Origin of the sequence: Chitinilyticum piscinae, assembly GCF_015223195.1 — a bacterium.
Taxonomy (GTDB): domain Bacteria; phylum Pseudomonadota; class Gammaproteobacteria; order Burkholderiales; family Chitinibacteraceae; genus Chitinilyticum; species Chitinilyticum piscinae.
In genome coordinates, this window is record NZ_JADFUA010000001.1 from 230,687 (window position 1) to 346,029 (window position 115,343).

Below are 115,343 nucleotides of genomic sequence, written 5' to 3' on the forward strand. Positions count from 1 at the left end.
GGGGTCGTTCACGTCGGGCGAAATCGACGCGGTACGGCTGGTGGGGCCCAGAATGCCGGCACAGAAGCGCGGCTTGGCCGGGTTCTTCGCGGTTTCCGCCACGCACAGGTCTTTTACCAGCTTGGCGGCGGCGTGGTTGAGCTCCCACACCAGCCCTTCCATTTCGTAGTCGGCCATCGCCATTGCGGTGGCGTTGAAGCTGTTGGTCTCGATGATGTCCGCGCCGGCATCCAGATATTGCTGGTGGATTTCCGCGATGATCTGCGGCTGGGTCAGCACCAGCAGATCGTTGTTGCCCTTGAGGTCGACGTGCCAGTCGGCAAAGCGTTCGCCGCGGTACTGCGCTTCGGAAAGCTTGTACTGCTGGATCATGGTGCCCATGCCGCCATCGAGCATCAGGATGCGTTGTTTCAGCAGGCTTTTGAGGTGTTCGGTGCGGGTCATGGGTTTATCCGGATTGGCAGACAGCAAAACCGTGAATTTTACCACGGACCAGCAGCCCCAAGCAGACCGGCCGGCGCCATAGCCACCCGAGCACCCAGCGTGGCACCGGGGCTGGGCGACCTTCCGGCGCAACGGCGGTAAAAATACCTGTAAAATCAAGACCATTACTGGCTATGATTTCGTCATCGGAAGTGCATTCTTGCGAGATCGCCATGAACGTCAATTCACTGAATCCGCTCCAGAGCTACCAGCCCCTGAACCGCAGCCAGGCAGCACCGGAACAGGCGGCGCCCGCTGTGGCAGGCACGTCTCAAAATGCCGCAGGCAGCAGCACGCGCCAGATGGCCGAAACGGTCTACATCTCCAGACAGGCCCAGCAAATGCTGGATACCTACACCCAGACCTACGCTGCGGCGACCGAAAGCAGCACTAGCGAGTCGGCCGAAACCGCGCAGGCACCAAGCAGCGCCGACGTGGTCGACGCCACGCGCAAGGCGCAGAAATACCAGATGATGCAGGCCATGGCCGAAAGCGGCGCGCTGCAGGGCAATGCCGGCAATCAGCCACAGCCGCTGCCGGTTCCCGCCTCCCCCGCCGATACCACGGCACGCCCTGGCATCAGCCTGGCGGTGTGACCCGCCCAGTGGCTGCGGCGGCCGCGTTTGTGGATTTTTACCGCTGGCGGGCTGTACTAGTTCGCAGCCCGGCCACGCCGCCAGCTTTAGCATCAAGGCATTGTCATGCCACGTGCGGAGCAAGCCATCATGAATGCCAGAGCCACCCTGTTTGCCGCCCGGCAGCATCCCGGCATCCGGGCCGTGCTGCCGGTGGCCGTGCGTGCCCCGCAGAACTTCAAGGCACCGCAAAGCCCGCAAGCCGCGCAGGCCCCTGCCGCAGTCCTGCAGCAGCAGACCAAGGAACTTGGTGCGTATACGCGGGAAAGCCTTATTCAGGAAGGCCTACATGGCAATACATGGCGACAGCGCCTGAGCGAGCCGGCGCCGGCGCTGCGGGCAGGCGCACAGCAGCTCAGCTCGCATTACGCGATTGCCGCAGTCAGCGAACGGGGTGACAGTCCCTCGCTGGCAACCACTGCCTGAGCAGCCGCTACGTCTGCCCCTGATTTACTTTCTTCTGCCTTGCAAATCGCCGGCGCATCGGACATCCTTCCTTTATATTGCACTGCAATAATTGCACCGCAACATCAGCGGCGGCGCCGCGATATTCCCTGAAACAATCACTCGCCGTACCGGCAGGAAGGATGGTGTTTTATGTGGACCAACGACAGGCAACTGGAACAGACCGTCCAGCTGCAAGGCAAGGTAACCCGGCGCGTACTCAAGCGCAGCGCAGCCGTCACCGGCAAGGCCATCGAAGAACTCGCTCCGGCCGCTCCCGCTTATCACGACCCGCAGGCGCTGTTCGAAAGCGGACTGGACTATCTGCGCGACACGGCCGAGCGGCAGCTGCTGTTCTGGGATGTGCTGCGCCAGCGTGGTGACCAGTTTCTGGCCCACGAGGCAGCCGGCAAGCCGCCGGTGCTGCATTTCGCATATGAAATCGTGCTCGACGCGCGCAGCTTCGCCCGCCCGGCCAACTATGCGCTGGCCCGCATCATCCCGCCCGCCGGCTCGGCCTCGGTAGATCCGACCCGCCGCCCCTATGTGATCATCGACCCGCGTGCCGGGCATGGCCCGGGCATCGGCGGCTTCAAGCAGGATTCGGAAATCGGCATGGCGCTGAAGGATGCGCATCCGGTATACGCGGTGATCTTTTTCCCGCGCCCGGAGCCGGGCCAGACACTGGCCGATGTGACCGCCGCCGAGGAGGAATTCCTGCGCTGGGTGGGCCGCGAACACCCGGATGCCCCCAAACCGGTGCTGGTCGGCAACTGCCAGGGGGGCTGGGCGGCCATGCTGGTCGCCGCGGCAGCGCCCGAGCTGGTGGGTGCCGTGGTGGTCAACGGGGCGCCGGTCTCCTACTGGGCCGGCAATGACAATAATCCGATGCGCTACGCCGGCGGGATTCTCGGCGGCGCCTGGCCGGCGCTGCTGGCGTCCGATCTGGGCAACGGGCTGTTTGACGGCGCGCATCTGGTCGCCAATTTCGAAAACCTGAATCTGGGCAACACGCTGGTCGACAAGAGCTATCACCTCTACGACCGGGTCGATACCGAGCCGCCCCGTTATCTGGAATTCGAACGCTGGTGGGGCGGCCCCTATCTGATGAACGAGGAGGAGATCCAGTGGATCGTGGAAAACCTGTTCATCGGCAACAATCTGGTCGAAGGCAAGGCCTCCGCCCGCCAGGGACAGTACGACCTGAAAGCGATCCATGCCCCCATCGTGGTGTTTGCCTCGCTGGGTGACAACATCACCCCGCCGCAGCAGGCGTTCAACTGGATTCTGGACCTCTACCCGACCACCGACGCGCTGAAACAGGCCGGGCAGGTCGTGGTCGGGCTGGTGCACGAAAGCGTCGGCCATCTCGGCATTTTTGTCTCCGCCGGCGTGGCCACCAAAGAGCACGCCAAGATCGTCGAGCTGATGCACGTGATCGAAACGCTGGCACCGGGGCTGTACGCCATGAAGATCACTGCCGACCCGCAGGCTCCGGGCGGCTGGCGCGCTGAGCTGACCGAGCGGCGGGTCGAGGAGCTGCAGCACGCCCAGCAGTTCGACCGTCAGGACGAGATCCCCTTCTCCGCAGTCGAGGCAGTTTCCGAGCTCACCACCCGCAGCTACGAAATGTTCCTGCGACCCTGGGTACGCGCATTCACCAATGAAACCACCGCACAGGCCGGCCGCATGCTGCACCCGAACCGGCTGCAGCAGTGGGCGTGGTCGAGCCTGAATCCCGTCGCCAGTGCACTGGGGGCAGTGGCCGGCGAAATCCGCGCCCACCGCCAGCCAGCCGCAGACGATAACCCCTGGCGGCAATGGGAACGCGACCTGGCCGCGCGCCTGTCGGCCAGCCTCAATCTGCTGGGCGATTTGCGTGATGTCGCGACCGAGGCGGCCTTCTTCAGCACCTATGGCTGGCTCGCCATGCAGGGCATTGGCGCGGAAAACCGCCAGGATACGCGCCAACCCGACCAGGCTGGCCAGGTGGACGACGCGGCACTGGCTGCGCAGCTGGATCAGGGGGGCGCGGCAGCCGGGCTGATCCGGCTGGGCCTGCTGCTCACCCGTGACGGCGACCGCATTCCGCTGACCCGCCGCCAGTTCACCGTCAACTGGCTGACCCGCCAGCCGGCGCTGGCCGGACTGGACGACGAGGCCCTGCGCCAGCTGATCCGCGAACAAAGCCTGCTGGTATGGCGCCTGCCGGATGCCGCGCTGGCCAGCCTGCCCCGGCTGTTTGACACGCAGGCCGCGCTGGATGACGCATTCAACACCTATGCGCAACTGGCCGAGCTGGTTCCGGGTGAATTCACCGCACTGGATGAACGGCTGCAGGCCCTGCGCGCAGCGCTGGGACCGGCAACGCCAGCCGCAGCCAGCACACGCAAGGCGGCTGCGCCGCGCCGCGCACCTGCGGCCAAGTCCACCACGGCAGGCAAACCCGCCACTGCCCCGGCGGACAAGCCCGCTCGCAGCAGCAAGCGCAAGCCGGGAACAGACGCCTGAACACGGCGGCGCGCACACTTCAGGACCAGAACGCCGGGATCATCCCGGCACAGGAACGGGGCAGCAATGCGGCTGCCCCAGCAAGGAGCCAGAGCATGGAACAGCCTCTCAAAGGCAAGGTCGCCCTCGTACTGGGCATGGCCAATGAAAACTCGATCGCCTACGGTGTCGCCCGCGCCCTGAAAGCGCAGGGCGCCGAGCTGGCGATCACCTACCAGACCGACCGCACCCGCGACTTCATCGCCCCGCTGATCGACGAACTGCAGCCGGGCGTGCTGGTGAAGTGCAACGTCCAGGGAGCCGGGGAACTGGAAGCCGTCTTTGCCGACATCAATGCCAAGTGGGGCCGGCTGGATATCGGCGTGCACTCGATTGCCTTCGCGCCGAAGGACGATCTGCACGGCCGCGTGGTTGACACCAGTGCCGAAGGCTTCTCGCTGGCCATGGATATTTCCTGCCACTCCTTCATCCGCATGGCCAGGCTTGCCGAGCCGCTGATGACACAGGGCGGCACCCTGCTGACCATGAGCTATTACGGCGCGGAAAAGGTTGTGCCGAACTACGGTGTCATGGGGCCGGTAAAGGCTGCACTGGAAGCCAGCGTGCGCTATCTGGCCAATGAACTGGGTCCGCGCAAGATTCGCGTGCATGCCGTCTCGCCCGGACCGGTCATGACCCGGGCCGCCAGCGGCATCCCGGCCTTTGACGCCTTGCTGGAAGAATCGGCAGCCCAGGCACCGCTGCGCGAGCTGATCGACATCGACGACGTAGGCGCTGCCGCCGCTTTCCTGTGCAGCGATGGCGCCAAGCGCCTGACCGGCACGACCTTCTATGTGGACAGTGGCCTGCATACCCGCGCGTGACCGCGATACCTGCCCGACAGAAAACCCGGCTTGTTCCGGGTTTTTTTGCACCTGCCGTCGGGCAGGCTAGGATGAGAAGTAGCGCGTTCCGTCTTCATCATTTGCGAGAGGCAACACATGAGCTTGACCGTATCCAGACGTCTGCTGCTAGGTTTCGGTGCCATCCTGATCCTGATGGTGGCCGGTGACCTGTTCGGCATGCTGCGCATCAAGTCATTGGGCGACAACGTCCATGAAATTGTCGACGCCAACACGAAACAGCTCGAACAATCCCTGCGACTAATCGACCATGTTCAGGAAATGCGGATCCAGTACCGGCAACTGCTGCTTGACGATTTGCCACAAAAGCAGAAAGCCACCCAGGAAAAATACCTCGCTGCGCGCAAAGCCGTCCTCGACGGCCATGAAAAACTGAAGCAGCTGTTCAACAACCCGCTGTATCCGCCCTTCCCGGAAGAATCGGCCCTACTGGCCAGGCTGCAGGAGGCCATCCCCGCTGCGATGGGGGCCACCGACAAGACCATCGAACTGGCCATGGCCGGCAATTTTGTCGAAGCCAGAAGCGATGTCGATAACCGCGCGGCCAAAATGGCAACCCTGAACAGCATCCTGCGTGATTTCGCTAAGCTGGAAACGGAGCTCAACGCGGCAAAAACCAAAGAAACCAGCCAGCTGATCATTCAATCCGAGTACACCCTGGGCATGCTCTCCCTGGTTGCGGTGATTGCCGGAATCATCATCAGCCAGCTGATCACCCGCAGCATCACGGTACCGCTACGCGAAATGCAATCCTTCATGCAGGATCTCAGCACCCGTTTCGACTTCACCCAGCGCCTGCCGGTCAAGCGCCGCGATGAGATCGGCGATTCGCTGCAGGCCATGAATGTGCTGCTGGATGCACTGCAACCCAGCATCCGGCAGCTGCACCAGATCGGCCAGAATGTCGGGAAGGCGGTCAGCGCACTCTCGTCCAACAGTCGCGAAATGTCGCAGGCCGCCAACAATGTCAGCAGCTCGGCATCCAGCATGGCGGCGGGCATCGAGGAAGTCACCGTTTCGATCAGTCATGTCGCCGATCAGGCCTGCCAGTGTGACCAGACCGCACGTGAAGCCGGCAGGCAGGCCGCCTCGGGCGGGGCAGTCATCGACGGGACGATCACCAGCATCAACCAGATTGCCGATCAGGTACGCCAGTCGGCCGGCCAGATCGAATCGCTGAAGGAACGGACCACCAGCATCAGTGCCGTCGTCAATGTCATCAAGGATATTGCCGACCAGACCAATCTGCTGGCACTGAATGCCGCAATCGAAGCCGCCCGGGCGGGCGAACTGGGACGCGGCTTTGCCGTGGTGGCCGACGAAGTGCGCAAGCTGGCCGAGCGGACTGGCAGCTCGACGCAGGAGATCATCGCCACGGTATCGGCCATCCAGAACGAGGCCAGCAGCACGGTACAAACCATGCAGGCCACCGTCCGGCAAGTCGATGAAGGCGTATCGCGTGCCCAGCAGGCCAGCTCGGCAATCAATGAGATTCGCCAGAGCGCCGATCGCGTGGTTGAACAGGTCAGCGAGATCTCGCAGGCGATGCGGGAACAGAGCGAAGCCAGCTCGGCCATGGCCCAGCAGGTCGAGCGCGTGGCGCAGATGTCCGAAGAAAGCAGCGCGGCAGCAGCCAGCACCGCCGATGAAGGCCGGCGCCTGCAGCAGCTCGGACAGGAACTGGAACAGTCGATTGCACGCTACCGGGTGTAAACACAGCACCATGCACCGCAAGGGTTGCCGGCTGGACAGACCCGGCCGGCTCCCCAACAATATAAGCAGTCGCTTTCTTACACAGACATGATGATCCGGACCACCGGACAGGGGCAATCATGCAAACGCAAGCCATCCGCATCCATCGTCACGGAGACCCCGAGGTCATGCAGCTGGAAACCGTACCACTGGCCGCACCGGCGCCCGGTCAGGTTCTGCTGCGCCAGCTCGCCATCGGCGTCAATTTCATCGACACCTACCACCGCAGCGGCCTGTATCCGCTGCCCCTGCCTGCCGGGCTTGGGCTGGAAGCCTGCGCGGTGGTCGAAGCCATTGGTGCCGGCGTGCGCGAATTCCGCCCCGGCGACCGCGTGGCCTACGCAGGCGGTGCCACCGGCGCCTATGCCCAGCACCGTATCATGCCGGAAGACAGGCTGGTTCATGTCCCCATCGGTATACCCGATGAAATTGCCGCAGGCACCCTGCTGCGTGGCATGACGGCGCAGTATCTGCTGAAACGCACGTTCCCGGTCCAGCGCGGACAGACCATTCTGGTCCATGCCGCAGCGGGTGGTGTCGGCCAGATTCTGTGCCAGTGGGCCCGGGCTCTGGGCGCCACCGTCATCGGCACGGCCGGCAGCGACGCCAAACAGGTACTGGCGGGCACCTGGTGCGATCACGTGCTGGATTACCGTAATACCGACTGGCCCGGCCAGGCGCGTGCCTTGAGCGCCGGCCATGGCGTGGCGGTAGTGTACGATGGCGTGGGCGCGGCAACCTTCCACGGCTCGCTGGACTGCCTGGCTCCGCGTGGCATGCTGGTCAGCTTCGGCAACGCCTCGGGAGCCGTTCCGGCCTTCGATCCCTTGCTGCTGTCACAGAAAGGCTCGCTGTTCTTTACCCGGCCAACGCTCGGGCATTACACCGCCAGCCGCCAGGAGCTGGTCGATACTGCGGGTGACTATTTCCACAGCATCGAGCATGGCTTTGTCCAGCCGGTAGTTCAGCAGCGCTTTGCCCTGCAGGACGTGGCAGCGGCGCACCGGGCACTGGAAAGCCGCCAGACCACCGGGTCAACCATTCTGCTGCCGGCCGCCGCATGACGCATCTGGTCTATCTGCACGGATTGCTGTCCAGCCCGGCTGCCGGCAAGGCACGCGCGACCGCCGACTGGCTGCAGCAGCGCGGGCTGGCCAGCCAGTTTCACGCGCCCGCATTACCCACCGCCCCCCACGCCTGCGCCGCCCTGCTGCGCGATCTGCTCGCGGGCTGCGATGCGCAGGCCACCTGCCTGATCGGCAGCTCGCTCGGCGGCTTCTGGGCGACTTGGGCCGTGGAAACTTTCGGCGTGCGGGCGGTACTCTTGAATCCCGCCGTCCAGCCCTCCCGGCTAGTGGCCGCCTATACCGGCGAGCAGCGCAACCACCATACCGGCGAGTGCGAAATCATCCTGCCCGACTACGCCCAGCAGCTGGTCGATTACGAACGCCGCCCGACCCGGCATGCGCGCTACTGGCTGCTGGTGCAGACCGGTGATGAAACGCTCGATTATCGTCACGCCGTGGCGTGGTATGCCGGCTGCCGGCAAACCGTGCTGGAGGGCGGTGACCATGGCTTTACCGGCTACCGCGACTGGTTGCCGGCCATTCTTGATTTTGCCCACGGAGCTGCTGCATGACCCCGCAAACCGCCATTCTTCCCGCCGCCAGCAGCCATGCACTGTTTCTGCTGCTTCGCCGCCGTCTTGGCCGTCGCATTGACGGACAGCTGGCCAAATACATTGCAGGGTTTCATTCGCAACTCATGGAATTCAATAAATCACAGCCTGATACCCCTGTGCTGGCGGCAATCGGCATCGGTGCAGAATGCTGGGCCGAGTTGTTTGGCCGCGAACGCCCGGCCGAACTGCGTGCCTTCCCGCACATTGCCGGCGCGATTCACCCCGCACCCATCACCAATGCCGACCTGATCGTGCATCTGCGCGGCGAGCAGGCCGATCTGCTGCACGACGTTGCCAGTGATTTCCTTGACGCGGTACGCGACTGGCTCGAACCGGTTGAGGTCACCGCGGCGTTTCGCCGCCGCGAAGGACGCGATCTGACCGGTTTTGTCGACGGCACGGAAAATCCCGAAGACGACGAGCGCGCAACCGTGGCGCTGGTCAGCGAGCAGGATCCGGACTGGGCAGCTGGCAGCTATCTGCACATCCAGCGCTACGTGCACCGCATGGAGAGCTGGAACAAGCTGCCGGTGCTGCAGCAGGAAGCCATCATCGGGCGCACCAAGCACAGCGACGAAGAGCTGCCCGATGATGACCGTCCGCGCACCGCGCACATCAGCCGCGTGGTCATCGAAGATGAAAACGGCGAGGAACTGGCCCTGCTGCGCCAGTCGCTGCCCTACGGTACACCGGGTGGAGACCGCGGGCTGTACTTTGCCTCCTACTGCCACACCCCGCGACATTTCGAGAAAATGCTCACCCGCATGGTCGCTCCGACCGATGATGGCCGCGTCGATCACCTGCTGAATTTCAGTCGGGCAGTCACTGGCGCGGCGTTTTTTGTCCCCAGCATCGAAAAACTGACCAGCCTGGCCAAGACAGATCAGCCGGCATGACGCCGGTCAAAGTAAGCGCTTTCCCTAATGTCACGACCCAAGCGCTACGGCATGATAGGGTGCGGGCCGCGTGCGCCCGGCATGAGAACAATCACGATCACCGAGGAATCTGCATGAAGACATGGCATCTGGGGCTGGCCACCATTGTGGCTGGCGGGCTGGCTCTGACCGGCTGCAACAAGGGTCAGGACGCGGCACAGGCGCAAGCCTCCGGCCCGGCCGAAGTCAAGATCGGCTTTGCCGCACCACTGACCGGCAGCCAGGCGCATTACGGCAAGGGCTACCAGAACGGCGTGCAGATGGCGCTGGATGACGTGAACAGCCAGAATCCGCAGATCGCCGGCAAACCGGTCAAGTTCGTGCTGATCGCCGAAGACGACATGGCCGATCCGAAAACGGCCACCCAGATCGCGCAGAAATTCGCCGACATGAAGCTGGCGGGGCTGATCGGCCACTTCAACTCCGGCACCACCATCCCGGCATCGAAAATCTACGCCGAGGCCAACCTGCCGCACATCGCCATGGCCACCGCTCCGGCGCTGACGCAGCAGGGCTTCAAGACCGCCTTCCGCTCGATGACCTCCGACACCCAGCAGGGCTCGGTGCTGGGCAAATACGTAGTCGAAAAGCTGGGCGCCAAAAAGATTGCCGTGATCGACGACCGCACCGCCTATGGTCAGGGACTGGCCGATGAATTCGAGAAGGCCGCCAAGGCCGCCGGCGCAAGCATCGTCAAGCGCGAATACACCAGCGACAAGGAAACGGACTTTTCGTCGATCCTGACCACCATCAAGAGCGCCGGCCCCGATCTGATTTTCTTCGGCGGCACCGACGTGCAATCCGGCCCGATGGTGAAGCAGAAGCTGCGCCTTGGCCTGCAGGCGCCGTTGGTCTCGGGTGAAATGACCCGCTCGGATACCTTCCTCAAGCTGGCCGGAACCGAGGCCGAAGGCACCATCGCCTCGCTGGCCGGCCTGCCGCTGGACAAGATGCCGGGCGGCCCGGATTTTGCCAAGCGCTACGAAGCCAAATACGGCCCGATGGAAATCTACACCCCCTACGGCTATGACGCGGCCCGCGTACTGCTGGCGGCCATGCAGCAAGCCAATTCGACCGATCCGGCCGTCTATCTGCCGGTGCTGGCCAAGATCGAATACACCGGAGGCGTTACCTCGGCCAAGATTGCCTACGACGACAAGGGCGACCTGAAGGACGGTGCCATTACCGTGTACAAGGTGGTCAGCGGCAAGTGGACCGTACTCGAAACGCTGGGCGACAAATAAGCGGGGTTCATGCATGCAAAAGGCGCCCCTCGGGGCGCCTTTTGTTTCAGCTGTCATCCCCCAGCTCCCCTTCCAGGGCCGCCGCACGATCAGCCGGGGGTGGCACCGGACAGGATGGCGGAACATCGGCAGGCTGATCGGGCGTGCTGGCAGCAGGCAGTGGCATATCCATGGCGGCAAACCTCGGCAAGTGACGGATTCTGAGCATGGCAAAAACCTGTCCAAAATCAGCCCCGTGACGATTAACGGTCACCAGTCTCCGCCAGCCGCCAGCAAAAGCCCGCCGTATCGGCTACGATGGAGCAGTTGCCCAATACCTCTGCGCCGGTATGACCTTCTCCGCAATGCTGCCCCGCCCGGCCCGGGCGGATGATTTCACCACCATCGTCGCCTGGCCGCAGGATGTGATCGAACTGCGCAACCTGTTCCCGCGCGCCCGCTGGCCCGCCGAGCTTGATGCCCTTGCCGCGCACCTCGCCGAACACAGCGATGGGCTAGTGCTGGCCGATCACCGCGACCAGCCGGTGGCCTACGCCTCGTTCTACAATGTGCAGCACAGCGGACGTGTGTGGATCGGCCATCTGATCATCCATCCGGCGTGGCGCCGCCAGGGACTGGGAGCCCGACTGCTGCGCGAAATGGAAGAACTGGCGGCCAGGCAATTTTCCGCCACCGAGATCGCCACCATCTGCTTTGCCGACAATGTCGGCGCACGGGTCTTTTACCAGCGGCAGGGCTTCCGTGCGGAAGGCTGGGAAACCCGGCTCGATCACCGCGAAGAGCCGATCCGCGTGCTGCGACTGGTACGCGGCCTGCCGGTCGGCAAGGCTGCATGCGAAACCGCGGCAAATCAGGCAAAATAGCGCCCTGTTTCCCGCATTTCGCAAAGGATAGCCATGAGCGGCCTGACCTCGACCAATCTGACCAGCCTGAAGAAAATCTACTCCGGCAAGGTTCGTGACCTCTATGAAATCGACGGCCAGCGCATGCTGATGATCGCCACCGACCGCCTCTCGGCCTTCGACGTGATCCTCGCCGAGCCGATTCCGGAAAAGGGCAAGATCCTCACCGCGATTTCCAACTTCTGGTTCGACAAGCTCAAGGATGTCGTTCCCAGCCACTTCACCGGCGAGCAGCCGGAGGACGTGGTCGATGCCTGCGATCGTCCGCAGGTCGCAGGGCGCGCCGTGGTGTGCAAGCGCCTGAAGCCGGTACCGGTCGAAGCCATTGTTCGCGGGTATATCGCTGGAAGCGGCTGGAAAGAATACAAACAACAAGGTACGGTATGCGGTATTCAGCTGCCGGCCGGTCTGCGCGAAGCCGACAAGCTGCCCGAGCCGATCTTCACCCCTTCGACCAAGGCCGCCGTCGGCGACCATGACGAAAACATCAGCTATGCCCGCTGCGAGGAAATCCTCGGCGCGGAACTCGCAGCCAAGGTGCGCGATACCGCCATCAAGCTGTATAAGGCCGCCAGCGAATACGCGGCCACACGCGGCATCATCATCGGCGACACCAAATTCGAATTCGGCCTCGATGCCGATGGCACACTGTGCCTGATGGACGAAGCGCTGACGCCAGACTCCAGCCGTTTCTGGCCGGCCGACCAGTATCAGCCGGGCAGCAACCCGCCCAGCTACGACAAGCAGTTCGTGCGTGACTGGCTGGAAAGCACCGGCTGGGACAAGACCCCGCCGGCACCGGCGCTGCCCGCTGAAGTCGCCGAAAAAACCGCGGCCAAATACCGCGAAGCACTACAAAAGCTGACAGCCTGATCCAGCGCCCCAGCCCGCCTTTCAGGCGGGCTGCTGTTTTTTGTCACCGCGCAGCCCACGTCTGGCCGGACTGTGCCATGCTGATGCCATGGACGTAATGCCTACCCAGCCCCCTTTCGTGATTCCGCCCGAGGCCGCCACCGGCCTCGCGGAAGTGCGTGCGCTGCTGAATAATCAGAAGCAGGATGCGATCCGGCGCTGCGAGGCGCTGATACGGCAGGCCCGGGCAGAGCGGCAGCCGGCGGTGCTGGTTGCGGCTGCCGAGCTCTACGGGCTGGTCGTGCCCGAATATGGCCGCAGCACACTCTATGAAGCCTTGCAGTACTGCCAGGCCTACAACTGGCAGCGCGCCGAAGCACGCCTTTGCGAACAGATCGCCCGCAGCTTCTACACCACCGGCCAGTACCGTCCGGCGCGCCAATACTGGCAACAGGCACTGCATCTGGCCAGCGAAACGGATGGGGAAGTCGAAACCCGGGTCTATGCCGAAGTCGGGCTGGGGCAGGTACATGATGCACTGGGTGATCATGCCGCCGCCGTCAGCAGCCACCAGCTCGCGCTGACGCTGGCACTGGAGGCTGGCCTTGAGGATCCGTATCTGCTGGCCAAGATCCGCATCAATCTGGCGGTCAACCTGCTGGCCTGCGGGCAGGATGACGAGGCACACCGTGCACTGACCGCCGCCCTGGCGGGTTGCCGCGCGGCACAGTTACTCGACTATGCCGCGGAAGCCCTCAGCCGGCTCGGCGAAATCGCCTTGCGCGCCGGGGAGCTGAACACCGCACGGCAACACTTCAGCGAAGCGTTGCAGATTACGCGGCTGATCGATTACTACTGGGCGCAGACCAGCCTGCTGCACCAGCTCAGCCTGCTGGCAGCGGCCAGCGGGGATTTGCTGCAGGCACTGGAACTGAACCGGGAAGGCATGGGCCTGGCCGAGCTGATCGGCTACCAGCACCTGCGCATGCAGATGCTGGAAGAATCCGCCAGCTATGCCGAACAGCGCGGCGATCTGCCCGCAGCCCTGCAGCATCTGCAGCAGTTGCTGCGCCTGCGTTCACAGCAGACCAATACCGCGGCGAGCACCGAGGGCGACACCCTGGCTGACCGGGAGCGCCAGCTGCTTGATCTGGCCAGCCATGAACTCGTCGAGCACGGTGACTGCACGGCAGCATTGCAGTTGCTGCTGGAGCAAGCCTGCCTGTTGTTCGGCTGCAGTGGCGGCAGCCTCTGGCTGATACAGGAACAGGATGCCCTGTTATGCCAGCTGCGCCATGCGTCAACCGCTCCGGCACAGCTGCCATGGCACGAGGGCGCGGCGCTGCTGCACTTCCTGCAACGTCGCACACACCTGAATGCGCCGCTCGCACGCGAACATCCGCTGACCGAGCCACTGCTGGGGCAGTGGCACGGCGCCCCGCCGCAGTCACTACTGATCGCTCCGGTCTCGGACGGCAGTGCCAGCTGGCTGATCTGGCTGGAACGCGGTGAAAATCGCCAGTACTGGCTACCGGATGATGAAACCCTGTTCGCCCGGTTTGGCGAACTGGTGCGCCGGGTACTGCAACGCCGGCGCCAGCAGATACTGGGAGCCGAGCTGGCGGAAATCAATCAGGCTCTGCAGCAGGATAATCAGGCCCTGGCCGTGCATGTCGCACAACGCGGAGCAGCCCTGCAGCAAGCCCTGACCCAGCTTGCCCACAGCGAGCGGCTCGCCACCACCGGACGCCTTATGGCCGGGATGGCACATGAACTCAATACGCCACTAGGCATAGCGGTCACCGCTGCCTCGACGCTGGCCAGCAGTCTGGCGGAGCTCTCCGGGCTGATCCGGCATGGCCGCCCCGGCCGGGAAGACGTCCTGCAGGAGCTCAGCCAGCAGGCTGCGGCGGCAAGCCTGTGTGCCAGCAATGTGCAGCGTGCCGCCGATCTCGTGCAGCGCTACCGGACCTTGAGCGGCTTGCAGGATCAGGAAAGCGCCGTGATCTCCTCGGTGCACGACGTGCTGCAAGGTGTCATCCAGCTCTATCGTGAGCCGCTGGAGCAGCGGGGCCACCAAGTGCAGCTTGTGGCTGACCCGGCACTGCGCTGGTGCCTGAAGCCAGCAGCTCTGCAGCAGGCCCTCGCCCAGCTGCTGGGCAATGTTATCGAACATACATTTCCGGCACCGAGAACGGGTCTGGTCACACTGGCTGCGCATGAGGGCGGTGGCCGGCTGCGGCTGCAGTTACGGGATAATGGTGTCGGCATGCCCGCCGCAGCCGTACGCTATGCCTTTGACCCTTTCTATCTGCGCCAACTGGGCTCGGGTGGCGGACTGGGTCTTTACAGTGCCTACAACCTGATCACTGCCGTAATGGGGGGAGAGATCAGCCTCAGCAGTGAAGCCGGCCAGTTTCTGCAGATCGATATCACCCTGCCGGGTTGATAGGTACGCGCAACCCTATACAAACAAAACCCTTGCTTCAAATACATCGGCACCACATACCCGTCACTCAAAAGAGCCGTTCACCATACAGCCCCAGCGGAAAAGTCTGGCGCCAGCGCACCGGCTCATGTTCGAGCAAGGTATCGACTGGCTGGCGGCAACGCGCCAGTACCGCGCGCCAGAAAGCGTCATCCTGCCCGGGAACCAGCCCGGCCAGCTCGGCCGGCAGGCAGAACATCGGCCGGTCATTCAGGCGCTCAGCCAGCGCCTTCCCGGCTTGCGGATCGCTCAGCCGCACATAGGCACTGCTTTGCGCGCGCGCCTGCCATTGTGCCTTGTTCATGTTCGGAATGAAGCGGTAACTGTCATTGTGCGCCCCCCGCGACAGGAACAAGCTGGCTGGCAGCACGCCGGCTCGCTCGAAGGCACCGGTCAGGGTCGGCTTGTGATCGCCGAACACGACAATTGCTAGCGGCCGCTTGCGCTTGTGCGCTTCTTTCTCCAGCGCGGAGAAGAACGCCGTCATGTCTTTCATGGCCTCACCCAGCCGCAGGTCATAATCCTTCCGGCCAAAATCATCGCCTTCATGGGTAAAGGCGCCATGGGTGCGCACGGTAATCAGAAACATGAAATTCGGTTGCTTGCGCGGGCTTTTCCGGTAAGCCTCCAGCGCCGCGTCATACAGCAGCGCATCCTGCGGCCAGCCGCGGGTTCGCCAGGGCATGTCCTCGACAAAGCGGGTAGCGGTAAATCCGAAGGCTGGGTAGAGCTCCTGCCGGCGCCAGAAATTCGCGTAGAAGTTGTGCAAGCCGCTGGTCTGGTAACCAGCATCGCGGAAACGGCTGACGAGGGTTCGGGCATCGCGGCGGAAATCCTGCGCATAACTCTGGTAATCAATGCCGGGCAATACCGCAGAGGATAGACCGGTCAGCACCTCGAATTCGGCCTCCGCCGTTCCACCGCCATAGACCGGGCTGATCAGGTAGAACGGCGAGAAGCCCCGCTGCCCCAGCTGCTGCATCGCAGTCGGAAAGCGGTCATCAAAGCTGGTAAAGCAGCCTTCGCAGAGAATCATCACCACATCTGGCCGCTCGGCTGGCAGCGCGTATTCGACCTGCCTCTGGTAAAAATCGTGCGGCGCAGCCCGGGGAGGCCGCACCACTTCGGCAGTCTGGAACAGGTGCGCAAGCATGCCGTTAGTGCGGGCATTCACCAGATGGTTGTATTCGTGATACTGCACGCCCAGCAGACGCAGCCCCTGCCGGACATACCAGCTGCCACTGTCATGCAGCGGCAGCTGGAGAACCAGCAGCATCGGCAGCGCACTGGCAGGGACGGATGCCAGCAGCCACCTGCGGCGGCTGCGGGGTGTACGGTAATACCAGCCGACGATGAGCGACAGCAGCAATATCACAAGGGCCACATACATGCCCGGGATAATGTAGCTGCTCAGCGCCACGCCCTGCGCGACCTCAAGCAGATCGCGAGCCAGCAACGGGCTGCCGGTCTGGGCCTCCTTGATCTGGTTGACACTGAGCAGCAGGTATTCAATGGCCAGGCTGGCGGTTACAGCAGCCCAGCGTGCCAGCGGGAAAGCAAGCAACCAGTACAGCAGCAAGACAAACACCAGCCGTGCCGGGGAAATCGCATCGGCTTCCAGCAGGATGCGGCCCAGCAGCAAAGCCAGGACTGGTCCCCACAGCAGCAACAGTCGCCGCCAGCGCAGCGGTACAGTTTGCCAGCGGCAAAGCAGCTGCTGGCGCAATTCGGTCATAAAAGGCATGCGGCACTACAAATGCACGGCGGCCACATCGTGGCCGCCGTGACGTTGCAAAACGAGAGGTCAGTTTAACATCGCCAGCCACCGCGCCAAGCCTCGTGCCCCTCCGCTTATCCGCCGGCAGCGGCAATCCGGCGTGCCAGCTGCTGCCGGTAGCTGTCTTCGAAGCGCCCGCCCATAAAGCGTGCTTCGCGGATGCTGGCAAAAGCCCCCCCGGACATGTAATCGGCATGCAGCTCGTACTCATAGAGCCTGACGAAAAGATCGGGGTCGCGCTCGGCCGGTGACCACTGGGTCAATCCCGCGGCGATAACCAGACTCTTGTCACTCCAGTCCGCCAGTTCGGGATAGGACATGCGCATCTGGTCGGCCAGGGTACGCACCCGGTAGACCGTGCTGTTTTCCGGGCGCTCGGCATCCCAGTCGTAATTGAGGTCGGCATCTTCAAAACGCTGCTGGCAAAGCGGGAAACGCTGTGTGATGCGCCCTTCGCGGATGATCTGGCGATCACGCGCAATCCCGTCGGCTTCCGTGTGCGCATCCCGTGCCGGATAACGCTGGCGCAGCATCCAGTGATCATATTCCAGCTGTACCCAGCCATTTTCGTCCGGTGCATCCGGGAGGATGCGCGGCGAGGGGTGAATATCGTCCCCCCCTTCTTCCACCAGCTGCCGGGCATACTCCGGCGAACAGCGGTTGGCCGTACGCCCGCGAAAGAGCAGGAAATCCGGCCAGCGGCCATAGCACACCACATAACTGCAATCATCGCGGAAAACCGCTGGCGCCCCCTCAATCTCGCGCCCATCCGGCAACAGATGGGCCAGCACCTGCCAGGGGCAGCCGTTCAGTTCGACATGCGGGTATTCACTATGACCCATGGCCTGCGCCGCGTTGATGACGACGGGATAAACCCCGGCGATCTCGACTACGGCATACCAGGGCTGACCACCGCTGGTGGGCGGCGGATAGGGCAAGGGGGCCAGCCCGGAGCGGATGCGCTGGAACAGGGCACTGTGTTCCCAGTCAGGCTCCGCCGGGATGTAGGGGCGCAAACCGCCATGGTCGGTGGCTGGCAGTCCTTCGGGAAGCTGCCAGCTGCTGGCGACTTCGATAAAGCGGCCCGCCGCCTGCAGCAGCAGCAAATCATGGCGGGAATAGCGCCCAAAGCGCCCAGGCAGGTATTCGTCCTGCAGCGCGGCCAGCGTTGCCGCCAGTCGCCGCACCAGTTCGGTCTGCGCCGGATCCAGCGCCATGGCCAGCAGTTGCGGCATGGAAAAATCACTGGCCATCGCCAGCACCTGTGCCAGTCGTCCGTTATCGGATTCCAGCAAGGTCGAGCTATCGCGCATGCTCATGGTACAGCCCCCTGTTCGTGCACAAGTTTGCCTTGTGTCTGCCAGCCTGAAACGGCATCGAACTCCAGCATAGTCTTTTATTTGCTGCGGCGCAGCAATTGAAGACAGCCGGCAGACAGAATCAGCCAGCTGTACAGCTGCGGCTTGCGTCGTCCTGATCCGCCGACTAGCGTGTAAGCATTGCGTTCACTCCACCGGAGCCATGGCACTCATTCATTTACACCCCCTCTGGGATCCTGCAGGGCAGTGGCAGGCTCTGTTCGCGCTGTGCCCGCGGGAGCAACAGCCGTGGCTGGCCGAACAGCTCGCAGACACCCCCGCACTACACGAGTTGCCCTGCTATGTCCCGGGGGCACTCCCCGATCTACCCCAGTTGCAAAACCTGCAGCTACAGGGAAAGCTCTGGCTGGGTGAGGGCGTTCGCATCACTGGCGGTTACAGCACAGCGACTTTTCTGCAGACACTGCCGGCGGGCAGCCTCTGCTATGGCAACGGCTATCTGCATGCCCAGCACACGCTGCAAGGTCATCCAAGCCAGCCGGCATTGATGCACATCCTGTCGCTGGTCGTGGACGATGCGGATACCCGCCAGCTGGAAGAAGCCTTTGCCCATGCGCCGTCGCTGACGGTCAGCCTGCTCAAGCTGGTCAATTCGGTCGGCATCGGCAGCCGTGTCGAAGTCACCAGCATCCGGCATGCGATTACGGTACTCGGGCGCCGCCAGCTGCAGCGCTGGTTGCAGCTGCTGCTGTATGCCGAGCAATTCGCCGACAGCGAGGGCAATCGGGCATTGATGACCGGCGCCGCACTGCGAGCTAAGCGGCTGGAACAATGGGCCGAGCGCAGCTGGCTGAATCACCCCGCGGACAGCGCCTTTCTGATCGGCATGCTCTCACTGCTGGACCGGCTTTTCGGCGTTCCCTTGCAGGAGCTGCTGGCCGGCCTGCCGTTGCCGCCCGCATTGCGTGATGCCTTGCTTGCCCATGAAGGCGAACTGGGCAGGGCGTTGCTCGCTGCCGAAGCACTCGAAACAGCCAGCAGCACTGAATTGCCTGCCTCCAGCATCACCCCAAGAGCCTGGCTGGAAAGCGAAGTCGCGGCGCTGGGCTGGGCACGTCAGCTCCAGACGCAAGGACACACGCAGCGTGCATAACGAACTGGACATCAGTGCCCGCCTGCTGGATCAGCTGGAAGCCTCGCTGATCGTACTGGATCCGCAGGGCTATATCACCGGCTGGAACAGCGGTGCCACACAGCTGTTTGGCTATACGCCGGAGGAAATCCTTGGCCAGCATATCCTGCGACTGTATGCGGATGAAAACGAAGACGACGCAGAACTGTTCAATACCGTTTTTGCCAGTGGCCGCGGCACGGTCGAAGTACGCCGCCGCCGCAAGAACGGCGACATTTTCTGGGCCCGCATCCAGCTGATTCTGGTGCGCAACAGCAGTGGCCAGCCGGAACGCCTGATCGGCTTCGTGCACGACATCAGCGAGCAGATTGCCAGTCGGGAGCACGCTGACCTGCTGTCCCGGGTATTTCTGAGCACGCCGGACGCCATCGTCATCACCAACCCGCAACGGCAAATCATCAACGTCAACCCCGCGTATTGCCGCATCAGCGGGCGCAGTGCGCAACAGGCACAGGGGCAGACCCCCGGCTTCCTGCAGCATCCGGAGCTCGGCCACCAGATCGATGCCGAATTGCAGACGACCGGCCACTGGGAAGGCGAATTGTGGGAGCTGCGCGAAGACGGCACCCGTTATCCGGTCTGGCTGTCGCTGGCCGCCGTCAGCGGCAAGCACGGTGAAGTGCTCAATTATTTTGCCGTTTTTTCCGATCTCACCGAGCGCAAGGCGGCCGAAGAGCAGATCCACCGGCTGGCCTATTATGATTCGCTCACCAGCATGCCCAACCGGGCCCTGCTGTTTACCCTGCTCGAACAGGCGCTTGCCGAAGCCCGCCGCCAGCGCAATACCGGTGCGGTGATGTGCTTCAATCTGGTGGGCTTCAAAGCCATCAATGATTCGTTTGGCCATGGCGGTGGCGACCGCCTCTTGGTTGAGTTATCCCAGCGCATCCGTGCCTGCCTGCGTGAAGAGGACGTGCTGGCCCGCTTCGGCGCCGACGAGTTTTACATCGGCCTGTTCGATATTGCACACCGTGATGATGCGGCACTGGTTGCCCGCCGCATTCTCGAACGCATCAACGAACCGATCGAGCTGGAGCGCGAAGAAGTCATGCTCAAGGCACACATCGGCATGACCGTTTACCCCGACGACGGCCGTGATGCCGATCGGCTGATCAATGACGCAGCCGTCGCAATGAACCGCGCCAAACAGGCCGATCAACCCTATCTGTTCTATTCCGCCGAGATGAACCGGCGCAGTCTCGCCCGCATCAAACTGGCCACCGATCTGCATCACGCCATCGAAAGGAATGAACTGCGGCTGTATTTCCAACCGCAGATCAATCCGGAATCAGGCCTGATCAGCGGCGCCGAAGCACTGATCCGCTGGCAGCATCCGGTTCGCGGGTTGCTGTCGCCCGGTGAATTCATCCCCTTTGCCGAAGAAAATGGCCTGATCGGACTGGTCGGAAACTGGGTAATCGAAGCTGCCTGCCAGCAACTAGCGCAATGGCAGCAGGATGGCCTGCATTTGCCGAGACTGGCGGTCAATCTGTCCGCACGACAATTCCAGCCCGGGCTGGCCGAGCGCTTGCTGCAGGTCCTGCGCCCTTACCACATCCAGCCAGCCCAGCTGGAGCTGGAAATTACCGAAACGCTGCTGATGCAGGTGGACGAGCGCATGACCCAGATGCTGCAGGAGCTGCACGACGCTGGATTTACGCTAGCACTGGACGATTTCGGCACGGGCTATTCCAATCTGGCCTACCTGCTGGCCTTTCCGATCGACTATCTGAAAATTGACCAGCGCTTCGTTCGTGGCCTGCCGTATGACGCCAACAACGTCGCCATCGTTCGCGCCATCATCGGCATTGCGCAGAATCTGGGGCTGGAGCTGATCGCCGAAGGCGTCGAAACCATCGAGGAAGCACGCTTTCTGGCTGGCATGGACTGCGATCTGCTGCAGGGCTTCTATCTGGCACGCCCGCTGCCAGCCGAGGAATTCACCCGCCTGCTACGCGACGGCATTGCCCAACCAGTCAACTAGGTAATACTAGCGATTCTGCCGCACCCAGCTGCGCCACGACTCGTACAGCGCCGGAGTACGCGCAGCGACCGCCGAGCGCTGCCACGGATTTTCCTGCCAGTAATCCGGCTGGTGAATGGCGCCGACAACACCACCTGACTCCAGCAGGATCAGCACACCAGCGGCGTAATCCCACAGTTTCTGGCCGCCGTGCAGCAGCACATCAGTGCGCCCGGCCGCTAGCCAGCACCAATCCACCGTCGACGCACCGAAGTTGCGATGGTTATGAAACGGCCCGACCGTCACCACACGCGCCGCAAGGTGCCCGGACAGCCATTTGGTTTCGATGCTTGCAACCGCATCGGACAGCGTCTTGTCATCACTCACCAGCGGCAGGCGCTGCTGATTCAGCCACGCCCCTGTGCCGGCTGCGGCACTGAAACACTCATCCAGCACCGGCAGATAGACGACCCCCAGTTGCGGACGCCCCTGCCGCATCAGTGCAATCGATACCGCAAAATACGGCAGGCCATGCGCAAAGTTGGTCGTTCCGTCGATGGGGTCGACGACCCACAATCCCTCGGGATGATCTCGCCACAGCGCCTCCTGTTCGGCCTGGCTCATTTCCTCGCCGAGCACCGGACAATCGACAATGGCCGGCAGCAGCCGCTGCAACGCCTGCTGTGCCGCCAGATCCGCCTCGGTAAAGAGACTGCCGTCGTGTTTTTTCTCGGCCACAACTTTCTGGTAGCGGGGCATGATTTCTTCGGCCCCGACCTGGCGGGCAACGGCGCACAAGCGCTGCAGTTGGGTCAGTAAATCCATGGTTTCCAATAGATGCCCGTCTGGCATCCGAGCGATGGCAATACCCTTAATTTACCATCAAGCCGGACTCCCGGTGCTGTGCGGCATCAGCAGCCCTTACCGGGTATTCCACCTAAGCAGAAACCCGCAGCGGCCCGGACAAGAAAAAACAAGGGTATAAGGCCATAACCCTTTATTTGAAAGGATTACAGCCTTATACCCAAACCACCTGCAATCAGTCTGTGATCAGTTTGTTCTGATTCAACAGTTGCTGGATGATGGCCTGATCGCTCGAAGTGCCATTGGCAGTGAGATCCACACCCTGCAACACGATCACCTGATCCTCCTTGCCACCCACATCACTATGAAACGCGTTGGTCGTATCGAACTTGCCACCCGAGCTGATGTGCACAATGGTGTTGTTACCCGATTTTTCAAAGTGCAGATACTGCGCCAGATTCCCAGTGTCATTGGCACCATGCGTTTCGCCCTGCAGCAGATCCTTGATATGCAGCACATCCTTCTCGCCACCCAGTCCAAAATCGGTGATGGTGTCGTTAGCGGGTGCACCGACACCTCCCTTATCTGACAGCCCCCAGTAGAAGGTATCCGCACCGAGACCGCCAGTCAGCGTGTCGTTACCGGTGTCGCCGCGCAGGATGTCGTTGCCAGAGCCACCGTAAAGCGTGTCATTGTCACCCCCCCCACGCAGCACATCCATGTCAACACCACCGTACAGAACATCATTGCCGCTATTGCCATAGAGTGCGTCCACACCGCCTTCACCAAAAATGGTGTCGTTACCAGAACCACCATTACCCAGATCGGAGATCGGCTGCATCTCGGCATTGATGCTGGTCAGCAGCAACTCTTTGCCGGCATCAACCAGACCTGCCTCATCCGCCTTCAGGAAAGTCGATGCCATCAGCTGGTCGAATGTCGGGACTTTTACGGCCTGATCCGGGCTCTGGGTTTCTCCCAGGTAGAGCACATCATTGCCATTGCCACCCTCAATACGATCATTACTGGCGCCTGACGAGAGCACTTGATTAGGGGAGGTAGTATTAACAATTATGGGGCCGACCCCGCCACCACCCGGCGTACCGGGTCCCGGATTGTAGGCTGCGCTGTCCCACGTCACCGTATTCCCTGTCGCAGTCATGGTGGTCACCCCGCCATGCCCGTCCAGCATATTGGGATTGTTGTCGATGGTAATGCCAATCTGGCCCGATACGCTGACCGTGCCATCGGCAACACTGTAAGTGAACGAGCCAACATCGGTCGTGCTGCTGATACCGCCCGGCAGGACATATTGCAGGCCCGTCAGCTGGGCAACCGTCAACGTCATGCCATTGGTGACCGCCGTACCATCGGCCAGCAATACCTGCCCCAGAGTCGGCAGGCCAGTCACGGTAATGGTCATCGCATCACCATCGGCATCGGTCGGAGCAGCAATCCCGAGCGAAATCGGCATGCCCTCGCGGCCCTGGACGGAGTGGCTGTCCACTACCGGCGCATCATTGACCGGAGTGACATTGACCTTGACGACCGAATCCACCTTCCCGCCATGGCCATCACTCACCGTCACCGTAAAGGTGTCGCTACCGCTGTAATCCTTGTTCGGCGTATAGACATACGCCCCGGTCTTCGAGTCGATCGTGACCGTGCCATGTGTCGGTGCAGTACCGGATTTGAGTGTATAGGTCAGGATGTCGGTTGCATCCGCATCGGTCGCGACGATCTTGCCGTTGAGGGCCACGTCTTCCGGGGTACTCACTGTCTGGTTGCTGCTGACCGGTGCATCATTGACGGCAGTAACCTGCACCGTCACCTTCGCCGTATCGGTTCCGCCCTTGCCATCGCTGATGGTGTAGGTAAACGTCGCCGGCCCGTTGTAATTGGCATTCGGTGTAAACACCACATTGCCCCCCACCAGAGCCACGGTGCCGTGCGTCGCATCCTGCACCGAGATGATGTTGAGCGTATCGCCGTCCGCATCGCGGTCATTCGCAAGAAGCGTGGCTTTGCTGATCGTCAGCGCCGTATCTTCGGTTGTGGCAAAGGGCGTCTGGCTGGTCAGCGTATAGCTGGACAGCGGTTTGTATGTGCCCGTTCCAGGGCGCAGCTCGGGCTGGAACACGGCCTGCCCACCTTGATCCCAGTACAGGATTTCGATGGTATGCGCACCACTGGTACCCACAGTGAACGAAGCATGTTCGGTGCCGGTCGGCGACTGATTCTTGTTGACCTCGGCCACTTTCACGCCATCGACATAAATTACATAGCCATCATCCGCAAGCACCTTGAAGTTATAGGTACCGGCATCAAGCGTGATATTGCCGCTCATGCGGATGATTGCGTCAGTACTGTTGGCCGGATCGGTATTCAGCGTAGACGCATCACTCCCCAGGAAAGTCTGCAGATTATTATTGCCGCCCAGATCACCGTCATTCAACGAATAACTGATGTTTTTAGCCGTAAACACGGCAGAGGCATTATGCGTAGCGATGAAATCCTTGATCATCGACAGTGAGGTCAGATTGCCGCCATCTGCCAGCGCGCCTTCCTGATATGCAAAATACTCGGAGCGCAGGCCCGTGGTGGTAGCCGGATCATCCACGGCATCTGGTGCATCGTTGGTGCCGAGGATGTCGATGGTGACCGTCGACTTGGTGCCGTCCTTGGCTGTCACGTCGAAGGTCTGGGTGACCTTCTGCCCTTCGGCCAGCGCCTGCACCGTCGGGCTGCTGTTGTCGATGGTGAAGGGCGAAGGTCTGGGTGACCTTCTGCCCTTCGGCCAGCGCCTGCACCGTCGGGCTGCTGTTGTCGATGGTGAAGGTCCAGTTGCCGTCCTTGTCGATGCTGAACGTGCCGTAGGCGTTGGTCTTGCTCGACGGGGTCATTTCCGACTGGTTGGCGTCCGCATCCACCACGGTCAGCTTGCCGCTGGCGATGGTCTGGGCGGCCGTGTCTTCCTTGACGGTGCCGCTGCCCTTGTCGCCCGTGGCCTGACCGATCTGCGGCACGTCATCCTTGCCGGCAACATTGACGGTAACGGTAGTCTTGCTGCCATCGCTGAGGGTCACCGTGAAGGTTTCCGTCTTGCGATCCGCATCGGTCAAAGCCTGGACTGCCGAATCACCATTCTTGAGGGTATACGTCCACTTGCCATCCGTATCAATGGACAGCGAGCCATACACGCCATTCTGGCTGTCGGCTACGAAGGTCGCGCCACCGGTCGCAGTCAGCTGGCCACTGTCGCTGGTCTTGACGTCTTCCTGTACGCTGCCGGTGCCGGTGGTTGCGGTAACTTTATCTGCCACGGTCTCGGTAGTGGCTGTGCCATCTGTACCGGTCACCTGACGGAATTCACGCTCGGCAGTGCCGCCAGCGCCAAAATTGAACCGGACCGGATCGAGCTCTTCGGCGATCCGCAGCAGTTGCACGAAACCATGACCCTCCTCCTGCCCGCCAGCGGTCAGACCGGCTGCGGTCGCTTCCAGTTCGGTGGAGAGATCCTTGCCCTGATCCAAGGCGGCCAGAATCTGGTCGACGCTTTGGCCTGCATCGGCAATCCTGGCTTCCGTGGCATCAGTCGGATTCAGACCACTGAGGTCCCCGTCGATCAGCACGGAGCGATCCGGCCCCAGCTCGACTAGTTGGCCATTGGGCAGCAGCAGGGTTACCTTGCCATCGGCGCCGGTAACCAGTACCTGACCTTCATGGAGTGCTTCGCCATTGGCTACGGGAAGCAGGCTGCCATCAGGCTGGCGGATGAAGGCGCGGCCTTCGACGACCAGCAGGGTTTTGGCGTTATCTGCGTGCGGGGTGGACTGCTCGGCCATGACGGGAACTCCAGAATTAGCATTATCTGATGTGGAAGATATGCTGTCTGGCTGGCAGAGGCGATTGTACTGAAGTACAAGTCGCGTCGCTTTGTTCGGATTTGATTCAATCCAAGCTCATTCCAGATCGATCTAAGCCTTGGCATGCGACCATGCTAGAGTCTTTCGCATCTCTGACCCTCACCCATCAGGAGTGCTGCATGAAGTTCGATACGCTTGCCATTCACGCCGGCTACGACGTCGATCCGACCACCAAATCGGTGGCCGTGCCGATCTACCAGACGACCAGCTACGCCTTCGACGACACCCAGCACGGTGCCGACCTGTTTGACCTGAAGGTGAAGGGCAATATCTATACCCGCATCATGAATCCGACCACCGATGTGCTCGAACAAAGGGTCGCGGCGCTGGAAGGCGGGATCGGCGCGCTGGCCCTGGCATCGGGTCAGGCGGCAATCACCTATGCCATCCTCACCATCGCCGAGGCGGGCGATAACATCATTGCCACCTCCACGCTGTATGGCGGCACCTATAACCTGTTCGCGCACACGCTGCCGCAATACGGCATCAGCGTGAAATTTGTCGATGCCAGCGATCCGCAAGCGGCCGCCGCACTGATCGACGAACGCACCAAGGCGATCTACTGCGAATCCATCGGCAATCCACTGGGCAATGTGGTCGACTTTGCCGCCTTTGCCAACGTAGCGCATGCCGGTGGCGTGCCGCTGATTGTCGACAACACCGTTCCCTCTCCCTACCTGACCCGCCCGTTTGAGCACGGCGCCGATATCGTCGTGCATTCGCTGACCAAATACATGGGTGGCCATGGCACCAGCATCGGCGGCATCATCGTTGATTCAGGCAAATTCCCGTGGGCGGAACACAAAACCCGCTTCAAGCGCCTCAACGAACCGGAAGTCAGCTACCACGGCGTGGTCTACACCGAGGCGCTGGGCCCTGCCGCTTTCATTGGCCGCGCGCGCACCGTACCGCTGCGCAATATGGGCGCATGCATCTCGCCGTTCAACGCCTTCCTGATCCTGCAGGGACTGGAAACCCTGGCGCTGCGCATGGATCGCCACTGCGAGAATGCACTGAAGGTCGCGGAATTCCTCAAAACCCACCCGAAAGTGAACTGGGTGAATTACGCAGGCCTGCCGGATCACCCAAGCCGTCCGCTGGTCGAGCAGTATTTCGGTGGCAAGGCATCCGGCCTGCTGACCTTTGGCGTAAAAGGCGGCCGTGACGCAGGCGCGCGTTTCCAGGATGCACTCAAGCTTGTTACGCGACTGGTCAATATCGGCGATGCCAAGAGTCTGGCCACCCACCCGGCCAGCACCACACACCGCCAGCTCTCGCCGGAAGAACTCAAGAAAGCGGGCGTCAGCGAGGATATGGTCCGCCTGTCGATCGGGATCGAGCACATCGATGACATTCTGGCGGATCTCGCGCAGGCGCTCGACGCGGCATAACCATGCCAGCATAATGGGCAGCAAGGCGGCCAGTCGGCCGCTGCTGCCCGCTGGCCTCCAACCCTACTGGCAAAGTGGCCGGAATTCGCTAGCATACTAATGGATTTCACAATTTGTCAGGCATTGATGTGCTGAACGCCCCCTCCGACACCGAATCGCTCGCACAACCGCTACTCGATGATGCCTGGCAGTTCATTTCCCAGGGCAAGCTCGCCGTGCTGGTGTGGGACCGGCAACTGCGCCTGCTGCATGCCTCGGCTGCCGCCAGCGAGCTGCTGGGAAGAACGGTCGAACAACTGGGCGGCCATTTCCTCAATGAATTGCTGCCCGTCAGCGAACATTTCCGTCTGAGCGGCCAGCTGCTGAATCTGCGGCCGGGCATGCCGCCACTGGCGCTGGAAGGCTGGATACTGAACTCGCGCCTGCAGGAAATGCGCATCCAGTGGCTGATCTGGCAACTGGATGACAGCCGGCAGATCGGGCTGATGTATGACCAGCGCGAACTGTCCGCCCTGCGCGATGAAGTCCAAATGCGCCGCGAGCTGTATTCCGCACTGGTAACGCAGGCTCGCGATGCCATTGTGCTGATCAATCCGCACACCGCCAGCATTATCGAATTCAACCCCGCCGCCGCGGATATGCTTGGCTACTCGCCGGCCGAATTCGGCCGGCTGCAGCTGGTTGAGCTCGGCAGGCTCGAGGACATCAATACCTGGCTAGGGTATGCTCGCGAAGCCACTAATGGCGAATGCGTTATCCGCGATACCCTGCTTAGCACCAAACAGGGAACGCGTATCAATGTCCGGATCAGCAGCCGCCCGGTTCTGATCCAGGGTGAAGTGATGCTGGCCACACTCTGGACCGACATCACGCCCTCACACCATGCGCGCCAGGAAATTGCCGCGCTGACGCAGCACATGAACCAGGTGCTGCGCGACGCACAGATCGGGGCCTGGGATTACGATATCCCCAGCGGCATCATCCACGTCAACGAACAGTTCCACAGCCATTTCAGCCATGTCTTCGACTCGCTGGACACGCATATCGATGAATGGCGCAAGATCCGTCACCCGGTCGACGAAGGCAATGCCGATGCCGCACTACTGGCGCACCTGGAAGGCAAGACACCGGAATTCGAAGGCAAATGGCGGCTGATGCAGGAAGACGGCAGCTGGCACTGGTACATTTCCCGGGGCAAGGTCATCGAATGGGCCGATGACGGCGCACCGCTGCGCATGACCGGCACCATCATCGATCTGAGCGCCCAGCAAGACTCGCTGGGGGAGCTGATCCGCTCGGAAACCAAATCCCGGGCCATGCTTGATGCACTTTCCGCGGCAATTGCCATTCTCAACCAGGATGGGCAGGTCATCACCACCAATGCGGCCTGGGAACGCTTTGAAAACCGCTTCGGCGTCCCCCCCAGCGAATGCCTGCGCCTGCGCCCGCCGGCAGGCACTGGCAGCGGTTTCCAGTTCGACGAACTGTACGAGGCCTATCAGGCCGGCCTGCATACCGTGCTGCGTAGCGAACTTGATTATTTCGAGATCGAAATCCCCTCCCCCTGCGGTGAAGAGCTGCAATGGTTCCTGTGCCGCATGCAGCGGGTACACGAGCTGAATGGCCATGTCCTGCTGGCGCATGAAGACATCACGCAGCAGAAACTGATCCATCAAGCCATCAGCGACACCCGCAGCCGCTACGAGGAATTGCTGCACAACGTCGACGGGATTGTCTGGGAGGCTGACCCCGGCACACACAACACCACGTTTGTCAGCAGCCAGTGCGAGCGCATGCTGGGCTACCCACCGCACAGCTGGATGCAACCGGGTTTCTGGATTTCGTGCGTGCATCCGGCCGATCGCGCGATGGTGATGCACACCGCCATGGAAAAAGTCGCCGTCGAGGAAGACTACGAGCTGGAATACCGCTTCCAGACCCGCGACGGGCGCTGGGTCTGGCTGCACGACCGAGCCTCCGTCCGGCGTAATGATGCCGGCAAGCTGCAACTGAGCGGACTGGTCATCGACATCACGGCGCGCAAGCAGGCCGAAGAGCAGCTGCGCCTGGCCGCCAGCGTATTCCAATATGCCCACGAAGGTATCCTGATCACCGATGCAGACAACCGGGTCATCGACATGAACTCGGCCTTCCTCAGCATGACCGGCTACGAACGGAGCGAGCTGCTGGGGCAAAAGCCCGCGGTGCTGCGTTCCGGCCGCCACCACCGCGACTTTTACGTCACGATGTGGGAGCGCATCCACAGTCAGGGCCACTGGCGCGGTGAAATCTGGAACCGGCGTAAAAGCGGTGAGCTGTGCGTCGATCTGCTGACCATTTCCGCCGTACTCAATACCGAACAGCAGATCAGTCACTACGTTGGCGTGTATGCCGACATCACCCAGCTCAAACAGCAAGAACAGAAGCTGGAGCTGCTGGCACACTACGATGCGCTGACCGGACTCCCCAATCGCGTACTGCTGGCTGACCGGCTGGAGCAGGCGCTGGCCCTCGCCCGGCGCAGCGGCCTGCTGCTGGCCGTCTGTTACCTGGATCTCGACGATTTCAAACCCATCAACGACCGCTACGGCCACGAAGTCGGCGACGACCTGCTCGTGGAAATCAGCCGCCGGCTGATCGACAACGTCCGCGGCGGCGATACGGTTGCCCGGCTGGGCGGTGACGAATTCGTGCTGCTGCTAGGCAACCACACCTCGACCGAGGAGTGCGAACAGGCGCTCAAACGCATCCTGCATGTCGTATCGGTACCGTACCTGTATGAGGGGGATGTGCTGCGTGTCAGTGCCAGCCTTGGTGTCACCCTGTATCCGCAGGATGGTGCCGATGCCGAAGGCCTGCTGCGCCATGCCGATCAGGCCATGTACAGCGCCAAGCAGTCCGGCGCCAACCGCTACCATTTCTTTGATGCCCAGCAAGACCAGCAGATGCGCAGCCAGCGCCAGCTGCTCGATCGCATCGCCCGGGCCCAGGCCGACAACGAGCTGCAGCTGTATTACCAGCCCAAGGTCGACATGCGAAGCGGCCGCGTGATCGGTGCCGAAGCACTGCTGCGCTGGCAACACCCCGAACGGGGCATGGTCATGCCAGGCGAGTTCCTGCCAGTACTGGAAAGCTCAGTGCTGGTCAGCGATGTCGGCTACTGGATCATCGGTACGGTGCTCGCCCAGATGCACAGCTGGCAGAGCCAGCATGATCTGCGCATCCCGATCAGCGTCAACGTGTCCCCCCGTCAGCTGGCCAACGCCGATTTTCCGCTGCTGCTGGCCAAGGCGTTGGCACGCCACGAACACATCGATCCGGCCCTGCTTGAAATCGAGATTGTCGAATCCGCCGCGCTGGAAGACATCGGCCGCGCCATCCGCATCCTCAACATCTGCCGCGGCATGGGGGTGCGCTTTGCACTGGATGACTTCGGTACCGGCTATTCCTCGCTGACCTACTTCAAGCGCCTGCCGGCGGAAGTACTGAAAATCGACCAGTCCTTCGTGCGCAACATGCTGACCGACCCCAATGATGAAGCCATCGTCCGTGCGGTGATCAGCCTGGCCGAGGCCTTCGAGCGCAAGGTCATCGCGGAGGGCGTGGAAACAGCCCAGCATGGCGAGCTGCTGGCGAGCCTGGGCTGCCATCATGTGCAGGGCTACGGCATTGCCAAGCCGATGCCTGCCGCAGCCTTCCCGCAATGGGTACGCGACTACGAAGCAAATCCGCGCTGGCTTGACTAGAGATGTATGCAGCCCGAACCCACGAAAATCGAGGGCGTTGACCACATGGGGTAGTGGGTATTGCAAAGCAGGCCGGTAAGCCGGGTTCTGTACCCTGCCTTGCGGCAGGTGACTGTCATTCCTCTAGGCCAGCCCTTGCGGACTGGCTCCAGCAACCTACCCGCAGACTCGGCGGGCCGCCTCAACGTCTGCTGCTTGGTCTTGCTCCGGATGGGGTTTACCCTGCCCGGGAATGTTGCCACCCCGGCGGTGCGCCCTTACCGGTCCTTGCGGACGGCTGCTGTCGCAGCCCACCTTTTCACCCTTGCCTGATCCCCTGGCAATCCGTTGCCGGATTGCCAGCCCGCAAGCAGCATCCTGCTTGTTTGGGACTTTGCGGTGCTTGCGCACCGCGAAATCCGGGTCATCGGCGGTTCAGCTCTCTGTTGCACTTTCCGTCGCCTCGCGACGCCCGGCCGTTAGCCGGCATCCTGCCCTGTGGAGCCCGGACTTTCCTCCCCCCCGTTGCCGGGGCAGCGACAGTCTGGCCTGCTTTGCGGGGGCGATTATCCGCGACATGCCGTCCCGTAGCAAACCCGTCCGGCATTTTTCCCGCACAGAAGCGGTATTCCTACCGTGAAAGCCTCCTCCTCCCCGCGGACAATCAAAAGCTATCCAGTCTGAAACCGGGGGCCGCCATGAGCAGCACGCTAACCGCCACACACCTTGAGCAGCGCAAGCTGCAGCAAACACACCGCCTGCAAGGGATTGCCGCAATTTCCTGCCAGCAATCGTGGGCATTTCTGCGGGCTGGGCTGGCCGAACGGCAAGCGGCGCTACGGCTGCAGCCTGGACAGCCCGGCAAGACAGCCCCCGGCTACGAGCCGCTGCTGCGGTAAAAATGCATACATGTCAGCTGCATTTGTGCAGCGCCATGCAACGGCAGAACCGGGATGATAAAGGCATGAATCATCAGGAGAAAACCATGCCGGAAACCATCCGCCGCTACATCGACAGCCGCATGGCTGGCAGTGCGAGTACGCTGGAAATCATCGAAGGCATCAGCCACGAGTTTCATATTCCGGCGCGCACCGCCTATGAGATGCTGCAGGAATACCTGCTGCTACAGCGCCCCCGCTGCCTCTGAGCCGGAGCGCCGGCATTGGCCCTCCATGGGCCAGGAACCGCTGCCCATGAAAGCAACGCCATTGCCGATCAGTCCTTGCGCTTCAGAATGATCGTCTGCAGTTTGTCGTATTCCTGCTGGGAAATGGCACCCTCATCAAGGGCGCGCTTCAGATCAACCAGTTCCTGGCCTTTGGAAACGGTGGTCACACCCTGAACCTTGACGTTGGTTGTGCTGCCACAGGCCGTGAGCAACAGCAGGCACGCCACGGGAATTACCGCAATAATCTTCCGCATGATCTACTCCACGCTCTCGATAAGTGACTTGCGCTGGGCCTTGTAATCCTTCTCGCTGATTGCGCCCGCATCATAGGCCTTCTTCAGGTCCATCAACTGCTGCCCAACCGACACATTGACCGCCGGCTTGACGACTTCGGTTGAACTGCAGGCGGCCAGCATCCCGGCCAGCAGCACAGTAAGTACCGTCTTATGCATGATTGCCTTTCTCCTCTCATCGGGGCTCCTGCCCCCAGTAGATTGTGAGGCACCAGCAAAGCGGCCACCAAATCCATGGCCAGTCATTGTCTGAATTGCGCCAGCATGCACATCACTGGGAGCCGCCAGCATCTGTCAAGCGCAAACCCGTTACTCGCGCCAAATCCGCAGCCAGCGCCTGTGCCCGGCCCGAGCCGCGCGGCGTAGCCGGAAACTGTGCAAAGGCAAAGCGGGGCGCATCCTCTCCGTCGCCCAGCACCATCACCCACACGCTATCGCGGCGGAACAGATTGGGCTCCTGTTCGAGCGTGATCCGCGTGAACGGCGCCAGCGGCGTGGTGCGTTGCCACAGGGCCAGCAGCCCCAGCAAGCGTGTGCGGCGGATCAGCGACTGGCCATCACAGATCTGCTCGGTGGGCAGCGCCCAGAAGAACAGCCCTGCCGCCAGCATGGTGTACCAGAACACGCCGAAGAAATTGTGTTCGGGGCCACCCTCGATCAGGGGCAGGCCCCACAGGGCCGCCGCCAGCAGCCCGGCACCAAACAGCCACCAGGCCGGGCTTTGCGTCGTACGGTAGCTGACCATCAGTCGGCCAGCTTCCAGGCAATGCTGCTGCCGGCACGCAGCGGCACCACCACGCTGTCACCGAAAGCGTACTCTTCCGGCACCGACCAGCTTTCCTTCACCAGCGTCACCTTGTCGGCGTTCGGCTTGAGACCATAAAAGGCCGGGCCGTTCAGGCTGGCAAACGCCTCGAGCTGATCAAGTTTGCCGACCGATTCGAACGCCTCGGCGTACAGTGGCAGCGCGGCGTGCGCGGTGTAAGCACCGGCGCAGCCGCACGACGCTTCTTTGGCACCCTTGGCGTGCGGCGCGCTGTCGGTGCCGAGGAAGAACTTGGCCGAACCGCTGGTCGCCGCGCGCACCAGCGCCTGGCGATGCACCTCGCGCTTGAGGATCGGCAGGCAGTAGTAGTGCGGGCGGATGCCGCCGGCCAGCATGGCATTGCGGTTGTACAGCAGATGATGCGCGGTAATGGTCGCGGCCACATTGGCAGGCGCGCTGGCAACAAAATCAGCCGCATCCTTGGTGGTGATGTGCTCGAACACCACTTTCAGTTCGGGCAGGCGCGCCAGCAGCGGCTGCATTACCCGGTCGATGAACACGGCTTCGCGGTCGAAGATATCGATCTCGGCATCGGTGACTTCACCGTGCACGAGGAAATTCAGCCCGACTTCGGCCATTTTCTCCAGCACCGCCATGCGGCGGTCGAGATCGGTGACACCGCTGTCGGAGTTGGTGGTGGCGCCCGCCGGGTAGAGCTTCACCCCGTGGATGAAACCGGATTCCTTGGCCTTCACGATCTCATCCGGCGAGGTATTGTCGGTCAGGTACAGTGTCATCAAGGGTTCGAAGGACAGACCTGCTGGTACGGCAGCCAGAATACGCTCGCGGTAGGCGGCCGCCTGCTCGACGGTGGTCACCGGCGGGCGCAGGTTGGGCATGATGATGGCACGACCGAATTCGCGCGCGGTATGCGGCACAACGGACTGCAGGAATTCGCCGTCGCGCACGTGCAGGTGCCAGTCGTCGGGGCGGGTAAGCGTCAGGGTTTGCATGGAAAACTCCGGATGACAGGAAATCGGGGCGCGTCTCAGTCGGCACGCTTCTGGATCAGGAACAGGAATTTACTGTCCTCGACCCAGTGTTCGACCAACAGATTGCCGGTCTGTTTGCAGAACGCCGCAAAATCGGTCGGCGTTGCCGGGTCGGTACAGGTCACCTGCAGCAACTGGCCGCCGGCGAGATTCGCCAGCGCCTTCTTGGTGCGCAGGATGGGCAAGGGGCAATTCAGGCCGGACAGATCGGCAACAAGATCGGCAGCGGGACGGGTCATGGTGGGCTGGCCAGGCGGCAAAAAGCTGATTTTACGGTGTTTCACGTCCCAGCGGCAGCCTCCGGCACAACGAAGCGGCAGCGCTTAAGTTTTGCTTCATCCTCATGACGTTCAATCCGTCCTGCAGACTCTGCACCTCTCATACCCATCTGGAGATTTGTCATGCTGAAACTGATCGCCGCAGTATCCGCCACCCTGATCGCCGGCTCGGCCTTCGCCGGTGCCAGCTGTACCAAGCACCCGAAAAACGAATGGCTGCCGGAAGACCAAGCCCAGGCCAGGATCGTGGAAATGGGCTACAAGATCAAGAAATTCAAGGTTGACGGCAACTGCTACGAAATCTACGGCTGGAACAAGGACGGCAAGAAGGCCGAGGTGTATTTCGACACCAAGGACCTCAGCATCGTCAAGGCCGAGATCGGCAAGTAATCCATGCCGCACGCTGCGCTGACCCGCGGACAATTCCTGCGCTGGCAAGCCGGCGGCCTCTGCGTGGCCGCCGTGCTGCTGGTGCTGGTCAATTACGCCACCGACTGGGATGTCCGGCTGACGGACTACTATTACGATTTTGCGCAGCAGCGCTTCCCCTGGCGCGATGCCTGGCTCACTGCCGAGCTGGGACACCACTGGTTCAAGCTGCTATTCCAGATTCTCGGCGTTGCGCTGGTCGTCGGCAGCATCTGGCAAATCCGCAAGCACAAGACCACGGGTATTGCCGGAAAACGCGGACTGGTAATCGGACTCAGCGTCATACTCGTCCCGGGTATTATCGCCACCCTGAAACACTTCAGTAGCCTGCATTGCCCATGGGAAATCGACCGCTGGGGCGGGCATGCCCCCTTGCTGCGACTCTTTGATGCGCTCCCCTCAGGAACGTCACCGGGGCAATGTTTCCCGGCAGGCCATGCCACCAGCGCATTATGGCTGCTGGGGCTGATCGCCTGCTGGCTGCCCGACCGCCCGCGTCGCGCACTGGCCATGACGCCGCTGTTGCTGGCGCCCGGTATGATGCTGGGCTGGCTGCAGCAGATGCGCGGCGCGCACCTGCTTTCGCACACGCTGTGGTCGGTCTGGCTGAGCTGGGCGATCGTCGCGGCACTCAGCGCCTGGCTCTTGTTCCCGTCCACCATCAAGGAGACACACCATGAACCGCATCAAGATCTGGGATCCGCTGGTGCGCATCCTGCACTGGAGTCTGGTGCTGTGCGTGCTGGGCAATTTTCTCAATGAATCCGGCGAAGACTGGCACCGGCTGGCTGGCTATATCGCCAGCGGCATTGTGCTTACGCGTCTGATCTGGGGTGTCGTCGGCAGCCGGCACGCCCGCTTTTCCGACTGGTTCCCGACACCATCGCGGCTATTCCCCTACCTGAAAGCACTCCTGCGAGGGCAGGCGCCACGCCATCTCGGGCACAACCCCGCTGGCGCCGTGATGATGCTGCTGCTGATGGTGCTGGTGCTGTCACTGGGCGCCACCGGGTATATGATGGGAATGGATGCCTACTGGGGCGAAGAGTGGCTGGAAGAATTGCATGAAGGCATTGCCAACACGCTGATCGCCTGCGTGCTGCTGCATGTGCTGGCGGCCGTCATCGAGAGCGTCCGTCACCGCGAGAACCTGCCGCTGGCCATGATCACCGGTTACAAGCGTAGCCAAGATCACACCACAACCAAGGAGTAAGCCCCGCCGTGCAGTTATTGCTGGTCGAAGATGATGCCCTGCTGGGCGACGGGATCAAGGAAGGCCTGCTGGACGCCGGTTTCGTCGTCGAATGGCTGACCGATGGCCAGAATGCCTGGCATGTGCTGTCGCAAACGCACCAGTTTGATGCGGTCGTGCTCGACATCAACCTGCCCCGCATGGACGGGCTGACCCTGCTGCGGCAGCTGCGTGGCAAGGGCGATGCGGTTCCCGTCATCCTGCTTACCGCACGCAGCGAGATCGAGCAGCGTATCGAAGGGCTGAACTGCGGCGCCGACGATTACCTGCCCAAACCGTTTGCACTGGGCGAGCTCACCGCGCGCCTGCACGCACTGCTGCGCCGCAGCCACGGCCATGCCGACGCCACACTGCGCTGGCGCAACCTGAGCCTCAACCCGGGAAAACAGCAGGTATTGCTTGATAACCAGCATCTAGAACTAACCGCAACCGAATACCGCCTACTGTATCTATTGATGGCGAACGCGCCGCACTACCTCTCACGTCCGCAGCTGGAAGAAAAACTGTTTGGCTGGCAAAGCGAGCTGGAAAGCAATTCGCTGGATGTCCATCTCTCGCACCTGCGCAAGAAGCTGGGCAACGACACCATCCGCAATCAGCGCGGACTGGGCTGGCGGATGGGCGAGGCCTGACATGTTCAAGGATTGGTTGCAGCGCTCACTGCTATCCCGGCTGACATTGTTTACGGGGGCTGCGACCCTGCTGGTCTGGCTGGCACTCAGTATCAGCACTGTCCTCACGGTCCGGCACGAATTCGGCGAAATGCTGGATCACCGCCTGCAGCACGTTGCCCGCATGCTGCTGGATTTCGACATTCACCGCCAGCCGGATCTGGTGCGCCAGCAGAATGACAAATCCTTCAGCTTTGCCATCTACAGCCGGGATGGCGTACTTCTGGCAAGCGACCAGCAGCCGCCTCTGCCGCTGCTGAGCAACCGCGAAGAACGGCGCTCCCGGCGCTTGCTTGAACATGGCGGGCAGCGCTGGCTGGTTGCCATTGCCCGTGATGGTGAGCGCATCGCCGTGGTGGGTGAACGCAGCGACTGGCAGGACGAACTGCTGGAAGAAATCCTGGAGCATCTGGGCTGGCCGGTCACCATTTCCGCGCTGTTACTGCTCGGCCTGCTTTACTTCGCCCTGCGGCGCGCACTGATGCCGCTGCAAAACCTGCGCGCGGAGCTGGCTGCCCGCACTCCGAACGATCTAACACCTCTGGAACATCCTGTCCCGCAGGAAATCCGCCCGCTTACCCGGCAACTCAACCAGCTGTTTGCTGCGGTGAGCACCGTCCTGGCCCGTGAGCGACGCTTCACCGCCGATGCTGCCCATGAATTGCGCACGCCGCTGGCCGCCCTGCAAATCCAGCTGGAAGTCGCCGGACGCAGCCCGCGCCCCGAGGCCCGTGAACGGGCGATCCAGCAAGCGCTAACCGGTGTTGGCCGCACCACCCAGCTCGTCAATCAGCTGCTGGAACTGGCAAGGCTGGAACATCTGGACGAACTGGCGACGGACACCCTCAGCCTGCAGGCGCTGGTACAAACCACCCTCGACAGCGAGACCGCAGACGACGTCGCGCTCTGCGGGCAGAGCGATCTGCACATTCAAGGCCATGCCGGATTGCTGCAATTGCTACTGCGCAACCTGCTCGACAATGCCCGGCGCTATGGCGCTGCGCCGATCCGGATCGAGCTTGCCGCCGACGGTCTCAGCGTGATCGACCACGGCCGGGGCATCAGCCCGGAAACACTGCAGCGCCTGGGCGAGCGCTTTTACCGGCAAGCCGGCCAGACGCAACCGGGCTCGGGGCTGGGGCTGTCGATCGTCCGGCGGATTGCCGAGCTGCACGGCGCCGAGCTGCGCTTTCATAACCACCCAGAGGGCGGACTCGCAGTCACCCTGAGCTGGCCCCGGTCCGGCAATGAGGCACCGGCATGAGTCACGCACACGCACACCCGCACGATCAGCCCGGGGGGCACCATGCCGGGCATGACCATGAATTCGACCACAGCCACCATCACCATCATCACGGCGTACCCAGTTCGCAGAAACGGCTGGTGTTCGCGCTATTGATTACCGCCGGGTTTGCCTTCGTCGAGCTGATCGGCGGCTGGTGGGCTGGCTCGCTGGCGCTGATTTCCGACGCCGGTCACATGTTCACCGATTCGGCGTCGCTGCTGCTGGCGCTGATTGCGAATCTGATCGGCCAGCGCCCGGCCAACGATGATCATTCCTATGGCTTTGGCCGGGCCGAGGTGCTGGGGGCACTGCTCAACAGCCTAGCGATGATTGCGCTGGTGGTATGGATCGGGGTCGAGGCCGTACAGCGGCTCCTGCACCCGCAGGAAGTCAACGGCGGTGGCGTGATGGTGATCGCGGTCATCGGCCTGATCGTGAATGTGCTCTCGGCGTGGCAGCTCTCGCATGACCACGACAACATGAATAGCCGCGCCGCGCTGCTGCATGTCCTGGGAGATCTGCTTGGCTCAGTCGCGGCCATTGCCGCCGGGGCGATCATCTATTTCACCGGCTGGAAACCGATCGACCCCATTCTGTCGGTACTGGTGCTGGGCCTGATCCTGCGCTCGACCTGGGCACTGCTGAAACAGACGACGCACGACCTGATGGAGGGCGTCCCCCCGCACCTGAAGCTGCACGATATCGGCATGGCGATTGCCGCCGAGCCCGGCGTGCGCGAAGTGCATGATCTGCACGTCTGGCGGATTTCCGGTCGGCGGGTTGCGTTGTCGGCACACCTGCAGATCAGCAAGGGCAGCGACTGGCCGGCGCTTTTGCCACGGCTGAACCAGATGCTGCTCAAGCGCTTCCAGATCGACCATGTCACCCTGCAGCCCAGCTGGCAGCCCCAACACCGCGAGGGCCGGATTATTCCCATCCATCACCAGCGCGATTGATGGGTAACCGCCCCTTTGCTAGCATCCACTCCTTCTTCCATGCAGGTATTCATCATGCGCCGCGCCGCGATTGCCCTTTCCTCCATCCTGCTGCTGGCCAGCCCGCTGAGCCAGGCCACCGAATATGACTCCGGCCGCGGGCCCAATGGCCAGGTCGTCGGGGATGGCGATAGCGATGGTGGCATGTTCAGCAACCTGCTCAAGGACGGCAAGCCGGCCCCCAAGGAAGGCGAATACACCATGCCGGATCTGGCCAAGCTCAAGGAATGGGCACAGGTCACCATTCCGCATCAGCCGGTGCAGCAGAACGATTACGCCATTGCGCTCGACAGCATCACGGTCGGCAAGGATGACCGCATCGTGCGCTATGTGATGATGGTGAAATCCAAGCGCGGCAAGGCGCGCAATGTGCTGTTCGAAGGACTGGACTGCTTCTCGAACCAGTATCACACCTACGCCTGGGCCAATCAGCAGGGTGAATGGCAGACGTTCAGCGATCCGAAATGGAAACTGATCACCAAGGACACCCACAACAGCTGGCAGGCCGAACTGGTGGATGAAATGTGCCAGCTGAACGAGCCGTACAAGCTGGAGGCGATCCGCAGCAATCTGAAAACCGACAGCAGCGATAAATTCGGCTGCTCGGGCTGCGGCCAGCAATAAGCAGGGTATTGCCTCGTAGCTAGCCAAAAATAAAACCCGCCAAGGCATACCCTGGCGGGTTTTTTCATGCCTGCAGCTGCAGCAGTTGTTCTGCGCTCAGATAGCGCCACTCACCCTCGTCCAGATCCAGTGCAGCCAGCGTCAGCCCGCCGATCGCGGTCCGCGTCAGCGCCGCACAGTGATTGCCGGCGGCTGCCAGCATGCGCTTCACCTGATGGTACTTGCCCTGCTCCAGCACGATTTCCAGCCGGTATTCGTCAAGCTGCGCACAATGCACGGCGGCCAGCGGCGCCGGCTCGTCAATCAGTTGCACGCCTGCGAGCAGCTTGGCCACCAGTTGCGGGGTGACGGCCTCGGCACAGGTTGCCACATACAGCTTGGGCACGTGGTGTTTGGGATGGCTCTGTGCATGGATGAATGCCCCGTCGTCCGACAGCAGCAGCAAGCCGGTCGTGTCATGATCCAGTCGGCCCACCGGCTGCACATCCCGCCATTCGAAGTTTTCCGGCAACAATTCCAGTACCGGCGGATGGTGCGAGGGCTTGCGCGAGCATTCATAGCCGGACGGCTTGTTCAGCGCGATGTACACCTGGCTGCGGTATTCCCAGTCTTCGCCGAACACCGTGAATGGCAAGCCCTCAACGGGAACGACCTCCTGCTTCCAGCTTTTTACGGTCTCGCCGTTGATCGTCACTTCGCCGTCGTCGACCAGATCGCGGCAGCCCTTGCGTGAGCCGAAGCCCTGGCTTTGCAGGAAACGGTCGAGGGTAAGGGCTTTGGCCATGGCGCAATCTCGGTTCGGGACAGAAGCTGCGCATGGTAAGCCGGCGCAGCGGCGAAATCCAGCCTAGATCAGCGCACGCAGGCCCAGCCAGCCCACATACAAACCAACCAGCACGATCAGCGCCCCCGAAAAATACGGTGCACGGCGGGCAAAGGCATCAAAGCCCTGCCAGCGCTGCGCCATGTGGCGTACCCCCAGTGCTGCCACGGCACCGCTGGCGACCAGCGTCAGCGCCAGGCCAGCACTGAAGCTCAGCACCAGGGTGGCGCCCAGTGCGATCTTTTTCAGCTGCAGGCACAGCAGCAGCACCGTGATCGATGCCGGGCAGGGGATCAGCCCACCCGTCAGGCCGAACAGTACGATCTGGCCGGTAGTGACCTGGCGGTTGGCGAAGCGGCGCTGGATATCGGCCGCATGGGCACGGGCATGCGCATCATCCGCCACGCCCAGCGCGAGTCCGCCATGGCCATGATCGTGGTGATGAGCATGCGGCTCATGTCGCCGATATTTGTGGTCGTGGTCGTGGTCGTGGTCGTGGTCGTGGCAGTCATGATGATGGTGATGATGGCCATGCTGCTCATGCCAGGTACGCCAGAGCATCCACAAGGCCACCAGCACAATCAGAATGCCGGAGGCCAGCTGGAAATAGGGCTCGGTCGTTGCCGCATTCCAGTTGCGACCGAAATACAAACCGGCCATGGCGACCGCCCAAACCACTGCGGTATGCGACAGGGTTGCCGACAAGCCCAGCAGCACCGCCTGGACGACCGTGCCACGGATGGCCACGATAAACGCGGCCATCATGGTTTTCGAATGCCCCGGCTCCAGACCGTGCAACGCACCCAGCAGGATGGCACTCGGGACGAACAGCCAGGCATTGCCCTGCTGCAACAGCGTGGTAAATTCGGTCATCGGCGGTATTCCTGCGGCGAATCGAGCATCACAGGATACTACCCCCCAGTATTTTTGGCGATTTTCAGGTGTAAGCGAATGTCACACACATTGCGTGATCAGAAGAAACTGCTGGCCAGAACCCGGCGCATCCAGGGCCAGGCCGCCGCACTGGCGACACTGCTGGAAAACGGCAGCGATTGCGCCGATGTGCTGCAGCAGATTGCCGCATTGCGCGGGGCCGTCAACGGCCTGATGGGTGCCGTACTGACCGAGCACCTGACCGTGCATCTGGTCGAGGAAAACGAGCTGGCCAAACGCCGTGAAGACCTCGACGTCGTCCAGCAGGTCATCCGCTCCTATCTGAAGTAGCGAACAAAGCGTGACGCGAAACTGACGGGCCACGCGTTAAGCTGCTGTTTTGCCCGAGGATGCGCTTGTGCTCGATTCGTTGTTGCTGTTTGCCGTGTCGCTGGTCGCCAATACCCTGTCGGCATTGGCCGGGGGAGGCGCCGGATTGCTGCAGCTACCGATCCTGCTGTTTCTCGGACTGGCGTTTCCCGTCGCGCTGGCAACCCACAAACTCGCCAGTGTTGCGCTCGGTGTCGGGGCCACCCTGAAACACCTGCGCTCGGGTACGCTCAATCTGCGCTTTTCTGCGCTGATCCTTGCCGCCGGCCTGCCCGGGGTCGTGCTTGGCGCACACCTGATTCTGCGCATCCCCGACCAGTGGGCTCTGCTGGCTCTGGCCATCCTGACTACCGGACTGGGTATTCACTCCTTGCTCACGCCAGAATTGGGTTTGCAGGCCATACCCCGCAACCGGGCGGGCTGGCGACTGGCGGCTGGTGCGCTGGTGCTGTTTCTGATCGGCGTACTCAATGGCTCGCTCACGTCCGGCACCGGGCTGTTTGTCACGCTGTGGCTGGTGTACTGGTACGGGCTGGAATACAAACGCGCGGTTGCCTATACCCTGGTGCTGGTCGGCCTGTTCTGGAACGGGGCTGGCGCTGCCGCACTGGCCGCGCAGGCTGGCATCTACTGGCCCTGGGTGCCAGTGTTGCTCGTGGCCTCGGTACTGGGCGGCTACCTCGGGGCACACTGGGCGCTGGTCAAAGGCAACCGGCTGGTGAAGCGCTGCTTCGAGCTTGTCACCCTGCTGACCGGGCTGTCACTCTTCATCAAGGCTTTCTGAGGGTTTCCCATGCATTCGCCGACCCTGCCAGACGATTTCACGGCCAGCTTCCATGCCTTGCCCGCTCCCTTGCCCGCAGCACTGAGCGTGGCCTTCCGTGCCGGCGAGCTGCTGCTGGCCGGCACCGCCCTCCCCGAGCAACAGCCTTGGCCGACTGGTACGCGTGCCTGGCTGATCGGCCACTGGCAGGACCAGCCGGTGCAATTGCTGGCGCTCCCGGATGCGACCAGTCCGGACAGCCTGACTCCGATTAGCCTGCGCGCCAGCTGGGCACTGCTGCCGGCCGGCCAATACGGCATTGCCGCGCGCGGGCGACAGCTGCTGCATTTTCTGGACGAGCACCGCTTCTGTGGCGCTTGCGGCCACGAAACGGCACTTATGGCCGCAGATGAAGCGGCCGTGGCCTGCCCGGCCTGCGGGCAGCGCGCCTGGCCCCGACATTCGCCTGCAGTAATGGTGCTGGTGCGCCGCGGCTCGGAAATCCTGCTGGCCCGCTCGCCGCACTTCATCCCCGGGGTGTATGGTCTGATCGCCGGTTTTGTCGATGCGGGGGAAACACTGGAAGCAGCCGCCGTGCGCGAGGTGCGCGAGGAAGTCGGGCTGGAGATCACCAATCTGCGCTGGTTCGGCAGCCAGAGCTGGCCCTATCCGCATTCCCTGATGCTGGCCTTTACCGCCGACTACGTCAGCGGAAACATCGTCTGCCAGCCCGGCGAGATCGAAGACGCCGGCTGGTATCACATTGATGCGCTGCCGCACATTCCCAGCGGGGCCAGTCTGGCTTACCGCCTGATTACTTCCGTTACACAGCAAATCAAAGCCGGGGATTGACCCACGCCAAGTCGGCTTGCTACCGTGCACTCATGATGCAAAGCACAATCATTAGCGGCGCAATCGCCGTCCTGAAACGAATCGTGTGGCTGAAAACAGCCTCCGCGGTTCGTGCGTGCGCATCAGTCAGCTAGATCAGCACCCACACCGCGGCAGTACGCTGCGGTGCAGACCATCCCTTTCACCGCAGCCAGCCCACCCACAAGACGGAGCACTGCGATGAATGCCACTTCCCAACGTATTTCCCCTCACCAGGCCGGTGTTGCACTGGCCGTACTGGCGGCCACCGGCTTCGCCCTGAAAGCCATCTTCATCAAGTTTTCCTATGCACACGGCGCGGATGCGCTGGATGTACTGACCTTGCGCCTGCTCTTCTGCGTGCCATTGATTCTGGCTGTTCGCGCAATCCGGCGCGATCCCGCACAGTCGCCACTCACCGGCGCACAGTGGCGCTGGCTGATCATGCTGGGACTGTGCGGCTATTACTTCTCCAGCCTGCTCGATTTTCTGGGCCTGCAGACGGTCAGCGCCAGCCTGGAGCGACTGATCCTGACGCTCTACCCCGCTTTCACGCTGATCATGGGCTGGCTGGCATTTGGCAACCGCATTCCCGGCAGCCTGGTCCTTGCCCTGCCGCTGAGCCTGGCCGGCACGCTGCTGGTGGCCAGCAGCCACGGTGGCGCCACGCATGGCGATGTCACCGGCATGCTGTTGATTCTGGGCAGCACGCTGAGCTTTGCCGTATTCATGTGTTTCAGCGCCCCTGTCATCCGCCAGATCGGCGCCACGCGCTTTACCGAGCTGGCCTTGCTGGTGTCCGCCACGGCGCTGGTGCTGCATTACCTGCTCACCCGTGATCCGCAGCGCCTGCTTGATCTGCCGGTCGTGGTCTGGACAGATACCGCCATCATGGCCGTGTTCTGCACGGTATTGCCGGTGTACGCAATGACCATGGCGATGGATCGCATCGGCCCCGGGCGCACGGCCCTGATCGGCAGCGTCGGCCCGATTCTGTCGATCGGTCTGAGCATGGCCCTGCTGGGTGAGCACTTCAGTGGCGTGCAATGGGCGGGCGCGGGACTGGTCTTGTGCGGCGCCCAGCTTGCCAGCCGAAAGGGTGGCAAGGTATAGCACCAAGAACCTTATCCAATATAACTTGCAATAACATACCCACAAAAAACAGCAGCCCGGCGTGCCGGGCTGCTGTGTTGTGCTGAACGGGGCTTAACGCACGCGGAAGCGCTGCATGGCGGCCGCCAGTTCGGCGGACATGCGCTCCAGTTCATGCACGGAGCTGGCCATCGAGCGTGAAGCCTGCGAAGTGCTCTGCGCCATGCCGGCGATGCGCTCGACATTGACGGCGATATCGCGCGTGGCCACGCGCTGCTCCTGCATCTGCTCGGTAATCACCGTCACTGCCGCGACCACATCGTGATTGCGCTGGTTGATGCGTTCAATGCTTTCGCTGGCCTTGTTGGCCTGATCCAGCCCTGCAGAAGCACGGCGGCTACCGTTATCCATCCTCTGCACGGCCTGCTCGGCGCCCTGCTGGATGCTGTTGACCATGGCGGTAATCTGGCTGGCCGACTGGGCCGTCCGCTCGGCCAGCTTGCGCACTTCGTCGGCCACGACCGCAAAACCGCGCCCCTGCTCGCCGGCCCGCGCGGCTTCGATTGCCGCATTCAGAGCCAGCAGATTGGTCTGGTCGGCCACATCGCGAATGACGACGACAATGCTGCCAATGTCGCGGATATTCTGTCCCAGCTCGGCGATGCGCTCCGATACAGCGGTCACTTCGGTGGCAATCTCGCGCATTTCATGGCTGGCCGCCTGCACATCCCCATTGCCGGCCTCGGCGAGATCGCCGGCGCTGCGCGCCTGCTGCTCGACCTCCAGCGTGTTGTCGGCCACCTGCTCCATGCTGGTGCTCACCTGTTGTACGGCAGCAGCCATCGCACTGGCAGCCCCGGACTGTTCTTCCGAGCTGCCGGTCAGCTGTTGCGACACGCTGCTGAGCTGGCGCGCGGTACCAGCAACATTGTCGGCATTGCGGCTGATCTGGCGGATCATGTCGGTGAGCTTGTCCTGCATCTTGTGCAGCGAGCCAAGCAGCTGGCCAATCTCATCCTGCCCGTAGCGTTGCCCGCTCCAGTCGTGCGTGAGATCGCCTTCGGCGATCTGGCCGGCCACGGTCGCGGCCGAGCGCAGCTGGCTGGCGACCTTGCTGGCAATCACCCAGGCAACCGACAGGCCCAGCACAATGGCAATCGCGCCAAGCATCAGCATCAGCGACAAAGCCGCCGTTGTTGCCGTGCGCGCACTGTTGCGGTCTTCTTCCATATCGGAACGCAGGTGCTGGGCCAGCGCATTCAGGCTGGCCTGAAACTCGCCGCTCGCCTTGGCGTAGTCCTGATTGATCAGTTTGCCGGCGATGCTGCGGTCGATTTTCAGCTGGTTGATCAGCACGGTTGTCGCCTGATCCAGCTGTTTGCCCTTGGCTTCCACACTGGCAAAGAGCGCGATGGCATCGGGGTCGGTCAGCAGGGATTTCAGCTCGGCCAGCTTCGCCTGCAACTGCTTGTGCCCGGTTTCAGCGCGAGCCAGAACATCATCCATGTCGCTGAGCGAGTCGGCGAGCGGTGCATTGCGGATTTCCTGCCCGTTTCCCAGATTGATCTGGATGATTTCATTGGCCAGCGCCACCTTGGGATAGGTGCTGTCAACGAGTTCGCTCAGCTGGGTACGCACCTTGGCAACGCTGAGAAAACCGACACCACCGACCACCAGCAGCAAGGCCAGTACGGCACCAAAGCCCGCCAGCAGCCGGGTTCGCAGTTTCCAGTTCTTCATCATTTGCCTCCGGATAAACGCAATTCGGGAAAAACCACCCGAAATTGGTTACAGCATAATTGTTTGCTTACATATCCGCCACTTCCATCGGCACACGCCATAATGGAATCAATCACCGCGAGGATGCGCGTCATGGGCATGCAGCCACCAATCCGTTTTGCATTCAGCGATCTGGGTCAGCGTCGCACCGAACGTGAAGCTGAAGCCGAATTGCTGGCACGCTACAACGAACTCGACCCGTTCGAGCAGGCCAGTGAGGCGCAGGACATCCTGAATCGCATGCTGGCCGAAAACGGCGGCGCCACCATCATGAATCCGACCTACATCGGCAGTGGCTGGAATATCCGTATCGGCCGCAAGGCCTTCATCAATGCCGCCGTCGTGCTTGACGGCTCGGCGCCAATCACTATCGGGCATCACACGCTGGTCGGCCCGGGCGTGCGCTTTCTCACCGCCTACCATCCGGTGGATCCGGCCGAACGCCAACGCTGGGCCTTCTGGGCCCGACCGATCACGGTGGGCGAAAATGTCTGGATCGGCGCAGATGCGCTGATCGTGGCTGGGGTGACCATCGGCGATCACAGTGTGGTCGGTGCCGGCAGTGTCGTGACCAAGGATGTGCCCCGCTGCACACTGGTCGCCGGCAACCCGGCGCACGTCATTCGCCAGCTCGACGAGCCCGATCCGGCTACACTGTATGAATTGAATCCCTGAACCCGCCATCATGTGGAACACCATCAAGCAGCTGTGGAACCGCCCCGATCCGCTGGCCGGCGTCGATCTGGCACTCATCGAGCAGCTGGTCGAGCTGGCCAGCCCGAAAATCCGTCTGGCCAGCCGGTACAAGGAGCGACTGGCGCCCTATCTGGGCTGGGCAGAAGCACAGGCGACGGCGACGGCAGCCCATCTGCCCGCGCCCGTGATGCTCACCAGCGAAAGCTGGCGCCAGGACCGGCTGCTGCAGCTGGTGTTCGCCACGCCGCAGCGGATGCACGAAGTCATCAACCAGCACGGCATACTGGCGCAATGGTTCTACGACTGGCCACTGGCCGATTCGCTGTGCACCCTGCTGGTCGTCACGCCGCATGAACAAACCCGCTATGGTGTCAGTGAACAGGATGGCCAGTTGCGCCAGGATGTCCCGCAGCGGCTGCTGACCTTCCGCGACCACCGCCTCGGCCGGGCAGTCGAAAGTCCCGCCGCGTTGCAGGCCTTGTTGCCGCTGCAGATACTCGACATGGTGGCCGGCGAAGCGCGCCGCAGTATCGAGTTGCTGGAAGCCGAGAAGACCCAGCTGGAAGACGAACTGGGCAATGCGCGGGTCATGCTGCGGCTGGCATCGACCAGTACTCCGGAGGCTGCCGCCGACAAGGCGCGCCAGGAAGAGCGCATCCGCAGCCTCACCACCGAACTGGAACGCTCGCATCAGGCACTGAACCCCGATGCGCTGTGCGACATTCTGGAAACCCAGCTGGCCGCCACGCCGGATCTGCTGCAGATGAGCTGCCGCGAATACCGCGTCAACGGGCTGGGCATGATCGACAGCGAAGATGGTGATGCCCTGCCGCTGCACCTGACCGAATACACCCTCGCACGCACGCCGCCGATCGTGCGGGTGCTGATCCCGGTTCTGATCCAGCGACAGCAGATTGACGCGCGCGAAGACGATGCCGGCGGCTTCAGCCCGGCGGCGCTCTAGTTACACAAGGAAAACAGCGATGGCACAGCCCGGGGTGTTTCTCGACGTCATTCTCCCGATCTGCATTGTGACCGGGCTGGCGGGCTTTCTGCTGTACGCGCTCGTGTCGCGCTTGCTGTATGACTATGTCGATGAGCACTACAACGACATGCTCGACAAACCCAAAGGCTCGCTGTACGCCGATCCGGAAGAGCTGGGGGCCTACATGGGCAGCATCTGGCTGCTGACCCGCACCGGGCGCTTCCGGCGCATCCTGTCACGACCGGTGCGTGTGCTATTCTGGCTGAACGGCCTGATCGGCGCGCTCATGGTCGGCAGCACACTCATCATCTGCCTTGCCTTCCTGCCAGGCCCCTGGCACTGACAGGTCCTCAGCGCGGCGCGGTCACCCAGTCAAGCAGAGGCTGCCACTGCGCGCGGTCCTGCCGCGTACGCGCCTCGGTCAGATCAAAGAGTGTCATCCCCCGGGCAATGGTATCCCGGTACAGCGTGGCCTCGCGCAACTGGGTTACCAGCGGAACGGCAAATCGGTTCAGAAAGGGTATCAACTCACGACCGTTGTTGGTTCTTGTATTCACGCGCATACCCACGGCCGCCACCCGAATCTCATCCCGCCGGAGTGCCTTGGTTTCCGCCAGTTCCTCCAGAAAGCCCGCAGTGGCCCGGAAATCGAATATGCCGGTCTGCAAGGGAACGATGACCTGATCGACCATCCCCAACAAGGCCTTCAGACGCTTGCCATGCAGTCCGGCCGGGCTATCCAGAATAGCGACCTGCGTGCCGCGCGGCGGGCGTGCCGGTTCGCCCGGTTTCACATCCCAGCCATGAATGCGTGGCAAACTGGGCGGACGATGCTGCAGCCAGCCAGCCAGCGACTGCTGGCGATCGGTATCGCCCAGCAACACCTGATCTTCCTGCCAGGCAAACCAGCAGGCCAGATGCGCGGCCAGCGTGGATTTCCCGCTACCGCCCTTGGGATTGGCAATCAGAATTCGGCGCATTGATTAACTACACCCAGCTGTCTTGAAACTGTAATAGTTTAAACGGTATATATCGTTTAGAGTATGAAGCATTCATGACATGAGGAGTCGAGCATGAGCAGCAAACCGGCCAGCAAGCCTGCCAGCGAAGCACCCAGCAACAAAACGGCAGCCAAAAAGCCGCAACCGAAAGCCGCAGCCACCCCTGCAGCCACATCCGCCCCCGCTGCCAGCAAGCCGGCAGCGGCAAAGAAGCCCTCCCAGCCGAAGTCCGCTGCTGCGCCCTCGCCGGCTGCAGCGCCTGCCAAGCCGAATGCGCCTGTTCAGCCCAAGCCTGCTGCACAGGCGAAACCCGCCCCAACCCGGCCACAAACACCAGCCCAGCCCAAAGCGGCGGCCCCCGCTCCGGCCAAGCCCGCCCCAGCTGCACCGGCCAAACCGGTGCTCGTCGAGCCTGCCGCCCGCAGCGAGAAAGTCGAGAAGGTGGAAAAGGTCGAGAAGAAAAAGGCCGTCAAGGTTAAGCTGGTTCGCGACAGTTACACGATTCCGGAAACCGAGTACGCCCGTCTGGCCGAGCTGAAGGCGCGCGTGCTCAAGCAGGGCGTCGACATCAAGAAAAGCGAGCTGCTGCGAGCCGGCCTGCTGCTGCTGGCCGAGCTGGACGATACCCAGCTGGCCGCGACGGCTTGCCGTGTCGAGCGCATCAAGACCGGCCGCCCGGCCAAAACCAAGTAAGCCATGCACGGGCAGCCCTCTTGGCTGCCCGGCCTGATCCAGTCCCGCCATGCTGCATAATCTGCTCGCCCAGTATCGCTGCCAGTTGCCCCGCTTTTCGCCTTCCGGCTTGCTGCGCTTTCACGCCGCAGGACTGCCGCTGGGCTGGGTATCGCCGGAAACCGCCGACTGGTTGCAGCGCTTTGACCGGCGTTTTGTCCCCTCGGCAACACAAATCGAAGTGCCGGTGAGCATCGGCCTGCGCCAGCTGCAGGCCCTGATGCGTGCCAGCGCCGAAGCCATGCGCGATGAAGGCCTGATCAGCGGTTGGCGCAATGAGGAATACCATTGCTGTGCACCGGACGAACGCGGCTGGCCGGATGCCGATCAGGCGCTGTTCCGGCTCGAACGTGCCGCATTCCGGCGCTTCGGGCTAACCAGTCGGGCTGTGCACATCAATGGCTACACGCACAGCGGCGCACTGTGGGTCGGCCGGCGAGCCCCCGGCAAGGCCATCGATCCTGACCGGCTCGACAATCTCGCGGCCGGCGGCTTGCCGGCCGGGGAAACACTGACAGACTGCGCCATCCGCGAGCTCGGTGAAGAGGCCGGCCTTCCTCCGCAACTGGCTGGTCAACTGGTCGCCTGCGGTGCCGTACGCAGCACGCGCAACGAGCCGGATGGCACCCATGATGAGATCCTGTACTGCTACGACCTGCTGCTACCGGACGATTTCATCCCGGAAAACCGGGATGGTGAAGTCGCCGCCTTCAGCCTGCTGCCTGGCGCCGAAGCGGCGACCCGACTGCATGAATTCACCTGTGACGCGGGCTGGGTGACGGCCGATTTTCTGTTACGTCACCATGACGAATAAGCGCCTGTTCATTGCGCTGCCACTGCCCGACCCGTTACGCCACACCATCTGCAACATCCGCGACGCGCTGCACGGCCAATGCCAGGGCCGCCCCGTGGCCAGCGCCAATCTGCATCTGACACTGGCTTTTCTGGGCGACACGCCGGACAAAGCACTGCCGGATATACAGGCGCTACTGGCCGGTTTGCCCGACAACTACGGCACACTGATCCTCGACGAACTGGGTTGCTTCCGCCAGCAGCACGGCCATGTGGTCTGGCTGGGCTGCAGCACAATACCTGCGGCGCTCGCTGCAGGGCTGGCGCAACTGCAGCAGGGCCTGCGCGCACTGGGGCTGCCGGTGGAAAAACGGCCATGGCAGCCGCACATCACCCTGCTGCGCGACGCGGCCCCCTGGCAAGCCCGACTCGCGCCGACACTGGAATGGCAAACCGGCGCAGCCGGGCTCTATGCGTCGACCCTGACCCCGCAAGGCCCTAGCTACACCCGGATCGACAGCATATACCCATGACCCTATACAAGCCTCGTCTTCTTTCTGCATGGATCAGAGAGCAATACCCATGACTACTTCGGCCGAACCAGCAGCAGCCAGGCCAGCACCCCACCGACCAGCCCCCAGAATGCCGAGCCGATACCGAAGAGTGTCATGTCCGACGCGGTAATCAGAAAGGTAATCAGTGCCGGCTCGCGCAAAGGCTCGTCACGCATGGCGATCGCCAGGCCGGCAGCCAGGGTGCCAAACAGGGCCAGCCCGGCCACTGCCAGAACCAGTGCCTGCGGGAAAGCCGCGAAAACTGCACCGACGGTCGCACCGAACACGCCCAGTAGCAGATAGATGCTCCCTGCGGCCACACTGGCCAGATAGCGACGCTGCGGGTCTTCATGCGCTTGCGGCGTCATGCAAAGTGCGGCAGTAATCGCCGCCAGATTGAGCGCAAAACAGCCCAGCGGGGCGAGCACAAGATTGACCAGCCCGATACCGCCCAGAATCGGCGATATGGGCGGACGGTAGCCATTGGCATGCAGCGTCGCCACCCCGGGAATGTTCTGCGAAGCCATGGTCACGACAAAGAGGGGCAGACCCACCCCAAGCAGGACCGGCCAGGAAAAGGCCGGGGAAATCCATACCGGGCGGGCAAGCTCCAGGCCAACACCCTGCCAGTGCAGCTCGCCCTGCCACCCAGCAATCAGCAGGCCAGTCAGCAGAACCAGCACAATCGCATAGCGACTCTGCCGCCGCCTGGCCAGCAAGTAGACGGCAAACATCCCCAGTACCAGCACAAGATGCTGGGGCAATACCTTGAAAACATTCAGGCCAAAGCGCACCAGAATGCCGGCCAGCAGCGCGGCAGCCAGTGGCATCGGCACCCGGTTCATGACCCGTTCGAACAGGCCGGTCACCCCGCACAGCAGCATCAGCGCCGCCGAAAACACGAAGGCCCCGATCGCCTGGGCCAAGGGTACCCCGCTGAGACTGGTCATCAGCAGCGCGGCACCAGGTGTCGACCATGCGGTCACCACCGGTACGCGGTAGCGCAGCGACAACAGGATGCAGGTCAGTCCCATTCCCAGTCCGAGTGCCAGCAACCAGGATGCCAGTTCGGCAGCATTGGCTCCCGCCGCTCGCGCGGCGGCAAACACGATGGCGGCCGAGCTGGTGTAGCCCACCAGCACGGTAATGAAACCGGCAGTCAACGCGGGGATATCCTGGCGGGTCAGCATGCGTCATCCTTGGCAAAGGATGCCATTATGCCGTGATCGCCAGCACCGGCTGTAGTACATGGTTCGGCTGTTTCATTTGACCGACACGCTGACTATGCTGAAACAGATCCATTCACCGGTTTTACCATGCCCATTCCCGTCTCGCCCCTGACCGCCGAAATGCTGGCACGCATCGCCGCCATTCCCGCCGACCGGCAGAATGATGCCCGCGAACTGTGCGAGATCGCCTTCGAACAGGCGCGCGAGCGGCGTGATTACAGCGGCTTCGTCGCAATTGCCGAGCTGTACGGCCACATCATGGACAACCTCGGCAAGGCGGTGCTGGCGCGTGACCGGATGTATGAAGCACTGCAGATTGCCCAGTCACTGCATCTGTTTTCCGCCGAAGCGCATCTGCTCGAATCAATCGGCCGCAGTTATTACGTCCAGGGGGACTATCACAGCGCCTTGCAATTCTGGGCCCGCTGCATCGAGGTCGCGACACTGGCACAGGAATGGGTCACCCAGATCATGGCCTATATCGGCCTGGGCATGATCCATGATGCTTTGAAGGATCCCGCGACGGCGGTGCAGATCCATCGCAATGCCCTGCAACGCATGCACGAACACGGTTTGCAGGATCCCTATCTGGAAGCCAAGGCACGGATCAACCTCGGGCAGAACCTGCGCCAGACGGGTGATTTCGCCGGTGCCGTCCAGGAATACGAACGGGCACGCGAACTCTGCCTGGCCAACCAGCTGACCGAATTTGCCACCGAAACCGCCTTCCGGCTCGCCGAAGTCTTGCTGATGCAGCAGCAAGGCGATGCCGCACGACCGCTGCTGACCCAGGCACTCGCGATTGCCGAGCAGGCCGGTTACAGCTGGACCCGTATCAATGTACTCAGGCTGCAGGGCTTGCTGGAAATGCAGCAGCAGCGACCGGCACAGGGGCTGCCACTGCTGCAGCAGGCCATTGCCCTGGCGCACGACATCGCCAACGAACATCTGGAGGCTGCCGTTCTGCTTGATGCCGCCGAATGCGCGGCCGCTGCCGGCTCGCTGACACAGGCGCTGGACTACTATCGCCAGGGGCATCAGCTGGAGCTGAGCATCGTGCGCGAGGCCGCGCCACAGCGCATGGGTGAGCTGGAAAACTGGGCTGGGCTGCACCCCAACACCAGCCAGCTGCTGCTGGAGCTGTCCAATAGCCCCAGCATCGATACCGGCGAACTGGATGCCGCATTTGCCGCCATCTGCGCCACCGGCTGCCAGGTCATGGATGTCCAGCGCTGCGGCATCTGGCTGTATGACGCCGACGCCGGTACGCTGGGTTGCAGCTATCTGTGCCGCGGCGGGCTGCCCGCCGAGCTGCCGCGCAGCCGGATCGACGCCCGTGAATGCCCTGCCGTGTTCGAATGGCTGGCCCGCGGCGGGCCGCTGGTTGCGCATGATGCGCGTCATCACCAGCTAACCTGGGAGCTGCATGCCCGCTACCTGGCCCCAAATCATGTCTTCTCGCTGCTGGGATTTCCCTTGCGGGTTGAGCGGCGGGTTGTCGCGGTCCTGTTGTGCGAAGCCAGCGGAGCCCAGCGCAACTGGTCACCGATCGAGGTCGCCCGCGGCGGACAGCTGGCCGATATTGCCGCGCGCGCGCTGATCAATCATGAACGGCAGCTGGACCAGCAGAACATCCAGCAACTCAATACCGAGCTGACCAGTGCCAACGAAGCACTGGAAGCACGCGTTGCGGCGCGAACTGCCGAACTTGAACAAGCAATGACGCAGCTGGTGCAGACCGAAAAAATGGCCGCGCTGGGCAGTCTGGTAGCCGGGGTGGCTCACGAGCTCAATACACCGCTAGGTATATCGCTAACCACCGCAACCACCTTCGGAGAAGAAGCACGTACCCTGCAGCAAAAAGTGCAAGCGGGCGCGATCAAGCGCAGCGAACTGGACACCTTCCTGGTCCAGACCAGCGAGGCAGCCCGGCTGATCGAGCACAATTGCTGGCGGGCCGCCGAAATGATCGCCAACTTCAAGCAGGTTGCCGTTGATACCGCCTCCGACCTGCGCCGCCACTTCAATCTGGCGACCACAGTGAATGAAGTGCTGTTTGCCCTCAAGCCACGCTACAAGCACACCCCCTACCGCATCGAAACCGAACTGCCTGAGGACCTGGAATTCGACAGCTATCCCGGTGCACTGGAACAGGTACTGGGTAATCTGGTACTCAATGCCATCATGCACGGATTTGACGGTCGCCCCGATGGCGTCATCCGCATCACCGCCACTCGCAGCAGCAAACAGCAGGTGCAGCTGGCTGTCGAGGATAATGGCCGCGGAATCCCGGCGGAATTGCACAAGCGGGTATTCGAACCCTTCTTTACCACCAAATTCGGCCAGGGCGGCAGCGGACTCGGCCTGTACCTGGTTTACACGCTGGTGTGCGGGCGGCTCGCCGGGCAAATCGAACTGGTCAGCGCCCCGGATCACGGCGCGCGCTTTATCATGACCCTGCCGGTGATTCACCCTGACGCGTCAGTCTGAACAAGGCTGCGCCGCTCACCAACAACAACGGCAACCCGCAGGTTGCCGTTGTTGTTGGTGCCACTGGAACTCAGTTCAGTGCGCCATGGCAGTGCTTGAACTTCTTGCCCGAGCCGCAGGGGCAGGGCTCGTTGCGGCCAACATTGGCATACGGATTGTTTGCCGGCGTCGGCTGGAAAGTGTGCTCGGCGCTGGCCAGCGAGCTTTCGCCACCGAAGGCCGTCTGGGCTTCATCATGGCGGAACTGCATGACGTCTTCCGGCAGTGCTTCCGGCTCCGGCATTTCGACATCTTCAGGGCTGCGAATCTGTACCTTCATGATGACCGAAATGGTGTCGCGCTTGATGCGGGCCAGCAGGTCGGAGAACAGCTCGAAGGATTCGCGCTTGTATTCCTGTTTCGGGTTCTTCTGGGCATAGCCGCGCAGATGAATCCCCTGGCGCAGATGATCCAGTGCCGAGAGGTGTTCACGCCAGTGCTGGTCGAGGAATTGCAGCAGCACCGAACGTTCGAAGTGGCGGAAACCCTGCTCGCCGGCCTGCTCGATCTTGCTGGCATACAAGGCTCTGGCCGCATCGATGACCCGCTGACGCATGTCGTCGGTGGACAGGCCGGTTTCTTCCTTGACCCACACCGATACCGGCAGCACCAGATCCATGTCGGCCAGCTCGCGCTCCAGCCCTGCCGGATCCCAGATTTCCTCCATGGCATTCGGCGGGATGTACTGGTCGAACAGTTCGCCGAAATAGCCGTCACGCAGGGCGGCAATGGTCTCGGCGACATCGTCATGCTCGAGCAGTTCGTTGCGCTGGGCATAAATCGCCTTGCGCTGTTCGTTGGCCACATCATCGTATTCCAGCAACTGCTTGCGGATATCGAAGTTGCGGCCTTCGACCTTGCGCTGTGACGATTCGATGGCACGGCTGACCATGCGGGATTCGATGGCTTCGCCTTCCGGAATCTTCAGCATGCTCATCACCGCCGACACACGCTCGCCACCGAAGATGCGCAGCAGCGGATCTTCCAGCGACAGATAGAATCGGCTGGAGCCCGGATCACCCTGACGGCCGGAACGGCCGCGCAGCTGATTGTCGATACGGCGGGATTCGTGGCGCTCGGTCCCGATGATGTGCAGACCACCGGCAGCAACCACGGCATCGTGCACCGGCTGCCAGGCAGCCTTAAGCTGAGCGATGGCGGCATGCTTGTCGTCATCATTCAGTTCGGCATTTTTCTCGATTTCGCGGATCTTGCCTTCCAGGCTGCCGCCCAGCACGATATCGGTACCGCGACCGGCCATATTGGTCGCGATCGTGACAGCGCCGGGGCTGCCGGCCTGCGCGACGATGTCGGCTTCACGGGCATGCTGCTTGGCGTTCAGCACGTTGTGCTCGATACCGGCTTCGTTCAGCAGGCCGGACAGCAGCTCGGACTGCTCGATCGAGGTAGTACCCACCAGCACCGGCTGCTGCCGCTCGCGGCAATCCTTGATGTCGGCAATGATCGCGTGGTACTTCTCCATCGCGGTCTTGTAGACTTGATCCTGGCGATCCTGACGGATCATCGGGCGGTTGGTCGGGATGATCACGGTTTCCAGGCCATAGATCTGCTGGAACTCGTAGGCTTCGGTATCGGCCGTACCGGTCATGCCGGCAAGCTTGCCGTACATGCGGAAGTAGTTCTGCAGCGTGATGCTGGCCAACGTCTGGTTTTCCTGGTTGACGGTCACGCCTTCCTTGGCCTCGACCGCCTGGTGCAGGCCATCGGACCAGCGGCGGCCGGTCTGCAGACGGCCGGTGAATTCGTCGACGATGACAATCTCGCCATCCAGGACGACATAATCCTTGTCGCGGACAAACAGTGCATGCGCTTTCAGTGCGGCATTCAGGTGGTGCACCAGCGAGATGTTGCTGGCGGTATAAAGGCTATCACCTTCGGCGAGCAGCCCCATCTGGGTCAGGATGCCTTCGACCTTCTCGTGGCCGGCTTCGGAGAGCAGGACCGAGTTGGCCTTTTCATCAACAAAATAATCGCCCTCGCCTTCTTCCTCTTCCTGCTTGCTCAGCATGGGCGGCACGGCGTTCATGGCCTGATAGAGTTCGGTGCTATCGTCGGCAGGACCGGAAATGATCAGCGGAGTACGGGCTTCGTCGATCAGGATGGAGTCCACCTCGTCGACAATCGAGTAGGCAAGGCCGCGCTGCACGCGTTCTTCCTTGCGGAAGGCCATATTGTCGCGCAGGTAATCGAAACCGAATTCGTTATTGGTACCGTAGGTGATGTCGCAGGCATAGGCATGCTGCTTTTCATCATGCGTTTTGCCGCTCAGGTTGACGCCGCAGCTTAAGCCCAGGAAGTTGTAGAGCTTGCCCATGATGCCGGCATCACGACTGGCCAGATAGTCATTCACGGTAATGACATGCACGCCCTTGGCGGTCAGCGCATTCAGGTAAGCCGGCAGCGTGGCCACCAGCGTCTTGCCTTCACCGGTGCGCATTTCGGAAATCTTGCCCTGATGCAGCGTCAGACCACCAATGAGCTGTACATCGAAATGGCGCATGCCCAGTACGCGAACCGAGCCTTCGCGACACACGGCAAAGGCTTCCGGCAGCAGCTGATCCAGTGTTTCCCCCTTGGCCAGGCGTTCCTTGAATTCGGCGGTCTTGGCTCGCAGCTCGTCATCGCTCAGAGCCTGCATCTGCGGCTCAAGCGCATTGATCTGCTTCACGATCGCGCGATATTGCTTGAGCAGCCGGTCGTTACGGCTTCCGAATACTTTTTTGAACAGGGTAGAAATCATGGTTTTATCAACTCACCCGTGCCGGGCATGGTTTTTATGTATGGAGCAGCGTCGCAGCATGAACCCCGTAAGATATGGCGTCAAGCTCCGCCAGTTCAAGTGCCGTTCACCCACCCGGATTAGTGCTGGCCAGTACCTCCGGCGCAACAAAGCGCAGCGGGTTCTGGGCAACCCCCATGAAGCGGATTTCGAAATGCAGGTGTGGACCGGTCGAACGGCCGGTACTGCCGACCCGGGCAATCTCCTGCCCCACCTTGATCTGCGCCCCCTCGGCCACCAGCAGCTCGCTGGCGTGAGCATAACGGCTGGTCACACCATTGCCGTGATCGAGGTCAATCATGTTGCCATACTGCGGATGCCAGCCGGCAAAGCGCACCAGGCCGTCGGCTGCCGCCTGGATCGGCGTACCGGTCGGCGCGGAAAAATCCAGTCCCTCATGGAAGGCCTGGGTGCCGCGGAAGGGATCGCTGCGCCAGCCAAAGCTGGATGTCTGCATGCCAGTGGCAATCGGAGCATGTACCGGCAGCCGTGAGGCACTCGGCTGCAGCAGCAGAGTGTGTGCAACATTGAGCGCATCCAGCGCGCCCTGTGCCTGCAGATCGCTTTGCTGCAGCGCGCTGGCCAGTTCATCCAGCCCCGGCAGCGCGCTCTGGCGGAATACCCCGCCACGCGCGGCAACGCCACTGGCCACAAAGGGCTTGATATCCAGACCGGTGCGCTTGCCGACTTCGACGGCAAGCTGATCCATGCGCAGCAGACGCGCCTGCAGCTCACCGACCTGCATTGCCAGTGCATCCAGCTGTGCCCGCTCGACAGGGGTCATACTGCGCGGACTAGCCCCGGGGACAGCCACGCCCACCCGCCCTGCCCAGTAACCGGCCAGCACCAGCACCAGCACCAGCGGCACCGAACACAGCGCCAGTTGCCAGCCAGTCATGCTGACGGCCTTTGCCAAACGGTCGGAAACCACAATAACATTCATGGCTAACCCTCCTTGCAGATTACCGATGAAGCGTTTTTCCGCCCGCAACCCGCTGCAGACCGATCCGCAACTGCGGCCACTGCTGCGCCAGGTCGCCGAACTGGAGCGCGTGCTGCAAGCCTTGCGCCGGTCCCTGCCCACGGAAGTCGCCGCCTGCTGCCTGGCAGCCAGCTGGTCGGGCAACCAGCTGATCGTGGCCGTGAGCAGCGGTGCCGCAGCCATGCGGCTGAAGCAATGTGCGCCGGCCGCCCTGCGTCAGCTGCAGGCCACAGGCATTGCCGTGAGCCAGATCACGCCACGGATCAGCAGCGCGCTGCTGCCTGCGTGGCAACCACCCAAAACACTGGCCATGACCGACGCGGCCACCCGCGCCTTTGAAACACTCGCCGACCAGGTCCATGATGATGGCCTGAAAGACGCCATCCATTCCCTGCTGGCCCATCATGCAAAACGCAGGCTCTGAAAGCCTGCGTTTCCCAATCTTCTGCCAGGCGACCTACTTCGCCTTGCCGGACTTGCTGCGCTCCATGGCAATCAGCGCATCGACATTTTTCAGCACCGACTCTTCACCGGCGCCTTCGATGCCACGAGCGACATAGCGGCCATTCACGATGAAGCGCGGCACGCCATCGACACCATAATCACGGGTCAATTTGGCCAGATTGGTCTGCATCACACCCATGCTGAAGCCGTTATAGATTCCCTTGAACTTCTCGACGTCAACGCCCTGGGTCTTCAGCCAGGAATACAGCACCTCTTCGCGGCGCAGCTCCAGCTTGTCCTGGAAAATGGCCTTGAATACGGCCGGCTGCAGCTTGGTATCCAGCCCCATCGCCTGCAGGGTCAAGAATAGCTTGACGTGCCCCTGCCGGCTGGAATCTTCCCAGTTGATGTGGATGCGGCGGAAATTCACATCCTTGGGCAGCTTGGCAGACCAAGCTTCCACGAACGGCTCAATGGCATTGCAGTGCGGGCAGCCATACCAGTAAAACTCGATCACCTCGATCTTGCCGGGCACGGCGACCGGCATCGGCTTGGCCAGCAGCGTGTAATCCTTGCCCTGCTGCGGTGCAGCCTGAGCCAGGCCCGCCAACAGCAGCCCCAGCATCACCATCACTTTACTCAACCAGCGCATTGCGTTCTCCCTTGCTATGGGTGTTGTTTGCCTACATTTACCCCGACTGCCGGGGCTTATTTGCTACGGATTACCGTGCTATCGATGCCATTGGCCTTGAGCTGTGCGCGGGTGCGATCCAGCTCCTCGGCCGTGGCATAGGGACCGACACGGACTCGGTGCCACACGCCCTTGTCCGGCACTTCACTGGTCAGAATGCGCGACTCGATGCCGATCAGCGCCAGCTTGGCCTTCAGATTATCGGCATCGGCCTCGTTCTGGAAAGCGCCAGCCTGCAACCAGCCGCCTTTGGCCGCTTCGACTTTTGATGCCGCGCTAGCCTCGGGCTTCGGTTTGGCAGTTGGCACGGGGGTGGGCGCCGGCCGGGTTGCCTTGCTCTCGCTTTCCGGAAGCATCTTGTAGAAATCGAATTCGGTGGTACTGGCATCGGCCGCCGCACTGGCTGCTGCCGGTGGCGCAACCTCGTCCTTGCCGCGAGCGGGACGCAGGACTTCCGGCTTGGTTTCCACCGCCTGTGACGCAGCGCTCTGGCTGGCGGGGGTCTTGCCGGTAAAGGGGCTGGCACTGCGATTGAGATAGACGGTAACCCCCACCGCAACGGCGACACCGATAAACAGGCCGATGAGCAGGCCGGCCAGCAGCGAGCTGCCCCCGCCGGAAGAATGGCCAGAACTGCGTGGTTTACGGGAAGGTGCGGGCATGCTGGGTGGGTCTCCGAAACTGATTCTTACCGGAAGGTCGCGGGATTATACGCCCGCATTGGCCCAACCGACCATGAATGAACGCGGCAGGCCTTGCTGTCGGTCACTGCCACAACACTGCACAGCACCGGACTCCTGCAGCGTATGGCGAGCAGCCCTCAACAGCAACCGTGCCGCTCTTAGTCGGGCAATCACCTCCATGAGTTCCCGACCCTCATAGAAAGCCATCAGCATACATCACCATGTATCACCCCAAACAACGCCATCAACAAGACATTCACGGAAATACCCAGCAAAGACCTACATCAACACTGCTCGATGCAGCGCCTGTTACCCCCCGGCTGGCGACATGTCTGCGCCTGCAGCCCAAGCCCGCCGCGGCACTGGTATAATTGCCGGCATTTTTGCCCATTCAGGATTTCCCCCATGCAGGACTCTGGCAACAAGACGTGGTCTGGCCGCTTCAACGAACCCGTCACCGAACTCGTCAAGCGCTACACCGCTTCCGTGAATTTCGACAAGCGCATGGCCGAGGTCGACATTCAGGGCTCGCTCGCGCACGCCCAGATGCTGAACAAGGTCGGCGTGCTCAGCCTGGAAGACCTGCAAGCCATCCAGACCGGCATGGCCGACATCCTGCGGGAAATCAACGCCGGCACCTTCGAGTGGAGCCTCGATCTCGAAGACGTGCACATGAACATCGAAAAGCGCCTGACCGAGCGCGTCGGCGATGCGGGCAAGCGCCTGCACACCGGTCGCAGCCGCAATGACCAGGTTGCCACCGACATCCGCCTCTACCTGCGCGGCGCCACTGACACCACCATCAAGCTTATCCGCGAGGTGCAGATGAGCCTGGTGGATCTGGCCGAGAAGAATTCGTCCGTAGTCATGCCAGGCTTCACCCACTTGCAAGTGGCACAGCCGGTCACCTTCGGCCACCACATGCTGGCCTACGTGGAAATGCTGGGCCGCGACGCCGAGCGCTTCATTGATGCCCGCAAGCGCATCAACCGCATGCCGCTGGGCTCGGCGGCGCTGGCCGGCACCACCTACCCGATCGACCGTCTGTACACCGCGCAGCTGTTGGGCTTTGAGGGTGTGTGCGAGAACTCGCTGGATGCCGTATCCGACCGTGACTTCGCCATCGAATTCACCGCTGCGGCCGCACTGGTGATGACGCACCTGTCACGCCTGTCCGAAGAACTGATCCTGTGGATGAGCCCGCGCTTCGGCTTCATCGACATCGCCGACCGCTTCTGCACCGGCAGCTCGATCATGCCGCAGAAAAAGAACCCGGATGTGCCGGAGCTGGTGCGCGGCAAGACCGGCCGTGTCAACGGCAATCTGGTATCGCTGCTGACGCTGATGAAGGGCCAGCCGCTGGCGTACAACAAGGACAACCAGGAAGACAAGGAACCGCTGTTCGACACCGTCGACACCCTGTCCGATACCCTGCGCATCTACGCCGACATGATGCGCGGCATCACCGTCAAGCCAGAGGCCATGGAGCGTGCCGTGCGCCAGGGCTTCGCCACTGCCACCGACCTGGCCGACTACCTGGTGAAAAAGGGCCTGCCCTTCCGTGACGCGCACGAAGCGGTCGCACTGGCGGTGCGCTATGCCGAACAGAAGAAAAAGGACCTGTCCGAGCTCTCGCTGGTCGAACTGCAGAGTTTCTCGGCACTGATTGCGGACGACATCTTCAGCATCCTGACCTTCGAAGGTTCGCTGAACGCCCGTGATCACGTCGGTGGCACCGCCCCCTTCCAGGTATTGGTGCAGGTGGCCAAGTGGCGCGAGCGCCTTGGCAATTAAGACAGGTATGCCGATGAAACCCTTTCAATAAAAGGGCTACATGCTTATACCCACACAGGCTCCGCAAGGAGCCTGTGGCTTTTCAAGGAAACGACATGCTCAAGTGGCACTGGCATACGCTGGACACAATCCCTTCGCGCGTCCTGTTCGATTACCTGCGTCTGCGCAGTGACATCTTCGTGGTCGAGCAGACCTGCATCTTTTCCGACATGGATGAGTACGACGAAGCCGCCTGGCATCTGGTCGGCCTGGACGAGGCTGGTCGCGTACAGGCCGGCTTGCGTCTGCTGGCACCCGGGGTCAAATACACGTCGCCATCGCTGGGACGCATCGTGCTTGCCGCGCCCCTGCGCGGCGCGGGCCTTGCCGACACCCTGCTACAGGAAGGATTGCGCCAGTCAGAAGTACTCTATCCGGGCTGTGGCAACCGCATCGGCGCTCAGGCCAGACTGCAGCGCTTTTACGAGCGCCAGGGCTACGTGCGTGATGGCGATGAATACGATGAGGATGGCATACCGCACATCGAGATGCAGTTCGACCGTCCAGCGGCATAGCGCTGCCGCCGGGCAACCCCGCCCCCCCCTCGCTGGCCGGCAATGCTTACAGTGCATCCATCCACTGGATTCCACTGGAGCAGACGCCATGAAACACCTGATTCTTGCCGCCGCACTGGGCTTCGCGGTGGCCCCGCTGCCGGCGCTGGCCGCCGAAAGCACCACGACCACCCAATCCAGCCCGACACAAAGTCAGCTGGTCAGCAGCTATAGCGGCTGGGCGGGCTCCAGGCAGAATTCGCAGGCTCTGGTTGGCGCGCTACGCAACGGAGGCACCGCGACACTGACCGACAGCAGCGGTCAGAGCAGTACGGTCAGCGCCAGCAAGGGCACCGGCTGGGGCAACGTGTCACTGGCGCTGTCGGCAGCCAGCTTTTCACTGTCGCAATACGGCATCACCAATCCCAGCCCCTCGCAGATCAGCGCCGCACTGAACGGGGGCACCATCATGACCAGCAGTGGCCAGGTCTCGCTGCAAGGCGTACAGAGCATGCGGGACAGCGGCATGGGCTGGGGGCAGATTGCCGCCGCACTGGGAACGACAGTCGGCCAGCTGCAAGGCAAAGGCCACCAGAAATCTGCCGCGGCACCAGGCAAATCCGACAAGGGCGATGATGCCAACGCCAACGGCAAGGCCAAGGCGGAAGCCAAAAGCAATAACGCCCAGGGACATGCATCAGGTGAAGGCGGTAGCAAAGGGAATGCCAGTGGGGGCCACGGCAATGGCGCTGGTGGGGGTAACGGTGGCGGGAATGGTGGAGGAGGGGGCAAAGGCGGCGGCCACTAAGCCATTCAGTCTTCACGCCACTTGATATTGCAGCCGATGCCTGGCTGCTGCACGGCCGGCGCCCCCTCGCCGGCGACCAGTGCCGCCACGGCGCCCAGCAGATCGGCACCATCCGGCTTGCCCTTGCCGGGGCGAGAGGCATCAAACTGCCCGCGATAGAACAGCTGCAGACGACTATCGAACAGGAAGAAATCCGGGGTGCACGCGGCGTGAAAGGCGCGCGCCACATCCTGGGTCGCGTCGAACAGATAGGGAAAGCTGTAGCCCAGCCCCTCTGCCTGCAGCGCCATCTCGGCCGGCGCATCGGCCGGGTAGGCCTGCGGATCGTTGCTGGAAATCGCCACCATGCCAACCCCTTCTTCGGCCAGAATCGTTCCCAGGGGCGCCAGCTGGCCATTCAGATGCTGCACATAAGGGCAGTGGTTGCAGATAAAGGCCACCAGCAAGCCGTGCTGGCCGGCCAGTGCCGATAATGTATACGGTGTGCCGCGCCCGTCGGCCAATGTGGCATCGGGCAGCGGCATCCCCAGCGGGGGCATGGTGGAAGGAGTCAGCGCCATGATCGTGGAGAGCCTGTGAGTCCGGGAACCCCCAGTATAGAGGGCCATCCCGCAAGGATCAGGCGGCCTCGCACTCCGGCAGGCAGGCGGAGCCAAACAGCGCTTCGCATTCGGACAAGGACAGCAGCTGCCCACAACGCTCCAGTGGCAGCCCCAGTGCCAAGCCCAGCCGTCTGGCCTGGGCCTCGACACGCGGGGCAAACACCTCCATGTCACGGGCCGCTGCAGCGTAATGCTCCCATTCCTCGCGGGTTGCGGCATCGGCAGCCTTGCTCCAGAACGCAGTGATTCCCGCGCGGCAGGCTTGCGCACTGGCAACACGGGCATTGTATTCGGCGACGCTGTAGAAGCCGGAAACGGTCAGGGGACGCTGCTGATTCATTGCTGATACCTCCTGCCGCTGTTTCGGCAATATCAGGTTTTTCTTTAATACAGGCGCCGCATCAGGGCGAACTACACTGGAAGCAGCGAGTGCCGGCATGGCGCCGCGTTTCCAGCTGGAGTCAAGCATGCATGTGATCATCATCGGTGCCGGCGTGATCGGCATCAGCAGTGCCTGGTATCTGCGTGCCGCCGGTTGCCGGGTAACCGTCATCGACAGCCATCCCGAGGTGGCCATGGAGACCAGCTTCGCCAACGCCGGCCAGCTCTCGGCCGGCTACGCGGCCCCCTGGGCCGCCCCGGGCGTGCCATTGAAGGCCGCGCGCTGGCTGCTGCAGGAGCATGGGCCGCTGCGCATCCGTCCGGATGGCAGCCGCTTCCAGCTGGCCTGGCTGGCACGCCTAACCGCCAATTGCACCGAAGAAGCCTACCTGCGCAACCGGCGCGCCCTGCTGCCGCTGGCCGAATACAGCCTCGCCGAACTGGAGGCGCTGCAGCAGCAAACAGGTATCGCCTATGAAGGGCGTAGGCTGGGCACACTGCAGGTCTTCCGCAAGCCTCGCCAGCTCGATGCCGCCGAACGCGATGCGCGCCTTTTGGGCGAACTCGGCATTGCGCATCACCTGGTCGACGCCGGCAACATCGCCACGATCGAGCCTGCCCTGGCCCGCGCCCGCGTTCCGCTGCTGGGGGCGCTCCACCTGCCCGGCGACGGAACCGGTGACTGCCGCCTGTTCACCCAGCGACTCGCCGCACTGGCCGTGCAGCAGGGCATCACCTTGCGACTGGCAACTACCCTTACGGGTATCCATGAGCAAAGCAGCCATATTGAAGGCGTTCAGCTGGATACCCATGAGCGGCTCGATTGCGATGCCCTGGTCATGGCGGCCGGCTGTGCCAGCCGGCCGCTGCTGCAATCGCTGGGTTTCGATCTGCCGGTGTATCCGGTCAAGGGCTATTCGCTGACCATGCCGCTGCGCGATACGGTGGCCGTACCCCGTTCAACCGTGATGGACGAAACCTACAAGATCGCGCTGACGCGCCTTGACACACGACTGCGCGTCGGGGGCATGGCCGAAGTCGCAGGCTGGGATCGCCAGCTCGACAGCCAGCGGCTGGCGACACTGCACAAGGTCGTCGACGAGCTCTTCCCCGACGCGGCGGAGCGTGGGCAGGCCAGTGCCTGGACCGGCCTGCGGCCGATGACGCCCAATGGTGTTCCGCTGATCGGGCCAACACAGCTCGACGGCCTGTGGCTCAATACCGGCCATGGCACACTGGGCTGGACGCTGGCCTGCGGCTCGGGCAAGTTACTCGCCGACCTCCTCTCGGGCAAGCCCCCGGCGCTGTCTGCGGCCCCCTACCGGCTCTGAGCACTCACCCATGCCTGCATCTGCGCCGCGCTGCGCTGCGCGGCGGCACTGACCCAGTGGCGGAATTCCTGCAGTTTGGCTGAGCCCTCCAGCCGTGGCGCCCATACCAGCCAGTAGCTGAGCGGGTGCGGCACCGCCAAACCGCCCACCGCCGCCAGCCGCCCGGCCAGCAGGTCGTCGAACACCAGCGACAGGCGCAGCAGCGCCACACCCTGCCCCTGCAGCACGGCCTGCTGCACCAGATTATTGTCATTGCAGGCGAGCCGGGGCTCGGGTCGCCAATCCGTCAGGTTCGCCTGCGCCGCCCAGCTGCTCCACTTTTCCATCGTCCCCAAGAGGCGTGCCTGTGGCAGCTGCTGCGGCTGCGCCGGAAAATCAGGCAGATCGGGCCGGCCAACCACCACCAGCCAGTCCGGCAGCAGAAAGGCCGCCTGCAGATCCTCCCACTGGCCACTGCCCATTCGCAGCGCCAGATCAACCTGCCCATTGGCCAGATCATCAAAGCCGATTCCGGCGCGTACCTCAACCCGATATTGCGGGTGCTGTTGCTGGAATTCAGGCAGCCGCGGCATCAGCCAGTGCATGCCAAACGACGGCAGCGTAGCAAGTCGCAACTCGTTGGGGCGCGGGCGCGCCTGCAGCGCGCGGGTGGCCTCCCCCACCTCGCCCAGCGCCAACCGGATGCGCATCGCGTAATACCGGCCATCCTCCGTCGGCACCAGCCGCCGACCCTGTCGCTCGAACAGCGCAATGCCCAGATAATCTTCCAGCGCGGCCAGCTGATGACTGATGGCACTGTGCGTGACCGACAGCGCATCGGCGGCCTTCACGACGCTACCTAGTCGGCAGACCGCCTCGAACGCGCGCAGCGCGGCAAGCGGTGGCAATGCATTCATGTGAATTTCCTTCACAAAAGACCGGAAAAAACGTCGCTTTTACGCGAGTGATTTGTCGATATAGTACACCTGTATGCCAGCGGAATCGCCATCATGACTACCCCCTACCTGCGTCTGGATCTCCTGCCCCACGAGCTGCTGATCGCCGAGCTGCGCCAACCCGCCGCCCTGCTCTGCCAGTCCGGCACGGCCTGGATATCCAGCAGTGCCGTGCGTGCCGATCTGGTGCTGGATGCCGGTGAACGCACCGAACTGGCCGCCGGCCAGCTACTGGTCGAAGGCCCCGCCACCCTGCAATTCAGTGGTGAGCCGCTGCAGTTGATCCCCCGCATCCGGAGCCGCCATGCCTGAACAAAGCCCCCTTTCTTTCAACCCAGACTGGCAACTGGCCCAGATCAACGTAGGCCATGCGCTAGCTCCGCTGGACGACCCGCGCATGGCCGGCTTCACCGGCGAACTGGACGCACTGAATGCGCTCGCCGAACGCAGCCCCGGTTTCATCTGGCGGCTGCAAGATGACAGCGGGAATGCCACATCCATCCTGGCCGGTAGCGATCCGCTGTTGCTGGTCAACATGTCGGTGTGGCAATCGGTCGACAGCCTGGAAGGCTACGTCTATAGCGGCCCGCACCTCGCCAGCCTGAAACAGCGCCGCCAGTGGTTCCGCAAAGCCGAATGGCCTTCCCTGGCGTTGTGGTGGATCCCCGCCGGCCATACCCCCAGCGTCAGCGAGGGAATGTCGAAACTGGAACTCCTGCGCCAGCAAGGCCCGAATCCACAAGCCTTCAGCTTTGCCAGCCGCTGGCCGGAACCGGAATCCGCCACCAGCACGCCTTAATACCCGCAAGGGTACGCCCGCGTGAGCCATATTTATCAATAACCACAACCCCATACATAAAAGACAGTAGCGCATTCCCTCAATAGCAGAGTCGTTCTGGCGGGTTGAATCACCCCTGTGAATCATCAGTTTTGCCTCACGGAACAGACTGGGTTATCGTACGAAGCAGTACTTTATTTGCCGAGACTGTTTGCACTGCGACAGCTTTCTCGAGGAGGAGGCACAGTCAGCTTTAAATTTAAATCAGAAATACTGAACACAGCTCAGGGCTTTTGCGGCGAATGGCGATGCCGTATTAGCGGGCTGTTGAAAAAGCCGGTTTCTTCATCAACACAAACACTAGGCAAAGCTAGTCACAAACCGGCTTCTTTTGCATCAGCAACAAATACGTTTGTTTTACACACATTTTTCCCGGCTTCGCCGAGAAAAACAGGGAACAGGTGGTTTTCCTACGGCCTGTAGGGCTGGATTCCGTTGAATGGTTGGGGATGGGGCGGTGACAACAAGCGACGACAAGGTTCTTGAATACCGGCTCAATTCCGACCTGGCGGCCATTGCCGGACTGGCAGAGGCGGTGACAGCCTTTCTTGCGCAAACACCGCGCATTGCAATGCAGGTCAACCTCTGCCTGGACGAGCTGCTAACAAATACCATCCTCCACGGTTTCGCCGGCGCAAGCGGTCATGAAATTGCGGTTTCGCTGAAACTGGCCGGTGATTGGCTGGAGATCGTCATTAGCGATGACGCACCGGCGTTCGATCCCTTTACCGAAGTGGCTCCGCCGGATCTGGACGCGGAACTGGACGATCGCATCCCTGGTGGTCTGGGGGTGCATTTTGTGCGCAGCTTGATGGATGACTATCGCCTTGTACGCGAGGATGGGCGAAATCGCATCTTGCTGCGCAAAAACCTGCCCGTTTGAATGCAACAGAACAATTCAAGGGTTCGCGCTGATCGCGCTGGCCTAGTCGATGGAGACAAGGAACATCATGGCAATTAGCACCACGCTCGAAACCCTGGCGGATACATCCCTGTTGCGGGCGAGTGGCCGGCTGGACGGCAGCACCTCGCCCCAACTGGAAAAAAATCTCCTGCCCTTGCTGGCAGAGCCGGGCAGCAAGGTACTGCTGGATCTGGCTGAGCTCGATTATGTGTCAAGCGCCGGCCTGCGCATCATCCTGATGGCGGCCAAGCGCGCCAAACAGGCTGGCGGGCGCTTCGTGCTGTGTGGCTTGCAACCCCAGGTGAGCGAGGTGTTCGAGATGAGCGGCTTTACCCGCATTCTGGAACTGGCTGCCTCCGTGGATGAAGGTCGCGGGCGACTCGCGGGCTGAGCGGAGCAACGCAAGTGCGCCTTGCCATCCATTCGCTGAAAGCCCGGATTTTTCTGGCGCTGGCAGCCATTCTCGGCCTGGTGGCCTGCGTGGTCATGGCTCATTCACTGCTGGCCGTGCGCGAATCGGCGATTGTCGCCGAGCAGCGCTCGGTGCAGAACGTGCTGCGCATGGCCGAGCTGGCGATCCGCAGCGAGTACCACACCCTGCTGGCCGGGAAGGTCGCGCTGGTGCAGGAACGCAAGGCACGGTTTCGCGAGTTCGACCGGGTCATCTTGCAAACGCTGGCGCACTATCAGAACCTTGCCACGCAAGGCCAGCTCAGCGAACAGGAAGCACGAACACAAGCACTGGCCTGGCTGCAGAAAATCCGGCCAGTGGGTGGCGAATACCTGCTGGTTTTCGACCGCGATGGCGTGGCGCTGGTCTATCCCGAACCTGCACTGCTGGGTACGCAATTGTCGGGTTACACCGACTTCAAGGGGCGCAGCGTGGTCGCCGCCGCGTGGGACGAAGCGGATCGCTATGGCGAGACGGTGCTGATTTACGACTGGAAGGCGGTCGGTTCGAACCGGCTGGTGCAGCGCTACGGACATTTTCTGCCCTTCCGGCCATGGAACTGGATGGTGGCCTCGGTAGGGCGTGTCGACGAGGTGCAAGGAGAGGCCGATGCCCGTCTGGCGCAATTCCGAACTGAACTGGCACGCAGCCTCGGCCAGGTTGAAGTGAGCGGTAATGGCGCGGTAGTTATCTTCGACGGGCAAGGTCAGTGGGTAGTACCTCCTGCTGCGGCCAATGACGACATTGACCCCCGCGCGAAGACCGCCCTGCGCGCGGCGGCGGGCAATCGGGATGCGGTGCATTTCCAGGGTCGCGACGGACGAGTCATGCAGGGCTGGGCGACCTATGTGCGGGCACTGGACTGGTACGTGGCCGTGGCCGCACCGGAAGCGGCTCTGACTGCACCGGCACGCAATCTGGTCACCCGCCAGGCACTGGTATTTGCCGGTGGTCTCCTGCTCGGCTTGCTGCTGGCCTGGGCGGTCGCCAGCGGCATCGCCCGGCCGCTGGTGCGGCTTGGACAATATGCCAAGGGGCTGGCAGGCGCTGACTTTTCCGCAGCACCAGTGCAAAGTATGCCGGCTGATCTGGCTGACGGCCGCCAGGATGAAATCGGTGCGCTGGCACGCTCTTTTGCCAGCATGGAAACCGCGCTGTACCGCAATGTCCGTTCACTGGTCGAAATCACCGGCGAGCGCGAACGCATCGAAGGCGAGCTCGGCGTGGCACGCGATATCCAGCTTGGCCTGCTGCCCAAGATGTTTCCGGCTTTTCCGGAACGCCCGGAAATCGATCTGCATGCCACACTGGTGTCGGCGCGTGAGATCGGCGGCGATCTCTACGATTTTTTCCTGACGGGCGACACACTCAATTTCACCATCGGCGACGTCGCTGGCAAAGGCGTACCGGCGGCACTGTTCATGGCGATCACCAAAACGCTGATGAAAGCAGCAGGCGAAAGCTGCACGACCCCCGGCGCAGCGGTCTGTCAGGTCAACGACCATCTGGCACGCGACAATCCCAACCTGATGTTCGTCACGGCGTTCAATGGCGTACTGGATTTGCATACCGGCGAGCTGCAATTTGCCAATGCCGGCCACAACCCACCGCTGATCCTGAGAGCCGATGGCCGCTGCGAGATTTTGCGCAACATCAGCGGTCCCGCCCTGGGTGCATTTGAAGACATGGAGTACGCCAGCTTTACGGAATATCTGCAGCCGGGCGACTGGCTTTTGCTGTATACCGATGGCGTTACCGAGGCAATGGATGCTGCCGGGCAGTTGTATGGAGAAACACGGCTCGCGCAATTGATGGCGGCGTGCGACACCCGAGGAAATGCCGAACAACGGGTCAATACGCTGATGGCGGATCTGGCGACGCATGTCGGCGCGGCAGACCAGTCCGATGACATCACGGTGCTGGCAATTCGCTACCTGGGTGCGGCAACACATACCGATAAGGAAGAAACGTGAAACTCTGGAGCTTGATGCTGGCTCTGTTGCTGTGCGCCTGTTCGCCTTCCACCAGCAAGCCGGATGCGGCCAGCACGCCTGCCGTCATGATCGGGGCACTAAGCACCGCCAGCCAGACGGCGGCGAGCACGCCACAGCCACAGGCTCTGTCCGATACGGCGCAGCAAACAGCCAATCGCTGGCCACTCACGCCGCGCCTGAAACCCGATGGCAGCAAGTGGCGCATCGCCTATTACGAGGGTGGGCAGTACCGCGATTATGAAGTCATCCTCAAGGCCACCGTGCGTGGGCTGATGGCGCTGGGCTGGCTGCGCGACATGCCTCTGCCTGCCGAAAACAACCCGCAGGCGGGTGGTTTCTGGCGCTGGCTAGCCGCCAATGCGCGCAGCGATTATCTCGAATTTTTGCCGGATGGCTACCATGCCGCCGGCGATTTCGACCCCAAGTTGCGCCCGGTGGTAGCAGCCAGCCTGCGCACACGCCTGCAGGAGCGGCGCGATATTGACCTGATCATCGCCATGGGTACCTGGGCCGGACAAGATCTGGCCAAGCCCGGCATCGCCACCCCGGTAGTCGTCATGTCCACCAGCAATCCGGTCGCCAGCGGCATTGTTCGCAGCGACAACGATTCCGGCCTTGATCACCTGCACGCCAAAACCGAGCCGGGGCGCTATGGTCGCCAGTTGACGCTGTTTCACGACATTTTCCGCTTCAAGAAGCTGGGAATTGTTTATGAAGACAGCATGGAAGGACGCAGTTTTGCCGCCGTGGACGAAATCGCGGCGATTGCCAACAAGCGTGGGTTTACGGTGCAGACCTGCCATGCCCCCTTCAATGGCGTCAGCCAGCAGGAGGCCGAGGCGCGCGTCACGGCCTGCTACCGCGAAATCGCGCGCGTAGCCGATGCGGTCTACCTTACCGTCCACCGTGGCATTACCCCGCAAACTCTGCCAGCGGTACTTGAACCCCTGACTGCGCAAGGCTTGCCGACCTTTTCAATGCTGGGCGAACAGGAAGTCCGCCAGGGGGCGCTGATGAGCATTGCCCAGCTCGATTACCTGTATGTCGGACGCTTTCACGCCGAAACCATCGCGCGCATTTTCAACGGCGCCCGTCCGCGCCAGCTGCCGCAAGTCTGGCAGGCACCGGCGAAGATCGCACTGAATCTGGAAACAGCCGAACGCATCGGCTACAACCCGCCAGTTGACATTCTGATGGCCAGCGATGAAATCTACGCCCGCATCAGCCCGCCCCCCTCACCACGCTGATTGCTGGCTGGCACACGCCTGTTTCATGCGGAAAAGACGCGGAAATCTCGATACCCGGCCATCTATACTGCTGCAGGCTTTTTAATTAAAAGGCCTCAGCCACATACCCATTGATCACGTTACACCTTTTCGTCGCAGGGTTGTGCCTGTCTTCAGCAATCACAAGCCGGCGGCGGGACGACGACCATCCGCCTGCTTTGCAGCAAAACCTGCAGCGCATCTTCCAGCGGGCCGTGATGGCGGGCGACCAGGCGCAGCGCGCGGTCGGCGCCATTTTCGCCACTGGCCAGCACGTGGCGCGGATAAGCCAGCATCCATTGCTCGTCGGCGGCCAGCCCGGTGCTGGCAAGCTCCAGCACGAGCGCAGCGATGTCCCGGCTGCGCACACCGGCATATTCGGCCGCCAGCCCGTCACGGATGCAGGCATCACGCAGGCCGTCCAGTTGCGCCCAAGACAGGGCGGCATGCAGTGTTTCCCAAGCGCCGGGCGCATTGAGCAGGCCGGTTTGCAGCGCACTGGGGGCCATCACGCAGCTGGCCGCCACCGTTTCCCCGGCATCGGCCAGCAAGCCAGCGTCGGCCAGATTGTTGCCTGCGACACGACCTTCGAGATAGACGTGCCGGCAGTGCCTGGCAAAGAGGGCTTCGGTCGCCCCGGCCCCATCCAGCGAGCCCAGAAATTCCTCCCGGTCCGGCAAAGTGTCAAAGGCGAAGCGGATGCGGGCATCGAGAAAATGGGCGAATTGCAGTTGTTCCAGGTGCGCCATTGACGGCGTGATCAGGGAGGACTGTCGGCCATGCAGACCCCGCCCGGTCTGCGCCGGTCCGTGCAGAAAAGCCAGCAGCGATAGCGGCGTATCCAGCACGACCAGATCCTCAAAGGTTTTGTAGCTGGCATCGGCGGCGATGGCATGCATCACCGTATCGGGTGCAAATACCCAGCGCAGGTAATCCGCCAGCCCGGTAAACGGGCGCGCCGGCAGCTCACACAGACGCCGGTCAGCCGGGTAACGCGCACGGGCAAACATGCGCCGCCACAGTTGCAGGCGATTTTCGCGCCGCCCCGTGTCATGTCCCGCCTCGAAAGGGCTATTGGCAAACAGTGCGATAAACGCGGGGGCGGCCAGCAACAACAGATTGAGGCTGGCGATCGCCTGCGTGGCGGCCACTCCGGTAGTCGGGCCATTCTGTGCCTTGGCGTCCATTCCCGCCGCATGATCCCAGCCCCGGTGCTGTATCCAGTAGTCGTAAATCGGCCGTGGGGCGCGCAGACGCTGATAGTGCTCCGCTGTCAGCACGGTACTCGGGTGTTCGGCCAGATTGAGCGCATACAGATTGTGCGCCGCCAGCGCCTGCTCAAGCTCGGACTGTTCGGCAAACACCTGCCGCGCCAGTCGGTTGAGACTCCCCGTTTCGCCAAACACGGGGGCAAACGAGGTTTCCAGATTGTTGTAGCCATTATCAAAGGAGCTCATGCCCCAGGCACTGCCAACGCCCAGCAGGCTGCCGTCCGACGTGCGCAAGGTGGGCGCTTCCGGCGAGTGCGCGAAGCGCAGTGCATGCAAGGCGGCAAGGGCAGCTCGCGCATCGCCAGCGCGGCCATCATCCCCGCGCGCGACCGGCAACTCCAGCTCCAGGCCGACACTAAGGCTGTTGCGCGTACTCATGACGAAGCCGCCGTGCGATCGCCGTGACGCGCCAACAGCCAGAAGGCGACAGCGCACAGCATGTACATCAAACCGGCAATGCTCAACCCCGCCTGACTTCCCAGCAAGGCAAAAAGCCCGCCCATGCACAGCGGCCCCAGCAATTGGCCGAGTTTATCGGCGGTACGCTGGATGGCCATCGCCCGGTTTTTCCCCGCACGCTGCACGGCAGGCAACTGCAGGGCGAAGCTCGATTGCGCCGGACCGCCGAAGCTGCTCGCAATGCCCAACAGGAAAACCGCCAGCAACATGCCCAAGAGGCCGGCATCCAGATACAGCGCGGCCAGCCCGCTGCCACCAAGCAGCCCGGCCAGTACCACGAAATGCTTGCGCTGCCGGAAACGCCCAAGCCAGCGCCCCAGTAAGGGCCCCAGATAAATGACTGAAAGACCATAGACCATCAGAATACGCCCAGTATCGGCCGGTGATGCGCCCTGCGCACCAAGGTGTAAGGGAAGCGCAAAATACAGCAGACCGACCTGCACGATGGAAAACGGCACAACACACAGGGCCAGCAACGCCAGATAGTTGCGATCCGCCAGCAGTTCACGCAGTGCACTGGTGCTGGCCGGTGCCAGTGTGCCCTGCGGTGGTGCACGGAAATGGTCGCGCATGAAGGCCAGCGCAAACAGCAGCGGCACCAAACCCAGCACGGCCGATAGCAAAAATACGCTGCCAGCGCCAAATTGCTCGGCCAGCATGCCGCCGGTGGCGCTGCCACACAGATGTCCGGCAAAAATGCCTGCCACCAGGCTGGCAATCGCGTGCATTTGCGTACGCGGCGGGCTTGCCGCATAGACGTGGGACTGGATGCCCATCCAGGCTAGCCCATAGCCCAGGCCAACCAGACCGCGCGCGGCGATAAAATCGCCAGCGCCACTGCTCAGCGCGCTGAGCAAACCACCACAGGCACAAATCAGTGTGCCGGCCAAAAAGGGCCAATGCCAGCCATGACGGTCGGCAAGCCGGCCGGCAAAAAGTGTGGCGAGCAAGGCGAACAGCATTTCGGCTGAGACCGGCAACGCATTCAGGATTTCTGCCGGAATAACGCGATTTGCCGACATCAGCTGTGCCATGTGCAGCGGCACAATAGCCAGCGGCAAAGCCCAGGCAAACAGCAAGGTGAAGGCAGCCGTGCGCGCCAGCAACGGGCGGGCACGGCGACGGCGCTCCGACTGCTGATCCCGGTGCATCAGTGCCGCCAGCAGGATCAGCAATTCGCCGACAAAAATGGCCGAGGTGAGTGCCACCGTGCCCGCATCCGATACCCTATGCCATATACCCTTGGATATCTGAGCGGAAGAAAGCCTGGCACTCAATACCCCCTCCATACTGGATGCAGACTGCGAATCTGCCGCCACAATGCGCAGGGGCGTCTGGATCTGCGCTGCCGCGCCCCCCTGCTCGTCCGGGGCGCCCCCAAACCTGGGATGGGTAAAGAGAGCGCGGCCCTCGGCGTCGTACAGTGTCACACTGGCCAGTTCGGGAATATCGTCAAGCATGCGCTGGAAAGGTGCATCCAGTCCGTGAAAACGCCGGATATCTACGCCCAGCGCCAGCAGGCGCTCGAACTCGCGCCCCAGACTATCGCAGGCACGCTGCACATTGCCGGTCAGCCCGGCGAGATAGCTGCTGCGGAAACTGGTCACGTTGTACCAAGAGAAGACACCCTGCGCGATCAGCACCGCCGCAAAGGGCGCAATGAACAACGCCCGGCGATAGAAGCGCTCCGGGCAACGCTGCAGCAGCAAAGTGGCCGCAAACAAGAGCAAGAGACCCAGCGCGCTACTCATCAGCAGGCTGCGCAGCATCTGCTCGCGGCTTTCCTGCTGGCTGTTCGTGACCGCATCCTCGGACAGCAGAAAGACCAGAAAGCCGCTCAGCTGACGCTCACCGGCATGAATGGGCAAAAGATACAGATGCAGATCATCCCGACGCTGGTGCCAGAGCACCTCGCCACGATAGCTCGCCAAAGCTGCCCCCACGGGCATCGCCGTGCCCCCCTCTGCCACATCCTGCAGCAGCAGTTGCCCATCCGCATTGATGAGTGCCACTCCTTCAATAAAGGGGAGAGTGCGGCGCAAGCCTGCCAGCGTATCGCTCAGTCCATACATCTGAGCCAACGGCTTACCCAGTCGCATGGCATTTTCGATATGAAACACCTGCTCGTGCCCGCTAATGCGAATCGCGGTAGCGAGCGTCTGCACGCTGGCATTACGCTGAGCCGCCAGCGTCAAGAACACATTGAGCCCTTGGGCGAGCACCAAAATAATCATGCTTGCCAGCAACATGCGCAGCACCACAGGCCGTCGTTGTGACAGGGCGCTGGTGGGGCGAATCTGAGCGATGCGAAGTATCTGCGTCATTGAAAGTGGCCGTTACAGCGGCAAAGTCCGGTGGGGCCGGACAAGTAAATGTGAGGTGAATTGTATCGCCCAGACCCCAGACCCCAGACCGGTATTGGGCATCGACAGCTTTGCCTCCCCGTGTTTTACTACAGCGCGGCAAATCTGGCGAAAGATAACGATATAAATCTGCCAGTATGGTGTTTTAGTATGGAAAGCGATTCGCAAATGAGCGATGGATTCCCCGATTTCCCAAGGAGAACGCAGCATGGCAGCAGGCAGCAGCAAAAAGCAGCGCAAACCCCTCAATCTGGCTCTGCAAGGTGGCGGCTCACACGGCGCATTTACCTGGGGCGTGCTTGATCGCCTGCTGGAGGAAGACTGCTTCGACTTCGACAGTATTGTCGGCACCAGCGCCGGAGCCATGAATGCTGCCGCGCTGGCCTATGGTCTGAAAGTCGGCGGCCCGGAACAAGCGCGCGCCTGCCTCAGAGAATACTGGGAGCTGATGATGAAAACCGGCGCTTATGCCCCGTGGCCATCACTGCTGGACCGTATGATCGGGGACGGCAACATGAATTATTCACCGGTGTTTGATTTTGCCGATGCACTGACCCGCATAGCGTCACCCTACCAACTCAACCCCAAGGGCTTCAATCCCATTCAGCCTACCATCGAGAAGGTGATTGATTTTGCCCGCCTGCGCGAATTGAAGGACACCAGCCCCAAGCTTTTCCTGTGCGCAACCAATGTGATGAACGGCCGGGTCAAGGTTTTCGAGCGCGACGAACTGACCGTTGACGCCGTTCTGGCCTCGGCCTGCCTGCCCTTCATGTATCACGCTGTAGAAATCGATGGCGAGTTTTACTGGGATGGTGGCTACATGGGCAACCCGCCCATTTTCCCGATTTTTTACAACAGCGATTGCCGCGACGTGATGATCGTGCAGATCACCCCGATCAATCTGGCGGAGCTGCCAACCACCGCCACCGCCATCTTCGACCGCATCAACGGCCTGAGCTTCAATTCCAGCCTGATGCGCGAAATGCGCGTGGTGAATTTCATCAACGGCTTGGTGCGTAAGGGCTTCGACGACGGCGGCAAGCTGAAGGAAGCCTATATCCACACCATCGACGCCGAGGAAACGATGAACAAGCTTGGCGCGGCCAGCCAGGCCAATCTCGACCGCAGCTACATCACTCGCCTGTTTGAGCTTGGACGCAACAAGGCAGAGGCATTTATTCAACAGCATTATGCCAAGGTCGGGGTCGTCTCATCGGTGGATATTGAAGACAAATTCTTGTAATTCTCGAGCCGGAGCCAAGAACTAGGCCGCCAATAGCATCTGGACAGATGTATGCATCTGCAGGTTTTATTAATCAACCCACTTGGGTGAATACCTGCAAAGGCAGCGACCAAAATGGCCGAGCAGCCCCAGGAAAACGCCGACAAAGGCCGCTATGTCCATCAAGTCAAGCGCCGCAGATGATAGACAGGCTGGCGGCCGTAGTTTTTGGCCAATGACAATATGCCCACATATTCGCAGGCATAACGCGCCCCATAGTCGCCTCCCGTCATTTGCGCCTCATGCCGGAGTGCATTTTCCTCAGCCAGCAGCATGGCAACAAACTGCTGGGATGCATACACATGGTCAGGCAACGAGACCGGCTCCAGACGTGCGGCGCGACTGACATGACTGCCATATACGATGGGGCGCCCGGTCAGCGGGTGCTCGCCTGAAAAGACTGGAGCGGCATGCAGACCGATACGGACCTGCAGCGGTTTTGAAAGCGAGCCGTCCGCACTATGCAACTGGCTGATTGCGTCAATCAACGCAAAGGCGTAGTCGGCCATCGCGAGGCTGGTATCCATGACGGCATAAATGGCATCCCCCCAGCTTTCAATCAAGCGCAATCTAGCAGACGTCTCCGCCAGTAGCGGCTTGACAGCCGCCAAGCGTTGCCACAACGCCGGCAACTCGGCCTCGCTCAACCTGCTATAACCGACAATGTCAGCGAACAGCATGGTACTAATGGTACGCTGAGGGAGCACAACGGCGCTGCTCTGCGACTGCACCCCCAAGCCAGTGTTTTTCGGAACCTGCATGTCAGCCAAGTTGGCCTGCTCGCGCAGCTCATCCAGATCGATTATTCGCAGCTGCTCAATTTCAGGCCAGTTATCGATAAAATCGGCAGCACTGCCGGCATCGCTGGCTGCAGCATAGTCCCATAGCACCAGCAGACTGGGTTGGGCCTGCTGCAGATTCGCTTGCGCCCGCGCCATGCCCTGGATCAAGTGGTTATTGAAGCGTAGTAGTGCACTATGCCCAAGGAACGACTCTTCGGTAGCATATGTGACGCTGGTTGCCAGTTTGCAAGCATTGCGAAAACGCCGTTCCCAGTTGCCTGCCGCGTAAGCGACACGATGGCGTACAAAGTCCTCGCGATCAAAGGGGAGAAACAGGTGTACTTCGGCACCACGATCAAGCATCGCCTCGACAAATAGCAATTCTGCACCCGCGCTGGCGCAGCTAAAACCGACTTCGGCACCCAGCTCCTCAAGTTCGGCGGCGATTTTTCGTGCCACGGCTTCTTCCAGCGCAGGAGGAAAGCTGCGGCAGTTTTCCCACGGCGCATCAAGCATCTGCCCAGCAAACACGACAATCCGCGGCGCTGGTAGCTGGTCATGTAATGCGTTCGGCACGGAAAAACCGCTCGTTTCCAACAAGCGGATGCGATGCAAACTAGCGATCACAGAAGGTAGGTGACGTGGCTGCAGGCTTGCAGCCCGAGCCATGCGGTAGCTCAGCGCCTTATCATCACCCAGCAGCAGCGCCAACTCGGCCCCCTGATGCCAGTACGGGCCGGCGCGGGCCGTCTCAGCGGCCTCGGGGACCGGGAGAGCAGCCCAACGCTCCTGCAACAGCCCGGCCAAGCTGCAGGCTGTATCCATATGGCCTCGCATGGCGGCCAATTCGGCGGCCATGAGCCCGTCCTCAAGGCTGTTGCTAAGCCTGAAGGCGGCACCAGCACTCGTCTCAGCCTGCAACAGGTCACCAGGATCACCCAGGCGGGACCAAAGTTCGACATGAACTTGACTTAGCAAGCGCAAAACTTCCGGTGTATCCGCCTCACCCCCCCGGTGACACTGGGTGGCTTCCACGTCCAGCAAAGCCAGCAGCTCGCTGACGGCAGTGGAAAACTCAGCCTCGTTCTGGTAACGCTCAACAGCGTCGCGGAATGCCTGTGCAAACCGGCGCTCCCGCTGGGAGCTGCTGAGCAAGCGGTTACAGCGAGCAGCCATCAGCTTCCTGGCCTCTTGGTCAGCACCACCTCGCAGAAGACTCAGTGCGCCCAGCAAATTCAGCTGCAAGCTGGCAGGGTACTCGGCGGCGGCCTCACGATAGGTGTCATATGCCAGGAAAAATTGCCCGTCATCCAGGTGCGCCAGAAGGCGTTCATACCATTTATTTTCAGACATATCTAAGAGGATCCCTAGTAGTGGCTGGCGTTGACACCCCTGATGACCAAACTGTGGCTTACTAAAACCCCAGTGAATCGGTTGTAAGACAGGCAATAGGACCTGTAGGGTCACAGGATGTGTTGCGTGAGCGACAAAAACGCATGCTGCATATCAATGCTTGTCGTTTCTTTCCCCACGGTCTGTCGAGAGTGTCCGTGAGCACCACTCTACTTGTGTTACGAGCACACCCGGTTTGCCAACCTGCGCGGCAAATTTTTATAAGCCGATCGTGCCGTCGAATATACGGCCTCGCGCAGGAAGAACCAAGTCCAGCCAGGAGACCCCATCACCGCCTCTGGCAATTGCCAATCCCACTCAGCGAGTTGGATAGCGACACAGTACGTCATGATTGCCGCTGCTGCACTACACCACCTTGATCTAAAATGCCTGCATTGCTTTTCAAAGATGCTCGGCCATGACTATTAATCGCAACTTCCCCGCTACCCGCCTACGCCGCATGCGCCGGGATGACTTTTCCCGCCGCCTGATGCGCGAGCACACCCTGACTGCGGATGATCTGATTCTGCCGGTATTCGTGCTGGATGGCAGCAATCGCGAAGAGCCGGTGGCTTCGATGCCGGGTGTGAAACGCCAGAGCATTGATCGCCTGCTGGACACCGCAGCGCAAGCCGTGCGGCTGGGCATTCCGGCGCTGGCGCTGTTTCCGGTGATCGAGCCACATCTGAAGTCGCTGGACGCCAAGGAAGCCTGGAATCCGCGCGGGTTGGTGCCACGCACCATTCGCGAACTGAAAGCCGCCTTTCCCCAGCTCGGCATCATCACCGACATCGCGCTCGACCCCTACACCAGCCACGGCCAGGACGGCATCATCGACGAAAATGGCTATGTGCTGAATGAAATCACCGTGACCGCGCTGACGCGGCAGGCGCTGTGCCACGCCGAAGCCGGCGCCGACATCGTCGCGCCCTCGGACATGATGGACGGCCGCATTGGCAGCATCCGCACCGCGCTGGACCGCAATGGCCACGAACTGACCCGTATTCTGTCCTATGCCGCCAAATACGCTTCAGCGTTCTATGGCCCGTTCCGCGATGCGGTCGGCTCGGCCGGCAATCTCGGCAAGGCCGACAAGAAAACCTACCAGATGGACCCGGCCAATAGCGACGAGGCATTGCACGAAGTCGCGCTGGATCTGCAGGAAGGCGCCGACATGGTGATGGTGAAACCGGGGATGCCCTATCTGGACGTCGTGCGCCGCGTAAAGGACGAATTTGCGGTGCCGACCTTTGTCTATCAGGTCTCCGGGGAATACGCGATGCTGAAGGCCGCGGCGCAGAATGGCTGGCTGGATGAGGAAAAAGTAGCACTGGAAAGCCTGCTGGCATTCAAGCGTGCCGGCGCGGATGCCATCCTCACCTACTACGCCCTCGACGCTGCGCGATGGCTGAGCCGTTAAACTTCGGCGACTACCATCTCATCACGGCCGACCAGCTCCACATCGACCGTGATGAAGATGGCATCCTGACGCTGGCCTTCGCCGAAGGCCTGGCCCCGGATCCGGAGAACTACCTGATCCTGCAGTGCGGAGGCGAAGACAACGAACTCGGGCACTGTTACTTCGAAATCTGCAGTCGCGAGCATGCGGGCTATGACGGATTTGCCAGCTGGCAACTGCATGAGCGACAGATATTCCTGACTTTCCGCAGCGAAATCGCGGACGCCTTTGACTGCCCGGGCCTGCTCGTGCAACTGGCCGATGGCGGTGACCTAGCACTTGTTTGCTCGGCCCTGGCAGAAACAATCAATACGCGGATAACCGCTCGGCAGTAAGTCTCGGCCGGACAGCTACGCACTTCCCGCCGCACACCACATTACCCTGCAACCTATACGTCGTACAACACCGCAGAAAAACGCCATCATGGCGATACCCCTGCAAGTACTCTCCCTCCATAGCTGCTCGCCGGCTGTTTTTCCATCGCCTACCGACAGGCGACGGGCGGCATCACTTTTCCTCTCCTATCCTTCTAAAGATCGGGTCGCGCAGACCGATAACCGTTAAACGACGGCAATGCGTCCACCGTTTGGCAGTTTGTCAAGCACACTCCGCCCGGTACTTTTAACATAAGCATTTCGTTATATTCGCAGTTCACCATCGAGGGCTTCAATCATGGCTAACCTGACCATATCTGACGGCGGCAGTACCTTTACTCTGCCGGCCAATATTGACACCCTCACTGGTGGCAACGGCAACGACATCATCACCATTACCGGCCAGCTCACCGGTTCGCTGATCGACCTCGCGGCAGGCACCGGCGACAAGCTGATTCTGGATAATCAGGCGAACACGGCCACGGTTTCGAATACCGAAACCATCGTCGGCGGCACGCTGGTCGACACCATCACACTGGGGGCGGCCATCTCCGGTGCGGTCATCGATCTTGGCGCCGGCAGCGATAAACTGACTCTGGCCAATGGCAGCAACGACCTGACCCTCAGCAATGTGGAAACGATCGTCGGCGGTACCGGCGACGATACGATCAGTCTGGATGGCAGCTTCGGCAACCCGAATATTTCGCTGGGCGCAGGCAACGATGCCCTGACACTCGGGGCAGCAGTAACGGCAGGCAGTTTTGACCTTGGTGCAGGCACGGACTCCCTCATACTGGCCAATGGCACCAACGTACTGACCGTAAGCGGGGCAGAGAGCATCACAGGGAACGCCAGCACCGATAACATCACACTGGCTACAGCATTGGCTTCCGGCACCATTGACCTGAACGGCGGCACCGACAGTCTGACCCTGGCAGCCGGCGGCAACACCCTGACCGTCTCGGATGTGGAAACCCTGACCGGCGGCGCAGGTGACGATGTCGTTACCCTGGGGGCTGCCATTTCCGGGGGGGTCATCAATCTGGCAGGTGGTACGGCAGACCAGCTGACGCTAGCGGCTGGCGGCAATACGGTTACGGTTTCAAACGTCGAAACCATAACCGGTGGGGCCAATGATGATGCGGTCACGCTGGGTGCCGTGATCGCTAGTGGCGAAATCGATCTAGCCGCAGGCAATGATAGCCTGACGCTGGCCGATGGAACCAATAGCCTGACGGTCAGCAATACCGAATCCATCACGGGCGGAACTGGTGCCGATACGGTCACTATTGCAACAGTGATCGCAGGTGGCAGCATTAATCTTGGCGCCGGCACTGACAGTCTTACCCTAACCGATGGGGCCAACAGCCTGACCGCCAGCAATGTCGAAACCATCACGGGCGGCACCGGTAATGACAGCATTACGCTGGGCACCGCAATCAGTGGCGCGACCATAACGCTGGGCACCGGCACAGATACCCTGGTGCTTGCTAACGGCAGCAACACACTTACCGCGACTGGCGTCGAAACCGTCACCGGCGGCACGGGTGACGACTCGGTCACCTTTGGCGCGGCCATTTCGGGCGCGGCCATCAATTTGGGGACAGGGGCAGACCACCTTACGCTTGCGAGTGGGGGCAACACCGTCACCGTAACAGCCACCGAAACAGTCACTGGTGGTGGCGGACTAGACACTGTCACGCTTGGCGCTGCGCTGTCTGGCGGCGAGATTGACCTCGGCGCTGATGCCAACGACAAGCTGACGCTATCTACCGGCAATAATGTCATCACCGTCAGCAATACCGAGACCATTGTCGGCGTGGGTGGTAACGACACTGTCACCTTGGCCAGCACGGTCAACGGGGCCGACATCGACCTCGGCGGCGGTACTGACAAACTGACTCTGGCCGCAGGCGGAAACACCCTCACCGTTAACGGCACGATTGAAACCGTCGTCGGTGGCGCTGGTGACGACATCGTTACCATTGCAAGCAATGTATCCGGACTGAGCTATGACCTTGCAGGCGGCACCGGTGACAGGCTGGTGCTTGCCTCGGGCGACAACACCCTCACTCTGGCAGGTGTGGAAACCGTGACCGGCAATGACGGCAATGACACATTGACGCTTTCCGGCGCTCTCAGTGCTGCCGTGTTCAATCTCGACACCGGCACCGACTCGATCACGCTGGCTGATGGCAGCAACAGCCTGAGTGTGAGCGGGGTCGAAAGCATTACCGGCGGGACTGGCAGCGACAACATCACGCTCACCGCCGCCATTAGCGGCGCCAACTACAGCCTCGGCGCCGGTGTCGACACGCTGACGCTGACAACTGGAACCAACGTCCTGACGGCAACGGGCGTGGAAACCATTACAGGCGTAGGCGGGGACGACACCATCACCCTGGGCGGCGCCGTCAGCGGCGGCAGCATCACCCTGGGCGGCGGGACCGACAAGCTGATTTTGCAAGCGTCATCGACGCTGACACTCGATAACACGATCGAGACCATTACCGGCAGTAACGGCGCAGATACCATCACACTGTCTACGGCGATCAGCACGCTGGATATCGACTTGGGAAATGGTAATGACATCCTGAACCTGGCCAATGGTGGTAACACACTGACCCTCGCGAACAGCAGCATCGAGACTGTGACAGCGGGCAGCGGCGATGACACCATCACCTTAAGTGCGGCCACATCTATTCTGCGCGTAGACTTGGGCGGAGGCGCCGATACGCTGGAACTGGCTGACGGTGGCAATATTGCAACCGTCGCCAATGTGGAAACATTGACCAGTGGCAGCGGCGCTGATGTCATCACCATTACTACATCGCTATCTGCCGGAGCCACTATTGACCTTGGTGCTGCGATTGACCGAGTTCTACTGCAAGGCAACGGCAACACGGTATCGCTGACGAATGTGGAAAGTGTGAGTGGCAGTAACGGTGACGATATCGTGACACTGCTCAGCACCGTTACCAGTGGCAATTATGATCTTGGAGCCGGAACAGACTCGCTGACTCTGGCGGCAGGCAATAACGACATTACTGTTTCCAGCGTCGAGACAATAACGGCCGTCGGCGGGAACGATACAGTAACGGTCTACAACACCCTGAGCGGCGGTGTCATTAATCTGGGGGCCGGCACCGATACGCTGGTTCTGACCGCCCCTGGCAACAGCGTAACGACGACCAACGTCGAAACCATCGTCAGTGGCTCTGGCAATGACACAGTTACGCTAACAGCCAGTCTTGCGGCAGGGAATATTTCTCTGGGTGCAGGCACTGACACGCTGACCCTAGCCAGTGGCAACAACACCCTGACCATCACCGGTGTGGAAACGCTCACCGGTAATAACGGCACCGACATCATCACGCTGGGGGCTGGCATATCTGGCGCAAGCATCGACCTGGCCGGTGGTACTGATACTCTGATCCTAGCCAACGACGACAACACACTTACTCTCACCGGCGTTGAAAACATCACTGCGGATGCAGGTAATGACAGCATTACACTGACCGATGCACAAAGCGGTGGCACGATGGATCTTGGGGATGGCAACGATGAGCTGACCCTGTCAAACGGTGGCAATACCCTCACCCTGAGCAATATTGAATCCGTTCAGGGGGGCACGGGCTCCGATGTGATTACCCTTGGCCAGGCCATCAGTGGCGCGGTTGTCGATCTGGCAGCAGGCACGGACAGCCTGACGCTCGCCAGCGGCGGCAATACCCTGACCATTTCCGGCGCCGAAACCATCACCGGCGACGCCGGAGCAGATCTGGTCACGCTCGGTGGCGCCATTTCCGGTGCCAGCATTGATCTGGCTGGCGGCAATGATCGCCTGACGCTTTCCGGCGCCGGAGCCAACTCCATCACCGCCAGCAATATTGAAACTATCCAGGGGGGTGCAGCCAGCGACAGTGTCCAGCTCAATACCACCGTCAATGGTGCAACCATTAATCTCTCGGGTGGCACCGATTCACTGACCCTTGCTGCGGGTGGCAACACCCTCAGCATCAGCAACATCGAAACCGTAGTCGGTGGCGCCGACGCCGACGTGGTCACCTTGGGGGCGGCCTTATCCACTTCCGGAGCCAGCATCGATCTCGCAGCCGGTACCGACATCCTTAACCTTGCGAATGGCAGCAATGCATTAACCGTATCGGGAGTGGAAACACTCAACGGCAATGCCGGAGATGACACCATCACATTCGGCGCCAGCGTCACCGGCACAGTCGTGGATCTGGGTGGCGGGAGCGATCACCTGATCCTGGCCGCTGGCGGCAACACGCTGACCGTATCCAATACCGCGAGCATCACCGGCGGCAACGGCACGGACACCGTCACACTCACCGATATTGCCAATACCGTCAGCCTTGCCGGCATCGAGTCACTGGCCGGTGGCACACTGGCTGACACCATCACCCTGACCGCAGCCATCAGCGGAGCACAAATTCACTTGGGCAGCGGCTCCGACTCGCTGACGCTGGCCAATGGCAGCAACGACCTAACCATCAGCGACATTGAGCTGGTCACGGGTGGCGCAGGCAATGACAGCATCACACTGAGCACCGCCGCATCCGGGGTGACGATTTCGCTGGGGTCCGGCACCGACACATTGATGTTGGCCAATGGCGGCAACACGCTTACAGCCACGAATGTAGAAAGCATCGCTGGCGGCTCGGGCGACGATGTCGTCCAGCTTGGCGGCACAATTACGGCGGGCTCCATCGATCTGGGGGCCGGCAACGATACCCTGCTGCTCAGTGCAGGAGGCAACACGCTAACCGTAAATGGCAGCATTGAAAGTCTGGTCGGCGGTGCCGGCAATGACAACATTACCTTGGCCAACGTGGTCAGCGGCAGCAGTTATGATCTGGCCGGCGGCAGCGACCAGCTGATTCTCGCCAATGGCAACAACACCCTGAGCGTATCGCATATTGAAACCGTCAGCGGTGGCAGCGGTAATGACAATATCACCGTCCTGACCAATCTCAGCAGCGGCCAGATGGATTTGGGCATCGGTATCGACAGCGTTACCCTCGCGGACGGCGGCAACACCTTTACCTTCGGTGCCAGCGTGGAAAGCGTGATCGGTGGCAGTGGTGATGATGTCATCACTCTTTCTGCCGCAGTCGCCGGTACCAACTACAACCTCGCCGGCGGCAACGACACGCTGAATCTGGCAAATGGCAGCAACAGCCTGACTGCGACCGGAGTGGAAACCATTCTTGGCAACTCAGGCAGCGACTCTGTCACGCTTGGAGCAGCAATCAGCGGCGCGACGATCAACCTGGGAGGCGGCAACACCGACAGTCTCGAGCTGTTTGATGGCGCCAATACCATCACAGTGCTCAATACCGAAACCATTACCGGTGGTACTGATGTCGACCTCGTCACCCTGACTACCGCCCTCAGCGGCGGAGTGATCGATCTGGATAGCGGTGCAGATCGCCTGACGTTGAGCAGCGCCGGCAGCAACAATCTGACCGTCAGCAATACCGAAACGATAGTTGGTGGCAACTCAGCTGACACCATCACACTGGCCACAGCGGTCAACGGGGGCAGCTTTGCCCTAGGGGCGAGCGCGGACAAGCTGACATTGTCGGATGCAGGCGCCAATACACTCAGTTTGGACGCTAGTGTCGAATCCGTCGTTGGTGGTGCCGATATTGACACCTTGACGCTAACAGCTGCGGTGTCCGGAACGAGCTACGACCTATCCGGTGGCAACGACCGTCTAAACTTGGCTGATGCCGCGCTGAATAATCTTACCATTGGTAATGTCGAGACCCTGCAAGGTGGCACCGGTGATGATCAGGTGACATTCAGCACTGCGGTGACTGGCGGCAGCTTCGACTTTGGCAGCGGCAACGACCGGGCCTATCTGAGTAGCGTTGCCAGCAACATTATTGATATTGCCAATGTCGAAACCGTACAGGGCGGAACGTCCAGCGATACGGTTACGCTGACAACTGCCGTTTCTGATGCAATCATCAACTTGGGCGTTGGCACCGACAAACTGGTGCTGGACTCGGCATCCGGCAACAGCGTATTTGTCAATGCCGTCGAAACAGTGACCGGCAGCAGTGGCGATGATGTCGTTGAATACCAGTTCCAGATTGCCGGCGCCCGAGTGGACTTGGACACTGGCGACGATACGTTGAAACTGGCCAATGGCAGCAATTCGCTGACCGTTTCCGGAGTGGAAACACTACTGGGTGAATCGGGCAGCGATGTGATTACCTTGTCCGAATCCAGTGCGGGAATGAGTATCGACCTGGGAGCGGGGTCGGATGCGCTGACGCTCTCATCGCAGGGGATCAATACCCTGACACTGGCCAACGTTGAAACCGTAGTAGGCGGCACCAGCAACGATACCATCACCTTCTCCACGGCTGTTTCGGCTGGCAGCATCACGCTGGGCGCTGGCGATGACAAACTGATTCTGGGCAATTTCACCAACTCGTTAACCCTGCACAACAGCGTCGAAACGCTTGTTGGCGGCAGTGGCGATGATACCGTCACCATCAATGGCCGCATCACTGCGGGCGAGTTCGATTTGGCTGGCGGTAATGACACGCTACAACTGGCCAACGTCGGCGTCGGAGAATCCAATGTCCTCGAAATCAGCAACATCGAAACTGTGCTGGGTAACTCGGGCAGCGACATTGTCACGCTGGCCGCAGCGGTCAGCAGCGGGGTAATCAGTTTGGGGCTGGGACAGGATCAGCTGATTCTGTTCAATGGTAACAACACCTTGTCGCTCAATGGCACGATTGAAACCATAACCGGCGACAGTGGCAATGACAGCATCACCCTGACTGCGGCGGTGAGTGGCCACAGCTACAATCTCGCCGCGGGCAATGACACCCTGGCGCTGGCCAATGGCAGCAATACGCTCACCCTGAGCGGGGTTGAGTCCATTAGCGGCAACTCCGGAGCAGACGTCATTACCTTCGCTAGCGGGCTGACCGCCGCCAGCATTGACCTAGCAGCGGGTGTAGACAAACTGGTGTTGGCCAATGCGGCTAACACTGCCACCATCACCAATGTAGAAACCATCGTGGGTGGCACTGACGATGACACCATCACCTTGGGTGCTGCAACTGTTTCCGGACAGGTAATTGCGCTGGGAACGGGCACCGATACCGTGCAACTGGCCGATGTGGTTAGCAATGTGCTGTTTATCGACGCCACTACTGAAACGGTTTTGGGTGGCACCGGCAATGATGCCGTGACCCTGACCCAGCTGGCCACAGGTCACCGCTATGACTTGGGTGCGGGCGACGACAAACTGACCTTGGCGGCAGGTAGCAACACTGTTTCCGTCTCCGATGTTGAAACCATCACTGGGGGCGCAAGCGGCAACGACTCGGTGACGCTACTGACGCAGTACACCGCTGGCATGATCAATCTGGGGGTGGGTGCAGATAGCCTGCTGCTGGGCAACTTCGATAACACCCTGTCGGTTGCCAATGTCGAAACACTGAGTGGTGACGCCGGTGACGATATCATTACCCTGACAACCGGCATTAGTGGCGGAGCCGTTGACCTCGGCACAGGTAACGACAAGCTGATTCTTGCCAATGCAGCCAATACCCTGACACTCTCGGACACAATCGAAACACTGGTCGGCAATTCCGGCGCGGACACCATCACCCTTTCGGCCAGTGCAACCGGTCGCAGCTATGACCTCGGTGGTGGCATCGACAAGCTGACGCTGGCCGATGGCGGCAACATCGTCACGCTGGGCAACGTCGAAACGATCGTCGGAAACAGCGGCGACGACACCGTTACATTATTGGGTATAGCCTCCGGAGCCTCGATTGACCTCAAGGAAGGAGACGATACCCTTATTCTTGCCAATGGCAGCAATACGCTATCACTGAGCGCCGCAATCGAGACTGTAGTGGGTGGCTCCGGCAACGATGTCATTACGCTGACACAGGCTGCTGCCGGCAATGTGTACCAGCTTGGCGCGGGAACTGGTGACAAGCTGATTCTGGCCAATGGCAGCAACACCCTCACCGTCTCCGGTGTGGAAACAGTGACTGGCGGCACGGGGGCTGACGTCATCACACTGACGGCGCAGCTTTCCGGCGGGCTGATCGACTTGGGTGCGGGCACCGCCAGCGACAGCCTGACGCTAGGCAATTTCAGCAATACCGTAACAGTCCTCAATACCGAGACCATCACGGGCAACTCGGGGGCGGATACCGTGAGCCTGGGGGCTGCAGCCAGCGGGCTGAACATCACTCTGGGCGCAGGCAGCGATACGCTCGTCCTCGCCAACGCAGCCAACACCCTGAGCATCGGCGCCGACATCGAAACACTGGTCGCTGGCAGCGGCATCGACACCATCACGCTGACCGCAGCGCTCAGTGGCCGCAGCTACGACCTAGGTGCAGGCAGTGACCGGATCATTCTGGCCGATGGCGGGAATACCCTGACCTTGGCGAATGTCGAAACCATCACGGGACATGATGGGGATGATGAGATTACTTTGAGCTCACTGGCCACCGGTGCAATCGTTAATCTGGGGGCCGGCAGCGATACATTGCAACTGGCAAATGGCACCAACACCGTTACCGTTACCGGGGTCGAATCCGTGGTCGGTGGCACGGGAGCCGACACAGTAACGCTGGGCGCTGCGACCAGCTCGGCGGCTCTCAGCCTCGGAGCCGGCACTGACAAGGTGGTACTGTTCAATGGCGCCAACGAGGTCAGCATTGGTGATGCCGAAACCATCGTCGGCGGCACCCTGACCGATATCGTGACACTGACAACCGGAGTATCTGGCGCCAGTATCGACCTTGGCGCCGGAAGCGATACTCTGATTCTGTCGAATGACGGCAATACTCTGACGCTGAGCACGTCGATTGAATCGCTGGTTGGCGGCACGGGTAACGACATCATCACGCTCAGTGCCGCAGTTTCCGGCAAGAGCTATGACCTGGGCGCAGGAACCGGCGACAAGCTGGTACTGTTCAACGGCGCGAATACACTGACGGTGACCAATATCGAAACCATCGTCGGCAATTCTGGTGCCGATGTCGTCACCTTGGGCGCAGCGGTGAGCGGGCAGAGTCTCGACTTGGCTGCCGGTATCGACAAGCTGCAACTGGCTAACGGCAACAATTCACTGACATTGTCGAATATTGAAACCGTAGTCGGCGGAACGGGGAATGACGTCATCACCCTGCAAACAGCGGCCTCTGGCATGGTGGTCGACCTTGGCACTGGCACCGCTGACAAACTGGTTCTGGCCAACACAGTCAATTCGCTATCGATCAATGGCTCGATCGAAACGCTGGTGGGTGGCACACTGGCCGACACCATCACCCTCACCACTGTCATTGCTGATGATCGCCTGTTTGATTTGGGGGCCGGCGCAGATAAGCTGGTCCTGGCCAATGGCGCCAATACTCTGCAAGTCAGCAATATCGAAACCGTTACTGGCAACTCGGGTGTTGATACGGTGACCGTTGCCACGGTCATCTCCGGGGCGACTTTCGATCTGGGCGCAGGCTCCGACAAGCTACATCTGGCCGCCACCACAGGCAGCAGCTTTGTCACCGTACTCAATACCGAAACGATCACCGGCAACTCGGCTAACAACACCGTGACATTGGGTACTGCAGCCGCATCCGGCTCCTCAGTCAGCCTGGGTGGCGGCATCGACAAACTTACCTTGTTCAATACCACAGCAAACACCCTGACGGTAACGGGCGTCGAAACACTAGTGGGTGGCACTGGTGTGGATACCATTACTCTGGGTGCGAGCCTGAGCGGCACCGGCAATGTGGTCGATCTGGGTGCTGGCATTGACAAGCTCACGCTGGCCTCCGGAGGCAATACGGTGAGTGTAACCGGGGTCGAAACCCTGATCGGAGGTGATGGTAACGACATCATCACTTACAGCACGGCTACAGCTGCCGGCGTAGTTGTGGATCTGGGCAGCGGAACCGACAGCGTGACACTGGCCAACGCCATCAATATCCTGAGCGTTGCCAACACCGTTGAAACCGTGACCGGCGGCAGCGCCGCCGATACGCTGACCCTCACTGGGGCAGTCAGCGGCACGACCTACAATCTTGGCGGGGGCATCGACAAGCTGACACTAGCAAACGGCTCCAACACCCTGAGCGCCAGCAATGTTGAAACCATCCTTGGCGGCACACTGAACGATGTCGTGACCATCACGACCCAGATCAGCGGTGGAGTATTCAACTTAGGCGCCGGTACGGGTGACCAGCTGATTCTGGCTGCTGCAGGCAATACCGTCACCGTCTCTGGCGTGGAAACCGTTACCAGCAACTCCGGAAATGATTCTATTACTTTCAGCACCGCGACAAGCGGAACAGTTGCCAATCTGGGGGCAGGTCTTGATCGCATCATTTTTACGACCGCTACTGGTACTAACGACCTTACCGTGACGCAGGTTGAATCTGTCACCGGGGCTGCATCCTCTGACACCATCCGCTTCACATCCGCAGTTTCTGGGGTTGTACTCAGCCTTGCGACTGGAAATGACCGTGTCGTTCTGGCCAACGGTATTAACAACCTGAATCTAACGGGTGTCGAAACGGTGGTCGGTGGAACGGGCAATGACACGCTGACCATTCAAGATGCCACGCTCGCAACCAACGTCTACACACTGGGCTCCGGAACCGACACGCTCATCCTGGCGAACCTCACCAATACACTTTCACTAGGTGCATCGGTAGAAACCGTGACCGGTGGAACAGGTGCCGATACCATTACCCTCACGGAAGCCGTCAATGGCTCTTTGTACCAACTGGGTCTGGGAGTCGACAAAATCACGCTGGCCAATGGCAGCAATGCCATCACGGTCAACGGCATTGAGACTGTAACTGGCGGCACTGGCAACGATAGCGTTACCTACACATCGGTATTGGCCGGTGGGGCCGTCAATCTCGGTCTGGGCAGTGATTCACTGATCCTGGCTGCAGGTGCAAATACGGTTAGTGTCAGCGGCGTCGAAAATCTTACCGGCAATGGCAGCGCCGACAAGATTACCTACACCACAGCGATCACTGGCGCGGTGATCGACCTGGGAGGCGGCACAGATACATTAACCTTGTTCGGAACCGGGGTGAACACCTTGACCATCAGCGGTGTCGAATCACTGGTTGCAGGCGGCGCTGCAGATACGGTCACCCTTGGCACCGCGGTCAGCAACTACACGGTGAATTTGGGTGCTGGCGTTGACAAGCTGATTCTGTCCGACACTGGCCCCAATAGCGTGAATGTCACAGGTGTTGAAACCGTTGTTGGCGGTAATGATGCTGATACCATTACCATGGCCATCGCTACTGTCGGATCACGATTAGAAGGCGGCGCAGGAAATGACATTCTGACCGGCAGCAATGGTGCGGATACGATGGTCGGTGGCGCAGGAAGTGACTACTTTACGTTCACCGCAGAGATCCAGTCGACCAGCACCATAACAGATACGATCAGTGACTTTGTCGTTGGACAGGACAAACTACGCTTCCAAGGCATGTTGACCAACTCGTTCTCGATGGTAGGTAGTCTGACTGCAACCGGCAGTTCACAGGCGCTCTGGAACGCGGGAACCAGCACCCTGACAGTGGATACTGATGGTAATGGTGCAGCAGATATGAAGATTATTCTGACCGGCGCACCGGCACTGAGCGAAACCGACTTTATCTGGACAATTTGATTGGCACGATCTGATAGCGACAAGGATAGTCCTCCCGATTTAGCTAAACTGTTTGCAATTGCCCTTGAGTTACATGGCAAGGGCAACCTGATTGCGGCAGAAAAGGCTTATCGGGGGATCCTTGAACGCGATCCAGGTCACGCCAATGGCTGGAACAATCTAGCCGTCTTGTTGAAAGAGTCGGGCAGGCTGGAGGAAGCGCTGGCATGCTTCGAGCGGCTCGCTGGGCTGGAGCCACGGCGGGCACGTGCGCAGTGTGGCCGCGGCGTTGTCCTACGTGCGCAAGGTAACAATGCAGAGGCCGCAAACGCCTATCGCCAGGCAATTGCCATTGAGCCTTCTTTCATTCCCGCCTACAGCAATCTCGGAAATCTGCTGTATGCACTGCGCGCCTTTTCCGAAGGCGCGAACTGTTTTGCTCAGGTTCTGAGCATGGCGGCAGATGACATCGATGCACGCTTCATGCTTGCCAAGTCACAATTGGCTCAAGGATTACTCGATAGTGCTGAAGCCGCGCTAGAGCGGGTGCTGCAGCAAAACCCTGCTCACATCGAAGCTTGGGGAACACTTGGCCAGCTCTGGAGCGAACGGCACTGCCTGCCGGAAGCCCTGCATTGCCTCGATCAGGCAATCACCATCCGGCCGGATCATTCAGGCCTGCATTACAATCGGGCTCTGCTCCGCCTGCTGGCTGGTGACCTTGCTGGTGGTTTTGCCGACTATGAGCATCGCTTCGATGTACCGGATTTTCCATCGCGCCGACTCGATACCAACAAGCCAACGTGGCATGGACAAACTTTACCCAATGCGGCCATTCTGGTTTATGCCGAGCAAGGCTTAGGCGACACGCTGCAGTTTCTGCGCTTTGTACCCATTGCGGCCAATCGAGTCAGGCAGCTCTGGTTACTGATTGATGAAAAACTCGGGGACCTGCCTGCTCTGCCGGATAACGTACAACTTCTGCCCAATGGCAGCAAAATGCCCGATGTTGTGGCAATCTGCCCGCTGGTGTCTCTGGCGCATCTGCTAACAATCAATCCGCGGGCACTATCCAGTTCAATACCTTACCTGCGTTGCCATTACCCGCAATCCAGCCACTGGAAAAACAGGGTTTCCGGGGAAGGGATGCGGATTGGCCTGGTCTGGGCCGGCAATCCCGCGCATAGTAATGACTCAAACCGCTCACTACCCCTCGCCCAGCTTGCGCCACTGCTGCGACACAAACGGATTCACTGGTACTCGCTTCAGGTGGGGGCCAGACGCGAAGATCTAGCTTCATCAGGGCTTTCCCAACAGATCTGCGATCTGGGTGGCGACCTGGCCGATTTTTCCGATACGGCTGCTGCCTTGCAGCAACTGGATCTGCTGATCTGCGTCGATACCTCGATCGCCCATCTTGCCGGGGCACTGGGTTTGCCTGTCTGGTTGATGCTTCCCCATATGCCCGACTGGCGCTGGCAACTGCACCGCAGCGATTCGCCATGGTATCCGTCCATACGTATCTTCAGGCAAGCGGAAACAGGATCGTGGTCATCCGTTATTGCCGCGCTCGATGCAGAATTGCTTCTGTACTCCCAACCAGAAAGCATGCCCGCACAGCAGCGTTCAATTTCAGTCACAAATCAGCTTGAAGAAGGTAGATTGTTACTGGAAGCCAATCAGATAGATCTTGCCAGGCGGTTTTTCTGGCGTGCATTAGTGCAATCCCCGTGGGATGGACGATCTGCGAATGCTCTGGCAGTCAGCTTCTACCGGCAGAACCGGCCCGAGCAGGCCGCTCACTTCGGCATGCGGGCCTGCCGCCTGACGCCAACCAATCCTGAAACCTGGTCCAACTATGGCGCCTACCTAAAAACCGCAGATGACCTTGAGGCTGCACTTCAGGCCTTCGATGAAGGGTTAGCGATCCATCCTGCTTATCCGGGATTGTTGTACAACCGGGGATTGGCCAAGCTTCTGTCAGGCAAACTTGCGGAGGGCTTTGCGGATTACGAGTACCGTTTTGACGTTCCGGATTTCCCCTCACAGCGCTTGCAGACGGACAAACCAGTCTGGCGAGGTGAACTGATCAGTGAGCAGGTTTTACTGCTGCATGCTGAGCAGGGGCTGGGCGACACCATGCAATTTGTGCGCTATTTACCCTTGGTAGCCAGTCTCGCCAAGCGAGTCATCCTAATAATCCAGAAACCGCTCGTCGACGTAGTCAATCTCCCTGCTGCGGTAGAACTGCATGACACAACCAAGCCACTACCCGATTTCGATATTTGCTGTCCCTTGTTAAGCCTCCCACACCTTTGTGGAACAACGGCCGAATCCATTTCTGACGACACACCGTACCTGAGAACGGATGTGAAACGGGCAAGCACTTGGCTCTCTCAGCCAGATGCAACTCGTCTTCAGGTGGGTATTGTCTGGGCGGGTAGCGCTACCCATAAGAATGACATCAACCGCTCAATTGCCTTCGATGAGCTGTCCCCTCTCTGGAATGTGCCAGGAATCAAATGGCATTCATTGCAAGTAGGGCCCGCGAACAAGGCACTGACAAGCACTCCAGGGCTGAACATCATTGACCTCGGGAAAAATCTGCATGATTTTTCCGATACTGCCGCAGCCTTGGAGCAACTGGATCTGCTGATTTGTGTCGATACGTCGATTGCTCATCTTGCTGGCGGACTGGGGCTACCCGTATGGTTGCTGCTCCCCCATATTCCGGACTGGCGCTGGCAAATGAAGCGTGCTGATTCGCCCTGGTATCCAACCATGCGCATATTCCGCCAGCACAAAGCGGGGGATTGGACCAGCGTATTGCTGGACGTTGTCCAGGAATTAAGCGCAGTTAGCCAACCCGATACCTCCGAGGGGCAGCGCCTGCTTTCACACGCCAGCAAGTTACAGGAGCAAGGCGGGCAACTATTGGCGACCTCCCGCTTTGCTGAGGCCAAGCGGCATTATCAACATGCACTGTCGATGCAGCCTGGAATGGCCGCCTTTGCCAATGCCCTGGCTGTCTGTACCTATCGGCTTGGCCAAGACGATGCCGCAGCACTCTACGGGCTTCGAGCCTGCCGGCAAACACCTGGCGATGCCGAGATCTGGTCAAACTGTGGCGCTTATCTGAAAAACTGCAAAGCACTGGAACTGGCACTCGTCTGCCAGCTGCGCGCCCAAGAGCTAGCCCCATCCAGCCCGGCAGTTCGCTCCAACATGGCCAATCTGCTGGGTGTACTGGGACGCTGGCCAGAGGCGCTGGCACTGACAACACAACTGGTCAGCGATTATCCAAACAATCCGGATTATCGGTTCAGTCATGGCATTTCATTAAAAGAGAATGCCCGTTTCACCGAAGCCATGGATGAATTTCGTCATGCACAACGGCTAGCTGGATATCATGTCAAGGCTCAACTGCATCAGGCATTGCTCGAATTGCTGACAGGCAATTTGCAGGAGGGTTGGGAACACTATGAATCACGCTGGCAACAGCCCGACTGCAAGCAGCAAAGATCCTTTGTTCAGCCACTCTGGCAAGGAGAAGATCTCAGCACACGATGTATTCTGGTTCACGCCGAACAAGGCTTTGGCGACAGCTTCCAGTTTTTGCGCTATGTGCCACTGCTTTGTCAGCAGGCAAGGCAAGTCATACTGGTCATTCAGCCCGAACTGGAATCCTTTGCGCGACGCCTACATCCTGCACTTGTCTTGATCCCCAGTGGCGCGCCATTACCCGAGTTTGACTGTCACTGCCCGCTGCTGAGCTTGCCGCGCGCATTCAAGACGCGCCTGGACAACATTCCAGCCGACCTCCCCTATCTGTCTGTCGCAATTGCTTATCGTGAAAAATGGCAGGCGTTGCTTCCTCGGCAACACAAATACCGCATCGGTCTGGTTTGGGCAGGACGACCAACCCATGCGAACGATGTGAACCGATCGATGAGCTTGCAACAACTGGAATCCCTGATCTGCGACATTCCTGCGGATTGGGTCATACTGCAGAAAGGATCTCCACTGGCGCAACTGGGCGATTGGGCATACGCCGGAAAGGTGTTTGCCCCAGGTGACAATCTCGTTGATTTCGACGACACAGCCGCCATTATTTCCGAGCTGGACGAACTGGTCAGCGTAGATACCTCGGTGGCGCATCTGGCCGGAGCACTGGGCAAACCTGTTCGTCTGCTTCTCCCATGGATTCCTGACTGGCGATGGCTCTGGCAGCGTACGGACTCCCCTTGGTATCCGCAATTCAAGCTCTACCGTCAAGCGGTGCGGGGCGACTGGGAAGAGCCGCTTGCACGTCTGCATCACGATTTAACACTTGCGGTAGAAGCCGCCGAAAAGGGTAAACAAAATGGGTAGTATGCTGCGCTTCAACCTGAAACACCTGCGCAATAATTTCGGCATTGAGCGTGTTGTCGAAACAGGTACCGGGATGGGCAACTCGCTGGCATGGGCTGCGCAAGCCGGATTTGCCGAGCTGCACTCGGTCGAAATGGTCGAGAAACTCCATTCTGCCTGCAAGCAGCGCTTTGCCGGTCAGGCCCAAATACATCTTGAAGAAGGTAGCAGCTGTGACTTCCTCCAGCATTTTTCGACTGGCAAGCAACAACCAACGCTGTATTTTCTGGATGCGCACTTTTCCGGCGGTGCGGATTTCGGACTAACCAGCTACATCAGCTCGGCACAGGCGGAAGACAGTTTTCCGCTCCTGGATGAGCTCGATGTGCTGCTTGCGAATGATCTGTCCGGCTGCATCATCATCATCGATGACATCCGGATGTATTTCGAAGGATCGTTCCAGACCGGGGTCTGCCCGGAGTTTGCCCGGCGCTGGCAGGAACAAGCCGCACTGATCGCCCGTGTTGACCGACTCAAAGACACTCACACGGCATACCTGCTACGCGAAGATGAGGGCTATCTGGTCATCGCGCCAAAGGAAAAGCCACTTGATCGCTCAAGCTGGCTGATGATCCGGCCTCATGATAATTCAGGTCAGCTCAGCTATCGGCCAGGCGTTCCGGGCGTGACCGCCATTTCGGTGCAACGCCGGGTGCAGGATAGCCGGTTTGCCACCCGCTATTTTGTCGGCAACGGGATCGATGTTGGCGGTGGCGGCGATTCGCTAGCGCTGTATCGCGAATTTTTCCCCTTGGCGAAAAATATCTTCGTTTACGACCGTCCGCATGGGGATGCCCAGTTGCTCGCCAATGTTGCCGATAACAGCTTTGATTTTCTCTATTCGTCTCATTGTCTGGAACATTTGCGGGATCCAGCGGAAGCATTGCACCACTGGCTCAGGGTAGTCCGGCCTGGAGGCCACCTGATCATTAATGTCCCCGATGAGGATCTCTACGAGCAAGGGGTTTGGCCGAGTCGCTTCAATAGTGATCACAAGCTGACCTTCACGATAGCCAAGGCCGAATCCTGGTCACCCGTCTCGGTTAATGTGCTGGATCTGCTCGGACAATTCCGCCAGCACGCCGAAGTCATCACCCTGCAGCAACTCGACCACGGATATCGCCATAAAACCCTGCCGCAAGGACTGGATCAGACCCGGACACCGATGGCTGAGTGCGGCATCGAATTCGTACTTCGCAAGCGCTGACCGAGCCATTCGGGGCATTCAGATAAGCAGGCAAAAAAAAGGCACCCGGAGTACGGGTGCCAGGAAGATGGAGGAATGAAAAGTCACGCAGCTGACGCTGCGGGTTATCGCCATTGACTCTTCATCGCTGATTCTACAGGGATTCAGCAAAATGGCAACACTTGCTTTCTGTATTTGTACATAAAAATAACAATGCATTACACGGCAATTACTTTCGTAAGCATTGCCGTACATGGAAACAGGGGGAGAGAAAAAGACAGCGTCCGAACAACAGACGCTGCGCAATCAGATTTTGGATGGAAACGAAACAAGGCATGCATTTGCCTTCGGGAGCCATCCTGAAGCAGGTCGCTTATTAAGGCAAATCTAATATTCTAATCTTCCAAAAAAACAACAGTATCAAGGCCTTTATCTGTCGGCCGGATGCTGACAAAACCGGTTTTTTCGGTAAAATCCGCGCTTTACGCAAGGAAATACCGCCATGGTGCAAGTAGGCGTGGTCATGGGCAGCAACAGTGACTGGGATGTCATGCAGCATGCCGCCAAGCAGCTCAAGGCCTTCGGCGTCGAGTTCGAATGCCGGGTCGTTTCGGCGCATCGCACCCCGGATCTGCTGTTCGAATACGCGGAAACCGCCGCCGAGCGCGGGCTGACCTGCATCATCGCCGGTGCCGGCGGTGCCGCTCACCTGCCGGGCATGCTGGCCGCCAAAACGACGGTTCCGGTGCTGGGCGTCCCGGTTCCCAGCAAATACCTGCGCGGTGAAGACTCCCTGCTGTCCATCGTGCAGATGCCCAAGGGCATTCCGGTTGCCACGTTCGCCATTGGCGAAGCCGGTGCAGCCAACGCGGGCCTGTTTGCCGTGGCCATGCTGGCCGGCCAGCATCCGGCGCTGGCCCAACAGCTGACCGATTTCCGTGAAACCCAGAAACAGACCGTGTTGGCCATGAGCCTGCCGGATGTGGACTGATCACCGCGCATCATGCCCCTGCCCGGAAGCAGCCCAGCCGACCCGATGTGGCAACGCGTGCTGGCACGCGGCTTCTGGCGCAACCTGATCTGGCATGGCGCACTGGGCTGGGGCATTCCCTTTGCCGCACTGTTCGCCGCCATCCAGCAGATTACGCAGCGTAGCACCGAATTTCTGCCTGCGATGCTGCAGGCGCTCCCGCTGGGGCTGATAGCCGGCAGCATCTATGCCTGGGCCAACTGGGGTTATGCCAGCATCCAGGCCATCAAGGCCCGCCGCCTTGAGCGAGACCAAGAGGAAGACCAATGACCAAGCCGCTGACTTCGCCCATTCTCCCGCCAGCCATGCTCGGCATTCTGGGGGGGGGCCAGCTTGGCCGCATGTTTGCGACCGCCGCCAAAACCATGGGTTACCGCGTCACCGTACTGGATCCTGACGCCAGCGCACCGGCGGCCGACTTTGCCGATGTGCACCTGTGCAAGCCATATACTGATCGCGACGCACTGCAGCAACTGGTCGACACCTGTGCAGCGATCACCACCGAATTCGAGAACGTCAACGCGGATTCGATGCGCTGGCTGGCCGAACAGGGCCTGCGCGTATCGCCTTCCGGTGACTGCGTCGCCATTGCGCAGGATCGTATTGCCGAAAAGACCTTCATCCGCAATGCCGGGCTGGCCACCGCGCCTTTTCTGGCGATCCTGAACGCGGGTGATCTACCGGACGACCTTTCGCCCTATCTGCCCGGCATCCTGAAAACCGCGCGCCTCGGCTACGACGGCAAGGGGCAGGTTCGCGTCAAAACCCCCGAGGACGTGCGTTACGCGCTGTCCGAGCTGAAGCACCAGCCCTGTGTGCTGGAAAAAATGCTGCCGCTGGTTTCCGAAGTCTCGGTCATCGTGACACGCAGCCGCGCCGGTGAAGTCGTCAGCTTTCCGCCGGCGGAGAACGAACACGCCAACGGCATTCTGGATGTTTCAATCGTGCCGGCCCGCATTGCCGATGCCGTGACCGCACGGGCACGCGACATGGCGATGACGCTGGCCGAGAAACTCGACTACGTCGGCGTGCTGGCCGTGGAGTTTTTCGTGCTGGAAGGTGACGAACTGGTCATCAACGAAATGGCCCCCCGTCCGCACAACTCCGGTCACTACACACTGGATGCCACACTGACCACCCAGTTCGAACAGCAGGTTCGCGCGATGTGCGGCCTGTATCCGGGGCGCACCGAGCTACTCAAGCCGGTGGTGATGGTCAATCTGCTGGGGGATGTCTGGGGTGAGGATGGCAGCGAGCCGAACTGGGAAATCCTGATGACGGCCCCCAACAGCAAGTTGCACCTCTACGGCAAGAAAGAAGCCCGGGTTGGTCGCAAGATGGGGCATTTCAACGTGCTGGCCGAGGATGCTAACGATGCACTGGAACAGGCTCGCGCCATTATGGAAACTCTGGGCAACCAGCGTAGCGAAAGCTAATACCCACGCCCGTATCAATCAAAAAGCCAATTAATAAAAAGGCGGGGTAAATATACCCCGCCTTTTACTCTCGGACACATACCTGATTACGACCGCCATGCTTGGCCGCGTACAGCGCCTCGTCCGCACGCAGCAGGGCGGCGTCTGCGCTAGCCTCCTCGGAATGCAGGCCGGTAATGCCGATACTGACGGTCATGCTGATCTGTTCCGCGCCAGCATCAACCCGCAATTCGCTCACCCTGGCACGAATCCGTTCGGCCACACTGGTCGCGGCAGCCAGCGACGTCTGGGGCAAGGCCACCACAAATTCCTCGCCTCCAAAACGCGCGGCGAGATCGCATTCGCGCAGCGCCTGCCGGATGCAGCCGGCGGTCGCCACCAGCACCTTGTCCCCCACGTCGTGCCCCCAGCGGTCATTGATCCGCTTGAAGTGATCCAGGTCCAGAGCCAGCAGGCTCAGTGGCTGCCCGTAGCGCCGCGCCTCGCTGCAGGCCTGTCCGGCCCACTCGTCGAAGTGGCGCCGGTTGGCCAGCCCGGTCAAGGGATCGTGGCGCGAATCATAGGCCAGCTGCAGACGCTGCCGGCGATTGCGATAGGCCACATGCGCCAGCTGCCATTGCAGTAGCGCCAGCAGAGGGAAAAGCAACATCAGCATTACCAGCTGCGAATACCAGCTGTGCAGGTACTCGTCGCGGTCAATACTGATCACCTGCATCCAGCGACGCTCCGCTCCCGACTCCAACTCGGTGAGCACGCCGATGCGTTCGCTTCCATCGACACTGGAGTGGTAGCGCACAACCCCTTCGCCATACGCAGTGGCGTGCAATACCGGCTCCTGCCAGTTTTGCTGCTGCCCGGCCTGCAGGCCATGCGACGTCATGCCGGCAAGAAAGGCAATCCGGCTCTGTTTGCGGTCAATCACCACGATGCGTCCGGACTGGCCCAGATCAAAACCGCGGCGCAGGCTGATATTCAACTGTTCGTTGAGACGGCGATTGCTGATGAACGATTGCACACTCCCCAGCAGCTGCCCCTGCCGGCCCCGCAGGGTCTGCACTTCGACCAGCCCGCCGAAATCCTGATCTGCCTGCCCGGGCAGGCTGAGCACATACAGGTTGGGGTAGATGTCCAGCTTGAGGGCCTGCTCATCATCGGCAGCGTGGCTACCCGCAACGGCCACCGGCACATGCCCGGCATAGTCGACTACCTCGCCCGTGGCATCCAGCACCCTGATGCCGGCTATCCAGGGTGACTGGGTCTGTGCCCGCTGCAGATCAGTAACGCCCGCTTCGCCCCGCAGAATGCGATTCCCCAGAATCTGGCACTGGTAGTGCACCAGACTTTGCGTCTGCTCCAGCATCTGGGCATACAGCAGGGACGTATTGCGCAGGATCTGGACGGTAAAGCGTTCCAGCCGGTGTCGCTCATAGGCCAGATAGGCTGCGGCCAGCAGCAGTTGCAGCAGCAGCACGATGACCAGAGCCCAGCGCAGCAGGCGTACATCATCAGCCATTCGCAAACACCACTGCCGGATCGTCAGAATCATGGCCTACCTGTCTGCGGCATGGCCGCGGCGCATCGATAACTGCAGTATATCGGGCCAAACCGGCAGCGAAAGGCCGCTGTCACGTAAATCCGGCGCTTGCCGGCGTGCGGCGCAGCAGCTAGCCTTGTGCCTGAAAAAAACCGTCGCGGCCTCGGTTGCCGAAAATCAATGGAACACTGCCTGCAAGCCATGGTCGACGCTCCCGCATCGACCGCACTGGAAAATGTTCGCGCCCTCATCGGAGCCATCCGCCCGAAACAGGCCAGCGATAGCGCCACCGCAATCAACAATCTGCGGGCGCTGTCGTTTCTGCTGGAGCAACACCCAGCCTACCGCGAGGCGCTGCGTACCCAGCTCGACCAGCTGATGGGTAATACCCGTCAGGTTCAGCTCTACACGGACACCGGCATCCTTTCCAACGAACCGCTGCTGGCTGGCCTGCGCCGGCGCATCGGCGAGCGCCTGCTGCCGATCAAGCCCCGCCCGGAATTGCTGAAAGACGTGTTCGGGCTGCTGTTCGATCGCAAGGATGATTACCTCTGGCTCACCGAGATTCCCTACCAGGTATGGGCAGACATGTGCCACAGCCTGATGCTGGATGTCGAATTCCGCCCGGATCGTTACTCGCAGCTGCAGCGGCTGGAAGCCATCCAGGTGCTGTCCTGCCGGATTGCCACTATCGGGCTCGAGCCCGAGCTGGTGCAGAACTCCCCCGACATGGCGCGCTTCGAATCACCCTTCGTGCGGCAGAATGTCGAAACGCAATCCTTCATCGAAAACTACCGCAACGCGCTGGTTGCCGAAACCGAGCTCGATGACGACCAGAAGCAAATCATGGTGCTGCTGGATCAGTGCACCGAACAAATCGGCCGCATCCGCAAGCACGCGCTGCGCCACGGGGTATCGGTCAGCCTTACCTACCACCTGCTGCGGCTGGAACAGCACATCGAGCGCATGCAGACCCTGCTGGAACTGGTCGACCCTGTCCCCTCACCCAACTGGGGGCCATCCCTGCTGCGGCTGTTCCTGCAGCTGGTGCAGGCGGAAAACCGCAAGCACAGCCTGCGCGACGTACTGCGCGAGAATACCGAGCTGCTGGCCCTGCAGGTCACCGAGCACGCCAGCCATACCGGGGAACATTACATCGCGGAATCCCGGCGCGAGTGGCTGGGCATGTTCCGCGCGGCCGCCGGCGCCGGCATCATCGTCGGCTTCATGGCGCTGCTGAAAATCCTGATCGCCAAAGCGCATCTGCCCCCGCTGATCGAGGCCATCGCCTTCGGTCTCAATTACGGCATCGGTTTCATCATCGTCCATCTGCTGCATTGCACGATTGCCACCAAACAACCAGCCATGACCGCGGCCACCATCGCCGCCACGCTGCCTCCTCCGGGCAGCAAGAGTGTCGAAGGCTATTCGGCACTGGTCGAGCTGATCGTGAAAGTCGCCCGCACCCAGTTCATCGCCATCATGGGCAATGTACTGCTGGCGATGCCGGTGGCACTGGGGCTGGCACTGCTGTGGTCGCATTATCTAGGTGAGCCCTTCATCAATCTGGACAAGGCCGGAGTGCTGCTGCACGACCTGCGTCCGCTGGAGGGGCTGGGGCTGCCGCACGCCGCCATTGCCGGGGTCTGGTTATTCCTTGCCGGGCTGATTTCCGGCTACTACGACAACAAGGCGCTCTACCACCGCCTGCCGGAACGCATCGCCGCACACCCGCTGCTCAACCGGCTGCTGGGTGAACACCGTTCGTGGAAACTGGGGCGCTATGTCGAGCACAACCTGGGCGCACTGGCGGGGAATTTCTATTTCGGCATGATGCTGGGGCTAACCGGTTTTGTCGGCTTCCTGCTTGGCCTGCCGCTCGACATCCGCCACATTACCTTTTCGTCGGCCAATCTGGCCTTTGTCGCCGCGGCCGTCGACTTCAACCTGAGCTGGCAGATTGCCCTACTCGGGCTGGCCGGCGTAGCCATCATCGGTGCGACCAACCTGACGGTCAGCTTCACCTTGGCTCTATGGACCGCGATGCGCTCACGCCAGCGCCTGCTCTCGGAGCTCAAACCGCTGCTGGGCATGCTGCTCAAGCACTTTATGCGCCGGCCGCAGGATTTCTTCATTGCGCCACGCCAGCCCAAAAACAGCGAGACCACGGCCGGAGAGAGCGCGTGATTCTGGAAAACGCCCCCCTGAGCGCCCTGATCGACGCCCTCGCCGGCGAGGGCTGGGCCGAAGCCCGCGGTTTTCTGAGCCCCGGCGAAGTTGCCCGGCTGGCCGGCATCAGCCAGGCACGGCGGCAGGATTTCCATCGCGCCAGCATCGGCCGCGCCGCAGGGCAGAATGTACGTGACGATATCCGCCGTGACGCTGTGCTGTGGATCGACAACCAGGATCCCGAGCTGGGCTTTGTCATGCAGCGCTTCGCCGACTATCAGCAGCAACTCAATCGCGAGCTGTATCTGGGGCTCAACGAACTGGAACTACACTTCGCCGCCTACCCCGCTGGAGGCTTCTACCAGCGGCATCTCGACCAGCACCGCCAGCAAGACACCCGCGTCGTCACCGTCGTGCTCTACCTGAACCCGCCAGACTGGCAGAGCGATGATGGCGGCCAGCTGCGCCTCTATCTGGATGACGGCAGCCACCATGATGTACAACCGGCCGGAGGTACGCTGGTTACTTTCCTGTCGAACCGTTTCGAGCATGAAGTCATCCCCGCACGGCGCGAACGGCTGTCCCTGACTGGCTGGTACCGGCGCCGCTGACGATGCGCACCTTCGCGCTATGGCTGATCCGGCAGTACCAGCAACACCTTTCGCCAAAGAAAGGGTTTCGCTGTGCCTATCGTGTGCACACCGGCCGCTGCAGCTGCTCGGCACTGGGCTACCGCGCCATCCGGCGTTTCGGCCTCTGGCACGGCACGCGGGTCCTGCGGCAACGCCTGCTGCGCTGCGGAATTGCCTACCGGCGCTACCGCCACAGCATGCCACTGGCCAGTGCACTTGCCAGCCAGCGCGGCGACTGTGACTGCGCCTGCGACTTCCCCGATCCGGGTCATTGCTCGATCAATGACACGGCCGAACTGCTGGATTGTTGCGATTGCAACTGGCCATCGCGCAAACGCCGCAATGAAGCATCGACCTATCTGCCGCGCAGACACTGAAACGAACCAGCCAGTCCCGCGAGTGCCAGTTGCCTAGCCGAAGACCTCCGATCAGGGCCAAACAGCTGCAGACCGAGAGGAGCGGCCAGCCTTTGCGGCTCAGGTCGGTGTATCAACCTCATCCCACTGCGCACCCAGAAACTGCACCAGCCAGTTGAGCGCATGGTGCCGCTCCATCACCACGCCGGGCAGCAGACCACCATCGGGCTCGCGCTGCTGCTGCCGCGCCTGCCGGCAGGCCCAGTGGTAACGGAAATGCCGATCCAGCTGATCCAGAATTTCTGCGGCCGGCCGCAACTCGGCCTGTGCGAGCGCCTCCTCCCAATTCAGCCCGAACAGGCACTGCGCCAGCGCGGAAACGTCACAGATCGCATCAGGACGCGACAGCGGGGCCGGCGACAGGCGCAGCGCCCACACCAGCACCCGCAGCGCCTCGTAACGCCAGCAGGCATTCACCACGGCCTGCTCTTGCGGGGCAGGGTCATGCCAGAAGTCCACCTCGGCCGGGCTGAGCGCCGCGGCGGCAAGTGGCAGTCGCTCCGCCAGCTCATCGACGGGGATGGGGCGCCCCATCGCCAGCGATTCGGCACGCACCGCCACGGCAAACAGTGCGGCCGCACGGCGCAGCACCTCACCGGCCGGGCGCAGCAGCAGCTCTTCCTCCGCCAGCACCGGCGGCAGATGCGCCGGCACATGCACTCCCTCTTCCGCCAGGATCGCATCACTCTGCCGCTTGCGCTGCCAGGCACTGTCGGGATAGGGAAGACGGGCGTCCGCGTCGTCGCCACCGGCAGCAAGCAGCACGCGCAGGGCGGCATCACGCACCGAGCCATCGGGCAGGTAGCACACCACATTACTGCGTGCGGCCCAGGCACTGAATGCCGGCAAAGCCTCGTCGCTCACTTCAAGACTCAGCTGCACGCGCACACGCTGCAGATGGCGCATCAGGTGATACAGCGTAAAGGTCATTTGCTCGCGCAGGCTCAGAGCATACTGGACAAAACCATCCAGATGCCCGGCCAACTCCGGATCGGAGTGATCGCGCCGGCCCAGCAGGGTGTGCGGGAAATCTGGCTCGGGCACACACTGCAAAGTGCTGTAGACATTGATAAGCAGGGACATGGCGCACCTTGGCGAGAAAAGTGCCACTATGCCACAGCTTCGTAAAGCAACAGAGCCATGCAAGCATCGTGCAAAGAATACGGCTTCCCTGCACGATGCTGCTTCACCCTCAATACAGCGCCAGCGCCTTGTAGAGGCCGATCTGGTTGGCGGCCTGCTCCTGCTGCAGGTCGATCTGCACCAGCTGCGCTCCGTAATAACTGCGCTGTGCGAGCAGCACGTCCAGATAGCCGGCCACGCCCTTCTGGTAGCGCGCATCGGCCAGCTTCAGCGCCTGCTGGCTGGCGGCCAGTACACGCGATTGCGCGGCGAGCTGGTCGGCATCGCCCTGCAATTGCGCCAGGCCATCGGCCACTTCGCGGAAACCGCTCTGGATGGCTTTCTCGTAGCCGGCGACAGCCAGCTCGCGATCAACCTTCGCCGCATCAAGATTGGCCTGGTTGCGTCCGCCATCAAAGATCGGCAGATTGATCTGCGGCGCGAACAGCCAGGTGCCGCTGCCGCCCTTGAAGAGCTGGTTGAGCTGCGTGCTGGCCGCCCCCGCATTCGCAGTCAGCGTAATGGTGGGGAAGAAGGCAGCGCGGGCGGCGCCGATATTGGCATCGGCCGCGCGCAGTTGCTGTTCGGCCTGCTTCACGTCGGGGCGCTGCAGCAATGCCGATGAAGGCAGATCAGCCGGAATCGCCGGTACGCCCGGCACTGCGGCGCCCTGCCAGCCATCGGGCAGACTGGCGACATCGACCGGCGCGCCGGCCAGCAATTGCAGGGCATTGCGGGACTGCTGAACCTGGCTGAGGTAACGCGCCACATCCACGGCAGCCGTTTCGGTCTGCGTCTGTGCCTCGCGCAGCTCCAGCTCGCCGGCAACGCCGGCGGCCAGCCGCCGCTCGATCAGCTGCTGGGTTTCCTGGCGGCTGGCCAGCGTGGCGCGTGCCACCGCCAGCTTCTGCTGCGCAGCGGCGAGTGCATACCAGCCGTTGGCCACATTGGCGATCAGGCTAAGGCGAGCACTCTGTCTGGCCTCGGTCGTCGCCATGTAGTCGCGGAATGCGGCCTCGGACAGGTTCTGCACGCGGCCAAAGAAATCCAGCTCGAAACTGCTGATTCCCACGCCGGCAGCATACTGATGGCCGATGCGCGCCGCGCCATTGTCCGTGAGCGTTCCCGGCGTGCGCTGGTGCGTACCGCTGCCGGTGGCGTTGATCGATGGCATGCGCGCGGAATCGGCAATCTGGTACTGCGCGCGCGCCTTCTCGACATTCAGCATCGCCATGCGCCAGTCGCGGTTGTTGGCCAGCGCCTGCGCAATCACCGCCTGCAAGGCCGGGGCGGTGAATACTTGGCGCCAGCGCTGATCCTCCAGGGTATTGTCCTGCGATCCTTTACTATCGATGGCTTTACCGGCATACCCATCGGCATTGCCCAGCGTGGCCGGCACCGGCGCATCCGGCTGCCGGTAATCCGGCGCCAGATTGGCGCAACCGCCGAGCAGCGCAAGCACCACGGCGGCGGCGCTGCTGCGAATCATGAAATCGTGCATCTTGTTACTCCTGCCCATGGCTGTTCGTGTCCTGCTCGTGGCGCTTGCCGCTGAAACGGCGGCGCACGCGGACAAAGAACACCGGGACAAAGAAAATACCCAGTACGGTGGCGCTGATCATGCCGCCCAGCACGCCGGTACCGATGGCGTTCTGGCTGCCCGAACCAGCACCAGTGCTCAGTGCCAGCGGCAATACGCCGAAGGCGAAGGCCAGCGAGGTCATCAGGATGGGGCGCAGGCGCATGCGGATCGCGTCCAGCGTCGCACTCATCAGGTCCTGTCCTTTTTCGTGCAGATCCTTGGCGAATTCGACGATCAGAATGGCGTTTTTCGTCGCCAGACCGATGGTGGTCAGCAGGCCAACCTGGAAATACACGTCGTTGGACAAACCGCGCCCGGTCGCCGCCAGCAGGGCACCGATCACGCCCAGCGGCACCACCAGCATTACCGCAAACGGAATCGACCAGCTTTCATATAGCGCGGCCAGACAGAGGAAGACGATCAGCAGCGACAGTGCGTAGAGTGCCGGTGCCTGCGCACCCGATTCACGTTCTTCCAGCGACAGCCCCGTCCATTCATAGCCGATACCAGGCGGCAGCTTGGCGATCAGCGCCTCCATCGCCGCCATCGCGTCACCCGAACTCTTGCCCGGCGCGGCCGAACCCTGGATGTTGACCGAGGGTACGCTGTTGTAGCGGTTCAAGAGCGGCGAGCCGTATTCCCAGCTGGTGCTGGCAAAGGCCGAGAAGGGCACCATCTGGCCGCTGGCATTGCGCACCTGCCAGTCGTTCAGGTCTTCCGGCGCCATGCGACTGGCGGCCTCGCCCTGCAGATACACCTTCTTCACGCGGCCGCGATCGACAAAATCGTTCACATACGCCGAGCCCCAGGCCGTGGACAGCGTCTGGTTGATGTCAGACAGCGACACGCCCAGCGCCGTGGCCTTTTCCTGGTCGATGTGCAGGCGCAGCTGCGGCGAATCATCCTGGCCGTTCGGGCGCACACCCATCAGGTTCGGATCCTGCGCGGCCATCCCCAGCAACATATTGCGCGCTTCCATCAGCTTCGCATGCCCGACACCGCCGCGATCCTGCAGCTGCAGTTCGAAACCGGAGGCATTGCCCAGCTCGACAATCGCCGGCGGGGCAAAGGCAAACACCATCGCCTCCTTGATCTGGCTGAAGGCGCCCCAGGCACGGCCGGTAATCGCGCCGACATGCTGGTCGGGCGACTTGCGCTCATCCCAGTGCTTGAGCTGCACGAAGCCGATACCGGCATTCTGCCCGCTGCCACCGAAACTGAAGCCGGCCACGGTAAAGATCGAGTTCACGGACTTGGCTTCATCCTTCAGGAAGTGGTCTTCCACCTTCTTCAGCACGGCCACGGTCTGTTCCTGCGTGCTGCCCGGTGGCAGCGTCACCATCGAGAACAGGATGCCCTGGTCTTCTTCCGGCAGGAAGGACGTCGGCATGCGCACAAACAGCGCGCCCATTGCGATCACGATCACCAGATACACCACCATGTAGCGGCCGCTTTTCGCCAGCCAGCGGCTGACCACGTTCTGGTAGCGCTGGTTGCCGCGATCAAATACGCGATTGAACCAGCCGAAGAAGCCCTTCTCGCCATAGCTGTGCCCCTTCTCAATGGGCTTGAGCAGCGTCGCGCACAGCGCGGGTGACAATGTCAGCGCCACCACCACCGACAGCAGCATCGCCGACACCACCGTCACCGAGAACTGGCGGTAGATCACGCCGGTCGAGCCCCCAAAAAACGCCATCGGCACGAAAACGGCGGCCAGCACCAGCGCAATCCCGATCAGCGCGCCGGTAATCTGGTCCATGGACTTGCGCGTGGCCTCCTTGGGCGAGAGCCCTTCCTCGCTCATCACGCGCTCGACGTTTTCGACGACGACGATGGCATCGTCGACCAACAGACCGATGGCGAGCACCATGCCGAACATCGTCAGCGTATTGATCGAGAAACCCAGCGCCGCCATCACGCCGAAGGTACCCAGCAGCACGACCGGTACGGCAATCGTCGGGATCAGCGTGGCACGGAAATTCTGCAGGAAGAGGTACATCACCAGGAACACCAGCACCATGGCTTCCACCAGCGTTTTCACCACTTCTTCGATCGAGATCTTCACGAAGGGCGTGGTGTCATACGGGTAGACCACCTGCATGGCCTTGGGGAAGTAAGGCTGCATTTCGGCCATCTTGGTACGTACGGCCTCGGCGGTGGCCAGCGCATTGGCGCCGGTGGCGAGCTTTACGGCCAGGCCGGTGGCCGGCTTGCCGTTGAAGCGGCTGTCGACGTCATAGCTTTCCGCACCCAGCTCAACCCGCGCCACATCGGACAGGCGCACCTGGCCGCCGGCGGCGTTGGTTTTGAGCAGAATGCGCTCGAACTGCTCGACCGACTGCAGGCGCGTCTGCGCAATAATCGCCGCATTCATGCGCTGGCCGGGTACGGAGGGTGCTCCGCCCACCTGACCGCCGGACACCTGCGCGTTCTGCGCCTGCACCGCGTGGATCACGTCCAGCGTGGTGAGCTGGTAGTGGCTGAGCTTTTCCGGGTCCAGCCAGATGCGCATGGCGTACTGCGCCCCAAAGAGTTGCACGTCGCCGACGCCCTGCACGCGGCTGATCTGGTCCTGCACATTGGCAGCAACATAATCGGCCAGATCGGTCTTGTCCATGCTACCGTCTTCCGACACGAAACCCAGCACCATCAGGAAGCTGGCGGAGGATTTCGACACGCTGATGCCCTGTGCCTGCACCTCCTGCGGCAACTGCGGCATGGCGAGCTGCAGCTTGTTCTGCACCTGCACCTGCGCGATGTCCGCATCGGTACCCGCCTCGAAGCTCAGCGTGATGCTGACGCTGCCGTTCTGGTCGCTGCTCGAGCTGATGTAGCGCAGCCCGTCGATGCCCTTCATTTTCTGTTCGATGATCTGCGTCACCGAGTCTTCCACCGTCTGCGCGGAAGCGCCCGGATAGAAGGCCTGGATGGTGACCGCCGGCGGCGCGACGGCCGGATACTGCTCAACCGGCAGGCCGCGGATGGCCAGCAGACCGCCCAGCATGATGATCAGCGCGATCACCCAGGCGAAAATGGGCCGGTCAATGAAAAAACGTGCCATTGATCCTGCTCCTTATTTGCCGGCCGATGCTGACGCAGCAGACGCCACGGAGGGGGCCGAAGCCGTGGAAGACGCCCCAGATACACCAGCAGGTACTGCCGGCAAGGTATTTGCAGCAGAGGGCTTTACTGGCATACCCGGCTGCACTTTTTGCAAGCCCTCGACAATCACGCGGTCGCCTGCAGCCAGCCCCTTGCTGACCAGCCACTGGTTGCCTACCGTGCGGCTGGCCTCCACCACGCGGACTTCGGCCTTGTCGCCGCTGCCGACTACCATGACGGTGGCCTCGCCCTTGGGCGTGCGGCTGACGGCCTGTTGCGGCACGAGCAGCGCATCCTTCACCTCGGCCTGCTGCAGCCGGGCGCGCACGAACATGCCCGGCAGCAAGTCATGTTTGGGGTTGGGCACCAGCACGCGCAAGCTGACCGCGCCCGTGCCGGCATCGACCGTCACGTCGGTGAATTCCAGCTTGCCCGGCTGGGTGTGGGTGCTGCCGTCTTCCAGCACGATCTGGACCGGAATGCCGGCCTTGCCGGCCTGCTGGCCGAATTCGCGCTTCAGGCGCAGCAGCTCGGCGCTGGACTGGCTGATGTCGACATAGATCGGATCAAGCTGCTGCACGGTAGCCAGCGGCGCGGCCTGGCCCACTGCCAGCAGCGCACCCTCGGTAACTGACGACTTTCCAATCACACCGGCAATCGGTGATGTGATGCGGCTATATGCCAGATTGATGCGCGCACTTTCCAGCGCAGCCTTAGCGGCCGCCACATCGGCCTGCGCCTGCAGCCAGGCGGCCTGCGCATCGTCGTGTTCCTGCTTGCTCACGCCGTTAATAGAGACCAGTTCCTTGTAGCGCTCGGCCTTCAGCTTCAGCGTCATCAGATTGGCTTCCGCTTTGGCCAGCGTGGCCTTGGCACTGTCGAATGAAGCCTGATACACCTCGGGGTTGATCTGGTAGAGCAGCTCACCCGCCTTGACCTCGCCACCCTCGGCAAACAGGCGCTTCTGTACGATGCCGCCGACTTGCGGGCGGATTTCTGCCACGCGGTACGGTGTCGCGCGCCCCGGCAGCTCGCGCTCGATCGGCACGCTGACCGCGCTCAGCGTCACCACGCCGACGTCGGCCGGCCCCTGCGGCGGCATGCCGCCCTGGCCACCGCCGCACCCCGCCAGCGTCACGCCCAATGCCAGCATGAGCGCCAGCGGGAGGATCCCTTGTTTGAATGTCATGGTCTGTTTTCTCGCAGTCATTGCCCCGGCAGCCACACGGCTACCGGTTAAAATTAGAATGATCGTTCATTCTATGCATTTTGTCGATGCGAAACAAGCGGGTACAATGAAGGAAATATCACGATTGCATGACAATCAACTCTGTGTGCAAAGCAAAATGACAAGCGAAAAATCCTGTAATGAGCCCTGCCGGGCCGAAACCCGCCGCAACCAGGTCCTGTGCGCTGCCGCCCAGTGCTTCCGCCAGTCGGGGTTTCACGGCGCCAGCATGGCCAACATCGCGCGCACTGCGGGCATGAGTGTCGGCCACATCTATCACTATTTCGAAAACAAGGAAGCCATCATCGCGGCCATCGTGGCGGCTGAGCAGGAAAAAACCCGCGCGCTGCTGGAGCTGATGATTTCTGCCGAAAACACCATCGAAGCCATGATCGAATTTGCCGACAAGGGGCTGGATGAGCATCTGGACAGCGCCAACGTTGCACTGCAACTGGAGATCCTTGCTGAAGTCAGCCGCAATCCCCGGGTAGCGGAAATCCTCAGCGCCTCGGATCGGGCACTGGAAGATCTCGGCGACCAATTGCTCAGCAAAGCGCGCAGCGGCCTGCCTCCCTTGCCCCCGGACGAACTCGGCGCTCGCATTGAGGCAATCTGCGCCCTGTTTCAGGGACTTGGTTTACGCGGGCTTACCAGCCAGCGTCTGGAGCGCAACGCCGTACTTGCCGTACTGCAACGTACCATCCGCCAGATTGTTTCCAGTTAAATGACGCCTACCACCATCTCGCCCCAGCCACACGATCGGATCGATATGAGCATTCCACGGCAACTACACAGCCAGCGCCTCGTTTTGCGCGAATTTCGCCACGAAGACTGGCCTTTTCTGCACGCGCATTACCGTGATGGAGCCTGCACCCGCTTTACGTTCCGGCGCGCGCTCAGCGAGGGCGAAAGCTGGCGGGCGATGGCCAGTATGGCCGGACATTGGGCATTGCGTGGCTACGGCCCCTATGCACTCGAAGTACGCAGCACCGGTCAGGTCATCGGCGCGGCGGGACTCTGGTATCCGAATGACTGGCCGGCTCCGGAAATCAAATGGCTACTGGCGCGCGAGTTCTGGGGGCAGGGCTATGCCAGCGAGGCGGTACGCGCCATTCAGCAGATGGCCCGCGCCAGCCTGCCCGAGCTGCAACTGATCAGTTTCATCAACGCAGAAAATCAGCCTTCGATCCGTCTGGCTCTGGCCGTCGGAGCCAGCTTTGAACAGGAAGTGGCATTTCGCGGTAGCCCCTGGCACATCTACCGGCACCCACGATAGCCAACACTGACAGGCAGGGTATTGTCATTTAGACATTCAAATAAAAGGCCTGCATAGATATAGCCACAAGGGTATCAATACCCAAGCCGCTGGCAGATGGTCGACACCGCCCCGGCTGAATTCAGCGTGTAGAAGTGCAGGCCGGGTGCGCCACCGGCAAGCAGGCGGTCAGCCAGCTCGGTTACCACATCCAGGCCGAAGGCGCGGATCGATGCCACGTCATCACCCATGGCCTGCAGGCGCAAGCGCAGCCAGCGCGGAATTTCGGCACCACAGACATCGGAAAAGCGTGCCAGCTGGCTGAAATTCTGGATCGGCATGATGCCGGGAACGACCGGAATGGTCACACCTCGCGCCTGCACGGCGTCGCAGAAGCGGAAATAGGCATCGGCATTGAAAAAATACTGCGTGATCGCCGCGTCGGCACCTGCATTCACCTTGTTCACGAAATTGCTTATATCCGCCTCGGCGCTGACCGCCTGCGGGTGAAATTCGGGATAGGCAGCCACCTCGATGTGGAACCAGTCGCCGAATTCCGCGCGCAGAAAGCTCACCAGCTCATTGGCGTAGCGGAAATCGCCCAGCTCGACCATGCCGGAAGGAATGTCACCCCGCAGCGCGACAATATGCCGGATGCCGTGATCCTGGTAATTCTGGACCAGTGCCCGCAGGCGCTCGCGAGTGGCACCGATGCAGGAGAGGTGCGGGGCGGCGGCATAACCGGCGGCTCGAATGTCGAGCACCGCTTTGAGCGTCCCTTCTTGCGTACTGCCACCGGCACCAAACGTGACAGAGAAAAACTCCGGATTGAACTGCGCCAGCTGCTGGCAGGTCGTCTGCAGCTTGATCGCGCCTTCGGC

At 61.3% G+C, this 115,343-nt stretch carries 94 protein-coding genes and 1 other RNA gene (2 of these 95 running past the window's edge); 61 read left to right on the forward strand and 34 right to left on the reverse strand.

All coding sequences use genetic code 11. From position 1 onward, the window contains the following. Window positions 1-444 carry the 5' end (the start) of a methionine synthase gene (gene metH, locus INR99_RS01065; protein ID WP_194114436.1) on the reverse strand. It extends 3,276 nt beyond the left edge of the window, so 444 of the gene's 3,720 nt are visible here — the first part of the coding sequence; it begins with the start codon at window positions 442-444; the stop codon falls past the left edge of the window. Between the two features lie 212 nt (window positions 445-656). On the opposite strand from metH, the gene INR99_RS01070 reads away from it, so the two are divergent. From INR99_RS01070 to INR99_RS01110, 9 genes are all read left to right on the forward strand, one after another. After that, window positions 657-1,079 (forward strand): hypothetical protein, encoded by a 423-nt coding sequence (locus tag INR99_RS01070; protein ID WP_194114437.1) that lies wholly within the window; start codon window positions 657-659, stop codon window positions 1,077-1,079. Between the two features lie 105 nt (window positions 1,080-1,184). Continuing rightward, on the forward strand, window positions 1,185-1,544 hold the full coding sequence (locus tag INR99_RS01075) for a hypothetical protein (RefSeq protein WP_228098021.1): 360 nt from the start codon (window positions 1,185-1,187) through the stop codon (window positions 1,542-1,544). Between the two features lie 171 nt (window positions 1,545-1,715). Continuing rightward, on the forward strand, window positions 1,716-4,073 hold the full coding sequence (locus INR99_RS01080; RefSeq protein WP_194114439.1) for a DUF3141 domain-containing protein: 2,358 nt from the start codon (window positions 1,716-1,718) through the stop codon (window positions 4,071-4,073). 95 nt (window positions 4,074-4,168) lie between these two features. After that, window positions 4,169-4,936 (forward strand): enoyl-ACP reductase FabI, encoded by a 768-nt coding sequence (gene fabI / locus INR99_RS01085; RefSeq protein ID WP_194114440.1) that lies wholly within the window; start codon window positions 4,169-4,171, stop codon window positions 4,934-4,936. A 117-nt stretch (window positions 4,937-5,053) separates the two neighbouring features. Further along, window positions 5,054-6,688, forward strand: coding sequence for a methyl-accepting chemotaxis protein (locus INR99_RS01090; protein ID WP_194114441.1), 1,635 nt, complete (start codon window positions 5,054-5,056; stop codon window positions 6,686-6,688). Window positions 6,689-6,807: 119 nt separating this feature from the next. Further along, entirely contained in the window at window positions 6,808-7,791 is a 984-nt protein-coding gene (locus tag INR99_RS01095; protein WP_194114442.1) for a quinone oxidoreductase family protein, read from the forward strand. Then, a complete protein-coding gene (locus INR99_RS01100; protein ID WP_194114443.1) occupies window positions 7,788-8,366 on the forward strand; it encodes a YqiA/YcfP family alpha/beta fold hydrolase in 579 nt (192 codons plus the stop codon). Before INR99_RS01095 ends, INR99_RS01100 begins: the two co-directional genes overlap by 4 nt. Beyond that, window positions 8,363-9,304 carry a Dyp-type peroxidase gene (locus INR99_RS01105; protein ID WP_194114444.1) on the forward strand — a complete coding sequence of 314 codons (942 nt, stop codon included), beginning with the start codon at window positions 8,363-8,365 and terminating at the stop codon, window positions 9,302-9,304. The genes INR99_RS01100 and INR99_RS01105 overlap by 4 nt, the downstream gene beginning before the upstream one ends. Window positions 9,305-9,417: 113 nt before the next feature. After that, window positions 9,418-10,587, forward strand: a complete 1,170-nt coding sequence (locus INR99_RS01110; RefSeq protein ID WP_194114445.1) for a branched-chain amino acid ABC transporter substrate-binding protein — start codon at window positions 9,418-9,420, stop codon at window positions 10,585-10,587. Window positions 10,588-10,633: 46 nt separating this feature from the next. Here the strand turns inward: INR99_RS01110 and INR99_RS17650 are convergent, their stop codons facing one another. Beyond that, complete coding sequence (locus tag INR99_RS17650; RefSeq protein ID WP_265588293.1) at window positions 10,634-10,759, reverse strand: hypothetical protein; 126 nt, start codon at window positions 10,757-10,759, stop codon at window positions 10,634-10,636. A gap of 172 nt (window positions 10,760-10,931) precedes the next feature. On the opposite strand from INR99_RS17650, the gene INR99_RS01115 reads away from it, so the two are divergent. The 3 genes from INR99_RS01115 (at window position 10,932) to INR99_RS01125 (ending at window position 14,790) form a co-directional block, all read left to right on the forward strand. Continuing rightward, window positions 10,932-11,450, forward strand: a complete 519-nt coding sequence (locus tag INR99_RS01115) for a GNAT family N-acetyltransferase (RefSeq protein ID WP_228098022.1) — start codon at window positions 10,932-10,934, stop codon at window positions 11,448-11,450. 33 nt (window positions 11,451-11,483) lie between these two features. Further along, on the forward strand, window positions 11,484-12,362 hold the full coding sequence (locus INR99_RS01120) for a phosphoribosylaminoimidazolesuccinocarboxamide synthase (protein ID WP_194114447.1): 879 nt from the start codon (window positions 11,484-11,486) through the stop codon (window positions 12,360-12,362). Window positions 12,363-12,450: 88 nt separating this feature from the next. Further along, window positions 12,451-14,790, forward strand: coding sequence for an ATP-binding protein (locus tag INR99_RS01125; RefSeq protein ID WP_194114448.1), 2,340 nt, complete (start codon window positions 12,451-12,453; stop codon window positions 14,788-14,790). 67 nt (window positions 14,791-14,857) lie between these two features. Here the strand turns inward: INR99_RS01125 and INR99_RS01130 are convergent, their stop codons facing one another. Beyond that, complete coding sequence (locus tag INR99_RS01130) at window positions 14,858-16,564, reverse strand: LTA synthase family protein (RefSeq protein WP_194114449.1); 1,707 nt, start codon at window positions 16,562-16,564, stop codon at window positions 14,858-14,860. A gap of 116 nt (window positions 16,565-16,680) precedes the next feature. Beyond that, window positions 16,681-17,925: a hypothetical protein gene (locus tag INR99_RS01135; RefSeq protein ID WP_194114450.1), complete on the reverse strand. Its 1,245-nt coding sequence runs from the start codon at window positions 17,923-17,925 to the stop codon at window positions 16,681-16,683. Window positions 17,926-18,127: 202 nt separating this feature from the next. Here INR99_RS01135 and INR99_RS01140 point away from each other — a divergent pair, with 202 nt between their 5' ends. After that, window positions 18,128-19,078: an HDOD domain-containing protein gene (locus INR99_RS01140; protein ID WP_194114451.1), complete on the forward strand. Its 951-nt coding sequence runs from the start codon at window positions 18,128-18,130 to the stop codon at window positions 19,076-19,078. Beyond that, the gene (locus INR99_RS01145) at window positions 19,071-21,101 is read left to right on the forward strand and encodes a putative bifunctional diguanylate cyclase/phosphodiesterase (protein ID WP_194114452.1); all 2,031 of its coding nucleotides are present in this window, start codon (window positions 19,071-19,073) and stop codon (window positions 21,099-21,101) included. Before INR99_RS01140 ends, INR99_RS01145 begins: the two co-directional genes overlap by 8 nt. A gap of 6 nt (window positions 21,102-21,107) precedes the next feature. On the opposite strand, the gene INR99_RS01150 is transcribed toward INR99_RS01145, so the two are convergent. From INR99_RS01150 to INR99_RS17660, 3 genes are all read right to left on the reverse strand, one after another. Then, the gene (locus INR99_RS01150) at window positions 21,108-21,905 is read right to left on the reverse strand and encodes an inositol monophosphatase family protein (RefSeq protein WP_194114453.1); all 798 of its coding nucleotides are present in this window, start codon (window positions 21,903-21,905) and stop codon (window positions 21,108-21,110) included. 214 nt (window positions 21,906-22,119) lie between these two features. After that, the gene (locus tag INR99_RS17655) at window positions 22,120-24,612 is read right to left on the reverse strand and encodes an Ig-like domain-containing protein (RefSeq protein WP_265588301.1); all 2,493 of its coding nucleotides are present in this window, start codon (window positions 24,610-24,612) and stop codon (window positions 22,120-22,122) included. Then, window positions 24,497-25,729: a retention module-containing protein gene (locus INR99_RS17660; RefSeq protein WP_194114454.1), complete on the reverse strand. Its 1,233-nt coding sequence runs from the start codon at window positions 25,727-25,729 to the stop codon at window positions 24,497-24,499. Before INR99_RS17660 ends, INR99_RS17655 begins: the two co-directional genes overlap by 116 nt. 200 nt (window positions 25,730-25,929) lie before the next feature. Here INR99_RS17660 and INR99_RS01175 point away from each other — a divergent pair, with 200 nt between their 5' ends. Both INR99_RS01175 and INR99_RS01180 read left to right on the forward strand, forming a co-directional pair. Beyond that, window positions 25,930-27,201, forward strand: a complete 1,272-nt coding sequence (locus tag INR99_RS01175; protein WP_194114455.1) for an O-acetylhomoserine aminocarboxypropyltransferase/cysteine synthase family protein — start codon at window positions 25,930-25,932, stop codon at window positions 27,199-27,201. 113 nt (window positions 27,202-27,314) lie between these two features. Continuing rightward, a complete protein-coding gene (locus tag INR99_RS01180) occupies window positions 27,315-30,947 on the forward strand; it encodes an EAL domain-containing protein (RefSeq protein ID WP_194114456.1) in 3,633 nt (1,210 codons plus the stop codon). A gap of 60 nt (window positions 30,948-31,007) precedes the next feature. Here the strand turns inward: INR99_RS01180 and rnpB are convergent. Next, an RNA gene (gene rnpB, locus INR99_RS01185) (RNase P RNA component class A) lies at window positions 31,008-31,482 on the reverse strand. Window positions 31,483-31,624: 142 nt separating this feature from the next. On the opposite strand from rnpB, the gene INR99_RS01190 reads away from it, so the two are divergent. Both INR99_RS01190 and INR99_RS01195 read left to right on the forward strand, forming a co-directional pair. Further along, the gene (locus INR99_RS01190) at window positions 31,625-31,825 is read left to right on the forward strand and encodes a hypothetical protein (RefSeq protein ID WP_194114457.1); all 201 of its coding nucleotides are present in this window, start codon (window positions 31,625-31,627) and stop codon (window positions 31,823-31,825) included. Window positions 31,826-31,911: 86 nt separating this feature from the next. Beyond that, a complete protein-coding gene (locus tag INR99_RS01195; RefSeq protein ID WP_194114458.1) occupies window positions 31,912-32,073 on the forward strand; it encodes a hypothetical protein in 162 nt (53 codons plus the stop codon). Window positions 32,074-32,141: 68 nt separating this feature from the next. Here INR99_RS01195 and INR99_RS01200 read toward each other — a convergent pair whose 3' ends face one another. From INR99_RS01200 to INR99_RS01220, 5 genes are all read right to left on the reverse strand, one after another. Next, window positions 32,142-32,348, reverse strand: coding sequence for a hypothetical protein (locus INR99_RS01200; protein WP_194114459.1), 207 nt, complete (start codon window positions 32,346-32,348; stop codon window positions 32,142-32,144). A 3-nt stretch (window positions 32,349-32,351) separates the two neighbouring features. After that, on the reverse strand, window positions 32,352-32,546 hold the full coding sequence (locus INR99_RS01205; RefSeq protein WP_194114460.1) for an SHOCT domain-containing protein: 195 nt from the start codon (window positions 32,544-32,546) through the stop codon (window positions 32,352-32,354). A gap of 112 nt (window positions 32,547-32,658) precedes the next feature. Further along, window positions 32,659-33,132, reverse strand: a complete 474-nt coding sequence (locus INR99_RS01210) for a hypothetical protein (protein WP_194114461.1) — start codon at window positions 33,130-33,132, stop codon at window positions 32,659-32,661. Further along, the gene (gene pyrC, locus INR99_RS01215; RefSeq protein WP_194114462.1) at window positions 33,132-34,166 is read right to left on the reverse strand and encodes a dihydroorotase; all 1,035 of its coding nucleotides are present in this window, start codon (window positions 34,164-34,166) and stop codon (window positions 33,132-33,134) included. The genes INR99_RS01210 and pyrC overlap by 1 nt, the downstream gene beginning before the upstream one ends. A 35-nt stretch (window positions 34,167-34,201) precedes the next feature. Next, window positions 34,202-34,444 carry a sulfurtransferase TusA family protein gene (locus INR99_RS01220; RefSeq protein ID WP_194114463.1) on the reverse strand — a complete coding sequence of 81 codons (243 nt, stop codon included), beginning with the start codon at window positions 34,442-34,444 and terminating at the stop codon, window positions 34,202-34,204. Between the two features lie 162 nt (window positions 34,445-34,606). Between INR99_RS01220 and INR99_RS01225 the strand changes: the two genes are divergently transcribed. Genes INR99_RS01225 through INR99_RS01255 form a run of 7 tightly spaced genes read left to right on the forward strand, consistent with a single transcriptional unit; the run spans window position 34,607 to window position 39,739 of the window. Continuing rightward, window positions 34,607-34,873 carry a PepSY domain-containing protein gene (locus INR99_RS01225; RefSeq protein WP_194114464.1) on the forward strand — a complete coding sequence of 89 codons (267 nt, stop codon included), beginning with the start codon at window positions 34,607-34,609 and terminating at the stop codon, window positions 34,871-34,873. 3 nt (window positions 34,874-34,876) lie between these two features. Next, window positions 34,877-35,674 carry a phosphatase PAP2 family protein gene (locus INR99_RS01230; protein ID WP_194114465.1) on the forward strand — a complete coding sequence of 266 codons (798 nt, stop codon included), beginning with the start codon at window positions 34,877-34,879 and terminating at the stop codon, window positions 35,672-35,674. Beyond that, window positions 35,589-36,125, forward strand: coding sequence for a cytochrome b/b6 domain-containing protein (locus INR99_RS01235; RefSeq protein ID WP_194114466.1), 537 nt, complete (start codon window positions 35,589-35,591; stop codon window positions 36,123-36,125). The genes INR99_RS01230 and INR99_RS01235 overlap by 86 nt, the downstream gene beginning before the upstream one ends. A gap of 8 nt (window positions 36,126-36,133) precedes the next feature. Beyond that, window positions 36,134-36,796, forward strand: coding sequence for a response regulator transcription factor (locus INR99_RS01240; protein ID WP_194114467.1), 663 nt, complete (start codon window positions 36,134-36,136; stop codon window positions 36,794-36,796). A gap of 1 nt (window position 36,797) precedes the next feature. Next, window positions 36,798-38,099: an ATP-binding protein gene (locus tag INR99_RS01245; protein WP_194114468.1), complete on the forward strand. Its 1,302-nt coding sequence runs from the start codon at window positions 36,798-36,800 to the stop codon at window positions 38,097-38,099. Next, a complete protein-coding gene (locus INR99_RS01250) occupies window positions 38,096-39,076 on the forward strand; it encodes a cation diffusion facilitator family transporter (RefSeq protein ID WP_194114469.1) in 981 nt (326 codons plus the stop codon). Before INR99_RS01245 ends, INR99_RS01250 begins: the two co-directional genes overlap by 4 nt. Window positions 39,077-39,115: 39 nt before the next feature. Continuing rightward, window positions 39,116-39,739, forward strand: coding sequence for a CNP1-like family protein (locus INR99_RS01255; protein WP_194114470.1), 624 nt, complete (start codon window positions 39,116-39,118; stop codon window positions 39,737-39,739). A 64-nt stretch (window positions 39,740-39,803) separates the two neighbouring features. Here INR99_RS01255 and INR99_RS01260 read toward each other — a convergent pair whose 3' ends face one another. After that, complete coding sequence (locus INR99_RS01260) at window positions 39,804-40,523, reverse strand: pseudouridine synthase (RefSeq protein WP_194114471.1); 720 nt, start codon at window positions 40,521-40,523, stop codon at window positions 39,804-39,806. A gap of 63 nt (window positions 40,524-40,586) precedes the next feature. After that, on the reverse strand, window positions 40,587-41,435 hold the full coding sequence (locus INR99_RS01265; protein ID WP_194114472.1) for a nickel/cobalt efflux transporter: 849 nt from the start codon (window positions 41,433-41,435) through the stop codon (window positions 40,587-40,589). A gap of 78 nt (window positions 41,436-41,513) precedes the next feature. Here INR99_RS01265 and INR99_RS01270 point away from each other — a divergent pair, with 78 nt between their 5' ends. The 4 genes from INR99_RS01270 to INR99_RS01285 all read left to right on the forward strand — a co-directional run bounded on the left by INR99_RS01270 (window position 41,514) and on the right by INR99_RS01285 (window position 44,571). Beyond that, window positions 41,514-41,786 carry a metal-sensing transcriptional repressor gene (locus tag INR99_RS01270; protein ID WP_194114473.1) on the forward strand — a complete coding sequence of 91 codons (273 nt, stop codon included), beginning with the start codon at window positions 41,514-41,516 and terminating at the stop codon, window positions 41,784-41,786. 67 nt (window positions 41,787-41,853) lie between these two features. Next, the gene (locus tag INR99_RS01275; protein ID WP_194114474.1) at window positions 41,854-42,609 is read left to right on the forward strand and encodes a sulfite exporter TauE/SafE family protein; all 756 of its coding nucleotides are present in this window, start codon (window positions 41,854-41,856) and stop codon (window positions 42,607-42,609) included. A gap of 9 nt (window positions 42,610-42,618) precedes the next feature. Next, window positions 42,619-43,440, forward strand: coding sequence for an NAD(+) diphosphatase (gene nudC, locus INR99_RS01280; RefSeq protein ID WP_194114475.1), 822 nt, complete (start codon window positions 42,619-42,621; stop codon window positions 43,438-43,440). A 219-nt stretch (window positions 43,441-43,659) separates the two neighbouring features. Then, window positions 43,660-44,571 carry a DMT family transporter gene (locus INR99_RS01285; protein ID WP_194114476.1) on the forward strand — a complete coding sequence of 304 codons (912 nt, stop codon included), beginning with the start codon at window positions 43,660-43,662 and terminating at the stop codon, window positions 44,569-44,571. Window positions 44,572-44,664: 93 nt separating this feature from the next. Here INR99_RS01285 and INR99_RS01290 read toward each other — a convergent pair whose 3' ends face one another. Next, window positions 44,665-46,290: a methyl-accepting chemotaxis protein gene (locus INR99_RS01290; RefSeq protein ID WP_194114477.1), complete on the reverse strand. Its 1,626-nt coding sequence runs from the start codon at window positions 46,288-46,290 to the stop codon at window positions 44,665-44,667. Between the two features lie 102 nt (window positions 46,291-46,392). Here INR99_RS01290 and INR99_RS01295 point away from each other — a divergent pair, with 102 nt between their 5' ends. Genes INR99_RS01295 through INR99_RS01305 form a run of 3 tightly spaced genes read left to right on the forward strand, consistent with a single transcriptional unit; the run spans window position 46,393 to window position 48,353 of the window. After that, a complete protein-coding gene (locus INR99_RS01295) occupies window positions 46,393-47,004 on the forward strand; it encodes a sugar O-acetyltransferase (protein WP_194114478.1) in 612 nt (203 codons plus the stop codon). 10 nt (window positions 47,005-47,014) lie between these two features. After that, window positions 47,015-47,989 carry a hypothetical protein gene (locus INR99_RS01300; RefSeq protein ID WP_194114479.1) on the forward strand — a complete coding sequence of 325 codons (975 nt, stop codon included), beginning with the start codon at window positions 47,015-47,017 and terminating at the stop codon, window positions 47,987-47,989. A gap of 19 nt (window positions 47,990-48,008) precedes the next feature. Then, on the forward strand, window positions 48,009-48,353 hold the full coding sequence (locus INR99_RS01305; RefSeq protein WP_194114480.1) for a hypothetical protein: 345 nt from the start codon (window positions 48,009-48,011) through the stop codon (window positions 48,351-48,353). A gap of 7 nt (window positions 48,354-48,360) precedes the next feature. On the opposite strand, the gene INR99_RS01310 is transcribed toward INR99_RS01305, so the two are convergent. Next, the gene (locus tag INR99_RS01310; RefSeq protein ID WP_194114481.1) at window positions 48,361-48,990 is read right to left on the reverse strand and encodes a ParA family protein; all 630 of its coding nucleotides are present in this window, start codon (window positions 48,988-48,990) and stop codon (window positions 48,361-48,363) included. A 93-nt stretch (window positions 48,991-49,083) separates the two neighbouring features. Here INR99_RS01310 and INR99_RS01315 point away from each other — a divergent pair, with 93 nt between their 5' ends. The 3 genes from INR99_RS01315 to thpR are packed head-to-tail and all read left to right on the forward strand — an operon-like array spanning window position 49,084 to window position 51,068. After that, the gene (locus tag INR99_RS01315) at window positions 49,084-49,704 is read left to right on the forward strand and encodes a hypothetical protein (protein ID WP_194114482.1); all 621 of its coding nucleotides are present in this window, start codon (window positions 49,084-49,086) and stop codon (window positions 49,702-49,704) included. Between the two features lie 49 nt (window positions 49,705-49,753). Then, window positions 49,754-50,557, forward strand: a complete 804-nt coding sequence (locus INR99_RS01320) for an NUDIX hydrolase (RefSeq protein WP_194114483.1) — start codon at window positions 49,754-49,756, stop codon at window positions 50,555-50,557. Further along, the gene (thpR, locus tag INR99_RS01325; RefSeq protein WP_194114484.1) at window positions 50,547-51,068 is read left to right on the forward strand and encodes an RNA 2',3'-cyclic phosphodiesterase; all 522 of its coding nucleotides are present in this window, start codon (window positions 50,547-50,549) and stop codon (window positions 51,066-51,068) included. The genes INR99_RS01320 and thpR overlap by 11 nt, the downstream gene beginning before the upstream one ends. Window positions 51,069-51,121: 53 nt before the next feature. Here thpR and INR99_RS01330 read toward each other — a convergent pair whose 3' ends face one another. Next, window positions 51,122-52,279 carry a benzoate/H(+) symporter BenE family transporter gene (locus tag INR99_RS01330; RefSeq protein ID WP_194114485.1) on the reverse strand — a complete coding sequence of 386 codons (1,158 nt, stop codon included), beginning with the start codon at window positions 52,277-52,279 and terminating at the stop codon, window positions 51,122-51,124. 126 nt (window positions 52,280-52,405) lie between these two features. On the opposite strand from INR99_RS01330, the gene INR99_RS01335 reads away from it, so the two are divergent. Next, the gene (locus tag INR99_RS01335) at window positions 52,406-54,808 is read left to right on the forward strand and encodes an ATP-binding protein (RefSeq protein ID WP_194114486.1); all 2,403 of its coding nucleotides are present in this window, start codon (window positions 52,406-52,408) and stop codon (window positions 54,806-54,808) included. 70 nt (window positions 54,809-54,878) lie between these two features. Here INR99_RS01335 and secA read toward each other — a convergent pair whose 3' ends face one another. Next, on the reverse strand, window positions 54,879-57,608 hold the full coding sequence (gene secA / locus INR99_RS01340; protein ID WP_194114487.1) for a preprotein translocase subunit SecA: 2,730 nt from the start codon (window positions 57,606-57,608) through the stop codon (window positions 54,879-54,881). A gap of 106 nt (window positions 57,609-57,714) precedes the next feature. After that, entirely contained in the window at window positions 57,715-58,590 is an 876-nt protein-coding gene (locus tag INR99_RS01345) for a M23 family metallopeptidase (protein WP_194114488.1), read from the reverse strand. Window positions 58,591-58,615: 25 nt separating this feature from the next. On the opposite strand from INR99_RS01345, the gene INR99_RS01350 reads away from it, so the two are divergent. After that, on the forward strand, window positions 58,616-59,053 hold the full coding sequence (locus tag INR99_RS01350; protein ID WP_194114489.1) for a DciA family protein: 438 nt from the start codon (window positions 58,616-58,618) through the stop codon (window positions 59,051-59,053). Between the two features lie 33 nt (window positions 59,054-59,086). Here INR99_RS01350 and INR99_RS01355 read toward each other — a convergent pair whose 3' ends face one another. After that, window positions 59,087-59,725, reverse strand: coding sequence for a thiol:disulfide interchange protein DsbA/DsbL (locus tag INR99_RS01355; RefSeq protein WP_194114490.1), 639 nt, complete (start codon window positions 59,723-59,725; stop codon window positions 59,087-59,089). A gap of 56 nt (window positions 59,726-59,781) precedes the next feature. Continuing rightward, window positions 59,782-60,426 (reverse strand): SPOR domain-containing protein, encoded by a 645-nt coding sequence (locus INR99_RS01360; RefSeq protein WP_194114491.1) that lies wholly within the window; start codon window positions 60,424-60,426, stop codon window positions 59,782-59,784. A gap of 426 nt (window positions 60,427-60,852) precedes the next feature. Between INR99_RS01360 and argH the strand changes: the two genes are divergently transcribed. From argH to INR99_RS01375, 3 genes are all read left to right on the forward strand, one after another. Next, window positions 60,853-62,241 carry an argininosuccinate lyase gene (gene argH, locus INR99_RS01365; RefSeq protein WP_194114492.1) on the forward strand — a complete coding sequence of 463 codons (1,389 nt, stop codon included), beginning with the start codon at window positions 60,853-60,855 and terminating at the stop codon, window positions 62,239-62,241. A 95-nt stretch (window positions 62,242-62,336) separates the two neighbouring features. Then, a complete protein-coding gene (locus INR99_RS01370) occupies window positions 62,337-62,795 on the forward strand; it encodes a GNAT family N-acetyltransferase (protein ID WP_194114493.1) in 459 nt (152 codons plus the stop codon). Between the two features lie 88 nt (window positions 62,796-62,883). Next, entirely contained in the window at window positions 62,884-63,582 is a 699-nt protein-coding gene (locus tag INR99_RS01375; RefSeq protein ID WP_194114494.1) for a hypothetical protein, read from the forward strand. A 5-nt stretch (window positions 63,583-63,587) separates the two neighbouring features. On the opposite strand, the gene INR99_RS01380 is transcribed toward INR99_RS01375, so the two are convergent. Further along, complete coding sequence (locus INR99_RS01380; protein ID WP_194114495.1) at window positions 63,588-64,142, reverse strand: thioredoxin family protein; 555 nt, start codon at window positions 64,140-64,142, stop codon at window positions 63,588-63,590. A 58-nt stretch (window positions 64,143-64,200) separates the two neighbouring features. Beyond that, entirely contained in the window at window positions 64,201-64,524 is a 324-nt protein-coding gene (locus INR99_RS01385) for a hypothetical protein (protein ID WP_194114496.1), read from the reverse strand. Window positions 64,525-64,651: 127 nt separating this feature from the next. On the opposite strand from INR99_RS01385, the gene INR99_RS01390 reads away from it, so the two are divergent. Then, window positions 64,652-65,896, forward strand: a complete 1,245-nt coding sequence (locus tag INR99_RS01390) for a D-amino acid dehydrogenase (protein WP_194114497.1) — start codon at window positions 64,652-64,654, stop codon at window positions 65,894-65,896. Here INR99_RS01390 and INR99_RS01395 read toward each other — a convergent pair. Then, a complete protein-coding gene (locus tag INR99_RS01395) occupies window positions 65,884-66,792 on the reverse strand; it encodes a LysR substrate-binding domain-containing protein (RefSeq protein ID WP_194114498.1) in 909 nt (302 codons plus the stop codon). The genes INR99_RS01390 and INR99_RS01395 overlap by 13 nt on opposite strands. A 93-nt stretch (window positions 66,793-66,885) precedes the next feature. Between INR99_RS01395 and INR99_RS01400 the strand changes: the two genes are divergently transcribed. From INR99_RS01400 to INR99_RS01425, 6 genes are all read left to right on the forward strand, one after another. Then, window positions 66,886-67,143, forward strand: coding sequence for a DUF2917 domain-containing protein (locus tag INR99_RS01400; protein WP_194114499.1), 258 nt, complete (start codon window positions 66,886-66,888; stop codon window positions 67,141-67,143). After that, on the forward strand, window positions 67,136-67,630 hold the full coding sequence (locus INR99_RS01405) for a DUF3291 domain-containing protein (protein WP_194114500.1): 495 nt from the start codon (window positions 67,136-67,138) through the stop codon (window positions 67,628-67,630). Before INR99_RS01400 ends, INR99_RS01405 begins: the two co-directional genes overlap by 8 nt. A gap of 496 nt (window positions 67,631-68,126) precedes the next feature. Next, window positions 68,127-68,552: an ATP-binding protein gene (locus INR99_RS01410; RefSeq protein ID WP_194114501.1), complete on the forward strand. Its 426-nt coding sequence runs from the start codon at window positions 68,127-68,129 to the stop codon at window positions 68,550-68,552. Window positions 68,553-68,619: 67 nt separating this feature from the next. Beyond that, complete coding sequence (locus tag INR99_RS01415; RefSeq protein ID WP_194114502.1) at window positions 68,620-68,964, forward strand: STAS domain-containing protein; 345 nt, start codon at window positions 68,620-68,622, stop codon at window positions 68,962-68,964. Between the two features lie 14 nt (window positions 68,965-68,978). Then, the gene (locus INR99_RS01420) at window positions 68,979-70,997 is read left to right on the forward strand and encodes a SpoIIE family protein phosphatase (protein ID WP_194114503.1); all 2,019 of its coding nucleotides are present in this window, start codon (window positions 68,979-68,981) and stop codon (window positions 70,995-70,997) included. Beyond that, window positions 70,994-72,265, forward strand: coding sequence for an ABC transporter substrate-binding protein (locus tag INR99_RS01425; protein ID WP_308431424.1), 1,272 nt, complete (start codon window positions 70,994-70,996; stop codon window positions 72,263-72,265). Before INR99_RS01420 ends, INR99_RS01425 begins: the two co-directional genes overlap by 4 nt. A 152-nt stretch (window positions 72,266-72,417) precedes the next feature. On the opposite strand, the gene INR99_RS01430 is transcribed toward INR99_RS01425, so the two are convergent. Then, complete coding sequence (locus INR99_RS01430) at window positions 72,418-73,932, reverse strand: glutamate-cysteine ligase family protein (RefSeq protein WP_194114504.1); 1,515 nt, start codon at window positions 73,930-73,932, stop codon at window positions 72,418-72,420. Further along, on the reverse strand, window positions 73,929-76,337 hold the full coding sequence (locus INR99_RS01435; RefSeq protein WP_194114505.1) for an MFS transporter: 2,409 nt from the start codon (window positions 76,335-76,337) through the stop codon (window positions 73,929-73,931). The genes INR99_RS01430 and INR99_RS01435 overlap by 4 nt, the downstream gene beginning before the upstream one ends. Window positions 76,338-76,584: 247 nt before the next feature. Between INR99_RS01435 and INR99_RS01440 the strand changes: the two genes are divergently transcribed. After that, window positions 76,585-77,622, forward strand: a complete 1,038-nt coding sequence (locus tag INR99_RS01440) for a patatin-like phospholipase family protein (RefSeq protein WP_194114506.1) — start codon at window positions 76,585-76,587, stop codon at window positions 77,620-77,622. Between the two features lie 161 nt (window positions 77,623-77,783). On the opposite strand, the gene INR99_RS01445 is transcribed toward INR99_RS01440, so the two are convergent. Further along, entirely contained in the window at window positions 77,784-79,796 is a 2,013-nt protein-coding gene (locus INR99_RS01445) for an adenylate/guanylate cyclase domain-containing protein (RefSeq protein ID WP_194114507.1), read from the reverse strand. A gap of 457 nt (window positions 79,797-80,253) precedes the next feature. Between INR99_RS01445 and hemB the strand changes: the two genes are divergently transcribed. From hemB to INR99_RS01485, 8 genes are all read left to right on the forward strand, one after another. Continuing rightward, on the forward strand, window positions 80,254-81,255 hold the full coding sequence (hemB, locus tag INR99_RS01450) for a porphobilinogen synthase (protein WP_194114508.1): 1,002 nt from the start codon (window positions 80,254-80,256) through the stop codon (window positions 81,253-81,255). Then, window positions 81,240-81,629, forward strand: coding sequence for an Imm10 family immunity protein (locus tag INR99_RS01455; protein ID WP_194114509.1), 390 nt, complete (start codon window positions 81,240-81,242; stop codon window positions 81,627-81,629). Before hemB ends, INR99_RS01455 begins: the two co-directional genes overlap by 16 nt. 337 nt (window positions 81,630-81,966) lie before the next feature. Then, window positions 81,967-93,381: a M10 family metallopeptidase C-terminal domain-containing protein gene (locus INR99_RS01460; protein ID WP_194114510.1), complete on the forward strand. Its 11,415-nt coding sequence runs from the start codon at window positions 81,967-81,969 to the stop codon at window positions 93,379-93,381. Continuing rightward, entirely contained in the window at window positions 93,382-97,731 is a 4,350-nt protein-coding gene (locus INR99_RS01465; RefSeq protein ID WP_194114511.1) for a tetratricopeptide repeat protein, read from the forward strand. Beyond that, window positions 97,724-98,977 carry a methyltransferase domain-containing protein gene (locus INR99_RS17265; RefSeq protein ID WP_228098025.1) on the forward strand — a complete coding sequence of 418 codons (1,254 nt, stop codon included), beginning with the start codon at window positions 97,724-97,726 and terminating at the stop codon, window positions 98,975-98,977. Before INR99_RS01465 ends, INR99_RS17265 begins: the two co-directional genes overlap by 8 nt. Before the next feature lie 481 nt (window positions 98,978-99,458). After that, the gene (gene purE, locus INR99_RS01475; RefSeq protein ID WP_194114512.1) at window positions 99,459-99,947 is read left to right on the forward strand and encodes a 5-(carboxyamino)imidazole ribonucleotide mutase; all 489 of its coding nucleotides are present in this window, start codon (window positions 99,459-99,461) and stop codon (window positions 99,945-99,947) included. A 12-nt stretch (window positions 99,948-99,959) separates the two neighbouring features. Then, on the forward strand, window positions 99,960-100,256 hold the full coding sequence (locus tag INR99_RS01480; protein ID WP_194114513.1) for a hypothetical protein: 297 nt from the start codon (window positions 99,960-99,962) through the stop codon (window positions 100,254-100,256). After that, window positions 100,253-101,422 carry a 5-(carboxyamino)imidazole ribonucleotide synthase gene (locus INR99_RS01485; RefSeq protein WP_194114514.1) on the forward strand — a complete coding sequence of 390 codons (1,170 nt, stop codon included), beginning with the start codon at window positions 100,253-100,255 and terminating at the stop codon, window positions 101,420-101,422. Before INR99_RS01480 ends, INR99_RS01485 begins: the two co-directional genes overlap by 4 nt. A gap of 64 nt (window positions 101,423-101,486) precedes the next feature. On the opposite strand, the gene INR99_RS01490 is transcribed toward INR99_RS01485, so the two are convergent. Next, a complete protein-coding gene (locus tag INR99_RS01490; RefSeq protein ID WP_194114515.1) occupies window positions 101,487-102,968 on the reverse strand; it encodes a GGDEF domain-containing protein in 1,482 nt (493 codons plus the stop codon). Between the two features lie 168 nt (window positions 102,969-103,136). Between INR99_RS01490 and INR99_RS01495 the strand changes: the two genes are divergently transcribed. Genes INR99_RS01495 through yidD form a run of 3 tightly spaced genes read left to right on the forward strand, consistent with a single transcriptional unit; the run spans window position 103,137 to window position 106,134 of the window. Next, window positions 103,137-105,143: a site-specific recombinase gene (locus INR99_RS01495; RefSeq protein WP_194114516.1), complete on the forward strand. Its 2,007-nt coding sequence runs from the start codon at window positions 103,137-103,139 to the stop codon at window positions 105,141-105,143. Continuing rightward, window positions 105,140-105,736, forward strand: a complete 597-nt coding sequence (locus INR99_RS01500; RefSeq protein WP_194114986.1) for a 2OG-Fe(II) oxygenase — start codon at window positions 105,140-105,142, stop codon at window positions 105,734-105,736. Before INR99_RS01495 ends, INR99_RS01500 begins: the two co-directional genes overlap by 4 nt. Window positions 105,737-105,738: 2 nt before the next feature. Then, window positions 105,739-106,134, forward strand: a complete 396-nt coding sequence (yidD, locus tag INR99_RS01505) for a membrane protein insertion efficiency factor YidD (protein WP_194114517.1) — start codon at window positions 105,739-105,741, stop codon at window positions 106,132-106,134. Window positions 106,135-106,233: 99 nt separating this feature from the next. Here yidD and INR99_RS01510 read toward each other — a convergent pair whose 3' ends face one another. The 4 genes from INR99_RS01510 to INR99_RS01525 all read right to left on the reverse strand — a co-directional run bounded on the left by INR99_RS01510 (window position 106,234) and on the right by INR99_RS01525 (window position 113,168). Next, complete coding sequence (locus tag INR99_RS01510) at window positions 106,234-107,256, reverse strand: DUF4272 domain-containing protein (protein ID WP_194114518.1); 1,023 nt, start codon at window positions 107,254-107,256, stop codon at window positions 106,234-106,236. Window positions 107,257-107,365: 109 nt separating this feature from the next. Next, a complete protein-coding gene (locus tag INR99_RS01515; RefSeq protein ID WP_228098026.1) occupies window positions 107,366-108,796 on the reverse strand; it encodes an efflux transporter outer membrane subunit in 1,431 nt (476 codons plus the stop codon). A gap of 4 nt (window positions 108,797-108,800) precedes the next feature. Continuing rightward, window positions 108,801-111,938 carry an efflux RND transporter permease subunit gene (locus INR99_RS01520; RefSeq protein WP_194114519.1) on the reverse strand — a complete coding sequence of 1,046 codons (3,138 nt, stop codon included), beginning with the start codon at window positions 111,936-111,938 and terminating at the stop codon, window positions 108,801-108,803. A gap of 12 nt (window positions 111,939-111,950) precedes the next feature. Continuing rightward, window positions 111,951-113,168, reverse strand: coding sequence for an efflux RND transporter periplasmic adaptor subunit (locus INR99_RS01525; RefSeq protein WP_228098027.1), 1,218 nt, complete (start codon window positions 113,166-113,168; stop codon window positions 111,951-111,953). Between the two features lie 157 nt (window positions 113,169-113,325). Between INR99_RS01525 and INR99_RS01530 the strand changes: the two genes are divergently transcribed. Further along, a complete protein-coding gene (locus INR99_RS01530; RefSeq protein ID WP_194114521.1) occupies window positions 113,326-113,931 on the forward strand; it encodes a TetR/AcrR family transcriptional regulator in 606 nt (201 codons plus the stop codon). Further along, complete coding sequence (locus INR99_RS01535; RefSeq protein WP_194114522.1) at window positions 113,932-114,483, forward strand: GNAT family N-acetyltransferase; 552 nt, start codon at window positions 113,932-113,934, stop codon at window positions 114,481-114,483. A gap of 74 nt (window positions 114,484-114,557) precedes the next feature. Here INR99_RS01535 and metF read toward each other — a convergent pair whose 3' ends face one another. Beyond that, window positions 114,558-115,343, reverse strand: the 3' portion of a protein-coding gene (gene metF / locus INR99_RS01540; protein WP_194114523.1) for a methylenetetrahydrofolate reductase [NAD(P)H]. The gene runs 42 nt beyond the window's last position; only the last 786 of its 828 coding nucleotides appear in the window; the start codon falls outside the window, past its right edge; its stop codon occupies window positions 114,558-114,560.

Excerpts from the sequence above, each read along its gene's own strand:
- INR99_RS01070 (WP_194114437.1), top strand. The coding sequence starts at position 657 with ATGAACGTCAATTCACTGAATCCGCTCCAGAGCTACCAGCCCCTGAAC.
- INR99_RS01075 (WP_228098021.1), top strand. The coding sequence starts at position 1,185 with ATGCCACGTGCGGAGCAAGCCATCATGAATGCCAGAGCCACCCTGTTT.
- INR99_RS01080 (WP_194114439.1), top strand. The coding sequence starts at position 1,716 with ATGTGGACCAACGACAGGCAACTGGAACAGACCGTCCAGCTGCAAGGC.
- fabI (WP_194114440.1), top strand. The coding sequence starts at position 4,169 with ATGGAACAGCCTCTCAAAGGCAAGGTCGCCCTCGTACTGGGCATGGCC.
- INR99_RS01090 (WP_194114441.1), top strand. The coding sequence starts at position 5,054 with ATGAGCTTGACCGTATCCAGACGTCTGCTGCTAGGTTTCGGTGCCATC.
- INR99_RS01095 (WP_194114442.1), top strand. The coding sequence starts at position 6,808 with ATGCAAACGCAAGCCATCCGCATCCATCGTCACGGAGACCCCGAGGTC.
- INR99_RS01100 (WP_194114443.1), top strand. The coding sequence starts at position 7,788 with ATGACGCATCTGGTCTATCTGCACGGATTGCTGTCCAGCCCGGCTGCC.
- INR99_RS01105 (WP_194114444.1), top strand. The coding sequence starts at position 8,363 with ATGACCCCGCAAACCGCCATTCTTCCCGCCGCCAGCAGCCATGCACTG.
- INR99_RS01110 (WP_194114445.1), top strand. The coding sequence starts at position 9,418 with ATGAAGACATGGCATCTGGGGCTGGCCACCATTGTGGCTGGCGGGCTG.
- INR99_RS17650 (WP_265588293.1), bottom strand. The coding sequence starts at position 10,759 with ATGGATATGCCACTGCCTGCTGCCAGCACGCCCGATCAGCCTGCCGAT.
- INR99_RS01115 (WP_228098022.1), top strand. The coding sequence starts at position 10,932 with ATGCTGCCCCGCCCGGCCCGGGCGGATGATTTCACCACCATCGTCGCC.
- INR99_RS01120 (WP_194114447.1), top strand. The coding sequence starts at position 11,484 with ATGAGCGGCCTGACCTCGACCAATCTGACCAGCCTGAAGAAAATCTAC.
- INR99_RS01125 (WP_194114448.1), top strand. The coding sequence starts at position 12,451 with ATGGACGTAATGCCTACCCAGCCCCCTTTCGTGATTCCGCCCGAGGCC.
- INR99_RS01130 (WP_194114449.1), bottom strand. The coding sequence starts at position 16,564 with ATGACCGAATTGCGCCAGCAGCTGCTTTGCCGCTGGCAAACTGTACCG.
- INR99_RS01135 (WP_194114450.1), bottom strand. The coding sequence starts at position 17,925 with ATGAGCATGCGCGATAGCTCGACCTTGCTGGAATCCGATAACGGACGA.
- INR99_RS01140 (WP_194114451.1), top strand. The coding sequence starts at position 18,128 with ATGGCACTCATTCATTTACACCCCCTCTGGGATCCTGCAGGGCAGTGG.
- INR99_RS01150 (WP_194114453.1), bottom strand. The coding sequence starts at position 21,905 with ATGGATTTACTGACCCAACTGCAGCGCTTGTGCGCCGTTGCCCGCCAG.
- INR99_RS17660 (WP_194114454.1), bottom strand. The coding sequence starts at position 25,729 with ATGGCCGAGCAGTCCACCCCGCACGCAGATAACGCCAAAACCCTGCTG.
- INR99_RS01175 (WP_194114455.1), top strand. The coding sequence starts at position 25,930 with ATGAAGTTCGATACGCTTGCCATTCACGCCGGCTACGACGTCGATCCG.
- INR99_RS01190 (WP_194114457.1), top strand. The coding sequence starts at position 31,625 with ATGAGCAGCACGCTAACCGCCACACACCTTGAGCAGCGCAAGCTGCAG.
- INR99_RS01195 (WP_194114458.1), top strand. The coding sequence starts at position 31,912 with ATGCCGGAAACCATCCGCCGCTACATCGACAGCCGCATGGCTGGCAGT.
- INR99_RS01200 (WP_194114459.1), bottom strand. The coding sequence starts at position 32,348 with ATGCGGAAGATTATTGCGGTAATTCCCGTGGCGTGCCTGCTGTTGCTC.
- INR99_RS01205 (WP_194114460.1), bottom strand. The coding sequence starts at position 32,546 with ATGCATAAGACGGTACTTACTGTGCTGCTGGCCGGGATGCTGGCCGCC.
- INR99_RS01210 (WP_194114461.1), bottom strand. The coding sequence starts at position 33,132 with ATGGTCAGCTACCGTACGACGCAAAGCCCGGCCTGGTGGCTGTTTGGT.
- pyrC (WP_194114462.1), bottom strand. The coding sequence starts at position 34,166 with ATGCAAACCCTGACGCTTACCCGCCCCGACGACTGGCACCTGCACGTG.
- INR99_RS01220 (WP_194114463.1), bottom strand. The coding sequence starts at position 34,444 with ATGACCCGTCCCGCTGCCGATCTTGTTGCCGATCTGTCCGGCCTGAAT.
- INR99_RS01225 (WP_194114464.1), top strand. The coding sequence starts at position 34,607 with ATGCTGAAACTGATCGCCGCAGTATCCGCCACCCTGATCGCCGGCTCG.
- INR99_RS01230 (WP_194114465.1), top strand. The coding sequence starts at position 34,877 with ATGCCGCACGCTGCGCTGACCCGCGGACAATTCCTGCGCTGGCAAGCC.
- INR99_RS01235 (WP_194114466.1), top strand. The coding sequence starts at position 35,589 with ATGAACCGCATCAAGATCTGGGATCCGCTGGTGCGCATCCTGCACTGG.
- INR99_RS01245 (WP_194114468.1), top strand. The coding sequence starts at position 36,798 with ATGTTCAAGGATTGGTTGCAGCGCTCACTGCTATCCCGGCTGACATTG.
- INR99_RS01250 (WP_194114469.1), top strand. The coding sequence starts at position 38,096 with ATGAGTCACGCACACGCACACCCGCACGATCAGCCCGGGGGGCACCAT.
- INR99_RS01255 (WP_194114470.1), top strand. The coding sequence starts at position 39,116 with ATGCAGGTATTCATCATGCGCCGCGCCGCGATTGCCCTTTCCTCCATC.
- INR99_RS01260 (WP_194114471.1), bottom strand. The coding sequence starts at position 40,523 with ATGGCCAAAGCCCTTACCCTCGACCGTTTCCTGCAAAGCCAGGGCTTC.
- INR99_RS01265 (WP_194114472.1), bottom strand. The coding sequence starts at position 41,435 with ATGACCGAATTTACCACGCTGTTGCAGCAGGGCAATGCCTGGCTGTTC.
- INR99_RS01270 (WP_194114473.1), top strand. The coding sequence starts at position 41,514 with ATGTCACACACATTGCGTGATCAGAAGAAACTGCTGGCCAGAACCCGG.
- nudC (WP_194114475.1), top strand. The coding sequence starts at position 42,619 with ATGCATTCGCCGACCCTGCCAGACGATTTCACGGCCAGCTTCCATGCC.
- INR99_RS01285 (WP_194114476.1), top strand. The coding sequence starts at position 43,660 with ATGAATGCCACTTCCCAACGTATTTCCCCTCACCAGGCCGGTGTTGCA.
- INR99_RS01290 (WP_194114477.1), bottom strand. The coding sequence starts at position 46,290 with ATGAAGAACTGGAAACTGCGAACCCGGCTGCTGGCGGGCTTTGGTGCC.
- INR99_RS01295 (WP_194114478.1), top strand. The coding sequence starts at position 46,393 with ATGGAATCAATCACCGCGAGGATGCGCGTCATGGGCATGCAGCCACCA.
- INR99_RS01300 (WP_194114479.1), top strand. The coding sequence starts at position 47,015 with ATGTGGAACACCATCAAGCAGCTGTGGAACCGCCCCGATCCGCTGGCC.
- INR99_RS01305 (WP_194114480.1), top strand. The coding sequence starts at position 48,009 with ATGGCACAGCCCGGGGTGTTTCTCGACGTCATTCTCCCGATCTGCATT.
- INR99_RS01310 (WP_194114481.1), bottom strand. The coding sequence starts at position 48,990 with ATGCGCCGAATTCTGATTGCCAATCCCAAGGGCGGTAGCGGGAAATCC.
- INR99_RS01315 (WP_194114482.1), top strand. The coding sequence starts at position 49,084 with ATGAGCAGCAAACCGGCCAGCAAGCCTGCCAGCGAAGCACCCAGCAAC.
- INR99_RS01320 (WP_194114483.1), top strand. The coding sequence starts at position 49,754 with ATGCTGCATAATCTGCTCGCCCAGTATCGCTGCCAGTTGCCCCGCTTT.
- thpR (WP_194114484.1), top strand. The coding sequence starts at position 50,547 with ATGACGAATAAGCGCCTGTTCATTGCGCTGCCACTGCCCGACCCGTTA.
- INR99_RS01330 (WP_194114485.1), bottom strand. The coding sequence starts at position 52,279 with ATGCTGACCCGCCAGGATATCCCCGCGTTGACTGCCGGTTTCATTACC.
- INR99_RS01335 (WP_194114486.1), top strand. The coding sequence starts at position 52,406 with ATGCCCATTCCCGTCTCGCCCCTGACCGCCGAAATGCTGGCACGCATC.
- secA (WP_194114487.1), bottom strand. The coding sequence starts at position 57,608 with ATGATTTCTACCCTGTTCAAAAAAGTATTCGGAAGCCGTAACGACCGG.
- INR99_RS01345 (WP_194114488.1), bottom strand. The coding sequence starts at position 58,590 with ATGAATGTTATTGTGGTTTCCGACCGTTTGGCAAAGGCCGTCAGCATG.
- INR99_RS01350 (WP_194114489.1), top strand. The coding sequence starts at position 58,616 with ATGAAGCGTTTTTCCGCCCGCAACCCGCTGCAGACCGATCCGCAACTG.
- INR99_RS01355 (WP_194114490.1), bottom strand. The coding sequence starts at position 59,725 with ATGCGCTGGTTGAGTAAAGTGATGGTGATGCTGGGGCTGCTGTTGGCG.
- INR99_RS01360 (WP_194114491.1), bottom strand. The coding sequence starts at position 60,426 with ATGCCCGCACCTTCCCGTAAACCACGCAGTTCTGGCCATTCTTCCGGC.
- argH (WP_194114492.1), top strand. The coding sequence starts at position 60,853 with ATGCAGGACTCTGGCAACAAGACGTGGTCTGGCCGCTTCAACGAACCC.
- INR99_RS01370 (WP_194114493.1), top strand. The coding sequence starts at position 62,337 with ATGCTCAAGTGGCACTGGCATACGCTGGACACAATCCCTTCGCGCGTC.
- INR99_RS01375 (WP_194114494.1), top strand. The coding sequence starts at position 62,884 with ATGAAACACCTGATTCTTGCCGCCGCACTGGGCTTCGCGGTGGCCCCG.
- INR99_RS01380 (WP_194114495.1), bottom strand. The coding sequence starts at position 64,142 with ATGGCGCTGACTCCTTCCACCATGCCCCCGCTGGGGATGCCGCTGCCC.
- INR99_RS01385 (WP_194114496.1), bottom strand. The coding sequence starts at position 64,524 with ATGAATCAGCAGCGTCCCCTGACCGTTTCCGGCTTCTACAGCGTCGCC.
- INR99_RS01390 (WP_194114497.1), top strand. The coding sequence starts at position 64,652 with ATGCATGTGATCATCATCGGTGCCGGCGTGATCGGCATCAGCAGTGCC.
- INR99_RS01395 (WP_194114498.1), bottom strand. The coding sequence starts at position 66,792 with ATGAATGCATTGCCACCGCTTGCCGCGCTGCGCGCGTTCGAGGCGGTC.
- INR99_RS01400 (WP_194114499.1), top strand. The coding sequence starts at position 66,886 with ATGACTACCCCCTACCTGCGTCTGGATCTCCTGCCCCACGAGCTGCTG.
- INR99_RS01405 (WP_194114500.1), top strand. The coding sequence starts at position 67,136 with ATGCCTGAACAAAGCCCCCTTTCTTTCAACCCAGACTGGCAACTGGCC.
- INR99_RS01415 (WP_194114502.1), top strand. The coding sequence starts at position 68,620 with ATGGCAATTAGCACCACGCTCGAAACCCTGGCGGATACATCCCTGTTG.
- INR99_RS01430 (WP_194114504.1), bottom strand. The coding sequence starts at position 73,932 with ATGAGTACGCGCAACAGCCTTAGTGTCGGCCTGGAGCTGGAGTTGCCG.
- INR99_RS01435 (WP_194114505.1), bottom strand. The coding sequence starts at position 76,337 with ATGACGCAGATACTTCGCATCGCTCAGATTCGCCCCACCAGCGCCCTG.
- INR99_RS01440 (WP_194114506.1), top strand. The coding sequence starts at position 76,585 with ATGGCAGCAGGCAGCAGCAAAAAGCAGCGCAAACCCCTCAATCTGGCT.
- INR99_RS01445 (WP_194114507.1), bottom strand. The coding sequence starts at position 79,796 with ATGTCTGAAAATAAATGGTATGAACGCCTTCTGGCGCACCTGGATGAC.
- hemB (WP_194114508.1), top strand. The coding sequence starts at position 80,254 with ATGACTATTAATCGCAACTTCCCCGCTACCCGCCTACGCCGCATGCGC.
- INR99_RS01455 (WP_194114509.1), top strand. The coding sequence starts at position 81,240 with ATGGCTGAGCCGTTAAACTTCGGCGACTACCATCTCATCACGGCCGAC.
- INR99_RS01460 (WP_194114510.1), top strand. The coding sequence starts at position 81,967 with ATGGCTAACCTGACCATATCTGACGGCGGCAGTACCTTTACTCTGCCG.
- INR99_RS17265 (WP_228098025.1), top strand. The coding sequence starts at position 97,724 with ATGGGTAGTATGCTGCGCTTCAACCTGAAACACCTGCGCAATAATTTC.
- purE (WP_194114512.1), top strand. The coding sequence starts at position 99,459 with ATGGTGCAAGTAGGCGTGGTCATGGGCAGCAACAGTGACTGGGATGTC.
- INR99_RS01480 (WP_194114513.1), top strand. The coding sequence starts at position 99,960 with ATGCCCCTGCCCGGAAGCAGCCCAGCCGACCCGATGTGGCAACGCGTG.
- INR99_RS01485 (WP_194114514.1), top strand. The coding sequence starts at position 100,253 with ATGACCAAGCCGCTGACTTCGCCCATTCTCCCGCCAGCCATGCTCGGC.
- INR99_RS01490 (WP_194114515.1), bottom strand. The coding sequence starts at position 102,968 with ATGATTCTGACGATCCGGCAGTGGTGTTTGCGAATGGCTGATGATGTA.
- INR99_RS01495 (WP_194114516.1), top strand. The coding sequence starts at position 103,137 with ATGGAACACTGCCTGCAAGCCATGGTCGACGCTCCCGCATCGACCGCA.
- yidD (WP_194114517.1), top strand. The coding sequence starts at position 105,739 with ATGCGCACCTTCGCGCTATGGCTGATCCGGCAGTACCAGCAACACCTT.
- INR99_RS01510 (WP_194114518.1), bottom strand. The coding sequence starts at position 107,256 with ATGTCCCTGCTTATCAATGTCTACAGCACTTTGCAGTGTGTGCCCGAG.
- INR99_RS01515 (WP_228098026.1), bottom strand. The coding sequence starts at position 108,796 with ATGCACGATTTCATGATTCGCAGCAGCGCCGCCGCCGTGGTGCTTGCG.
- INR99_RS01520 (WP_194114519.1), bottom strand. The coding sequence starts at position 111,938 with ATGGCACGTTTTTTCATTGACCGGCCCATTTTCGCCTGGGTGATCGCG.
- INR99_RS01525 (WP_228098027.1), bottom strand. The coding sequence starts at position 113,168 with ATGACATTCAAACAAGGGATCCTCCCGCTGGCGCTCATGCTGGCATTG.
- INR99_RS01530 (WP_194114521.1), top strand. The coding sequence starts at position 113,326 with ATGACAAGCGAAAAATCCTGTAATGAGCCCTGCCGGGCCGAAACCCGC.
- INR99_RS01535 (WP_194114522.1), top strand. The coding sequence starts at position 113,932 with ATGACGCCTACCACCATCTCGCCCCAGCCACACGATCGGATCGATATG.